Annotated in this window: 73 protein-coding genes, 3 tRNA genes and 1 riboswitch; of the genes, 36 read left to right on the top strand and 40 right to left on the bottom strand. The window is 70.2% G+C overall.

Translation table 11 applies throughout. From position 1 onward, the window contains the following. Window positions 1-76: 76 nt before the first annotated feature. From CIK71_RS15505 to CIK71_RS15495, 3 genes are all read right to left on the bottom strand, one after another. A complete protein-coding gene (locus tag CIK71_RS15505; RefSeq protein ID WP_096166586.1) occupies window positions 77-631 on the bottom strand; it encodes a type 1 glutamine amidotransferase domain-containing protein in 555 nt (184 codons plus the stop codon). A 105-nt stretch (window positions 632-736) separates the two neighbouring features. Continuing rightward, window positions 737-1,981 (bottom strand): mechanosensitive ion channel, encoded by a 1,245-nt coding sequence (locus CIK71_RS15500; RefSeq protein ID WP_241963903.1) that lies wholly within the window; start codon window positions 1,979-1,981, stop codon window positions 737-739. A gap of 114 nt (window positions 1,982-2,095) precedes the next feature. Continuing rightward, complete coding sequence (locus tag CIK71_RS15495; RefSeq protein WP_096166584.1) at window positions 2,096-3,496, bottom strand: protein adenylyltransferase SelO; 1,401 nt, start codon at window positions 3,494-3,496, stop codon at window positions 2,096-2,098. A 105-nt stretch (window positions 3,497-3,601) separates the two neighbouring features. On the opposite strand from CIK71_RS15495, the gene CIK71_RS15490 reads away from it, so the two are divergent. The 4 genes from CIK71_RS15490 to fdhA all read left to right on the top strand — a co-directional run bounded on the left by CIK71_RS15490 (window position 3,602) and on the right by fdhA (window position 8,109). Further along, window positions 3,602-4,750 carry an ROK family transcriptional regulator gene (locus CIK71_RS15490; RefSeq protein WP_096166583.1) on the top strand — a complete coding sequence of 383 codons (1,149 nt, stop codon included), beginning with the start codon at window positions 3,602-3,604 and terminating at the stop codon, window positions 4,748-4,750. Beyond that, window positions 4,747-5,646, top strand: coding sequence for a sugar phosphate isomerase/epimerase family protein (locus tag CIK71_RS15485; RefSeq protein WP_096166582.1), 900 nt, complete (start codon window positions 4,747-4,749; stop codon window positions 5,644-5,646). The genes CIK71_RS15490 and CIK71_RS15485 overlap by 4 nt, the downstream gene beginning before the upstream one ends. Before the next feature lie 34 nt (window positions 5,647-5,680). Next, window positions 5,681-6,742: a Gfo/Idh/MocA family protein gene (locus CIK71_RS15480; protein ID WP_096166581.1), complete on the top strand. Its 1,062-nt coding sequence runs from the start codon at window positions 5,681-5,683 to the stop codon at window positions 6,740-6,742. A 140-nt stretch (window positions 6,743-6,882) separates the two neighbouring features. Next, window positions 6,883-8,109 carry a formaldehyde dehydrogenase, glutathione-independent gene (fdhA, locus tag CIK71_RS15475; RefSeq protein WP_096166580.1) on the top strand — a complete coding sequence of 409 codons (1,227 nt, stop codon included), beginning with the start codon at window positions 6,883-6,885 and terminating at the stop codon, window positions 8,107-8,109. Between the two features lie 9 nt (window positions 8,110-8,118). On the opposite strand, the gene CIK71_RS15470 is transcribed toward fdhA, so the two are convergent. Continuing rightward, a complete protein-coding gene (locus CIK71_RS15470) occupies window positions 8,119-9,690 on the bottom strand; it encodes an HNH endonuclease signature motif containing protein (protein WP_096166579.1) in 1,572 nt (523 codons plus the stop codon). Between the two features lie 607 nt (window positions 9,691-10,297). Between CIK71_RS15470 and CIK71_RS15465 the strand changes: the two genes are divergently transcribed. Further along, a complete protein-coding gene (locus CIK71_RS15465; RefSeq protein ID WP_096166578.1) occupies window positions 10,298-10,846 on the top strand; it encodes an NYN domain-containing protein in 549 nt (182 codons plus the stop codon). Here the strand turns inward: CIK71_RS15465 and CIK71_RS15460 are convergent. Continuing rightward, window positions 10,839-11,780: an NADP-dependent oxidoreductase gene (locus CIK71_RS15460; protein ID WP_096166577.1), complete on the bottom strand. Its 942-nt coding sequence runs from the start codon at window positions 11,778-11,780 to the stop codon at window positions 10,839-10,841. The genes CIK71_RS15465 and CIK71_RS15460 overlap by 8 nt on opposite strands. A gap of 120 nt (window positions 11,781-11,900) precedes the next feature. On the opposite strand from CIK71_RS15460, the gene CIK71_RS15455 reads away from it, so the two are divergent. Continuing rightward, complete coding sequence (locus tag CIK71_RS15455) at window positions 11,901-13,277, top strand: NAD-dependent succinate-semialdehyde dehydrogenase (RefSeq protein WP_096166576.1); 1,377 nt, start codon at window positions 11,901-11,903, stop codon at window positions 13,275-13,277. A 3-nt stretch (window positions 13,278-13,280) separates the two neighbouring features. On the opposite strand, the gene CIK71_RS15450 is transcribed toward CIK71_RS15455, so the two are convergent. The 9 genes from CIK71_RS15450 to rpsF all read right to left on the bottom strand — a co-directional run bounded on the left by CIK71_RS15450 (window position 13,281) and on the right by rpsF (window position 19,080). Next, window positions 13,281-14,108, bottom strand: a complete 828-nt coding sequence (locus CIK71_RS15450; protein WP_096166575.1) for an alpha/beta hydrolase — start codon at window positions 14,106-14,108, stop codon at window positions 13,281-13,283. Window positions 14,109-14,148: 40 nt separating this feature from the next. Next, window positions 14,149-15,261, bottom strand: a complete 1,113-nt coding sequence (locus CIK71_RS15445; RefSeq protein ID WP_096166574.1) for a magnesium and cobalt transport protein CorA — start codon at window positions 15,259-15,261, stop codon at window positions 14,149-14,151. Between the two features lie 90 nt (window positions 15,262-15,351). Next, window positions 15,352-15,435: transfer RNA gene (locus tag CIK71_RS15440), tRNA-Leu, on the bottom strand. 118 nt (window positions 15,436-15,553) lie between these two features. Beyond that, on the bottom strand, window positions 15,554-16,996 hold the full coding sequence (locus CIK71_RS15435) for an amino acid permease (protein WP_241963902.1): 1,443 nt from the start codon (window positions 16,994-16,996) through the stop codon (window positions 15,554-15,556). Between the two features lie 40 nt (window positions 16,997-17,036). Next, window positions 17,037-17,312 (bottom strand): hypothetical protein, encoded by a 276-nt coding sequence (locus CIK71_RS15430; RefSeq protein ID WP_096166573.1) that lies wholly within the window; start codon window positions 17,310-17,312, stop codon window positions 17,037-17,039. Between the two features lie 84 nt (window positions 17,313-17,396). Next, the gene (rplI, locus tag CIK71_RS15425) at window positions 17,397-17,867 is read right to left on the bottom strand and encodes a 50S ribosomal protein L9 (RefSeq protein ID WP_096166572.1); all 471 of its coding nucleotides are present in this window, start codon (window positions 17,865-17,867) and stop codon (window positions 17,397-17,399) included. Between the two features lie 17 nt (window positions 17,868-17,884). Further along, entirely contained in the window at window positions 17,885-18,121 is a 237-nt protein-coding gene (gene rpsR, locus CIK71_RS15420; protein ID WP_096166571.1) for a 30S ribosomal protein S18, read from the bottom strand. Window positions 18,122-18,184: 63 nt separating this feature from the next. Further along, complete coding sequence (locus CIK71_RS15415; RefSeq protein WP_096166570.1) at window positions 18,185-18,733, bottom strand: single-stranded DNA-binding protein; 549 nt, start codon at window positions 18,731-18,733, stop codon at window positions 18,185-18,187. 56 nt (window positions 18,734-18,789) lie between these two features. After that, window positions 18,790-19,080 carry a 30S ribosomal protein S6 gene (rpsF, locus tag CIK71_RS15410; protein WP_096166569.1) on the bottom strand — a complete coding sequence of 97 codons (291 nt, stop codon included), beginning with the start codon at window positions 19,078-19,080 and terminating at the stop codon, window positions 18,790-18,792. Between the two features lie 197 nt (window positions 19,081-19,277). Between rpsF and CIK71_RS15405 the strand changes: the two genes are divergently transcribed. Beyond that, on the top strand, window positions 19,278-21,263 hold the full coding sequence (locus CIK71_RS15405) for a S9 family peptidase (RefSeq protein WP_096166568.1): 1,986 nt from the start codon (window positions 19,278-19,280) through the stop codon (window positions 21,261-21,263). Here CIK71_RS15405 and CIK71_RS15400 read toward each other — a convergent pair. The 5 genes from CIK71_RS15400 to CIK71_RS15380 are packed head-to-tail and all read right to left on the bottom strand — an operon-like array spanning window position 21,238 to window position 25,263. Beyond that, the gene (locus tag CIK71_RS15400) at window positions 21,238-21,432 is read right to left on the bottom strand and encodes a hypothetical protein (protein WP_096166567.1); all 195 of its coding nucleotides are present in this window, start codon (window positions 21,430-21,432) and stop codon (window positions 21,238-21,240) included. The genes CIK71_RS15405 and CIK71_RS15400 overlap by 26 nt on opposite strands. A gap of 13 nt (window positions 21,433-21,445) precedes the next feature. Further along, complete coding sequence (locus tag CIK71_RS15395; protein ID WP_241963901.1) at window positions 21,446-22,246, bottom strand: ABC transporter ATP-binding protein; 801 nt, start codon at window positions 22,244-22,246, stop codon at window positions 21,446-21,448. Then, on the bottom strand, window positions 22,243-23,229 hold the full coding sequence (locus tag CIK71_RS15390) for a FecCD family ABC transporter permease (RefSeq protein ID WP_096166565.1): 987 nt from the start codon (window positions 23,227-23,229) through the stop codon (window positions 22,243-22,245). Before CIK71_RS15390 ends, CIK71_RS15395 begins: the two co-directional genes overlap by 4 nt. Continuing rightward, a complete protein-coding gene (locus tag CIK71_RS15385) occupies window positions 23,226-24,215 on the bottom strand; it encodes a FecCD family ABC transporter permease (RefSeq protein ID WP_096166564.1) in 990 nt (329 codons plus the stop codon). The genes CIK71_RS15390 and CIK71_RS15385 overlap by 4 nt, the downstream gene beginning before the upstream one ends. A gap of 1 nt (window position 24,216) precedes the next feature. After that, entirely contained in the window at window positions 24,217-25,263 is a 1,047-nt protein-coding gene (locus CIK71_RS15380; RefSeq protein ID WP_096166563.1) for an iron-siderophore ABC transporter substrate-binding protein, read from the bottom strand. Window positions 25,264-25,442: 179 nt separating this feature from the next. Between CIK71_RS15380 and CIK71_RS15375 the strand changes: the two genes are divergently transcribed. Continuing rightward, window positions 25,443-26,774, top strand: a complete 1,332-nt coding sequence (locus CIK71_RS15375) for an APC family permease (RefSeq protein WP_096166590.1) — start codon at window positions 25,443-25,445, stop codon at window positions 26,772-26,774. A gap of 13 nt (window positions 26,775-26,787) precedes the next feature. Here CIK71_RS15375 and CIK71_RS15370 read toward each other — a convergent pair whose 3' ends face one another. Further along, window positions 26,788-29,007: a catalase gene (locus tag CIK71_RS15370; RefSeq protein ID WP_096166562.1), complete on the bottom strand. Its 2,220-nt coding sequence runs from the start codon at window positions 29,005-29,007 to the stop codon at window positions 26,788-26,790. 195 nt (window positions 29,008-29,202) lie between these two features. Between CIK71_RS15370 and CIK71_RS15365 the strand changes: the two genes are divergently transcribed. Both CIK71_RS15365 and CIK71_RS18085 read left to right on the top strand, forming a co-directional pair. After that, on the top strand, window positions 29,203-29,757 hold the full coding sequence (locus CIK71_RS15365) for a hypothetical protein (RefSeq protein ID WP_245857667.1): 555 nt from the start codon (window positions 29,203-29,205) through the stop codon (window positions 29,755-29,757). Between the two features lie 16 nt (window positions 29,758-29,773). Further along, window positions 29,774-29,980, top strand: a complete 207-nt coding sequence (locus CIK71_RS18085; protein WP_245857664.1) for a hypothetical protein — start codon at window positions 29,774-29,776, stop codon at window positions 29,978-29,980. Here CIK71_RS18085 and CIK71_RS15360 read toward each other — a convergent pair. The 3 genes from CIK71_RS15360 to CIK71_RS15350 all read right to left on the bottom strand — a co-directional run bounded on the left by CIK71_RS15360 (window position 29,971) and on the right by CIK71_RS15350 (window position 35,804). Then, window positions 29,971-31,467 carry an FAD-dependent oxidoreductase gene (locus CIK71_RS15360; RefSeq protein WP_096166561.1) on the bottom strand — a complete coding sequence of 499 codons (1,497 nt, stop codon included), beginning with the start codon at window positions 31,465-31,467 and terminating at the stop codon, window positions 29,971-29,973. The two genes, CIK71_RS18085 and CIK71_RS15360, sit on opposite strands and share 10 nt — an antisense overlap. Before the next feature lie 197 nt (window positions 31,468-31,664). Then, window positions 31,665-34,238, bottom strand: coding sequence for a transglycosylase domain-containing protein (locus CIK71_RS15355; protein ID WP_096166560.1), 2,574 nt, complete (start codon window positions 34,236-34,238; stop codon window positions 31,665-31,667). A gap of 150 nt (window positions 34,239-34,388) precedes the next feature. Then, window positions 34,389-35,804 carry a CCA tRNA nucleotidyltransferase gene (locus tag CIK71_RS15350; RefSeq protein ID WP_096166589.1) on the bottom strand — a complete coding sequence of 472 codons (1,416 nt, stop codon included), beginning with the start codon at window positions 35,802-35,804 and terminating at the stop codon, window positions 34,389-34,391. Window positions 35,805-35,965: 161 nt separating this feature from the next. Between CIK71_RS15350 and CIK71_RS15345 the strand changes: the two genes are divergently transcribed. The 6 genes from CIK71_RS15345 to CIK71_RS15320 all read left to right on the top strand — a co-directional run bounded on the left by CIK71_RS15345 (window position 35,966) and on the right by CIK71_RS15320 (window position 44,986). After that, the gene (locus CIK71_RS15345) at window positions 35,966-38,446 is read left to right on the top strand and encodes a DUF6049 family protein (RefSeq protein ID WP_241963898.1); all 2,481 of its coding nucleotides are present in this window, start codon (window positions 35,966-35,968) and stop codon (window positions 38,444-38,446) included. After that, window positions 38,443-40,182, top strand: coding sequence for a murein biosynthesis integral membrane protein MurJ (gene murJ / locus CIK71_RS15340; protein WP_096166559.1), 1,740 nt, complete (start codon window positions 38,443-38,445; stop codon window positions 40,180-40,182). The genes CIK71_RS15345 and murJ overlap by 4 nt, the downstream gene beginning before the upstream one ends. A 54-nt stretch (window positions 40,183-40,236) precedes the next feature. Continuing rightward, a complete protein-coding gene (locus CIK71_RS15335) occupies window positions 40,237-42,753 on the top strand; it encodes a protein kinase family protein (RefSeq protein WP_096166558.1) in 2,517 nt (838 codons plus the stop codon). After that, complete coding sequence (locus tag CIK71_RS15330; protein WP_096166557.1) at window positions 42,750-43,319, top strand: hypothetical protein; 570 nt, start codon at window positions 42,750-42,752, stop codon at window positions 43,317-43,319. Before CIK71_RS15335 ends, CIK71_RS15330 begins: the two co-directional genes overlap by 4 nt. 107 nt (window positions 43,320-43,426) lie before the next feature. Beyond that, the gene (gene trxB / locus CIK71_RS15325) at window positions 43,427-44,509 is read left to right on the top strand and encodes a thioredoxin-disulfide reductase (protein ID WP_096166556.1); all 1,083 of its coding nucleotides are present in this window, start codon (window positions 43,427-43,429) and stop codon (window positions 44,507-44,509) included. A gap of 27 nt (window positions 44,510-44,536) precedes the next feature. Further along, window positions 44,537-44,986 carry a hypothetical protein gene (locus CIK71_RS15320; RefSeq protein ID WP_096166555.1) on the top strand — a complete coding sequence of 150 codons (450 nt, stop codon included), beginning with the start codon at window positions 44,537-44,539 and terminating at the stop codon, window positions 44,984-44,986. A gap of 2,878 nt (window positions 44,987-47,864) precedes the next feature. On the opposite strand, the gene CIK71_RS15315 is transcribed toward CIK71_RS15320, so the two are convergent. From CIK71_RS15315 to rpmH, 8 genes are all read right to left on the bottom strand, one after another. Further along, window positions 47,865-49,694 (bottom strand): ParB/RepB/Spo0J family partition protein, encoded by a 1,830-nt coding sequence (locus CIK71_RS15315; protein ID WP_096166554.1) that lies wholly within the window; start codon window positions 49,692-49,694, stop codon window positions 47,865-47,867. Between the two features lie 88 nt (window positions 49,695-49,782). Further along, the gene (locus CIK71_RS15310) at window positions 49,783-50,664 is read right to left on the bottom strand and encodes a ParA family protein (protein ID WP_096166587.1); all 882 of its coding nucleotides are present in this window, start codon (window positions 50,662-50,664) and stop codon (window positions 49,783-49,785) included. A gap of 34 nt (window positions 50,665-50,698) precedes the next feature. Beyond that, entirely contained in the window at window positions 50,699-51,364 is a 666-nt protein-coding gene (gene rsmG, locus CIK71_RS15305; RefSeq protein WP_096166553.1) for a 16S rRNA (guanine(527)-N(7))-methyltransferase RsmG, read from the bottom strand. An 8-nt stretch (window positions 51,365-51,372) separates the two neighbouring features. Further along, window positions 51,373-52,050: a Jag family protein gene (locus tag CIK71_RS15300; RefSeq protein ID WP_096166552.1), complete on the bottom strand. Its 678-nt coding sequence runs from the start codon at window positions 52,048-52,050 to the stop codon at window positions 51,373-51,375. A gap of 75 nt (window positions 52,051-52,125) precedes the next feature. After that, window positions 52,126-53,232, bottom strand: coding sequence for a membrane protein insertase YidC (yidC, locus tag CIK71_RS15295; protein ID WP_096166551.1), 1,107 nt, complete (start codon window positions 53,230-53,232; stop codon window positions 52,126-52,128). An 85-nt stretch (window positions 53,233-53,317) separates the two neighbouring features. Further along, on the bottom strand, window positions 53,318-53,608 hold the full coding sequence (yidD, locus tag CIK71_RS15290; RefSeq protein WP_096166550.1) for a membrane protein insertion efficiency factor YidD: 291 nt from the start codon (window positions 53,606-53,608) through the stop codon (window positions 53,318-53,320). Further along, window positions 53,605-53,973, bottom strand: a complete 369-nt coding sequence (rnpA, locus tag CIK71_RS15285) for a ribonuclease P protein component (protein ID WP_096166549.1) — start codon at window positions 53,971-53,973, stop codon at window positions 53,605-53,607. Before rnpA ends, yidD begins: the two co-directional genes overlap by 4 nt. A 42-nt stretch (window positions 53,974-54,015) precedes the next feature. Further along, window positions 54,016-54,153 carry a 50S ribosomal protein L34 gene (rpmH, locus tag CIK71_RS15280; protein WP_096166548.1) on the bottom strand — a complete coding sequence of 46 codons (138 nt, stop codon included), beginning with the start codon at window positions 54,151-54,153 and terminating at the stop codon, window positions 54,016-54,018. Window positions 54,154-54,587: 434 nt separating this feature from the next. Between rpmH and dnaA the strand changes: the two genes are divergently transcribed. The 11 genes from dnaA (at window position 54,588) to CIK71_RS15225 (ending at window position 69,517) form a co-directional block, all read left to right on the top strand. Next, on the top strand, window positions 54,588-56,285 hold the full coding sequence (gene dnaA / locus CIK71_RS15275) for a chromosomal replication initiator protein DnaA (protein ID WP_096166547.1): 1,698 nt from the start codon (window positions 54,588-54,590) through the stop codon (window positions 56,283-56,285). 517 nt (window positions 56,286-56,802) lie between these two features. Beyond that, the gene (gene dnaN / locus CIK71_RS15270) at window positions 56,803-57,927 is read left to right on the top strand and encodes a DNA polymerase III subunit beta (protein ID WP_096166546.1); all 1,125 of its coding nucleotides are present in this window, start codon (window positions 56,803-56,805) and stop codon (window positions 57,925-57,927) included. A 19-nt stretch (window positions 57,928-57,946) separates the two neighbouring features. Continuing rightward, entirely contained in the window at window positions 57,947-59,212 is a 1,266-nt protein-coding gene (recF, locus tag CIK71_RS15265) for a DNA replication/repair protein RecF (RefSeq protein WP_096166545.1), read from the top strand. After that, entirely contained in the window at window positions 59,209-59,970 is a 762-nt protein-coding gene (locus tag CIK71_RS15260; protein ID WP_096166544.1) for a DciA family protein, read from the top strand. The genes recF and CIK71_RS15260 overlap by 4 nt, the downstream gene beginning before the upstream one ends. Before the next feature lie 36 nt (window positions 59,971-60,006). Continuing rightward, window positions 60,007-60,136, top strand: a riboswitch (FMN riboswitch). Window positions 60,137-60,262: 126 nt separating this feature from the next. Continuing rightward, the gene (ribD, locus tag CIK71_RS15255; RefSeq protein ID WP_096166543.1) at window positions 60,263-61,288 is read left to right on the top strand and encodes a bifunctional diaminohydroxyphosphoribosylaminopyrimidine deaminase/5-amino-6-(5-phosphoribosylamino)uracil reductase RibD; all 1,026 of its coding nucleotides are present in this window, start codon (window positions 60,263-60,265) and stop codon (window positions 61,286-61,288) included. A 15-nt stretch (window positions 61,289-61,303) separates the two neighbouring features. Further along, entirely contained in the window at window positions 61,304-61,906 is a 603-nt protein-coding gene (locus CIK71_RS15250) for a riboflavin synthase (RefSeq protein ID WP_096166542.1), read from the top strand. After that, window positions 61,903-63,141, top strand: coding sequence for a 3,4-dihydroxy-2-butanone-4-phosphate synthase (ribB, locus tag CIK71_RS15245; protein WP_096166541.1), 1,239 nt, complete (start codon window positions 61,903-61,905; stop codon window positions 63,139-63,141). The genes CIK71_RS15250 and ribB overlap by 4 nt, the downstream gene beginning before the upstream one ends. Next, window positions 63,138-63,605 carry a 6,7-dimethyl-8-ribityllumazine synthase gene (gene ribH / locus CIK71_RS15240; protein WP_096166540.1) on the top strand — a complete coding sequence of 156 codons (468 nt, stop codon included), beginning with the start codon at window positions 63,138-63,140 and terminating at the stop codon, window positions 63,603-63,605. The genes ribB and ribH overlap by 4 nt, the downstream gene beginning before the upstream one ends. 389 nt (window positions 63,606-63,994) lie before the next feature. Next, window positions 63,995-66,130 carry a DNA topoisomerase (ATP-hydrolyzing) subunit B gene (gene gyrB, locus CIK71_RS15235; protein ID WP_096166539.1) on the top strand — a complete coding sequence of 712 codons (2,136 nt, stop codon included), beginning with the start codon at window positions 63,995-63,997 and terminating at the stop codon, window positions 66,128-66,130. Window positions 66,131-66,163: 33 nt separating this feature from the next. After that, window positions 66,164-68,953, top strand: coding sequence for a DNA gyrase subunit A (gyrA, locus tag CIK71_RS15230; protein WP_096166538.1), 2,790 nt, complete (start codon window positions 66,164-66,166; stop codon window positions 68,951-68,953). Window positions 68,954-68,956: 3 nt separating this feature from the next. Then, the gene (locus CIK71_RS15225) at window positions 68,957-69,517 is read left to right on the top strand and encodes a DUF3566 domain-containing protein (protein WP_096166537.1); all 561 of its coding nucleotides are present in this window, start codon (window positions 68,957-68,959) and stop codon (window positions 69,515-69,517) included. Between the two features lie 84 nt (window positions 69,518-69,601). On the opposite strand, the gene CIK71_RS17805 is transcribed toward CIK71_RS15225, so the two are convergent. Together CIK71_RS17805 and CIK71_RS15220 are read right to left on the bottom strand one after the other, a co-directional pair. Beyond that, entirely contained in the window at window positions 69,602-69,778 is a 177-nt protein-coding gene (locus CIK71_RS17805; RefSeq protein ID WP_158541892.1) for a hypothetical protein, read from the bottom strand. 88 nt (window positions 69,779-69,866) lie between these two features. Further along, window positions 69,867-70,346: an aminoacyl-tRNA deacylase gene (locus tag CIK71_RS15220; protein WP_096166536.1), complete on the bottom strand. Its 480-nt coding sequence runs from the start codon at window positions 70,344-70,346 to the stop codon at window positions 69,867-69,869. A gap of 161 nt (window positions 70,347-70,507) precedes the next feature. Between CIK71_RS15220 and CIK71_RS15215 the strand changes: the two genes are divergently transcribed. Beyond that, complete coding sequence (locus tag CIK71_RS15215; protein ID WP_096166535.1) at window positions 70,508-71,296, top strand: hypothetical protein; 789 nt, start codon at window positions 70,508-70,510, stop codon at window positions 71,294-71,296. A 9-nt stretch (window positions 71,297-71,305) separates the two neighbouring features. Here the strand turns inward: CIK71_RS15215 and CIK71_RS15210 are convergent, their stop codons facing one another. The 4 genes from CIK71_RS15210 to CIK71_RS15195 all read right to left on the bottom strand — a co-directional run bounded on the left by CIK71_RS15210 (window position 71,306) and on the right by CIK71_RS15195 (window position 75,292). Next, window positions 71,306-72,895, bottom strand: coding sequence for a molybdopterin-dependent oxidoreductase (locus CIK71_RS15210; protein ID WP_096166534.1), 1,590 nt, complete (start codon window positions 72,893-72,895; stop codon window positions 71,306-71,308). Continuing rightward, window positions 72,895-73,875 carry an anti-sigma factor gene (locus tag CIK71_RS15205; protein ID WP_096166533.1) on the bottom strand — a complete coding sequence of 327 codons (981 nt, stop codon included), beginning with the start codon at window positions 73,873-73,875 and terminating at the stop codon, window positions 72,895-72,897. The genes CIK71_RS15210 and CIK71_RS15205 overlap by 1 nt, the downstream gene beginning before the upstream one ends. After that, window positions 73,872-74,504, bottom strand: coding sequence for a sigma-70 family RNA polymerase sigma factor (locus tag CIK71_RS15200; protein ID WP_096166532.1), 633 nt, complete (start codon window positions 74,502-74,504; stop codon window positions 73,872-73,874). Before CIK71_RS15200 ends, CIK71_RS15205 begins: the two co-directional genes overlap by 4 nt. 86 nt (window positions 74,505-74,590) lie before the next feature. Beyond that, window positions 74,591-75,292: a fasciclin domain-containing protein gene (locus tag CIK71_RS15195; protein ID WP_096166531.1), complete on the bottom strand. Its 702-nt coding sequence runs from the start codon at window positions 75,290-75,292 to the stop codon at window positions 74,591-74,593. A gap of 207 nt (window positions 75,293-75,499) precedes the next feature. On the opposite strand from CIK71_RS15195, the gene CIK71_RS15190 reads away from it, so the two are divergent. The 7 genes from CIK71_RS15190 (at window position 75,500) to CIK71_RS15160 (ending at window position 79,610) form a co-directional block, all read left to right on the top strand. Beyond that, window positions 75,500-75,573 (top strand) — tRNA-Ile (locus tag CIK71_RS15190). Window positions 75,574-75,593: 20 nt separating this feature from the next. Beyond that, the gene (locus tag CIK71_RS17800) at window positions 75,594-75,743 is read left to right on the top strand and encodes a DLW-39 family protein (protein ID WP_096166530.1); all 150 of its coding nucleotides are present in this window, start codon (window positions 75,594-75,596) and stop codon (window positions 75,741-75,743) included. Between the two features lie 34 nt (window positions 75,744-75,777). After that, window positions 75,778-75,850 (top strand) — tRNA-Ala (locus tag CIK71_RS15180). Between the two features lie 220 nt (window positions 75,851-76,070). Then, on the top strand, window positions 76,071-76,850 hold the full coding sequence (locus tag CIK71_RS15175) for a CHRD domain-containing protein (protein ID WP_245857661.1): 780 nt from the start codon (window positions 76,071-76,073) through the stop codon (window positions 76,848-76,850). A gap of 1 nt (window position 76,851) precedes the next feature. Then, on the top strand, window positions 76,852-77,568 hold the full coding sequence (locus tag CIK71_RS15170) for a class F sortase (protein ID WP_096166528.1): 717 nt from the start codon (window positions 76,852-76,854) through the stop codon (window positions 77,566-77,568). 9 nt (window positions 77,569-77,577) lie between these two features. Then, the gene (locus tag CIK71_RS15165) at window positions 77,578-79,068 is read left to right on the top strand and encodes a PepSY-associated TM helix domain-containing protein (protein WP_096166527.1); all 1,491 of its coding nucleotides are present in this window, start codon (window positions 77,578-77,580) and stop codon (window positions 79,066-79,068) included. A 5-nt stretch (window positions 79,069-79,073) separates the two neighbouring features. Then, entirely contained in the window at window positions 79,074-79,610 is a 537-nt protein-coding gene (locus CIK71_RS15160) for an HAD family hydrolase (protein WP_096166526.1), read from the top strand. On the opposite strand, the gene CIK71_RS15155 is transcribed toward CIK71_RS15160, so the two are convergent. From CIK71_RS15155 to fdxA, 3 genes are all read right to left on the bottom strand, one after another. Then, window positions 79,538-80,488 (bottom strand): TolB family protein, encoded by a 951-nt coding sequence (locus CIK71_RS15155; protein WP_096166525.1) that lies wholly within the window; start codon window positions 80,486-80,488, stop codon window positions 79,538-79,540. The genes CIK71_RS15160 and CIK71_RS15155 overlap by 73 nt on opposite strands. A 79-nt stretch (window positions 80,489-80,567) precedes the next feature. Next, window positions 80,568-80,957, bottom strand: a complete 390-nt coding sequence (locus CIK71_RS15150; protein ID WP_096166524.1) for a MerR family transcriptional regulator — start codon at window positions 80,955-80,957, stop codon at window positions 80,568-80,570. A 52-nt stretch (window positions 80,958-81,009) separates the two neighbouring features. Beyond that, complete coding sequence (gene fdxA / locus CIK71_RS15145) at window positions 81,010-81,339, bottom strand: ferredoxin (RefSeq protein ID WP_096166523.1); 330 nt, start codon at window positions 81,337-81,339, stop codon at window positions 81,010-81,012. A gap of 78 nt (window positions 81,340-81,417) precedes the next feature. Here fdxA and soxR point away from each other — a divergent pair, with 78 nt between their 5' ends. Next, window positions 81,418-81,888: a redox-sensitive transcriptional activator SoxR gene (gene soxR / locus CIK71_RS15140; protein ID WP_096166522.1), complete on the top strand. Its 471-nt coding sequence runs from the start codon at window positions 81,418-81,420 to the stop codon at window positions 81,886-81,888. Window positions 81,889-81,998: the final 110 nt, after the last annotated feature.

Raw genomic sequence — 81,998 nt, 5'->3', positions numbered from 1 at the left:
TACTCGTCGTTCTCCTACGACACGGGCGCCCATCTGCGCGCCCGACGGGCGGTGGACGAGAGGATCCTGGGGGTGCTCAGCTCAGCGCGTCGATGATCGCCGCGTTGAAGGCGTCGAGGTCGTCGGGCGTGCGGGAGGTGATGAGCAGGTGCCCGTGGCTGTCGTCGCGCACCACCTCCTGGTCGGTCCACCTGCCGCCGCCGTTGACCATGTCGGTGCGGATCGTCGGCACCGACGTGAGGTCCCGACCGTCCACGAGGCCCGCCTCGAGCAGGATCCACGGCGCGTGGCAGATCGCCGCGACGGGCTTCCCGGCCCCGGCGATGTCGCGCACGAGGGACAGGACGGTGGCGTCGGTGCGCAGCGCGTCGGCGTTCAGGGTGCCGCCGGGCAGCACCACGGCGTCGTAGTCGCCGGCCTGCACGGCGTCGTACGTGGTGTCGACGGGGACCTCGGGGCCGGGGTCATGGTCGACCACGAGCGTGCGCACGGTGCCGCCCTCCGTGGCGGCGACGGTGACCGTGGCGCCTGCCTCGCGCAGTGCGTCGATCGGGCGTCGGATCTCATCGCGCTCCGTGCCGAAGTTGCTGCTCAGCAGGAGGATCGTACGGCCTTCGAGAGAGCTGGTCATGAGCGTCTCCTTCCGTCTCGCGGGGACTGCGACCGTAGCACCGCGCACGGTCGCGCCCCCGACCGATCGGTGAGCGGGCGGGGGCGCGTGGGGTGAGGGAGGGGATCAGGCCTCGGTGCTGGGCGCGTCGGCCGCAGGCGCCTTCCTCTCGAGCTTCTCGAGCTGGCGCGCGGCGGCGTCGCGGCCGCCGAGGCCGAAGGCGAGCACCGCTGCGGCGGCACCGCCGATCACGAGCGCGCCGAAGGCCATCTCGATGATGGAGTCGGCCACGCCCATGGACTGCAGGCCCATCGCGGTGAACAGGATGATGATCGCCCAGCGCACCACCGTGGAGACGGTGCCCGAGAGGATCTTGCCCACGATCATCGCGATGAAGAAGCCGGCCGCGATGATCGCGCCGCCGAACAGCACGCTGCCGCCGAGGGCGAGGATCTCCGAGAGGAACGCGGTGATCTGCGGGAAGCCCAGCACCTGGGCACCCATCACCGCGAAGAACAGCACCACGGCGATCTCCACGATGCGCAGCACGGTCGGGGTGGCGGTGGAGCCGTGCGGGAGGATGTCCTGCTTGATGAGCCATCCGTCGATGCCGGAGCTCTCGAGGATCGGGCGGAACAGTCCGGAGACGAAGCGGGCGATGAGCACGCCGATGCCCACCAGCACCACGGCGGCGACGATGTTCGGGATCGCGGTGAACACCGCGGTGAGCATCGAGGAGGCGGGGTCGGAGATCGAGGCGATGCCGAGGATCTGCAGCGCCGCGATCGACACCACGATCATGATCAGCGCGAACACGACCGAGCCGAGGATCTCGGGCACCTTCGAGGCCGGGCGAGCCGGGGCCTGGGCCGGAGCGTCACCGGCCGCGGCGGTCGCGGGCTGACCGGAGGAGGTGACGCCGCCGGTGGCCTTCTCGAAGCCGGACTGGGCGGTGCCCAGCAGCTTGCCGAAGTCCACCGTGTTCAGGGCCGTGGTGATCAGGGCGCGCACGATCTTCGCGATCGTCAGGCCGATGATGAAGACGAACAGGGCGCCGACGATGTTCGGGAGGAAGCCGAGCGCCTGCTCGAGCATCGTGACGACCGGGGTGAGGACCCCGGAGAGCTGGAAGACCCCGAGGATCATGATCAGGCCCAGCAGCCAGATGATCATCGAGGCGATGGTGCCGATCGAGCCGCCGAGGCCGTCTCCGTCCACGCCGGGACGCTGCAGGGCGGGCACTCGACGGGTCAGGCTCGCGACGCCCTTCTTGACGAGCATCGCCAGGATCGCGGTGACGACGAGGATGACGACGGCGGCCAGGACCTTGAGCCCCAGCCCCGCCCAGTCGAAGTTCGAGAGTGAGTCCACGGGAACCTCCGTTATCCGAGGGGAAGGGATAGCAGACCGGTCGGTAGCCGGCCCGGCACCGAGCATGACCCATGTCACTCCATGCGTCCAGAATCCCTGGTCAGGGCACCCTGCTCACGTCCCGCAGAAGGTCAGGAAGTCCTCGCCGCCCTCGCCCGGGCCCTCCAGGTGCGCATGCTCCGCAGGGTGCTCGAACGGGCGGCTCACGGCTTCCAGCAGCGCCAGCACCGGCTCCAGGTCGCCCAGGTGCGCAGCGCGCAGCGCGGAGTCGAGGTGGACGTTGCGCGGGATCACCACGGGGTTGGCGTCGGGCGCGATATCGCCCCCTCCGCTGCCCCGCAGCCGCTCGTGCCAGGCCGTGAACGGCGCCGGGTCGGCGAAGAGCGCCGCCGCCTCGCCGTCGGCCAGGGCACGGAAGAACCGCGTGTGGTCGACCTGCTGCTCCTCGAGCAGCGCGAACAGCTCATCGCCCAGCTCGTCCCCCGCCGGCGCCGGGAGGCCCAGTTTCACGGCGAGGCCCCGGCCGAACGCCTCGCGGTACCGCGTCACATATCCCTCGAGCACGGCGGTGGCCTGCTCGACGGCGACGTTCGGGTCCTCCTCATCGAGCACCGCGAGCAGGGTCTCCGCGAAGCGCGAGAGGTTCCACAGGCCGATGCCGGGCTGGCTGCCGTAGGCGTAGCGACCACCCCGGTCGATCGAGCTGAACACGGCGCCGCGCCGATGCACATCGAGGAAGGCGCAGGGGCCGTAGTCGATGCCCTCGCCCGAGATCGTCATGTTGTCGGTGTTCATCACGCCGTGCACGAACCCCAGCAGCATCCACTGCGCGAGCAGCTCGGCCTGGGCGTTCATCACCGCCTCGAGCAGGTCGAGAGGCGACGTGGCCTCAGGGTGGTGGCGCTCGATGGCATGGTCGACGAGCCCGCGCACCGCGTCGGGCCCCAGGTTCCAGGCGGCGTACTCGAAGGTGCCGACCCGCAGGTGGCTCGCGGCCACTCGCACCAGGACCGCGCCCGGCTCGGGGGTGACGCCCTGCCGCGGGGCGATCCGCTCCCCGGTGCTCAGCACGGCCAGCGCGCGCGTGGTCGGCACGCCGGCGGCATGGAGGAATTCGCCGACGACGGCCTCGCGCAGCATCGGTCCCAGCGGTGCCCGGCCGTCCCCGCTGCGTGCGAAGGGCGTCGGCCCGGAGCCCTTGAGGTGCAGGTCGCGGCGTCGGCCACGGGTGTCGACGAGGTCCCCGAGCAGCACGGCACGGCCGTCGCCGAGCTGGGGATTGGGCTGACCGAACTGGTGGCCCGCATAGGCCTGCGCGGTGGTCTCGACACCCTGCCCGGTGAGCAGCGCGATGCCCTCGGGGCTGCGCAGCAGCTCGGGGTCGTAGCCGAGCTCGCGCGCCAGCTCCTCGTTCAGCCACACCAGCTCGGGGTCGGGCGGAGCGTCAGCGGGCCACGGGACGGAGAGCTCCGGGAGCGCCGCGGCATACGTCTGGGCCAGCACCGGAGGTTCCATGCCCCCACGCTACCTCCGCGCCTTGACAGCGGACCCGAGGGGGTCGACGATAGGACCCCGTATTGTGAAACCGGGTTGCGAAACGATCGAGGGCGAGGGAGCTCCATGAGCACGGCCGAGAGCGCCGCGGGCGCCGCAGTGCGTCAGGGCAACGCCCGCGACTGCGTGCTGTCCTTGCGCGAGGCGTCCGGCCCGGTGAGCGTCGCCGAGCTCGCGACGCGCACCGGCCTCTCCCGCCCCACCGTGGACAGCGTCCTGCAGGACCTCGCCGACTCCGGCGCCCTCCTCCTGGCCTCCCCCGCCGTCGACCGCGGGGGCCGGCCCGGCCGCCCCGCCCGCCGCTTCGCCCTGGATCCGTCGAGCGCGACCGTCGCCGCCGTGGATCTCGGCGAGCGCTCGGTCACCTGCCTGGTCAGCGACGCGGTCGGCACGGTCCTCGCCCGCACGACCGTGCCGGCGGAGACGGGAGACCACCTCGCCGCCGCCGAGGAGGCCGTTCGCGGCACCGGTCATGCTCCGCAATGCCTCGGCCTCGCCGTGCCCGGCATCCTCGCGGCCGACGGACGCATCGCCCAGAGCCTCGCCCTCCCGGATCTCGTCGGCCGTGATCTCGCCGCGGAGCTCGCGCAACGGCTGGGCGCCGAGGTCGTGGTCGAGAACGACATCAAGCTCGCCGCCCTCGCGGAGCGCCATCTCGGCCCGCCCGCGGAGTCCATCGCCTACGTGCAGATCGGCCACCGCATCTCCCTGGCCCTGATCCTGGACGGACGCATCCTGCAGGGCAGCCATCGCCTCGCCGGGGAGCTCGGCAGCCAGCGCGGCATGCGCTGGACCAGCTCGTCCGAACGTGGGCGTCTGACCTGGTCCACGGGCGACGAGGCCTTCCCGCTGCTCGAGCGCGCCGCCGCCGGGGACAGCGCGGCATGCCAGGAGATCGACGCCTTCTGCGCGGATATCGCCCCGCGCCTGGCGACCGTGCTGCTCACGCTCGATCCCGAGCTGGTCGTCGTCGGCGGCGGACTCTCGCGCGCCGGCGAGACCTTCCTGGACCCGCTGCGGCGCAGCCTGCACCACCTGCTCATGTCCCCCGATCAGCCCGACGTCGTGCCCGCCCGCCTCACCGCGGACGGCTCCCTCATCGGGGCACTGGGCCGCGCCTTCGAGCACGGCTCGGCCCGCATCACCGGCGTCGTCGGAGTGCCCGCACCCTGGCCCGCCCTCCTCCGCACCCCCACCCGAAGGACAGCATCATGACCACCGGCATCAGCCTCGGCTTCAGCTCCTACAGCTTCCATTCCAAGCTCTCCACCGGCGAGATGACCCTTCCGGAGGTGATCGAGTGGGTCGCTGCGAGCGAGGGCGAGCACCTCGAGCTCGCCGTGCTCAGCGACGCCGCCGACAGCCCGATCCCCACCATCGCCTCCGATCCCTCCTATGTGGAGCAGATCCGAGAGACGGCCGAGCGGGCGGGGGTCACGCTCTCCACGCTCGCGATCGGCGCGGACTTCCTGGCCGACGACCCCCGCGAGCTCGCCACCCGGATCAGCCGCGTGAAGGAGTACGTGGATCTCGCCGAGTCCCTCGGGATCCGCCAGATGCGCCACGACGTGGTGGCCCACGCCGGCGTCGACGGGGACGACACCCCGCGGTTCGAGGCGGCGCTCCCCTCGATCGTCGCGGCCAGCAAGGAGATCGCGCAGTACGCCGCGACCAAGGGCGTCACCACGAGCCTCGAGAACCATGGCTTCTTCGTGCAGGCGGCGGACCGCGTGCGCCGGATCATCCACGCCGTGGACGAGCCGAACTTCCGCACCACGCTCGATGTCGGCAACTTCGTCTGCGTCGACGAGGCGCCCGAGGTGTCCGTCGAACAGAACCTGCCGTACGCGATGGTCGTGCACTTCAAGGACTTCTACATCCGTCCGGCCGACGCCGATCCCGGCGAGGGCTGGTTCCGCAGCCGCGGCGGCAAGCACCTGCGCGGTGCGGTCGTCGGCAACGGCGACATCGACCTCCCGGCGGTCGCCCGCGCCATCAGGGCCTCCGGCTACACCGGGTTCGCCTCCATCGAGTTCGAGGGCTGGGAGGACTGCCTGCTGGGCTGCGAGCGCGGCCTGGCCAACGCCCGCCGGCTGCTCGAGACCGCCTGACCACCACCCGCACCCCGCAGAAGGAATCACCCCCATGTCGAAGTTCCGAGTCGGCGTCATCGGCGCCGGCAGCATCGCCCAGTCCCACCTCACCGCGTACTCGGAGAATCCCGACGTCGAGCTGATCGCCGTCGCCGACATCAACCTCGAACGTGCGCAGTCCGTGGCCGAGAAGTACGGCGCGCACCGCGCGTACGCGGACCCGCAGGAGCTGCTGGCCGACCCCGAGATCGACGGCGTCTCGATCTGCACCTGGAACAACTCCCACGCCACCTGGGCGATCGCCGCGATCGAGGCCGGCAAGCACGTGCTGGTGGAGAAGCCCATCGCGCGCACGCTCGAGGAGGCCGAGGAGATCCAGCGGACCGTCGAGGCCTCCGATCGAGTGGTCCAGGTGGGCTTCGTGCGCCGTCACTCCGCGAACTGCCAGGTGCTGAAGTCCTTCATCGATGCGGACGAGCTGGGCGAGATCTACTACGCCAAGGCCAGCTGCATCCGACGGGTCGGCAACCCCGGCGGCTGGTTCGCGGACAAGGAGATCGCCGGCGGCGGCCCGCTGCTGGACATCGGCATCCACGTGCTGGACCTGTGCTGGTACCTGATGGGCAGCCCGAAGGTGGTCTCGGTCAGCGGCAACACCTACGACCGGCTGGGCAACCGCGCGAACGTCACGACGATGCCGCGCTACACGGTGGCGGACTACGACCCCACCAAGAACACCGTCGAGGACCTCGCCAATGCCGTGATCCGCTTCGAGAACGGTGCCTCGCTGCTGCTGGACTGCTCGTACTCGCTGCACGCCACGCAGGACTCCATCGACGTGTCCGTCTACGGCGAGAAGGGCGGCGCGGAGCTCGAGCCGGCCCTGCACATCGCCACCGAGATGCACGATTCCGTGGTGAACATCGAGCCGCAGATCGCCTCGCGCACGTTCGAGTTCGGCCCCGGCTTCGCCAACGAGATCCAGAACTTCGTGGACGCGGGCCTCGGCCGCGCTGAATCGGTCGCGCCGGCCTGGCACGGCGTCGAGATCGTGCGGATCCTCGAGGGCATCTACGAGTCCGCGCGGACGGGCCGCGAGGTCACGATGTCCTGAGCCGTCGGATCGGCGGGGCCGTCGGTGCTCTGTCACCGGTCGACTTCGTGACCTGCACCACCTAGCCTGGTCGGACGCGGTCCCCCATCGGAGCAACGACGCTCCCGGGGCCGCCCCGGCACGGCAAGGAGGCCTTTCCTATGACCAGCAATCGCGCCATCGCCTATCAGGGACCCGGCACCGTCGAGGTCGTCGACATCGACTACCCCACCTATGAGCTGAAGGACGGGCCGGGGGTGAATCCGGACAACGTCGGCCGGAAGCTCCCCCATGCCGCGATCCTCAAGGTCGTCACCACGAACATCTGCGGCTCCGACCAGCACATGGTGCGCGGCCGCACCACCGCACCGGAAGGGCTGGTGCTCGGCCACGAGATCACCGGCGAGGTGATCGAGACCGGCCCGGGCGTCGAGTTTATCCGGAAGGGCGACCTGGTCTCTGTGCCCTTCAACATCTCCTGCGGACGCTGCGAGATGTGCAAGAACCGCCGTACCGAGATCTGCCTGAACGTGAACCCGGACCGCCCCGGCAGCGCCTATGGGTATGTGGACATGGGCGGCTGGGTGGGCGGCCAGGCCGAATACGTGCTGGTCCCCTACGCCGACTGGAACCTGCTGAAGTTCCCCGACAAGGACCAGGCGATGGAGAAGATCCTCGACCTGACCATGCTCTCGGACATCTTTCCCACCGGTTTCCACGGGGCCGTCACCGCCGGCGTGGGTCCGGGCTCGTCGGTGTACATCGCCGGCGCCGGCCCCGTCGGCACCGCGGCCGCCGTCGGCGCTCAGCTGCTGGGCGCCTCGGTGGTGATCATGGCGGACATGAACGCGGAGCGCCTGGCCAACGCGGCCTCCTTCGGCTGCGAGACCATCGACGTGTCCCAGGAGGACGCCCGTGAGGGTATCGCGAGGATCCTGGGCCGCGAGGAGGTCGACGCCGGGGTCGACGCGGTCGGCTTCGAGGCCCGCGGCCATGGCAAGGGCGCACAGGAGGCTCCCGCGACGGTGCTGAACACCCTCATGGACGTCACCCGTGCCGGCGGTGCGCTCGGCATCCCCGGCCTGTACGTCACGGGTGACCCGGGCGGCGTGGACGAGGCGGCCCAGGAGGGCTCGCTGTCGCTGCGACTCGGACTGGGCTGGGCGAAGGCGCTGTCGTTCACCACCGGCCAGTGCCCGGTGATGAGCTACCACCGCCGGCTCATGGAGTCGATCCTGCACGACACGGTGCAGATCGCCGATGCCGTGAACGCCACCGCCATCTCCCTGGATGACGCCCCGAAGGGCTACGAGGCGTTCGACGCCGGGGTCGCCAAGAAGTACGTCATCGATCCGCACGGGGTCACCGGGAAGGTCGAGGCGCTCTGAGCAGAGCGGTCAGAAGGGCGGCGGTTCGTCCCAGGTCTCCGAGCGCTTCGGTGGAGGATCCGTGCGGGGCGGCAGGAAGAAGCGGCGCACGATGCTCCGCCGCTCCTGGGCGACGCAGTCGGCCGGCGGCGTGGCCTGCTCCTCCTCGCGGAGGTGGACCGCCTCTTCGTGCAGTCGCTCGTGGGATTGCCACGTAGCGGCGAGCGTCTTCGCGATGATCGGGGTGAGCAGGTCGTGGTCCGCACGAGTACGGGTCGCGACGTCGCCGTCGATGGTCCACGTGGTCTCGACGGGCTCCCGGCACGAGGTGTCCTCGACGTCTCGTGTCGGGTCCGTCTGCCCGGCGGTCTTCTGCTTGTGGTGCAGCCAGCACAGCCGATGGAGGTTCCACAGGCTGGTGGGGCCGCCGCTGCCGGGATCCTCGTGGTCGTATTCGATGAGGTGATCATCCTCGGCGGCGAGCACCGTGGGGCGCGTGCAGCCCGGCGCGGCGCAGAGCGGATGGCGCAGCCGGAGCTGGAGCCGCATCTGGGCGGTGGGCTGATAGGTCTCCGCGGTGACCGGGAGGTACGCGCCGGTGATCGGGTCGGTGAGGATCCGGTACCAGGTGTTCTGACCGGCGGCGAGGGCCCGAGCCTGATCAGCACTGATCGGCGTGGTCCCGTTGAGCAGGCCGGGCGCGTTCTCGCGGCCCATCAGCGTCATCGCCGGCACGGTCACCAGGATCTTGTGCAGGGTGGCCGTCTCCTGCACGGGGTCGATGTCGAGCATCGACCGCGTGAGGATCGCATAGCGCAGGGTGGCCAGCGAGAGCGCGCTGCCCCGCTCACGGAGGTTCTCGTCGATGTCGAAGGGCAGCGGCCCCTCTTCGCCGCTCTCGAGGGCGTGCCGCTGGGCTCTCTGCACGTCGCGGGCGCTCATGTCGAGGCGATGCATCAGGGCCGTGATCTCCGGGATCGGCCCGCTCACGGACAGGGTCGCCGTGCCGCTGGCCGGATCGGCGTGCTCCAGGCGCACATCCCGTTCCGGCTCGCGCGGCGACGTGATGGTCCCGGCGCTGACCAGGGCCACGATCAACCGCACGTGCCGCTCGAACTGGCTCCTCGAGATCGATGCGAGCTCCCAGACCGCCACGTGGGCGTCGACGTCGCGCACCTGGTCGTCCTCCAGGCGGCGCACGCGGCGCAGCAGGTACTGGTGGAAGTCCTCGGGCAGATCGCCCCGAGCGAGAGCCTCGAACGTCCGCGGCATCAGCTCGACACTGCGGTGCGCGTCGCGGATCAGGGCCTCGGCGCGATGGGTGGAGCTCCGCAGGCCGACGGCGACCTTCATGGCGGAGACGTCCGCGACGTCGAGGCACCCCTCCACCTCGGGATCGCGGGTGAAGAACTCGGTGAGCAGCCGCATCTGCTCGGCGTAGAGCATCGTGCGCTCGCGCATCGTCCTATGGATGCCGCGCACGCGGGTCGCCTGGTCGACGTCGCCCCCGACCTCGGCGGCCTCGACGATCCGCTGCTCGGTGAGCTCGTGCCGGGCGCGCACGGGCCATACAGGAATATCGGATTCCAGTTCGTCCCCCATGACCCCTCCTCACCATCCCCATGCCGGCACCCCTGCCGCCCCTGACTCCCTCAATTCTAGAACACTTCACTGACCGAAGAAAGCGCCTGACGGTATTCTTCGCAGATTGTGGATAACCACCCTCTGTGGAGGAAAGGTGGCAAGAGGGGCCGGCCGACGAGGAGAGGCGACGATGCCTGCCGCGCGAACGGCTGCGGCACACAGCAGCACACAGCACAGCACAGGTGCCAGCACGCCTACCAGCAGGTGGAGCGCTTCTGCCCGGGGCCGGGCAGTCACGCGGCTCCGTCGCACGGCGACTCGCGATCCCTACTGCCCGTGATGCGACGCGCCTCCCGCAGAACACTCCGGTGCCACGCCGACACCCGCCATGAATCCCGCATTTCGCAAGAAGTCAATACTTCTCTTCACCATGTGGATGAACTGCCATTGTGGAGGAAGCGTCGCGCACATTCCTCGCCACCCACCGCCATCATTCCGACAATTCCACGAAGAATCCGCACAGAATCCGCACAGAGTCCGTGCATGAGCCGCACCCGCCCCCTCTCCCCGCGTCACCCCCGCGCGGGGGTCGGTGAGCGGACTCGTGAGCGCGTAAGGTCGAACCATGACAGAACGCACCACGTACCTCCTGGTGGACGGCGAGAACATCGACGCCACGCTCGGCATCTCGGTCCTCGGCCGACGCCCTCAGCCCGAGGAGCGCCCCCGTTGGAACAAGCTGCTCCACCACGCGGAGGACTCGTGGGCTCAGCCCGTGAAGGGCCTGTTCTTCCTCGCGGTCGGCGACAGCCTGCCCTCGGGCTTCGTGCAGGCGCTCATCGCGCTGGGCTACAAGACCGTGCCGCTGCGTGGCGAGGGCAAGGTCGTGGACATCGCGATCCAGCGCACCGCGGAGGCGCTGCAGTCGCGCCCGGCGGACGTCATGCTGGTCAGCCACGACAAGGACTTCGTCCCGCAGATGGAGGATCTGGCCTCGACGCCGGATCGGCGCACCGCCCTGGTGGGCTTCCGCGAGTTCATGGCCGCGGACCTGCAGGACATCCCGGGCATCGAGTTCCACGACCTCGAGTACGACGTCGCCGCGTTCACCAGCCGACTGCCGCGCGTGCGGATCATCGACATCGACGACTTCGATCCGCTCGAGTTCATCTGAGGTCGAGGACGAGTCGCCCTCGCACGCCTCCGGCCTCGAGCCGGCGGTGCGCCTCCGCGGCCTGCGCCGCAGGAAGCACGTCGGCCACGCGCAGGGTGAGCACGCCCTGCGCGGCGAGGTCGCGGAGCTCGTCGAGCATCTCGCGCTCCTGCGCGACGTCGCGCACCCTCACCGGGTGGACCCTCACGCCGCGGGCTCCCTCGCCCTGGTAGCCGCGGAACGTGGCGACCGCACCGCCGTCCTTGACGGCAGGGAGGACCTGCGCGGACTGGACGGAGGCATCGGCGAGGCCGTCGGCGCCGTCCGGGACGAGATCGCGGATGCGGTCCGCGACGTCGGCGCCGCGGCGCACCACCTCGTCGGCTCCGAGGGTGCGGACCAGCTGCTCGTCCTGCTCCGCCGCGTCGGCGATCACCCTGAGGCCGTCGGCCTTCGCCAGCTGGATCAGGTATCCGCCGAGGGTGCCGGCCGCGCCCGTGACGGCGAGCGTCCGCCCGGGTTCCAGGGCGAGCAGGTCCAGCGCGCGGCGAGCGGTGAGGGCATTCATCGGCAGCGTCGCGGCCTCCGCGTCCGAGGGGCCCGCCGGGGCGCGCACCACTGACCTCAGCGGCAGCACGATCTCGTCCCGATAGGCGCCGTGCGCACCGGCGGGCACGACGATCCCCACCACGCGATCGCCGACGGCGAGCCCGGCCTCGCTCTGCAGGCCGATCTCCGCGACGACACCGGCGATGTCCATACCGGGGACGTCGCCGGGATCCTCGGCGCGGTCGGACTCCGAGCGGGCCCCGCTGCGCACGGCCGTGTCCGTGGGACTCACCGCGGCGGCGTTCACGCGGATCCGCACGCTCCCGGCGCCGAGCTCCTCGGCGGGGACGTCGATCTCGTGCAACGCCTCAGGGCCTCCGTACTGGGTCACTCCGATGGCACGCATGCCCTCTGCCTAGCACCCGCCGCCGCCACCGGGCAACGACTGCGGACCGTGCGGTCGCTCGGACCCCTGATATCGCCCCCTCCCCTTTACATAGTCGAGCTCACCGGCAACGGTGAGGAGATGGCTGGATACACGACGACCAACCCGACCACGGGACGGACCGACAAGGAATTCGGCACTCTGGACGACGCCGGCATCGAGAACGTTCTCAGCAGCTCGCACGCCGCCTTCTCCTCCTGGCGCGCCACCCCTGCGCAGGAGCGGGCAGCCGCGCTGGAGCGGGTCGCCGACGCCTACGACGCCCGGAGCAGGGAGCTCGCCGAGCTGATCGCGACGGAGATGGGCAAGCCGCTGCAGCAGTCGATCGGAGAGGTCGCGCTGGCCGGCTCCATCTACCGCTGGTACGCCACGCACGGACCCGAGCTGCTCGCGCCCGAGCAGCTGGATCCTCAGGGTGCCCAGGAATCCCTCGTGCAGACCGAGCCGATCGGCCCCCTCGTCGGCGTGATGCCCTGGAACTACCCGTACTACCAGGTGGCCCGATTCGTCGCCCCCAACCTGATGGCGGGCAACACGATCGTCCTCAAGCATGCGGGGATCTGCGCCGCCTCCTCCGAGATGATGGCCGCGATCCTGCATGAGGCGGGAGTGCCCGACGGCGCCTACCTCAACGTCTTCGTCTCGCACGACCAGCTCGCCGACATGATCGCCGACCCCCGGGTGCGGGGCGTGTCGCTCACCGGCAGCGAGAAGGCCGGCGCCGCAGTGGCGGAGAACGCCGCGAAGCACCTGAAGAAGTCGGTCCTCGAGCTCGGCGGCTCGGACCCGCTGATCGTCCTCGAGGACGCGGAGCTCGAGCAGGTCGCGCGCACCGTCGCGACAGCGCGGCTCTCGAACGCCGGGCAGGCATGCAACTCGCCGAAGCGGATGATCGTCCCGTCGGATCGGCTGGACGAGTTCGTGAACACCGTCGTCGAGGTCTTCGAGGCCGCAACCGTCGGCGACCCGCTCGACGAGCAGGTCGACGTCGGCCCGCTGTCCTCGATCGGTGCCCGGGACGGCGTCGTCGAGCAGGTCGAGCGCGCCGTCGAGCAGGGAGCCACCCTGCACACCGGGGGCGCGGCGCTGGATCGCGAGGGCGCCTTCATGAGCCCTGCGGTGCTGACCGGCGTCACCCCCGACATGGACGCCTACGCCGAGGAGATCTTCGGCCCGGTCGCGGTGATCCACGCTGCGGGCACGGTCGACGAGGCGGTGGAGCTCGCCAACGACGTGCCCTTCGGCCTCAGCGGGTCCGTGTGGGGCCGGGATCTCGAGCACGCCCAGGAGGTCGCGGACCGTCTGGACGTCGGGATGGCTTACATCAACGAGCACGGCACCACGAAGGCGGGCCTGCCGTTCGGCGGGGTGAAGCGCTCCGGATACGGCCGTGAGCTCGGCCGGTGGGGCATGGGCGAGTTCGTGAACGTCCGCCTGCGCCGCACCGCGACCGCCTGAGGGTCAGTCGGCGGGGAGGCTCAGCACACCGTCCACGAAGCCGATCACATCGGCGAGGACCTCGTCGCGGTTGGTCTCGTTCAGGATCTCGTGCTGCGCATCGGGATAGGTCTTCATGAAGGTGCGCGGCCCGCGCAGCTCGTGCAGGCCCTCCCAGCTGGCGGGGAGCGGGACCAGGCGGTCGTCCTCCCCGTGCAGGTACAGCAGCGGGTGCTCGCCGACGCTCCCGGCGGCGGTGATCGTGCGCATGGCCTGCTGCAGACCCTCCAGGGTGGGCCGGAGGAACGCTCCGTGCCACACCAGCGGGTCCTCGGCATAGGCGGCGCCGACGGCCGGGTCGCGGGAGAGCGTGCCGGGGTCGATCGGGGTCGCCGGGATCTCGTCGAGCTCGAGCAGGCTGTCCACGGTGATCCAGGAGCCGAGCACGGGCCCGGTGAGCACCGTCGCCGCCAGCCGATCGGCGTGCAGCTGGGTGTACCGAGCGGCGATCATGCCGCCCATGGAGTGGCCGATCAGCACGACCGGCAGGCCCGGATGCTGCGCGATGGCATGCTGGACCACGAGGTCGAGATCCTCCACGACCGGTTCGAAGTCGCTGATCAGCACCCTCTGACCATCGCTGCGGCCATGGCCCATGTGGTCAGCCGCGTAGACGGCTGCACCGGCCTCGTTCAGGCGGCCGGCGACCCACTCGTACCGCCCGACGTGCTCGCCGTACCCATGCGAGAGCACCGCGACCCAGCGCGGCTCGGCGATGGTCCAGGCCCGGCCGACGAGGGCGCCCCCGTGGCCGGTGAGGGTGAGATCGGTGGCCTGGTCGTCGGTGTTCATGAGCCCATCATGCCCGGTCGCGCCCGGATCTGCGCGGCGCTCACATCCACTTGCTGCGCTTGAAGACGATGAACAGCAGCACGGCCACTGCGACCATCATGCCGATCGCCATCGGATACCCCAGCGCCCAGTGGAGCTCCGGCATGTCGTCGAAGTTCATGCCGTAGATCGCGCCGACCAGCGTGGGGGCGAAGAGGATCGCCGCCCAGCCGGAGATCTTCTTCATGTCCTCGTTCTGCCTCTGGGCGACGAGCGTCGCATTGACGTTCAGGATCTGGGAGAGGGCGTCACGCAGATCGCGGGTCTTCGAGGCGGCGCGGGTCAGATGGTCGGAGACATCGTCGAGGTAGGCCTGCAGCTCCTCGGGGATCTCGTACTTCCCGAACCCCTCCTGCAGCCCATCGATCACGTCGGTCAGCGAGGTGACGACCTGCTGCATGTCGATGACCTCCTGGCTCAGGCGGTAGATCCGCTCGGCCACGGCGGCATCCCCGCTGAAGACCTGCCGCTCGATCTGCTCCTTGTCGAGCGTGAGCCCGCGCAGCACCGGGCCGTAGCCGTCCACGATGGTGTCGAGCACCCGGTAGAGGACCGCTTCCGGGCCAAGGGCGAGCAGGTCGAGGTCGCCCAGCAGGGCGCGCTCGCGCCGCGTCGCGGTGAGCGGGTGGTCGTCGTCCAGGAGCGGCTTGTCGGTGCCGTCGAGCCACCGGCCGTCCTGGCACAGCAGCGCCACCGCGCCGGGGCGCACGAGCAGGTGGAACTCCGCGAACTCGACCTCCTCGACCGCGTCGAGATAGCGCGCGGAGCGGACCACCAGGAACAGCACGTCCCCATAGCGCTCAAGCTTGGGGCGCTGGTGGGCGTTGAGCAGATCCTCGACCAGGACCGGGTGCAGCTCCCAGGCCTCCTCGAGCTCGAGCACGTCCTCACGGCTCGGCTCCGGATAGAAGAACATCACCATGCGGTCCGGGGCGGACTGCGAGAAGGCCAGGGCGTCGGCCATCGAGTCACCCTCCGGCGGCATCGCGGGCACCCCGCCGGAGACGTAGCGCGTCATCGGGGCGGCGTCGGCGCCGCGCATCGCTGCGTCGGCTTCTCCCTGCCGCCGACGCGCCTTCTCGGCGCGGCGGAGGCCGTGGCGTCGTGCGGGCATGGCAGCTCCTTCTTCCTGGACCGGTCGGGCGGTCCGGCTCCGGGCACGAAAAACCCCGGTCCACCTGAGTGAACCGGGGAATCCCTGCGGTGCGCAAGGGGGGACTTGAACCCCCACGCCGTTTCCGGCACACGGACCTGAACCGTGCGCGTCTACCAATTCCGCCACTTGCGCGTATCTCCGGCACCGAGTCTCAAGGCGTCGAGGCCGAAGGTTCCCCTAGGTTACCCCCGGAGAACCTCGGCCCGGAAGCCGACGGGCCGCACAGTAACGAAGGACACGTTCGGACGTGTCAGCGCATGCTCTCGGCCTCGTCGAAGGCCGCGTCGATGTCGGAGTGATCGATCCGCCGTCGGGCCACGGTGAAGTACAGGATCGTGGCCACCAGCACCGCGGGGATGCCCACCATCGCCGCGATCTGCATGCTCTCGCGCACGAAGACCGTGGCGAACACGGCGAGCAGGCCCACGACGCCGACGCCCGCGGAGACGATCCCGCCGGGCATGCGGAAGGTCGCGCCCTGTACCCCGGCACGACGGAAGGCGATGTAGCTGATCAGGATCAGCATCCACACGGTGATCACCGCGAACACCACGAGGCTCATCATGTACCCGAACACCCCGCCCACGCCGCTGAAGGCGAGCACCGCCGCGCCGACGATGCCCACCGTGCTCGCCGCGATGCCCACCACCGGGACGCCCCGGCGGGAGGTGCGTGCCGCAAGGCGCGGGGCGAGCCGATCGGAGGCGAGGGAATGCAGGATCCGGCTGCCCGCATAGAGATTCGCGTTGGCGGCCGACAGCGCCGCGATCAGCACGATCAGGTTGGTCACCGAGGCGGCCCCGGGGATGCCGATGCGGTCGAACACCATGACGAAGGGCGAGGTCGCCACGTCCTCGCCGGTGGACGACGCCTCCCGCCACGGCACCAGCGCCAGGACGATGCCGATGCTGAGCACGTAGAAGAACGCCAGGCGCACGATCGTGGTGCGGGCGGCGGTGCGGATCGAGAGTGCCGGGTCCTTCGCCTCCGCGGCCGTGATCGACAGCAGCTCGATGCCGCCGAAGGAGAACATGACCACCGACAGCGCGATCCACACCGAGGACCAGCCCATCGGCAGGAACCCGCCCTCGGAGGTGAGCAGCGACAGTCCCGGTGCGCTCTGCTCGGGGAGGCCGAAGAACACCAGGAACGCGCCGATCAGGATGAACACCAGCACGGCGATCACCTTGATCGAGGACAGGGCGAACTCGATGACGCCGAAGGAGCCCACGCTCGCGAGGTTGATCCCGACGATGATCGCGGCGAACGCCAGGATGCCGGCCCACACCGGCACGGCGGGGAACCAGTAGGCCAGATAGGTCGCGCAGGCGACCAGCTCGGTGCCGGTCACGGCGACGGTGACGATCCAGTACAGCCAGCGCGTGAGGAAGCCCCAGTAGGGCGAGAGGTACCGGGCGGCAAGGGTGCCGAACCCGCCGCGCACGGGATGACGGGAGGCCATCTCGCCCATCGACAGGGCGATGGTCGCGGCGATCAGCGAGCCGATCGCGAAGGAGACGATCGCGGCCGGGCCGGCATATCCGATCGCCTCGCCGGAACCGAGGAACAGGCCGGTCCCGAGTGCCGAGCCCATGGCGATCATCGCCATCTGCCCGTGGCCGAGGGAACGGGCCAGGTGCCCGTCGATCCCGCGCTCGACGGCGGGGGCGGAGTCAGGGGAAGGAGTGGTCACCGCACGAGGGTAGCCCGGAGCGGTGCCCTGACGGGAGTTCTCAGCCCTCGCGCTCCCGGTATCGGTCGATCGCGTCCTTGAGCCCGGCGCCGGTGTGCTCGCGGTACACCTTGATCGCCTCGATGGTCCTCCCCTCGTCGACCAGCCGACGGCACTCCGCGGGGATCTGGCGTCCGGACCGGTCGCGCAGCTGCCGGAGCTCCGCCTCTCCCACGCCGGCGCGGCCGGCGAGCTCGCCCACGAGGGCCTCGAGCCCGCGCACCTGCGCCTGGAGGTGGTCGATCTGCTTCTGCTGCTGTGCTGCGCGTCCGAACATACGAGGAATCTACCCGCTGACCGGGGGACGACGACGCCCCTGCACCGACGGATCGGTGCAGGGGCGTCGGACGAGGTGCGTCGGTCAGGCCTTGACGGCGCCCTTGGCGGCGACGACCTGGACGACGAGGTTCGCGAAGATCTCGTCGTGCAGACGCACGGTCGCCTTGTGCTCGCCCAGCGCCTTGATGGGCGTGGGGAACTCGACGGTGCGACGGTCGATGTCCTTGTCGAAGGCGTCCTTGACGCCGACGGCGATCTCCTTGGGGGAGACCGCACCGAAGAGGCGACCGGTCTGGCCGGCGCGCTCCGCGATGACGACGGGCTTCGACTCGAGGGTCGCCTTCAGGGACTGGGCGTCTTCGACGCTGGCGATCGCGCGCTTGCCGCGGGCCGAGCGGATCTGGTCGAGCTGACGCTGTCCGCCCTTGGTCCACGGGGTCGCGAGACCGCGGGGCATGAGGAAGTTGCGGGCGTAGCCGTCCTTGACGTCGACGACGTCGCCGGCCGCGCCGAGGCCGGAGACCTCGTTGGTGAGGATGAGCTTGGTGGTCATGTGATTCCCTTCCTCGCTCAGCGACCGGAGGTCGAGTACGGCAGGAGGGCGATCTCGCGGGCGTTCTTCACGGCCTTCGCGATCTTGCGCTGCTCCTGGACGGTGACGCCGGTGACCCGACGTGCACGGATCTTGCCGCGATCGGACACGAACTTGCGCAGCAGCGCGGCGTCCTTGTAGTCGACGGTCTCGAGACCGGCGGTCTTCAGCGGGTTCTGCTTCTTCTTCGGCTTGCGAAGAACAGGCTTGGCCATCGTGGTGCTCCTTCTTTCTGAGGGGAGCCCGGGCATGCACCCGGGATGGAGGATTTCAGTGGATCAGAAGGGCGGGTCGTCGTATCCGCCCTGGTTCCCGCCGCCGGCCCACGGGTCGGCGCTGGGAGCGCCCTGCGGCGCATTGTTGTAGCCACCCTGACCACCCTGGCCGCCGAAGCCGCCCTGGGGGGCACCGCCCTGCGGAGCACCGCCGCCGAAGCCGCCGCGGCCGCCACCGCCGCCTCCGCGCTGGACCTTGTTGGCCTTCGCGGTGGCGTAGCGGAGGGACGGACCGATCTCGTCGACGTCCAGCTCGATGCTCGTGCGGTTGTTGCCCTCACGGTCGGTGAAGGAGCGCTGCTTGAGGCGACCCTGCGCCACGACGCGGGATCCCTTCTCCAGCGACTCGGCCACGTTCTCCGCGGCGTCGCGCCAGATGGAGCAGCGCAGGAACAGAGCCTCGCCGTCCTTCCACTCGTTCGACTGACGGTCGAAGGTGCGGGGGGTGGACGCGATGGTGAACGACGCGACCGCGATGCCGGACTGCGTGAAGCGCAGCTCGGGATCCGCGGTCAGGTTGCCGACCACCGTGATGACGGTGTCATTCGCCATGGGTGCTCCTCTGCTCCGATTGGGGTAGGTGTGGTGCGGGGATCAGTGAGCGCAGCTCACTTGGCGTCGAGACGCATGACCTTCGTACGCATGACGGACTCGTTGAGCCCGAGCTGACGGTCCAGCTCCTGGGAGGTCGAGGCCTTCGCGGTGAAGTTGAGGACGATGTAGATGCCCTCGGTCTTCTTGTCGATCTCGTAGGCGAACTTCCGCTTGCCCCAGATGTCGACGTTGTCGATTGTGCCGCCCTCGGCCGGGATGACCTGGACGAGCTTCTCGAAAGTTGTGGTGATGGTCCGCTCATCGACGGACGGGTCGAGGATCACGACCATTTCGTACTTGCGCATGTTCTGGTACCCACCTCCTGTGGTCTCTACGGCCACGGTCTCTCCGTGGCAGGAGGGCTCATGCCGCCCGCTCCGGGCATCGGCGATGCACGTCACGGACCGGCCAAGACTACCCGGCGCGACCTGCGAGGGCCAGAGAGGATCCCGACGTGCGCGAGGCATCACAGCCGCGGCCCCGTGCGCGCTAGGTTCGAGGGGTGCAGCCCCACGACATCGACCACCTGATCTCCCTCTCCCGCCCGTCCCTCGCGCCCGACGGCTCCTTCGCCGTCCACGCCGCCTCCCGGCCCGATCTGCGCGCGAACCGGGAGGTGGGGCAGCTGTGGCGGATCGAGCTCGAGGGCGACCCCGCGCCCCGTCTGCTGACCCGCGGGCTGCATGACACCGCCCCGGTGCTCTCCCCGGACGGCGCCACGATCGCCTTCCTGCGCGCCGACGACGAGGGCCGCCGCCAGCTCCACCTGCTCGACGCCCGCGGCGGGGAGCCGATGCGGCTCACCGATCTGCCGCTCGGCGTGACCGGCTTCGCCTGGACGCCCGACGCCGCACGCCTGGTGCTCACCGCGCGCGACCCGGAGCCCGGTCGCTACGGGACCGTCGAGGGGCTCGGCCCCGAGGCCGAGTCGCCGCGTCGGATCACGGGCGTGCGCTGGCACGCCAACGGCCTGGGCCACGCGCCGGACCGCCCCGCCCAGGTGTTCGTGGTCGACGCCGTCTCCCCCGGGACGGAGCCGATCTATCCCGCGGCCCCCCATCCCGGCGGCGAGCTCGCCCCGATCCCGTCGGCTCCCGCGCAGGCCGCACGGCTCACCGCCGCTCCCGCCGAGCACTCCTCGCTCGCGGTGCCGGCCGACGGCCGGTCCGTGCTCGTCGTGCGCGAGGCCTATGAGCGGGACCGCCGTGACCTGCGCACGGAGCTGATCTCGGTCCCGCTGGACGGCACGACGGAGACGGTGCTGCTGCACCGCGAGGACGGTCTGCGCGTGCACGACGTCGCCGTGCTCGAGGACGGTACGGCGGCGCTGCTCGCCTCGCAGCCGGTCGGGGGTCGGGACGCCGTCGCGCCCGACATCGCCGTGTGGCTGCTGGAGGCGGACGGGCCGCGCCGGCTGACGGACCCGGAGTCCCTCGAGATCACCGCTCCGCTCGTGGCCGACGGCGACGAGCTGCTGGTCACGGCGCCGCGCCGGGGCCGGGTGCACCTGCTGCGGATCGACCGGGACGGCGGGGCGACCGTCGTGCTCGGCGGGGACGTCGAGGTGCAATCGGCCGGCGCGGCGGGCGGTCGCGTGCTCGCGAGCGTCACCACGCCGGAGTCGCCGGGGACCCTGCTCCTCGTCGGCCCGGAGGGCGGGACGGCGGTGCTGGTGGAGACGGGCGAGGAGCTGCGCGCGGCGGGGATCGTGGCGCCGCAGGAGCTGGAGCTCACGGGACGGTCCGGATATCCCGTGCACGGCTGGGTCGCCGCGCCGGAGGGCGTGGGCCCCTTCCCGACGCTCCTGATGATCCACGGCGGCCCCCATGCCGCCTACGGCGTGGGCGTGTTCGACGAGGTGCAGGTGCTGGTCGAGGCGGGATACGCGGTGGTCCACGGCAACCCGCGCGGCTCGGCCGGATACGGCAGGGCGCACGGCCGGGCGGTGCGCCGCGGCTTCGGCACGGTCGACGCGGACGACGTGATCGATCTGCTCGAGGGCGCCCTGGCGGCCGATCCACGACTGGATCCGGAGCGCCTGGGCATCATGGGCGGCTCCTACGGCGGGTACCTCACCGCATGGCTCATCGCGCACGACCACCGCTTCCGCGGGGCGATCGTGGAGCGCGGGTTCCTGGATCCGCTGAGCTTCCAGGGCACCAGCGACATCGGCAGCTACTTCGGGGACGAGTACATCGGCGCCTCCGCCGAGGACATCGCCCGCCGGAGCGCCTTCGAGGTCGCGGCGCAGGTGTGCACGCCCACGCTGGTGATCCACGCCGAGGAGGACCACCGCTGCCCGCTCGAACAGGGGACGCGGTACTACACGGCGCTGCGACGCGCCGGGGTCGAGGCCGAGATGTTGCTCTTCCCCGGCGAGGACCATGAGCTGACGCGCTCGGGGCGGCCCCGCCATCGCACGGAGCGCTTCGAGGCCGTGCTGGAGTGGTGGGGCCGGGTGTTCAGCGCTTCCCCATCGCCTTCCTGACGCGGGCGTACCAGCCGGAGGTCGCGCGGCGGCCCGAGATGCCGCTGCCGTTGACCGCGCCCGCGGTGCGGCCCTGCAAGCGGGTCCCGCAGCGCTGGCACAGCTTGCGCCCGGTCACCGACGTGTAGGTCCTGCCTCGGATCTTGCCACCGCACTGTTCGCATCGCATGGCTCCGATGGTGTCATCGACGATGCACGGGCACCACCATCGGCGTGCCGCTCTGCGGGTCCGCGGCGATCTCGGCGGCCAGGCCGAACACCTCCGCGACCAGCTCCTCGGTGAGCACGTCGGCCGGTTGACCGGCGGCGACGACCCGTCCGCCGTCCATCACGACCAGCTGGTCCGCATAGCGCGCGGCCTGGTTGAGGTCGTGCAGCACGGCGAGGACGGTGCGCCCCTGCGCGCGCATGTCCTGGCACAGGTGCAGCACGTCGACCTGGTGGCCCACGTCGAGGAACGACGTGGGCTCGTCCAGCAGCACGTACTCCGTGTCCTGGGCGAGGATCATCGCGATCCACACCCGCTGGCGCTGGCCGCCCGAGAGCCCCTCGACGCCCTGCTCGGCGAGATCCGCGACGCCGGTGGCCGACAGGGCCTTCGAGACCGCTTCGTCGTCACCCGGGAGCCACTGCCGCCAGGGCGAGTGGTAGGGGTGGCGGCCGCGGGCCACGAGCCCCTTCACGGTGATCCCCTCCGGCACGACGGGGTCCTGCGGGAGCAGGGCGATGCGCTGCGCGACGGCGCGGGAGCGCCACCGGCCCAGCGGTTTGTCGTCGAGCAGGGCCGCGCCGGCGCGGGGCCGCAGGGTGCGGGCGAGGGACTTCAGCATCGTCGACTTGCCGCAGCCGTTGGGGCCGACGACGGCGGTGAACCGCCCGCTCGGCACGGTGAAGTCGAATCCGTCGAGCACCGGGCGCTGGCCGTAGGCGACGGTCGCGTCGGCCAGGCGCAGCGACGAGGTGGTGCGGGAGGAGGTGTTCACGCGTCGGCCTTCTTCCATGCGGTGACGAGCAGGTATCCCAGGTAGACGCCGCCGAAGGCGGCGGTGATGACGCCGACGGGAAGGTTCTCGAGCGGGCCGACGTGCTGCACGGCAAAATCGGCGAGGACCATGATCAGCGCTCCGACCAGGGCCGACAGCACCAGATGGGGGCCGGGGGCGCCGACCATCCGGCGGGCGATGTGCGGGGCGGAGAGCGCCACGAAGGCGATCGGGCCGGCCACGGCCACGCCGGCGGCGGCCAGCAGCACCGACAGCACGATCGCCCAGGTGCGGGTGCGGATCGCGCTGCCCCCCAGGGCCTCGGCGAGCTGGTCGCCGAGGTCCATCATGCGCAGGTCGTGGGAGAGCAGCGCGACGGCGGGGGCGAGCACCAGCAGGCAGCCGCCGATCACGGCGGCCTGGCCCAGGCTGCGGGAGTTCAGCGTGCCCACCAGGTAGCCGGCGAGCTGGGTCGAGGAATCGCGCAGCGCCACGGCGACCACGTACTGGGTGACCGCGGTGGCCATCGCCGCGACCCCGATCCCGGTGATGATCACCCGCGCCGGGGAGGCGAAGCCGAGCCCGGTGGACAGGTGCACGAGGCCGATCGCTACGCCCGCACCGACCATCGCGCCGACCGGGGCGGGGACGAGCCCGGGAAGGAGCAGGGTCGCGAGCGCCACCCCGGCCCCCGCGCCCGCGCCGAGGCCGATCACGTCCGGGCTGCCCAGCGGGTTGCGGGTGACCGTCTGGAACAGCGCTCCGGCCAGGCCGAAGGCGAGGCCGGCCCCGATGCCCACCAGCAGGCGGGGCCCGCGCAGCCGCTCGAGCACGAAGGTCGCCGTGGTGCTGGCCTCACCGCGGGCGGCCGCGAGCAGGTCCGGCACGCCCACGCCGAGCTCGCCCCAGGCGAGGGTGGCGAGGCTGCCGGCGATGATCGCTGCCAGCAGCAGGGCGCCGAGGGTCAGGGAGCGGGCGCTCATGCGGTGACCTTCCCGCGGCGCACGGCCCACAGCAGGAACGGGGCGCCGAGGAACGCGGTGATCACCCCGACCATGAGCTCCTGCGGGCGGGCGATCACGCGGGCCAGCACGTCGGACCCCAGCAGCAGCGCGGCCCCCAGCACGAGGGCGATCGGCAGCTGCCAGCGATGATCGCCGCCCACCAGGGCGCGCACCAGGTGGGGGACGGCGAGGCCCACGAAGGCCAGAGGGCCGACGGCGGCCGTCGCCCCGGCGGCGAGCAGGGTCGCGGCGAGGATCGTCGTGGCCCGCAGCAGCGCGACGGGGGTGCCCAGCGCGGTGGCGACGTCGTCCCCGAGGGCCAGGGTGTTCAGACCCGGCGCCACGACGGCCGCGAGCACGACGCCCAGCACGAGCGCCGGAGCGACCGCGCCGAGGGTGGCGTAGGAGGCACCGGCGAGCGAGCCCACCACCCAGTGGCGGAAGGAGTCGAACACGTCGGGACGGGTGAGGATCATGGCCTGGATGTAGGCGTAGAGCACGGCCGAGATCACCGCGCCGGCGAGGATCAGCGGCACCACCGAGTGCGACCCCGCGGGGCGGCCCAGCAGATAGACGACGAGCACGGCGAGCAGAGCACCGGGCAGGGCGACCCAGACCGTGGCCGCGCCGCCGGAGAAGCCGAGGAAGGCGGTCGCGGTGACGACGGCGGCCGAGGCCCCCGAGGTGACGCCCAGCAGTCCGGGCTCGCCGAGCGGGTTGCGGGTGACGCCCTGGATGAGCATGCCCGAGGCGGCCAGCGCCGCGCCGACGACCGCGCCGAGCGCCGTGCGGGCCTCGCGGGCGGCGATGACCTGGCGCAGGTGCTCGTCCTCGCGGCCGCGCACCACCTGCCACAGCCCGGCGAGGTCGATCTCCCGACTGCCCAGCGCGATGCTCGCGAGGCAGGCCAGGAGGAGGACCGCCGAGACGATGACCAGGGCGGCCCAGGGTGGGAGGCGCCTCATCTCAGCTGGCGGGGACCTTCGTGATCGCGTCGTCGATCATCGGGATGTAGCGCTCGAGCGCCCACGGCACGGTCAGCGGGTTGATGATCGAGGAGCCGGTGACGAATGACTGGTCCGTCGGCGCGACGATCGCGCCGTGCTCGACGGCGGGGATCGCGGCGTACAGGTCCTGCGCCTCGGTCTCCTCGCGGTTCTTCTCGTCGGAGTAGAAGGTGAAGATGAGGTCGGAGTCGGAGAGCTTGTCGGCGTTCTCCAGGCCGATCATCGCCGAGTCGGTGCCGGGCACGTCCCATTCGCCGAGCTCCTGGTTCACGGGGTCGACGGTGAGCCCGAGGGCGCGCACCATCGCGACGCGCTGCTCGTCCTGGTAGAAGACGCCCAGGGTGCCGGGCCCGGAGTTGTAGACGAAGGAGAAGGTGTGGTCCGCGTAGCCGGGCTGCGCGGACTTCTCGAACGTCTCGTGGATCTCGTCGATCAGGCCCTTCGCGGCGTCGTCCTCTCCGAGCGCCTTGCCGATCGTGGTGATCTGCTCCTCCCAGGTGATGACCCAGGGCTGCTCGGCGTAGGCGACGGTGGGGGCGATGTCGGTGAGGATGTCGAACTGCTCCTGGGTCACGCCGGACCACGGCGCGAGGATCACGTCGGGCTCGAGCGCGAGGACCGCTTCGACATCGAGCTCGGTGGCGCCCGTGAACTGCTCGGGCAGTTCGCCGCCGGCCTCGGTGACGGCCTCGTGGATCCAGGGCAGGTACCCGCTGTCGTCGGCGCCCCACGGGTACTCCTCGACGCCGACGGGGATGATGCCGAGCGCGATCGCGGTCTCCGCGGAGCCCTGGCCGAGGGTCACGATGCGCTGCGGCTTCTCGGTGATCTCGGCGGTGCCCAGGGCATGCTCGATGGTGACCGGGGTGAAGTCCCCGGTGCCCTCCCCGTCGGAGGCGGACGATCCGGCGCCGTCGGCCCCACCGCTGCAGGCGGCGAGCGCGAGCGGCGCGGCGAGGGCCCCGGTGATCCAGGCGCGGCGGGTGAAGCGGGCGGTGACGGGCATGGCTCTCCTGGCGAAAGGCGGGTCGACTTAGGGAAGACTAACCTCACGTAATTCACTCGCGGGAGGCCCCACGGGCCGACGGTGATCCGGATAACAGCGCTCGTCCGTCGGCGCGATCCTGCCGCGAGGGCAACCGATCGGTCCGGCAGCGCGCGGGCGGGAACTCTATGGTGAGCGCCATGACCAGCACCGACAGCTCCGACAGCTCCTCGGCCGGCACGGCAACACTGCGCCGCACCGTCACCACCACGGCATTGTTCCTGTTCATCCTCGGTGACGTGCTCGGAGCGGGCGTCTACGTGCTGGCCGGGGAGGTCGCCGCGCTGGCCGGCGGCGCCGTCTGGGTGCCCCTGCTCGTGGCGCTGCTGATGGCACTGCTGACCGCCGGCTCCTACGCCGAGCTGGCCACGAAGTACCCCAAGGCCGGCGGCTCCTCCCACTACGCGACCCGTGCCTTCGGTCCCGTGGTCGGGTTCCTGGTGGGCTTCTGCATGCTGGCCGCCGGCATCGTCTCGGTGGGGGCGCTCTCCCTGGGGTTCGCCGGTGACTACCTCGCCGAGTTCATCTCCCTGCCCACGATCCTGGTGGTCCTCGTGTTCGTCGCGCTGCTCGCCCTGCTCAACGCCCGCGGGATCTCCGAATCGCTCGGGGCGAACCGGGTCGCGACCCTGATCGAGGTGGGCGGTCTGCTGCTGGTGATCGTGCTCGGGGCGATCGTCGTGGGCCGCGGGGACGGCGACCTCAGCCGGCTCACCGAGCTCGGCACGCCCGAGAACGGGCCCGTGGCCGCCGTGCTCGCCGGCAGCATCCTCGCCTTCTACTCCTACGTCGGCTTCGAGACCAGCGTGAACATCGCCGAGGAGACGAAGGATCCCTCGCGCTCCTATCCGCGGGCGCTGTTCGGGGCCCTGCTGGTGGCCGGGGTCGTGTACGCACTCGTGGGCGCCGCGGCCGCTGCTGTCGTCCCCACAGCGGAGCTCGCCGAATCCTCCGCGCCGCTGCTGCAGGTCGTCTCCGCCGCCGGGCTGGTCCCGCCCGTCGTGTTCAGCGTGATCGCCCTGGTCGCGGTCTCCAACGGCGCCCTGCTGACCGGGATCATGTCCTCCCGCCTCGCCTACGGGATGGCGCAGGACGGACTGCTGCCGCAGGTGCTCACCCGGATCCTGCCGCGACGTCGCACGCCGTGGGTCGCGATCCTCGTCACGGCGGCGCTGTCGTTCCTGCTCGCCCTCACCGGCACGATCGACGTGCTGGCCAGCACCATGGTGCTGCTGCTCCTGGTGGTGTTCCTGGCGGTGAACGCCGCAGTGCTGGTGCTCCGACGGGACGAGGTCGAGCAGCGGCACTTCCGCGTGCCGACGGTGCTGCCGATCGGCGGACTGGCCTCGTGCCTCCTGCTGATGACGCAGGTCGAGGGCACGGTGTGGCGCCTGGGCCTGCCGATCCTCGCCGTCGGCGCGCTGCTGGCGGTCATCGCGGGATGGCGCCGACGGGCGGCGGGCAGGGCCTGAGGACCCGAGAGCGTCAGGTTCCGGCCGGGAACCGCTCCCAGACGCGGTGGCTCTCCAGCAGGGACTGGATCTCGCCGAGGACCGTCTGCCCGTCCTCGCCGACCACGATTCCGGCGCCGCCGGGAGCGGTGCGCGCCTCCAGCGCCGCGCGGCCCTCGCCCCAGGCGCCGATCGCCTTGGCATGGCGCCAGCATTCGTCGATCAGCTTCCCCACCCGCGGTTCGACGTCCCCGGAGCCGGGAGCTCCGGCCTTCGGATCGACCGAGGGCCGTGAATCCGGCGCCGTCAGCGGAGTGCCCGCCAGCAGCAGGGCGTCGAACTCCACCGAGGCGGCGGTCCCGAAGGTGCGGCCCACGGGCACGCCCGCCACCTCGCCGCCGCGCGGCGCGATCACGACGGGGGTCATGGAGGCCGCGACCACGGCCTCGTGCAGGTCGAGCAGCCCGGAGTTATCTCCCTCCGGGTCCACGACGATGCCGATCATCCGACCGTCGGTGGGCCAGCTGCCGCGCAGCTGCGAGAGCGGCGCGCTGGTGGCCACCCCGCCGTCGGACCCGTCGTCCGCCGGGACCGTCGGTCCCGGGGCGGGCATCCCGAGCGCGGCGGCGACCCGCGTGCACAGCTCCTCGTCGATGTTCGCCAGGCACTGCAGCTGCCGCTCACGGATGGTGTTCTCGTAGCACTTGCCCAGCTCGAAGGAGTAGGCGTCGACGATGTGGTCCTTCTCCACGAGGGTCATGCTGCGCCAGAACAGACGCGCCTGGCTGAAGTGGTCCTCGAACGTCGCGGAGAGTTCCCGCTCCTTCACGCCCTCCGGCACCCGCACGGGCAGATCCTCGAACGCGCCGTCCCTCTCGCCCGCCAGGAACGGGCAGCCGCCGTCCAGCGAGTTCGGGCGGTAGGGGGCCACGCCCGCAGGGTCGGCCTGCTGCCCGTAGCCGTCCCGCAGCATGTCGTTGACCGGGGCGTGGGCCCGATTGATCGGCAGCTGAGCGAAGTTCGGCCCGCCCAGCCGAGTCAGCTGGGTGTCCACGTAGGAGAACAGCCGCACCTGCAGCAGCGGGTCGTCCGTGACGTCGATGCCGGGCACGAGATGGCCGGGGTTGAAGGCGACCTGCTCGGTCTCGGCGAAGTAGTTGCTGGGGTTGCGGTTCAGGGTGAGCCGCCCGATGGGCTGCACCGGGGCGAGCTCCTCGGGCACGAACTTGGTGGGATCCAGCAGATCGATCCCCTCGAAGCTCTGCTCCTCGTTGTCCGGGAACACCTGGATGCCCAGCTCCCAGCTGGGATGCGCACCGGCCTCGATCGCGTCGGAGAGGTCTCGTCGATGGAAGTCGGGGTCGGCGCCGCCCAGGAGCTGGGCTTCCTCCCAGGTCAGCGAATGCACGCCGAGCGTCGGCTTCCAATGGAACTTCACCAGCGAGTTCTCCCCCTCGGCGTTGGAGAGCCGGAAGGTGTGGATCCCGAATCCCTCCATCATCCGGAAGGAGCGCGGGATGCCGCGGTCGCCCATGAACCACAGGGTGTGATGCTGCGCCTCAGTGTGCAGGGAGACGAAGTCCCAGAAGGTGTCATGGGCGCTCTGGGCCTGGGGGATCTCGCGATCCGGGTGGGGCTTCGCCGCATGCACCACGTCGGGGAACTTGATGCCGTCCTGGATGAAGAACACCGGGATGTTGTTCGCGACCAGGTCGAAGGTGCCCTCGTCGGTGTAGAACTTGGTCGCGAAGCCGCGGGTGTCGCGGGCGGTGTCCATCGAGCCGCGGGAGCCGACGACCGTCGAGAAGCGCGTGAAGACCTCGGTGCGCTTCCCCTTCGCGAGGAAGCCCGCGCGGCAGACGGACTCCGCCGTGCCGTAGCCCTCGAACACGCCATGCGCCGCCGCGCCGCGGGCGTGGACCACGCGCTCCGGGATCCGCTCGTGGTCGAAGTGCGTGATCTTCTCGCGCAGATGATGGTCCTGCAGGAGCACGGGGCCGCGTCGGCCCGCCTTCAGCGAGTGGTCCGTGTCCCGCAGCCGCGCGCCCTGGGACGTGGTCAGGAACTCGCCCTGCTGGGCGGTGGTCCTGCGTTCCGGGCTCGGCTCGGCTCCCGTGGGGGTGCGGGGCTGGGCGGCCTCCTGATCGGGCTTCGGCGGCAGCGGTCCCCTCGGCTCGGTGGGCTCCTCGAGCGAGGGCGGCCGACTGCTCGGCCTGCCGGGTGCCGGGGTGGGGGTCTTCTTCGTGGGGACCATGGCGTGCTCACTCCTGAAGGAGGTCGGGTGGATCGTCCGTGACTCACCTCACCGTAGGCCCGTCCTCGTCGGCCGGGAAGCCGCCGGGCGCTGACCTCCAGGGACCCGTGGGTACCGACCGGTCCGTCCGGGTGACGTGCCGTGCTCGCCGCTCTACGCTGACGGCGTCCCGCACCCCCTGATCCAGGAGCGACGATGGACGAGCGACCCCCGCAGGACGTCGGATTCACCGTGCTCGTGCTGGCCGATCCTGGTCAGTGCGTCGATCGCGCCCGGGCGGCCCAGGGCCGCTTCGAGGAGGAGCTGGCCGCCGTCTTCGGCGCCGCCACGGTCCATGTGCGCACCCAGTTCCTCGGCATCAGCGACTCCAACACCCTCGCGCTGGCCCCCGTGGACGCCGTGCGAGGCGACTACGAGCATGTGGACATGACGCTGCTGCTCACCGAGATGCCGCGCCGTGCCGACAAGCGGGCGCTGATCGCGGAGCTGCTGCCGGACCGGGAGGTGGCCACGCTCTCCCTGCCCACCATCGGGGTGCTCTCCGGGCGCGAGCGCCTGGTGACCGTCTTCATGGCGTGCGTGATGCAGCGGGGGGATGCGCTGACCGAGCAGGACCGGGCCCGCTACTCCCTGCGCTGGAGCCGGTGGAGCGGGACGATGCGACGACCGTCCTGCTGTACTACAACCTCTCCACCGTGCTCACGCTCTTCCTCTGCGTGCTCTCCCTCTACATCGCTCTCGTGGTGCTGATCCTCGGGGGAGCCTGGTGGTGATCGACCCGGACTTCATGAGCGGGGTCCTCGGCGAGCCGGCCACCTTCGCCCGTTATGTCGACATCGCCTGGCTGAGCGCCGCCCTCGGCGTGGTCGCCGGCGGGCTCGGTGCGAGCTTCGACGACTCCACCGACCTGCGCCAGCTCACCCATGGCAGCAGGGAGAGCCTGCGCCGCCCCTCCCGCGACGCTCAGGGCTGAACGGGACCGAGCCCCGTCACCGCGGGGCCCTCGAGGAGCGTGCCGTCCGGCGCGAAGCGCGATCCGTGCAGCGGGCAGTCCCAGGACCGCTCCGCATCGTTCCAGCGCAGCACACCTCCCAGATGCGGGCAGACTCCCGAGACGGCGCAGGTGCGTCCCTCCACGGTGGACACGGCCACCGGCCTGCCCTGCGCCCGGCCGACGACGCCCTGCCCCTCCGGCGGTGCCTGCTCGGGCAGCGCATGCAGCTCCGCGCCCGTCCAGCCCTTCAGGAGCTCCTTTCCCACCTGCGCGCCCATCGTCGCCTCCTGGGCGAGGGACCCGAGACCCCCGCTCGCAGCATGCAGGGTCGCGAACCATCCGGGGGCGCGATCGTCGAGCGATCCGGCGATCGCCAGTGCGGCGACGACGGCGTTCGTCATCCCCCACTTGGCATAGCCGGTGGCGGCGAGGATCGTCCCCTCACTGCCCGGAAGCGCTCCGATCAGGGGGAGCTCGCCGGCGGGCTCGTAGTCCTGGGCCGCCCAGGAGTGGGTGCGCTCAGCTCCTGGTGCGAGCTCGAGCGCCCAGTCGTGCAGGTCCGCGAGCTGCGCGCGCGGCGACTCGGTGCGCCCGGTGACGTGGTCGTTGCCGCCCACCAGCAGCAGCTCCTCGTCACCCTGCGGGGCCGAGCGGAGACTGCGGACGGGGCCGTCGACCGAGACGTGCATGCCGCGGGGCACCCAGCCCGCCGCCGGCACCCGGTAGGCGAGCGCGTACGAGCGGTGCGGCACCATTCTCAGCGGCTGCCCACCGCGATCCAGGACCGGACTGCCGGTGGCGAGGACGAGACGATCAGTACGCACCTCACCAGCGGTGGTGGTCAGCGTCAGCGGGCCACGACGGTTCGCGCCCGTGAGACGAGCGCCCTCGACGATGATCCCGCCCAGGCTGTGCAGTTCCGCGGCGAGCGCGCCGAGCACCTCCATCGGATCGAACTGGGCCTGGTCCTCGAGCGCCACCGCACCCGTGATCGGGAACGGCAGCTCCGTCGTGTCCTCCCAGCGCGCATCGAGGCCGAGCGCACGCGCCGTCTCCAGTTCGCTGCGCAGGCTCTGGGCACCGGGGGCCGTGGTGGCGTAGCTGTAGGCGGCCCGCCGCTGGACCGGGACCGCGTGCCGTGCGCACAGCTCGAGCACCCAGTCCTGGGCGTCGCGGTTCGCGGCGAGATATGTCCCGGCGACCTCGAGCGAATGCCGCCGACGGATCGTGGACAGCCGCGTCCCCTGGAGCACGGTCAGCTTCGCGGTGGTGTTCCCGGTGGCGACCGCTCCCACGGTGCGCGCCTCCAGGAGGATCACGCGCTTCCCGGAGCGGGCCACGGCCACCGCCGTGGCGAGGCCGGTGAGACCGCCGCCGGCGACGGCCACGTCGTACGAGAGGCCCACCGGCAGGTCGGAGACCGGGATGCGCGAGGGGTCATGGGCGTCGAGCCAGAGTGAGGTCATGGCAGCTGCTCTCCATCCATCGTCGGATGGGCCGTGGGCGGCCCGCTGCCCACTCTAGGGAGCGGGACGATCAGGCAGCGGCAGACGCTTCGGATGGACCGAGCGGTCGCCCGACGGCACCGTCGTCACCCGCGGGCGAGACGGCCATCCGCCACGGCGAGCGCCCTGAGAGCGGATCGGGCCCGACTGCTCAGGGCTCAGGCGTCGTCCTCGCGGCCGGGCGCGGCCCGGTTATTCGGGGCAAGGGCTTCGTTGTCGCCGTCCTCGTCACCGGTGTTGCCACCGTCGTCACCGCTGTCGTCGGTGTTGTCATCGCCGCCATCGTCAGCGCCGTCACCGCTGCTCTCGCCGTCACTACCCTCGGTGCTGTCCTCGCCGCCGTCCGTAGTGGGCTTATCGGAAGTCTTCTCTTCCGTGGGCTCGTCCGAGGGCTCCTCCTCCTCGGTGGTGGTCTCCTCCTCGGAGGGCTCCTCCTCCTCGGTGGTCTCCTCCTCCGACGGCCCCTCCGAAGGCTCTTCCTCTTCCGTGGTCTCCTCCTCGGAGGGCTCCTCGCTGGGCTCCTCCGGGGCAGGGGCCTGCGTGGTCTTCGGGGCCGGGGGCTCCGGGCTGGGAGCGCTGCGCTCGCGGGTCTCGTTGTCCAGCGGGACCTCACCGGGGAACTGGAGCATCTCCTGACCCTCGAGCGATTTCGACATGATGTCGCCCCAGATCGTGGTCGGGTAGCTGCCGCCGGTCATGCTGGTGACGCCGCCGAAGGGGGTCAGGGACTCCTCAGTGGTGCCGTCCTCGGAGGGCTGGAACATCCCCACCGCGGTCACCAGCTGCGGCGTGAAGCCCACGAACCAGGCCGAGCGGAACTTCTCCGAGGTGCCGGTCTTCCCTGCCACCGGGCGGCCGCCCATGGCGTTCTGCAGCGAACGGGCGGAGCCCGTCGTCGGCGGCCCCTGCAGCGCGACGGTCGCGTTGATGGCGACGTTCTTGTCCATCGCCTGCTTCTCCTCGCTCTTGTGCTCGTAGCGCGAGGAGCCGTCCGGCCGGGTCACCGACTCCACGATGAAGGAGTCGCGGTGCACGCCGTCGGCGGCGATGGTCGCGTAGACCTCGCCCATCTCGGCGACCGTGGGGGACGCGGAGCCGAGCACGTTGGAGGCGTCGGCCGAGAGGCCCGGGGTCTTCTCCGGCAGGCCCAGGGTGACCGCGGTGTCCCGCGTGCGCTCCGGACCGATCTCCAGGTTCAGCTCCGAGTAGGCCGTGTTGATCGAGCTCTCGGTCGCCTTGCGCAGCGAGACCCGCCCGTAGTCGGTGTTGTTGAAGTTGTTGACCGTCCAGCCCGGGAACGACTTGGGCGAGTTGCCGTCCCAGTAGGAGTCCAGCGGATAGCCGTCCTCGAGCGCCGCGATCAGCGTGAAGGTCTTGAAGATCGAGCCGGCCTGCATGCGCGACTGGGTGGCGTCGTTGCGGGGCTGGGCCACGAAGTCCTCGCCGCCGTACAGGGCGCGGATCGCCCCCGAGGAGGGATCGATCGTGACGGTGCCGACGTGGTTGTTCTCCGGACGGTCCTCGGGCAGGTTCTTGATCGCCTCGATGGTGTTGTCCTGGATCCCGGTGTCGATCGTCGAGACGATCGTGAAGCCGCCGGTGTTGATCTCGTCCTCGGTGAAGCCCTCGTCGACGAGCTCGTTGCGCACCTGGTCCAGCAGGTAGCCCTTGGTGCCGCCCAGCGAGTTCTCGCTCTTGGGCTCGATGGTCTCCGGGAACTCGAGCGCGTCGGCGTCCTCCGGGGACATCTCGCCCACGTTGACCTCCCGCGAGATCACGCGGCCCCACAGCTCGACAGCCTTCTCCTCGTTGTTGGCGGGATCGTAGGAGGAAGGCCCGGGGATCACCGCGACCAGCAGCGCCGCCTCGGCGTCGTTCATGTCCGCGGCGTCCTTGCCGAAGTAGGCCTGCGAAGCCTCCTGCACGCCGTAGGCACCGCGACCGAAGTAGATCGTGTTCAGGTAACGGGAGAGGATCTCGTCCTTCTCCAGCTCCTGATCGATCTTCAGGGCCATGATCGCTTCCTTGGCCTTGCCCACATAGGAGGTCTCGGTGCCGGTGTAGTACCGCTCCACGTACTGCATGGTGATCGTGGAGCCGCCCTGACGGGCCCCGCCCTGGAGGTTGTTCACCAGGGCACGGACGATGCCGCGCGGGGAGACGCCGCGGTTCTCGTAGAACGTCGAGTCCTCGCTCGCGACGACCGCGTCCTTGACGTTCTGGGGGATCTCGTCGGACTCGAGCTCGGTGCGGTTGATCTCGCTGAACGTGCCCATCTCCGTCTCGCCGTCGGCGTAGTAGACGCGGCTGGTCTGCGCGAGAGCGAAGTCCGACGGCTCGGGCACCGCGGTGTCGTTGTAGAGCCAGACGGCGAAGCCGAGGCCGGCGAGGACCATGAGCGCCATGGCGCCGACGATCATCCGCAGCGAGGGGATCCAGCGCCAGGGGTTCTTCCTCCCGGCGCGCGGATAGTTCAGGAAATTCGTCGCCGCGACCTTCTGGGCACCCCCGCGCTTCCCCGTGGACCCCGCGTGACGGGAGTTCACCGATGTGCGGCTCGCGCCCTTCGACGCCGAGGCCGACGCCCCTGCGGTCGCGGCACCGGACTTCTTCGGCGTGCGGCTCGCGCTCTTGGGCGCGGGAGTCCTGGACGACCTGCCTGCGGACTTCGCGGAGGACGTGCGCCGCACTCCGGCAGCACGGCGTGCGCCGTCGCGTCGGGAATCGCTCATGTCTGCTCCTGGTCCTACGAGGTGTCGTACGGTGCCGCGGGCACCGAGGGTGCACGGCCTCCCAGTATGAGCACGCACATCCGTCGGACGGAACGACCCGGCGTCGAACAACACAGGTTGTGCACGAGTGGTGCGGTCCCGCTCACACGCTCACTTCTCGCTGCGGGATTCCCACCAGGAATGCAGCTCGGCGATCGCGCGCTCCTCGCCGAGAGGCCCGTGCTCCATGCGCAGCTCGAGCAGGTGCTTGTAGGCCTCTCCCACGTCGCGGCCCGGACCGATCCGGAGGACCTCCATGATCCGGTTGCCGTCGAGATCGGGGCGGATCCGACCGATCTCCTCCTGCTCGGCGAGGTGGTCGATGCGCGCCTCGAGCTCGTCGTAGGCACGGGCCAGCGTCCGCGCCTTGCGGCGGTTGCGGGTCGTGACGTCGGCGCGGGTGAGCCGGTGCAGGTGCTGCAGGAGGTCGCCGGCATCGGTGACATAGCGGCGCACGGCCGAATCCGTCCACGGCGCCTCCGCATAGCCGTGGAAGCGCAGGTGCAGCTCCACCAGGCGGGCCACCTTCTTGGTGGTGTCCTTGTCGAAGGTCATCGCCTTCATCCGCTTCGCGGTCATCTTCGCGCCCACGGTCTCGTGGAAGCGGAAGGTCACCACCCCGCCCTTCTCGAAGCGGCGGGTGGCGGGCTTGCCGATGTCGTGGAACAGGGCGGCCAGGCGCAGCACCAGGTCAGGAGCCTCGCAGGGACCGCCCGAGCCGGCGGGGCTCTCCAGGTCGATCGCCTGGTCCAGCACCGTGAGGGTGTGCTCGTAGACGTCCTTGTGATGGTGGTGCTCGTCGATCTCGAGGCTCAGGGCCGGCAGCTCGGGCAGCACGTGCGCGGCCAGGCCCAGCTCCACCAGCAGTTCGAGACCGCCGCGGGGGTGGGCGCCGAGCACGAGCTTGACGAGCTCCTCGCGCACCCGCTCGGCGGAGACGATGGCGATCCGCTCGGCGAGGGCCTCGATCGCGTCGGCCGTGCTGTCCTCGATGCGGAACCCCAGCTGAGAGACGAAGCGCACCGCGCGCATCATGCGCAGCGGATCGTCGGTGAAGGACTGCTCGGGGCCGACGGGGGTGCGCAGCAGGGTCCGGGAGAGGTCCGCGAGCCCGTCGAAGGGATCCACCAGCTCCAGCGACGGCAGCCGCACCGCCATCGCGTTGACCGTGAAATCACGGCGGGAGAGGTCCCCCTCGAGCGTGTCCCCGTAGGCGACCTGCGGCTTGCGGCTGGTGGGGTCGTAGGACTCCGTGCGATAGGTGGTGATCTCGACCTTCACGCCGTCGCGGATCCCGCCGAGGGTGCCGAAGTCGCGGCCCATGTCCCAGATGGCGCCGTCGTGCGTCCACTCGCGCAGGATCGCCTCGGTCTGCTCCGGGAGGGCCGAGGTGGTGAAATCGAGGTCGGAGCTCGAGCGCCCCAGCACGGCGTCCCGCACCGGACCGCCCACGAGGGCCAGCTCGAGACCGGCGGCCTCGAAGCGCCTGCCCAGATCGTGGATCTCCTCGGGCAGCGCCGTGAACATGGAGGCGGCACGGGTACGAGCGATGTCGAGCCGCTCGGCGGTCTCGTCGACGGAGTCGTTCACGGTGGGTCCTGTCGTGGGTATCGGAGAGCGGGCCACGCGATGTGAGGGTGTCGTGCACCCACAGCCCCTCTACGGTAGCGGCCGCTTACAGTGTCCCCATGCCGTCGTCCCGTCCCTCCGTGCACCCTGTGCTCGGCGCACTCCTGACGGCACTGCTCATGACTGCATCGGTGCTGGTCGGAGCGGGGTTGCCGACACTGCCCGCCGCGCAGGCCACAGGTGCCCCGCACGCCGTCGACGCCCCCGCGCTGCCGCCGAAGCCGGCCACGGACGCCGCTGTGAGCATGGATCTTGTCTCCCTCACTCCCACCTCGCTGGAGGAGGGGAGCACGCTGACGGCCCGGGTCGAGGTGACGAACACCTCCTCGGAGCCGCTGCCGGCGCTCTCCCTCGAGCTGCGCACCCTGACCTCGCGGGTCACCGATCGCTCGGCCCTCGCCAGCTGGCAGGCCGACACCACCGCCGACACCTCCACCCCCTCCCTGGCGACGTCGCCCGAGGTCGACGAGCTCGCCCCCGGGGAGTCCACGACCCTCACGGTGACGCTCGCCGCCGACGAGCTCGGCTACTCCGACGCCCCCTATTACTGGGGCACCCGGCGCATCTCCCTGACCGCGGTCGCCGACGAGGACCCCCTCGCCTCGATCCGCTCCTTCATGGTGTGGCGCCCCGCGGGCGCCGAGACGACCATCACGCAGTCGGTGCTGCTGCCGGTGGCGGAGGAGGACGCCTTCGCCTCGGTCACCGATCCCGAGGCCCATCAGCAGTCCCTCGAGTCCGGCCGGCTCGCCGGCACCCGAGAGCTCGCTCAGCGCGACGACGTGGACTGGTGGCTGGACCCCGCGCTGCTGGACCCGCCCCAGCTGCCCGTCGATCCGGATCCGTCCGACGACACGGGCGACGACACGAACGACGACGGCGCGGAGGGCGACGGCGCGGAGGACGCGACGGACCCCGAGCAGACCGGGGACCCGGACTCCGACTCGCCCGTCGCCCGGACCTTCGAGGTGGACGCCGCCTCCGCCGATCTCGCCGCCTCCCTGCGTGACGGTGTCGGGGACCGCACCGTGCTCGCGATGCCCTACGCACAGAGCGACCTGGTGAGCGTCGAGCAGGCGGACGCCCAGGCGCTGCATCGCGCCGTGGACGCCCGCGGCGCGGCCGTCTGGGAGGAAACCGGGATCGCTCCGGAGGCCTCAGCGATGGGGATCGAGGGCACGATGGCCGACGGCGATTCCCTGCAGGCCCTCCTCGACGCCGGCGCGGATGCCGCCGTCGTGCCCTCGAGCTCCCTGCGGCCGGACCTCGACGCGGCCGTCACGCCGAGCTCGGTGGGGGTCTACGAGTCCGACGACGGCTCCGAGCTGCCGCTGCTGGCCCCGGACCCGGTGCTGTCCGACGAGTTCGCGCACCTCACCGCCGACTCCGACACCGAGCAGACCCAGCAGCGTCTGCTCGCCGAGACCGCGACCATCGCCTCGGAGTACACGACCGCGCCGCGCCATCTGCTGATCTCCCCGAGCTCCACCGTCGAGCTCGACCCGGTCGCGGCCGGAGCCGCCCTCGACGCCCTCGACGAGGCGCCCTGGATCGAGCAGGGCAGCACCAGCGCGCTGCTGGACTCCGTCCCGGAGCGGTCCTGGACCACGGATGCGCAGGACGACTCCGGGGCGCCCTACGCGCTGGGGACCGTCGGCCCCGGCGAGGTGCTGCCCTCGGGTCCCAGCAGCGACGGACTCTGGGAGCACCGCTCCACGGTGACCGAGCGGGACGCGCTGGATCCCGTCTCCCTGCGTTCCCTGGACTCCACGTGGCAGCAGCTCGGCGTCCTCGCCACGGCGATGGAGGACGACGCCTCCCTCGACGCCACCCGGCTGCAGGTCCTCTCGGGCACCTCGCTGCGGTGGAGCGGCGACCCCGAGGGACTCTCCGCCCTCGCCGACGACTCCCGCGACACGGCCCAGGGCCTCGAGGACCGGATCGAGGTGATCCCGGCCTCGGGATACAACCTCATCTCGGACTCGGTCGGCGTGCCGGTGACCATCTCCAACGATCTCGACTCCCCGATCACGGTGCGCCCGGAGGTCACGTCGGACCGCCCGCTGGTGCAGATCGGGGAGGTCGAGGACGTGACCGTCCCGGCCCATAGCCAGGTCGATGCGGCCGTCCCCGTCGAGGCGGTCGCCAACGGCACCGTCACCCTCACCACCGTGCTGACCACGCAGGACGGTCAGCAGCTGACCGAGCCGGTCGACGTGCCCCTGACGGTGAACCCCGCCTGGGAGAACTGGACCACGCTGGTGATCGTCATCGCGATGGGCCTGCTGGTGGTGGTCGGAGTGGCCCGGGCCCGACGCACGGGAGCCTCCACCCGGGCGCCGGCCGTGCACGGTCCCGAGGATCCCGAGGAGCTCTCCCGCAGCGGCATCTCCACGGTCGACACGAGCACGGCGGCGAAGGCGTGGTCGGCCCGGGCAGGGACCGGCAGCGGAACCCCCGCTCCGGATCCGGACCCCGACGACGACCGCCCCGCAGACGACCCACCCGACACAGACGACAGAGAGGAGCAGGCCCCGTGAGCTCCGCCCTCCGTGCCCAGCACGTCCCGCGCCACCGCCGCCAGGGCGTCGCCTCCAGCCGCTCGACCCTCATGCAGGCCAGCGTGCTCATGGCCGCCGGCTCGACCATCTCGCGTCTGCTCGGCTTCGTGCGCAACTACATGTTCGGCATGATCCTCGCCGGCTCCATGTCCTCGGCCGCCAGCGCGTTCAGCGCGGCCAACACCCTGCCCAACACGGTGTGGCTGCTGGTGGGCGGCGGCACCCTGAACGCGATCCTGGTGCCGGCGATCGTGCGGGCCGTGAAGCGCCCGGACCGCGGCGGCGACTACATCTCCCGCCTGATGACCCTGGTCGCGGCGGTCTCCCTCGGCATCACCGTCGTGTGCATGGTCGGCGTGCCCCTGCTGCTGCCCCTCACCAGCGGTGTGCTGCCCCCGGAGACGCACGCCCTCGCGGTGCAGCTGGGCTATTGGATGATGCCCCAGGTCTTCTTCTCCGCTCTGTACGTGATGTGCGGGCAGCTGCTGAACGCGCACGACTCGTTCGGGCCCTACCAGTGGGCCCCGGTGCTCAACAACCTCGTGGGCATCATCGGGGCCGGCATGTTCTTCGCGATGTGGGGAGCGGTCGGCTCGCCGGCGACCTGGACGCTGCCGATGATCATCGCCATGGCCGCGATCAATGTGGGCGGCTCGGCCGCGCAGGTCGTGTTCCTGTTCTGGTACGTCAAGAAGCTCGATCTGCGCCTGCGCCCCCGCTGGGGATTCCGCGGCCTGGGGCTCGGCAAGCTCTCCAAGATCGGGCTGTGGACCCTCGGGATGCTGGCCCTGGGCCAGCTCGGCATCTGGGCCACCCGCTGGTCGACCGGCCGTGCCGGCTGGATGACCGAGCAGCTGCGCGACGATCCCGAGCGCGCCGCCCGCTACCCGAACCTGCTCACCCTGGATTGGGCCTACATGGCCTTCATGATCCCGCAGGGGATCATCGGCGTCGCCGTGGTCACCGCCGTCTTCCCGGCGATCTCCCGGCGCGCCGTGGACGACGACCACGCCGGGGCCATGGCCCGCTACGCAGAGACCAGCCGCATGCTGGCCGTGCCGATGATGTTGTGCGCCGTGCTGTTCATCGCGCTGGCCGGACCGATCATGTGGGTGATCGGCGGCGGCACCGGCGAGATCGGCGCACGCGCCAATGGCACCGTGCTGGTCGCCTACATGCTGGGCCTGGTGCCCTTCGCGTCGCTGTACCTGATCAAGCGTGTGTTCTACGCCTACGAGGACGCCCGCACCCCGTTCCTGACCCAGATCCCGGTCACCGTGATCAGCCTCGCGGCGATTCCGGTGATCCTGCTGACCGTCGATCCGCTGTGGGCCACGGCCTCCGCCGCCGGCGCATCGAGCTTCGGCAACCTGGTCTCCTGGCTGATGGGCACCTGGCAGCTCCGTCGTCACGCCCGCCGCCTCGGCACCACTCCGCCGAGCCTCGCCCGTGAAGGGCTCGTGCTCGGGAAGCTGCTGGTCGCGGGCCTCATCGCGTGGGCCGCGGGCGCAGGGCTGGTGGCCCTGCTCGACGACCTGTTCTGGTCCCACCGACTCACCGCGGTGCTGCTGGGCGCCGTCGTCGGCGCGATCATGACGGCGGTGTTCGCCGGCGCCGGCTGGCTGCTCAAGATCAGCGAGGTCCGCCAGCTGCTCGGCTACTCCGGACGTGTCGTGAACCGGCTGACGCGCCGCGGGAAGCCGGTGACCTCGTAGCATGGAGCTCGCTCGTGACGGCGCATTCCCGCAGGACGAGGTTAAGGACGGTCCGTGAACACGAACCCGCTACAGGACGCACTGCGTTCCCGGTGGACCCTGGAGGGCAAGATCCCTCTGGCAGGCGTCGCAGAGGGCGCGGTGTGGCACCGTGCCCGCACGGTCGACACCGGTGAGAACGTCACCCTCTTCATCGTGCAGGGCGAGGCGGCCCTCGAGGCCGCTGATGCGGTGCGCCGCGCCTACCTGGTCGAGGATGCCCGGCTGCTGCCCGTCCGCGAGATCGTCGTGCTCGACGACCCCCGCGAGGAGCAGGACACGAGCAGCCCCGACGCACCCGCCGTCGGGCCGATCACCGTGGTCGAGTACCCGATGCCTCCCGCACCGCCGCTCGCGGCTCTGCTCGGCTCGTCGCAGCTGCATCCCGAGACGGCCCGCTCGATCATCGGTGAGGCCGCCACCGGTCTCGAGGCCGCCCGACGACGGGGCGTCCGCCACCAGTTCATCGATTCCAACCGCCTCTTCGTGAACCTCCGCTCCGGGGAGGTCACGGTGCTGGGCGTGGGCGTCGAGGCCGCCGCGCACGTGGGCCTGGACCGGTCCCGCGAGAACGCTTCCTTCCAGGACACGGCCGCCCTGGTCACGCTCCTGTACCGCACGCTGAGCGGGAGGAGCCCGCAGCACGACTCCGCGGGCCTCGTGCCCCGCCCCTCGACCCTCGTGGACACCCCCATCCCGGCGGATCTGGATCTGCTGTGCGATCTGGTGCTCAACGAATCGGCCGACGATGTCCCCGAGACCACGCGCGAGCTGATCGCCGCTCTGGAGCCGTGGCAGTCGATCCCGGTCACGCTCGAGGCGTATCCGCACGAGGGCGCCGGCCCGTCCGCGGCGACCGGAGGCGCCGGTGCTGCCGGTGCCGCCAGCGCAGCCGCGCCGTCTGCTGCTGGTGCTGGTGCGACCGCTGGTGCGGCCGACGCCGCCGCTCGCACGCCCGGCCCCGCGCCCACGTCGGCATCCACGCCGGAGCCCGCCCCGAGCCCGGCCGCCGAGCCCACGCCGACGTCCGAGCCCGAGCCCGAGCCCGAGGATGCTGCCGACATCGCGCCGACGGTCTCGACCGAGACGCCCTCCCCGACGCCCGGAGCCACGGGTGCCGCGGCGACGGCCGGTGTCGCCGGCCTGGCCGCGGCGGCAGGCGCTGCCGGAGCCTCGAACGACTCCGGGACCGGCGGCGGCGCCGAGAGCCCCGGGACCTCCCGGATCGGCGCTCGCACCGACTCCGACGCGCCCGACGCTGCCGCTGCCGCTGCCGCTGCCGCTGCCGCTGCCGACAGCGATCATCAGGGCGACCAGGCTCAGCAGGATGAGCAGGCTGCCGCGGGCGCTGCCGCAGCGTCGGCAGCGTCGGCCGAGGCGAAGCAGATCGTGCAGGAACTCCACCTCGCCGAGAAACGCTCGACCAGCCCCTTCCCGGGGCATCTCGACATCCAGCCGCCCGTCACCCCGGAGCCGGACGCACCGTCGGCCGCCCCGCCCGCCCCTGTCTCCCCGCAGTCACCGGACCCCGCGGAATCGTCGGCCCCCGCAGCCGCGGCGTCTCTGGCCCCGGCCGCAGCGGCCTCCGCCGCCCAGCAGCCCGCCCAGGACTCCACCGATCCGGCGCTCGCACCGGTCGCCGCGACGCCCGCACAGGCTCCTGAGGACGGTCCGGTGCCGGTCGTCGGCCGCACCGAGTCGATGGCGGCGGCCACCGGCCCCATCGTGGTCCGAGGCCGCGACAGCTCCGCCCCTGACGAACCTTTGGCCGAGCCCACCTCCCAGTACGCGCGCAGCTCGCTGCTGCGCGACGTGGTGAGCGTGGCAGTGGACTCCGACGACCCCGACACCTACGCGCTGGGCCCGCGGCAGCCGGAGGAGCGCTCGCGGCAGTCGCAGTGGATCATCGCCGGTGCCGTGCTGTTCACGATCATCGCGGCAGTCTTCGCGGTGACCACGGCGACCTCCGGTCTGCGCGACCGGATCACGGACCCGCTGGAGACGGCGGCGGCCCCCACCACGCCCACCGAGACCGATACCGGCGAAGCGCCCGTCGAACCCACTGCCGAGAACACCGAGGAACCGGAGCTGCCCGCGCCCGAGATCAGCGGTGTGGAGCTGTTCGCCGAGGGCGGGGCCGAGCCGGACCACACGGACCAGCAGGACCGCCTCACCGACGGCGACACCGAGACGTTCTGGTCCACCCAGCACTACGGCAGCCCGGACTTCGGCGGCATCAAGGAGGGCGTGGGGATGCGGCTGTCCTTCGCCGAGGAGTCCCAGCTCTCCGTCGTCACCGTGACCACCGCGCGCAACACCGGCGGCACCCTCGAGCTGCGCGCCGTGAACGACGACGGCTCGCCCGGCGACGTGCTCGCCTCCGGCAAGTTCGCCGGGGACGGCGAGGTGCGCCTCGAGCCCGACGAGCCCGTCGATGCGGAGAAGGTCGCTCTCTACATTCCTGAGCTGCCGCCGGACAGCAAGGAGTCCGATCGCTACCGCGCCCGGATCGCGGAGATCACCGTCGAATGACGTCCAGGAGGTCGCGCAGCTCGGCGACGCGTCGCGCTCGGGGGAAGCGGTCGCACGTCGCCTCGATGCTCGGCGTGCCCGTGCCGCTAGTGCTCGTGGCCTTCATCCTGGCGGCGCTCCTGGGGGTGCAGCTGACCGTCGCGCTCGAGCAGTCCACCGCCAGCCGCTCTCGCGCTGTCTCCTCCTCGGTCGACACGGGAACGGGCGCCGGGAAGAATTCGTCGGGTCTGCCCGTTGTCAATGAGACCGCCCTCGGCACCGAGGTGCAGCGTCTCCTCGACGCCGGGATGATCGTTCCGCCGACGACGTTCGACGCCACGACGTGCCTGCGGTCGCAGGGGATCCCGGAATCGATCCTCATCATGGAGGAGGTGGCATGGAACGCGGACGAGACGCCCGGCTGGCTGCTCGTGTACGGCCCGATGGACCGCGAGACGTTGCGCGCCAACGGCGGGACCGTCTCGGCGCTGGTGGTCACGCCCGAATGCGGCTCTCCGGACTCCGACGCCGCCGATCCGGACCAGATGCGCCTGTGGTCCGGCGAAGTGATGATCGGATCGCTCTGATCGGTCACCTTCAGCCGGCCACCACGACCCCCGTGCTCCATACTTGGTCGCGGTCCTCCCGCTGACCCCCACACTCTCCTCGATCTCCACGGAAGGACATCACAGACATGTCGCAGCCCATCCAGGCTCTCAACATCCTCGGCGCGCCCACGGCCGCCCAGACCTCCCCGGCCGTCGCTGCGGAGAACACCGACGACGGCACGGTCCACGAGGTCGTCATCGTCGGCTCCGGGCCGGCCGGATACACCGCAGCGATCTACACCGCCCGGGCGGAGATGAACCCCGTGGTCATCGCAGGAGCGCTCGACGCCGGCGGGGCCCTGATGACCACCACCGACGTGGAGAACTTCCCGGGATTCCCCCAGGGCGTCCAGGGCCCTGAGCTGATGACGCAGCTGCAGGAGCAGGCGGAGCGCTTCGGTGCCGAGATCATCTACGACGACGCCGTGGACATCCAGCTCGAGGGCGAGGTCAAGACGGTCACGCTCGACGACGGCACCGTCTACCGCGCCAAGACCCTCATCCTCTCGACCGGCTCCGCCTACCGCGAGCTCGGTATCGACGGGGAGAAGGAGCTCTCGGGCAAGGGCGTCAGCTGGTGCGCGACCTGCGACGGCTTCTTCTTCAAGGACCAGGACATCGTCGTGGTGGGCGGCGGCGACAGCGCCGTCGAGGAGGCCACCTTCCTGACCCGCTTCGGCAAGTCGGTGACGCTCGTGCACCGTCGTGACGAGCTGCGCGCCTCCAAGATCATGGCCCGCCGCGCCGAGGCCGATCCCAAGCTGTCCTTCGCCTGGAACAGCGAGGTGCTCAGCATCAACGGCACCGACAAGGTCGAGTCCGTGACGCTGCGCGACACGATCACCGGCGAGCAACGGATCCTTCCCACCACGGCCGTGTTCGAGGCGATCGGGCACCTGCCCCGCACCGATCTGGTGCGAGGCAAGCTCGAGCTCGACGACGAGGGCTACATCGTGTGCCAGGGCCGCTCGACCTACACCTCGGTTCCCGGCGTCTTCGCCGCCGGGGACGTCGTGGACCACACCTACCGCCAGGCGATCACGGCCGCCGGCACCGGCTGCCAGGCTGCTCTGGACGCCGAGCGCTGGCTCACCGATCAGGCAGCTCTGGCCGACGAGCAGGCGAAGGCCGAGCAGGCGGCGGAGGCAGCCGCCCCGGCCGTGAGCTGATCGCCGGCCCACCCCCTCATCTCGCGCATGTCCGGTGCCGCTGTCGAGAACAGCTCCACGCGGCCCGGCCCAGTTGCGATCGTCCTCGTGACGGCCGACTGGGCCGGGCCGTCGCGTCCTGCCCCCACGCTGCTGCGTGAGCTCAGCCGACGCTGGGGAAGCGCAGTGCGTGCCGTCCTCGTGGACTCCGCGCAGGACGACGTACTGGACCTCCTCGAGGTCGAGGTGGTGCCTACGTGGCTCCGTCTGCACCCGGTGGAGTCCGTGGACGCCACCGCCGACGACGCGCTCATGGGTGTCGTGGAGGACCTTGCGGGGAAGACGCCGACGGGGGACGACATCGTCCTGTCAGGCCGCTGGGCCGTGAACCACCGCCGCACTGGCGCCCTCCCGAAGCATGTGATCGCCGAGGAATTCGGGCCGGGCGAGGTTTCACGAAGCGGCAGCGACGGTCAGGCCGCCCCGACCAGCAGCTGACGGCTCGTCTGCGTCTCTGCGGCGGCGCAGGGAACAGGGAGCGGGTTGGCGGCCATGGGGCACGGATGGCACCGAGCGGGCCCGCACCCAGGCCCGGAGCCCCGGTGTGGGTATGGCTCGAGCCGAGATCAGCACACGCCTGCCGCCGCACGTCAAGTCCGCCGCAATGGGCGCGGCTGACGTGCACTGTTGGCTTCTTCCACAACGTTGTCCACATCGATGTCCACAGTCGGGAGCGCGTCTGTCCACAGCCTTGTCCACAAGCGATTGTGGATAACTCGCTGTCGCGCCGATCCGCACGTGAGCCCACAATGTGCCGTTGACCTGCAGCGACGCAGAGTTGAGCCAGTGGACTCCCGATCGCCGGCTTTCGGTCACAAAGAGATGAAGTGTGACTGCAGTCACGGCGCTCGTGCCGGTTGTCCACAACGTTACGCACACTGTGCATATCTCGAGTGAGCGTCGCCCTTCGTCCACAACAAGCGATCCGCAGCAGTGTCACGTGGATGGGTCGAAGTAGTGTGCCGTCATCGACCATGCGCTGGCCTCGAACCCCCGGCGATGTCCGGGTCTTCTTTTGGAGGCCGACCACGCCGGCACTTCCGAATTCCAGTGACCGGATGGTCACCGACGTTCCACGTGAATCATGCGGAGACGGAGCCATCAGTTCAGCTGCACGTCGCCGAGCGTTCATGAGAGGCCGGGGCAGCGCAGTGCTTGCTCCATCGGCGAGCACGGGCTCGAGGCAGACATCGGTGTCGGCTGGGCACGCAGTTTCCCGTGAAACCCGGGCAAGGGATGCGCCGACGAGCACGGGTCGAACACGACCAGAACTGGTCGTCGCTCTGAGGTCTCGAGCGCAGTAACGCCGGGAACAACATGTGGGCCCACATTGCGCGGCGCACTGCGCGTTTCCCGTGAAACGTGATTGACTACTCGTTGGAATCGGGGCGGGGTGAGTCAGGGGGCCTGCTTCGGGAGCCACGCAGCAGAGCGCGTCGAGTGGATCGCGAGCGCAGCTGCATCGCCCGCATTACGCACTCGGATGTGCCGCCGCCACTGCTTCACGTGAAACGTCGCAGTAGGAGGCCGGCCCTTGTACCCGGTGACGATGCCTTCCGGCTCCAGCCGTGAACACCTGAGCACCCCGTCGCTGCTGGAAGGAAAGCCGCAAAGCCGTATGCGCAAGGCGGGCGGTGCCAACGGGTGGCTCTGCTGCTGCACAAAATAGGCGTGCGGTAGGCCCGGGGCACATACCCGGCTGAGCGTCAGGTCCCACGTTCCCCGTGAAACCTCCGCGGCACCCTTAGCTTGTGCCGGAAGACGGGACGGGCGAGTGGGAGCGTCGGACGCACAGGTCTCTCAACTCATCCCATACTTGGCGTTGCACGTGAAACCTGCGGCGCTAGTCATTGCGCCACCTCACCGTCGGTGCGATCAGGACTGACGCGCACCTCATATCCCAAGATCTGAAGCGGTGCCCAATTCTGGGAACGCACAATCGGGCAGACCCCTCCGGTCGCCACACTTGGAATCGAGCTTACCGGTCACTATGCGATCTCCACGTCTCAAAAGTGCACAAGGAGCGTATGCACCACGCCTGCGGCCGTTTCACGTGAAGCGTCCTCGTCGGTCTCGCTCTTCGCAATACACAGTCAATAGGCGCGGTGTTGCCGGGACAAGCATTCGTGTTTCCCGTGAAGCCTAGCGGAGTAGGTCCAAACGCACAGGCCTGCCATGCGCGGGTCGTGCGAGCCATCCGTACGCCGGAGTTCGTCGCGGTAGGACTGATCGCTTGAGGACACAGTTTCACGGGAAACTGCAGGATTTCTCAAACGTCTACGGCCCGATGCAAAGTGCATGGAAACTCGACACGCGACATGGTGGTGTCGACGGGCGTCGCGGATCGTTGGTCTCCCAACCCTTCGCAGAACCAGGTTTCACGGGAAACTTGAATTTTGAGCACTGCGGCGGCAGCCGATCATCAAACCTGGGGGGTGAGGTACCAATAGACGCCTCGAGCCAACCGCCTGCCAGCCCGCCAGCCCGCCAGCCCGCCAGCCCGCCAGGAAGTGACAGTTTCACGGGAAACCGACCCCAAAGTGACCCCCGATGTGACTCCAGCGCACTATGTGACCCACAACGGAGATCTACCGTCCGCGTTCCACGTGGAACCTGCGAAAACCTGCGTCTGTCAGGAGAGCCGGCACGCCCAACTGGTCACGCGGCTCCGCACGCAAGCGGACAGCAGCTTCCACCCCCGACAACACCGGAAGGGAGATAGTGCCGGCTCGCCTTGCGCGACGGTGCGCTTGCGCAGTAGACGAAAGGGCCGAGCGTGAGGTTCCACGGGAAACAGCAAAGTTGCCGACCTGCGCTTCCGGCTGAGATGCGGATGCGGCTGCGGTCTCGGGTGCGGCTGCGGGGGCGGGTGCGGATGCGGGTCGCATGGCGCCTGACCCCGAGCCTGCCGCTGTCACGGCCCCGTTTCACGGGAAACCCACGATCTGAGACAGGCCGGTGGCGCCACTTAACCCGCGAGATCGGCCGTGCTGCAGCTCTGTCCACATACTCGTGCACATCGGTGGATAACAGAGAGAAGTCACCGCTGACCTGCATACACACAATGTGGTGTCATTGTGGATAGTCCCGGGCCCAGCATTCACCGGCCCCGGGGCGGGGAGCCCGAGCCGTCCTCGTCGCCACCCACTCCGAGCCGAGGCCCGTAGCGTCGACAGCAGTGATCTATCTCATATATTGGTCGCATGTCGACAGAGTCGATACTGCCGGCTATTCGGGAGTTCGTGTCCGCGGGTTTCACGGTCGTGCGGCACGACAAAAGGGCCGGCACTCTGGCCGGCCCTGTTGTCGTCATACATCAGGTGGTGCGCTGGTCGCCCTCGGACTTCGCCACATCCAGGCCCATGGACTCGAGCAGTCGATCGAGGTCCTCGAGATTGCTGAATTCCATCGTGATCTTGCCCTTGCGCTTGCCCACGTCGATCTTCACGGGCGTCTCCAGGCGGTTGGACAGGCGGCTCGTCACGTCCACGACGTGCGGGTCGTAGCTGGTACGGCGCGCAACACGCGTTCCCGTCTCCTGTTGACCACCACGGGACACCAGGCGCTCCACAGCGCGCACGGAAAGCCCCTCCGACACGATGCGCTGGGCGAGCTCCTCCATCAAGGTCTGATCGTCCAGTGCGAGCAGGGCGCGAGCGTGCCCGGCGCTCAGGGCACCGCTGGCAAGTCGACGCTGCACAAGCGCCGGCAGACGCAACAGGCGCAGCGTGTTGGTGATCTGGGGACGAGAACGACCGATGCGGTCGCCGAGCTCGTCCTGCGTGCACCCGAAGTCCTCCAGCAGCTGCTGGTAGGCATTGGCCTCCTCGAGCGGGTTCAGCTGTGCCCGGTGGAGGTTCTCGAGAAGAGCATCGCGCAGGAGATCGTCATCGCTGGTTTCACGGATGATCGCGGGAATCGAGGTGAGCTCTGCCCGTCGGGCGGCACGCCAACGACGCTCACCCATGACGAGCTCGAAGGACTCGCCCTCATCGGTGACGGGGATCGGGCGAACCACGACCGGCTGCAGAACACCGACCTCACGCAGCGAGAACGCCAGCTCGTCGAGTTCGTCGTCATCGAACATCGTGCGCGGGTTGCGCGGGTTCTCCCGGATCTCATGGATCGGGATCTCCGCGAACTCCGCGCCGGGCACGCTGACCAGACCCCGGCGCGAACGATCATCGGCACTGCCCGACTCGACCGTCGCGTCGACCTCCTCCTCCGGCGCGGCATCGGGCTCCGTCGCGGTCTCAGCCTTGGGCTCGCTCTCGGGGGCGGTCTGGGCCTCGGGCTCGGGCTCGGGCTCGGGCGCAGGCTCGGCCTCCGGCGCGGACTCACTCGCGGCCTCTGGCTGGGTGGCTGTTCCCGGGGACGCGGTCGGAGCCGCAGCCTCGACGTCCTCGACCGGCTGAGCGGGAGCGGGCTCTGCGGGCTCGACGTCTACGACCGGGGTGTCCTCGGCGGCCGGAGCGGTCTCCGCGGCCTTGGGGGTCGGGTCCGAGCCAGGGGCCGGGGCCGCAGTCTCCGTCGTCGGAGTCGGCGTCGGAGCGGGGCTCGTCGTCGACGTATCGGGGACCTCCACCGCATCGGCCTTCGCCGGCGCGGCGGGCTCCGTGGCGGCCGTCTTCTTCGCAGGGGTCTTCGCGGTGGAGGGCTGCGCCGGGGATGCCTTGGTGGACGCCTTCGCAGGAGCCTTCCTCGCAGGCGTGGTCTTCTTCGCCGTGGCAGTCTTCTTCGCCGCTGCGGGCTTCTTCGCCGGGGTCTTCTTGGCCGGAGCCTCTGCGACCTCCGCAGGCGCCTCGTCGACCGTCGCCGTGGCGGCGGCAGCAGCCTTGGTCGCCGCGGTGCCGCGGGTCGTCGTGGTGCGCGAGGTGGAGCCGCGGCCCCGACGGGTGGCGGCGGCGCGGGCCATGTCGTCGGCGATGTCGTGGCGTCCGCTGCGGGCGCGCTCCTCGCGCTCCTCGGCCTCGGAGACCCGATCACCGGAGAAGAACATGTCGACCGGACGATCTCGGGCGGTGCGCTCACCGTCCTGCGACGCCGGGCGCACACGAGTGCGCAGCTCCTGCTCGGGAGCGGGGCTGGTCCCCGCGCCCGGGATCAGGGCGCCGAGTCCTCGACCGAGTCCTCGCTTCTGCGTCATGGCCGTTGTCCTTCCGGAATGAATGTCCACCAGGGGAGAGATGCCGGGACACGCACCGCATCATCGTGGTGGTGTCCCGAGGTCACAATCAAGGGGCTGGGCGAATAGTGAGTTCGTGGGCTGCCGCGCGATACGCGAGCGCACCGCTGGATCCCGGGTCGTACGTGAGCACCGTCTGCCCGTAGCTGGGGGCCTCCGAGATCCTCACCGAACGCGGGATCGTGGTCTCCAGAGTCTGCTCGGGGAAGTGCTCACGGACATCCTGGGCGACCTGTGCGGCGAGCCGGGTTCGGGCGTCGTACATGGTCAGCATGATCGAGGAGACCACCAGATCCGGGTTCAGATGCTGGCGGATCAGCTCGATGTTGTTCAGCAGCAGGCTCAGACCCTCGAGAGCGTAGTACTCCGCCTGGATCGGGATGAGCACCTCGCGGGCCGCGACCAGAGCGTTGACGGTCAGCAGGCCCAGCGACGGCGGGCAATCGATCAGCACGTAGTCCAGGCTCGGAAGCCCTTCGTCATCGCGGTGCTCGAGATAGTCGCGGATCGCGTTGCGCAGCCGGTTCTCGCGGGCGACGAGCGAGACCAGCTCGATCTCCGCCCCGGAGAGGTTGATGGTGGCGGGCGCGCACAGCAGGCCGTCCATGTCAGGGACATCCTGGACCACGTCCTGCAAGGGTGCGGACTCGACGAGCACCTCGTACATGCTCGCCACCTCGGCATGGTGCTCGATGTTCAGCGCGGTGGACGTGTTGCCCTGCGGATCCGCGTCGATCACCAGCACGTTCAGACCACCCAGCGCGAGAGCGGCCGCGACGTTGACGGTGGTGGAGGTCTTGCCCACCCCGCCCTTCTGGTTGGCGATCGTGATCACCCTCGTGGTCTCGGGCGCAGCGAACTCGACGCCGTCGAGCTGCTTGCGTCGGGCATGGTCCCTGGCGAGCTCTCGCATCAGCGGAGTGTCCTCCATCGCACCGTGCCCCGGGGAGGAACCCTCGTGCAGATCAGCCACGTACCTCTCCCTTCCTGGTCGCCTGGGCTCGGCGACGCACTTGGACCACTGTAGTGGGAACCTCGACCTCGCCTGCCCCGTACTGCGCGATGCGCGGATCGACCCCGCCCAGCTTGCGCAGCACCTTGTCCGCCTTGGCGACCTCCTCGGCGGCAGAGCCGCCCTTCATCGCCAGCAGCGCACCGTCATCGGCGACCAGCGGGAGCGTCCACCGGGCGAGCTTGTCGAGCGCGGCCACGGCCCGTGCCGTCACCACGTCGAAGGATCGCACGCCGTGCAGGTCCTCGGCCCGCGAGCGCACCACCTCGAGGCCGAGACCGAGCTCGGCATCGACCTCCTCGAGCCAGATCGCACGGCGCTGCATGGTCTCGATCAGGGTGACATCGAGGTCCGGGCGGGCGATCGCGATCACCACGCCCGGCAGCCCGGCACCGGAGCCGACGTCCGCCAGTGTCTTCACGTCGGGACCGATCGCGTCGGTCATCAGCGCGCAGTTGAGGATGTGCCGCTCCCACAGCCGCTCGACCTCGCGCGGACCGATGAGGCCGCGCTCGGGGCCCTGCTCCGCGAGCATGCTCGCGAAACGGTGCGCCAGCTCGAGACGGTCCGTGAACAGACGCTCGGCCGACGGCCGCAGGGATTCGGGGAGGGGGAGCACGATGCGCCTCAGGCTTCCGGGTAGATGACGACGTGACGGTTCTTGCCGTCGCCGTCGGACTCGGAGCGCAGGCCCTCGCGCTTGGCGACGTCGTGGACGACCTTGCGCTCGAAGGGGTTCATCGGCCGCAGCGGCACGGCCTCGCCGCCCTCTCGGGCCTGTGCGACAGCCTGCTCGGCCAGCTCCTCGAGGCTGCCCTTGTGCTCGGCACGGAACCCGCCGATGTCCAGCATCAGTCGGGAGCGGGCGCCGGTACGGGTCTGCACCGCGAGCCGGGTGAGCTCCTGCAGAGCGTCCAGCAGCTCGCCCTTGGGGCGGTTCAGCGTCGCGAGCCGGTCCGCTCCGGCGATCTCCACGGAGGCCCGGTCACCGTCGACATCGATGTCGATGTCGCCGTCCATGTCCGTGATGTCCAGCAGCTCCTCGAGGTAGTCCGCGGCGATGTCGCCCTCCTCCTCGAGCCGACGCATGCGCTCCTCGTCGGTCTCCGGCGTCTCCGCAGTGTCAGCCGCGTCAGCTCCGTCAGTCGCGTCAGCTGCCTCAGCCGTGTCGGCGCTCCCCGCGGTGTCGGTCGTGCCGGCGGCGTCCGCTGCCTCGGTGGTCGCTGCCGCTGCGTCGGCGTGCGCCTCGTGCGACGGGGCAGCGGTCTCCTCGGACGTGGGGACGTCGGACGTGGTGTCGTTCATGTGGATCCTCCGGGGACAAGCTCGGGATGAGAGTCAGGTGCATCCCGGGAGCTTCGATGCTCCCGGGATGCGAGGTCACTTCTTGCGCTTCTTCTTGGCGCCCTTGTTGAGCGCGGAGGCGCCCGACGGCTTCGGCGCGGGCGTCTCGCCCGCAGCCTCCTGGGCCCTGCGCCGCTCCTCGGCCGCCTTCTCGCGGGCCTCTCGAGCGCGCTCGAGCTTCTCCTCGTCGGAGAGCTTCTTGCCGCCCTTGTTCTTCGCCGGCGGCTGCACGCGGATGGCCTGCTCGGGCTCCGGCTCGGCGGAGACCTTCTTGGGCGGGGTGAAGTCGAGGGGCTCCAGGCCCTTCCTCTCCCGCTTGGCATTGATGCGATCGTGGCGCTCGCGCGCGGCGTCGGACCCCGGCGTGGGGGTGGCGCGGATGACGATGTACTGCTGGCCGAAGGTCCACACGTTGGTGGTCAGCCAGTAGATGAGCACACCGATCGGCATGCCGGGCCCCGTGATCACGTAGATGAACGGGAGCATGTACAGCATCATCTTCTGGGTGCTGGCCATGGGGCCCTCGAGGGCCGCCTTCGGCATGTTCTTCATGGTCAGCGACTTCTGGGTGAAGAAGGTGACCGCGCACATGCAGGCGATGATGATGCCCGCGATGATACGGGTGGTGAGCTGGCCGTCGCCGGGCGACAGGAAGCTGTCGGAGATGGTGACGTTCCCGATGAACGCCGAGTTCCGGGCGCTCTGGGCGAGCTCCGGCGTCAGCGGGCCGAAGCCCGCCCCCTCCGCAGCCTCCGGCAGCTTGTAGAACAGCACGCGGAACAGACCGAAGAAGATCGGCATCTGGAGCAGCATGGGCAGGCACGAGGAGAACGGGCTGGCCCCGGCGTCCTTGTAGATCGCCATGGTCTCTTCGGCCATCTTCTGCTTCGAGGCCTGGTCCGTCTTGCCCTTGTACTTCTTCTGCACGGCCTGCAGCTCCGGCGAGACCATCTGCATCGCGCGCGATGCACGGATCTGGCGCACGAACAGCGGGATGATCAGGGTTCGCACCACGACGGTGAGGCCCACGATCGAGAGCACCCAGGTGAGCCCGGCGTCCGGGTCCATGAAGACCGAGAGCATGGCATGGAACTTCACCATGAGCCATGCCACGGCCCATTCGATCGGATACAGGGGGTTCATCGGCCTGGTCTTCCTGCCGCACGGATGCGCATGCCGTTCATGCGAGGTGTCGGCTGTGGTCGGGAATCTGGGTCAAGGGTAGGCCCTAGTGGGCCGGGTGCCGCAGTCGGCGTGGATTCCTCCACATGCCGGGGGCGGGAACAGGATCGGGACCGCCGTGGCTGAGCGGGTTGCAGCGCACGATCCGGCCGGCGGTCAGCAGCGTGCCCTTCACCGCTCCGTGCACTCGCAGGGCGTCCATGCCGTACTGCGAGCACACGGGATCGTACCGGCAGGCCGGCGGGGTGTAGGGCGAGATGCCTACCTGGTAGCCGCGCACCAGCAGTGCGAGCGCCCGACGGGGCAGTCGCAGGACCGACCGCAGCAGCGTGGTCATGAGACGGTCCGTGTGCGGCGCTCGAGCTTGCGCGTCGCGGCGCCGAGAGCCCCGACGACATCGGCCTCGAGCTCGGCGAAGGGCTGCTCATCGATGCCCGGCAGCGCTCGCAGCACGATCCCCGAGCCCGGAGGCAGGGTCTCGAACCGCGAGCGCACGATCTCGCGGAGCCGACGGGTCACACGGTTGCGCACTACGGCGTTGCCGATCCTCTTGGACACGACGAATCCCACGCGGGGTGCGTCCCCCTCCTGCGTGAGCAGGGAGAGGTGCACGACCACGTGGGATCGGGCGCTGCGGACGCCACCACGGGTGACGGCGCGGAACTCGTCGCCGGTGTGCAGCCGGTGACTGGACCAGTTCACGGAGTCATGGGGTGACGCCGCAGGTCACGTCGGGACAGCGACTCAGGCCGAGAGCTCGGCGCGACCCTTGGAACGGCGTGCGTTCAGGATGGCGCGGCCGGCGCGGGTGCGCATGCGGGCGCGGAAGCCGTGCTTCTTCGCGCGACGACGGTTGTTCGGCTGGAACGTGCGCTTGCTCATCGGTTCTCCTCGATCGTGGGCACGGACGTACCCCTCGCGGTGGTCTGGTGGTCGTGCTGCACGAACGGACTGTTCGGGCGCACCCGCTCTCGCGGGGCGGCTGCCGGAGACCGTGTCGGGACGGCGCGCAGCGCTGACTGCATGATCTTAGGAGCGAGTGCGCGAAGGGTCAACGGAGAACGACCTCCACAGGCCCGTTGTGGCCGGTTTCTCACTGTGTCCGGCGTTTCGCGACCCTCGGCGCCGCGAGAGCTGTGACAGGCCGAACGGATAGAACGGAGTCCGTACCAGCACGGACACCCGCGCAGCCCGGGGAACGAGTTTCCGGTCACGAGCGGCGGGGACGAGGACTTGTCCACACTGTTGATCCACAATACAGCGGCTATTGTGGAAAACTACCTGGACCGCCGATCGCCCCCGTACGGAGAAACTTGATGACTGACGCGAACGTCGCCGCGATCTGGGAGCGCACCCTGGCCACCCTGCGTCGAGACGGCAACGTGTCCCAGCGCGTCATCGCCCTGCTCACGCTGTCCCGCCTGATGGCCGTCGTGGCAGAGACTGCCCTGGTCGCAGCCCCTTCCACCTCCGCGAAGGAGCTGTTCGAGCACCGCATCGCGGGCCCCCTGGCCGCCGCCCTCAGCGACGCCTACGGCAGCGAGCTGCGGTTCGCGGTCACGGTCGACGAGACGCTCTTCGCCGATGACGACGATGACCCGGCGCCTGCTGCGGCTCCGACCCCGGCCGCCGCCCCCGGCAGTGCACATGGTGTGGACAGACTTGTGGAAACTCCGGTGCACGACTCCTACACGGCCCCCTTCCGACGTGACGAGGGCTCCGTGCTCCCCGCGAGCGATCAGCCCGGCCGCGCCGCCCTGCCCTCCTCCGTCCCGTCTCCGGCTGCCGGCCCGTTCTCCAGCGAGGACCGCTTCTCCCTCGGGGGCGCCTACACCGGCACCGCGGCCGACGACCCCAGCGCCTATGCCGGCTTCTCCGCCACGACCGGCTCGTCGGCGCCGTCGCCGCTGCCCGCACCGCGTCGCCCGGCCCGGACCGGACAGTCCACTCTCGGCGAGGACTCCCGGCTGAACGCGAAGTACACCTTCGACACGTTCGTGATCGGGTCCTCCAACCGCTTCGCCCAGGCAGCGGCGTCGGCCGTCGCGGAGACTCCCGCCAAGGCGTACAACCCGCTGTTCATCTACGGCGGCTCGGGTCTGGGCAAGACCCACCTGCTGCATGCCGTCGGCCATTACGCGCAGAGCCTCTACCCGGACGTGGTCGTGCGGTACGTGAACTCCGAGGAGTTCACCAACGACTTCATCAACTCCGTGCAGTCCGGCCAGTTCGGCAAGGCGCAGGAGTTCCAGCGCCGCTACCGCGACATCGACATCCTGCTCATCGACGACATCCAGTTCCTGCAGCGTGCGCCCGAGACGATGGAAGCCTTCTTCCACACGTTCAACACGCTGTACAACACGGACAAGCAGATCGTCATCACCTCGGACCTCCCCCCGAAGGAGCTCGGCGGCTTCGAGAACCGCATGCGCTCGCGCTTCGAGATGGGCCTGATGACCGACGTGCAGCCGCCGGACCTCGAGACCCGCATCGCGATCCTGCGCAAGAAGGTCGCGCAGGAGAACACCGGCGAGGTCCCTCATGACGTGCTGGAGTACATCGCCTCGCACATCGCGACCAACATCCGTGAGCTCGAAGGGGCGCTGATCCGCGTGCAGGCGCTGCACTCGCTCTCCCGCCAGCCGATGGACGTCACGCTTGCCGAGAGCGTGCTGAAGGATCTGCTCTCCCACGACGACGGCACCCAGATCACGGCGTCGACGATCATCGCCCAGACCGCTACCTACTTCAATCTGTCGGTCGACGAGATCGTCGGCAGCGGACGGTCGCGCCGGCTGGTCTCCGCCCGGCAGATCGGCATGTACCTGTGTCGCGAGCTCACGGACATGCCGCTGATCCGCATCGGCGACGAGTTCGGTGGCCGCGACCACACCACCGTGATGCACGCCAACAAGAAGATCAGCGAACTCATGAAGGAGCGCCGCGCGATCTTCAATCAGGTCACCGAGCTCACCGCGCGGATCAAGAGCTCCAACTCCCGCCCCCGCGGCTGAGGCCGCCCCGCTCGCGAGTCCCGAACACCGCGAACAACAGAGCAGGTCACCGCGCAGTTCTCCCCAATTGTGGATAACTCTGTGGACAATGTGGAACCGACGAGTCCCACGCACACCCCGATGTGCACGGAGGAATGACAAGAATCCGCGGGAGCCGGCGACCTGTGCACAGCCGGCGCACGAGAAGTGCGCAGCGCTCAACGCTCCGTCCACGAGGGCTCTGAACCGTGGGAGCTGGGACGATCGCGGTTATCCACGATGTGCACAGCCGTGATGAAGAGGACTGTAGTTCTCAGCTCAAGGGGGGTGTGGACGGGCCGGGGTGCCGGGGAGCGACGTCGGCGTCATGTCATTTCGGGTGCCGGGGAGGGTTCTTCAGCCCGGACGAGACGAGTGATCCCCGGGTACCGGCGCGGGTCGCTGTCAAGGATCCAGGCCGGTGTGTCGCCCGCAGGCCGAGGAAACCGATACGCTGTCCCCCGTTCTGGCTTTCGACCACTGCGAAGGAGTGGCAAAGGTGAAGTTCCACCTCGATCGCGGCGTCCTCGGTGACGCCGTCTCCTGGGCCACTCGAACCCTCCCTGTGCGACCGGCGATGCCGATCCTGCAGGGCGTGCGGATCGTGGCTGATTCCAGTGGTGAGCTGCAGCTTTCCACGTTCGACTACGAAGTGAGCGCACAGATCCGGCTGGATGCCGAGGTCGAGCAGCCCGGCGAGGTCCTGGTGCAGGGACGGATGCTGTCCGACATCGTTCGAGCGCTGCCCAACAAGGACGTCTCGATCGCCCTCGAGGGCACGAAGCTGCAGGTCAGATGCGGTTCCGCGCGGTTCGCACTGGCCACCCTCCCGGTCGAGGAGTACCCGCAGCTGCCGAGCATGCCCCCGGTCGCCGGCTCCGTCGCGGCCGACGTCTTCTCCGAGGCGATCAGCCAGGTCACGGTCGCCGCCTCGAAGGACGACACCCTCCCGCTGCTGACGGGCGTGAAGGTCGAGATCTCCGGCGAGACCATGACGCTCATGGCCACCGACCGCTATCGCCTCGCGCTGCGGGAGCTGACCTGGAACCCGGCCACCCCGGGCACCGAGCAGACGGCGCTCGTGCGCGGTCGCACCCTGCATGAGGTCGCACGCTCCCTGGCCACCGGCGGCAGCGTCGAGATCGCTCTGGCCGAGGACGACTCCGCCCACCTCATCGGCTTCGAGGCCGGCGGCCGCCGCACGACCTCCACGCTGGTCGACGGCGAGTACCCGCCCGTGAGGCGACTCTTCCCGGACACCACCGCGATCACCGCCGTGGTCTCCACCGGTGCCCTCATCGATGCCGTCAAGCGCGTCTCCCTGGTCGCCGAGCGGAACACCCCGGTGAGACTGTCCTTCGCGGAGGGACAGGTCGCGCTCGAGGCCGGTGCAGGTGACGACGCACAGGCCAGTGAGGTCCTCGAGGCACACCTCGAGGGCGAGGACCTGGTCGTGGGCTTCAACTCGGGCTTCCTGCTCGACGGCCTCGGCGCCCTGGGCACCGAGTTCGCCCGGCTCACGTTCACCGACTCCATCAAGCCCTCGGTCATGAGCGGTCAGGACTCCCTCGAGGGCGTGCCCGACACCTCGTACAAGTACCTGATCATGCCGATGCGGATCTGAGCGTGGGAGTGGTCCGTCCATGCAGCTGACCGCTCTCGACCTCACCGACTACCGCTCGTACGAACGCCTCACGCTGCCCGTCACCTCGGGCATCACCGTGCTGGTCGGCAAGAACGGGCAGGGCAAGACCAACATCGTCGAGGCCGTCTGGTATCTGGCGACGCTGTCGAGCCATCGGGTCCCCCACGACGCCGCCCTCGTACGACGGGGCGAATCGACCGCGATCATCCGGGCGAGCTTCGTGCGGGCAGGGCGGAACCTGCAGGTCGACCTCGAGATCACGCCGGGCAAGTCCAACCGGGCTCGGGTCCAGGGCCAGAACGTCGCGCGGCTGCGCGACCTGCTCGGCGAGGTCCGGGCCGTGCTCTTCGCCCCTGAGGATCTCGGCCTCATCAAGGGGGATCCGGAAGGCCGCCGCCGCTTCCTCGACGAGCTCCTCTTCGAGATCGCGCCGCGCTTCGCGTCGGTCAAAGCGGATTACGACCGCGTCCTCAAGCAGCGCAGCAACCTGCTCAAGCAGATGCGATCGATGCGTCGGGGCGGAGCCGGGCGCAGCGTCGCGGGCCTCGATCCGGCGGATTCGGCCTCGAGCACTCTGGAGGTCTGGGACCAGCAGCTCGCCCGCTTCGGCGCCGAGCTTCTGCGCGCCCGGCTGCACCTGGTGAACCGTCTGCGCCCGCATCTGGGCTACTCGTACCTCCGGGTGGCGACGGACGAGGGTGCCGAGGAATCCCTGGACCTCCCCCCGGACCAGCGCGGGAACCTCTCCTCCCCGGCCGATGTGGCATATCGGTCCACCGTGCTCGACGAGCTCGGCACCGAAGCCGGAGAGCTGCCCGGCACCCAGGAGATCCATGACTGCCTGCTCGGGCTGCTCGCCTCGCGTCACGACGACGAGATCGACCGCGGCGTCACCCTGACCGGACCGCACCGCGACGACCTGGAGATCCGGCTGCACGACTTCCCCGCCAAGGGCTATGCGAGCCACGGCGAGTCCTGGTCCTTGGCCCTCGCCCTGCGCCTGGCCAGCTACGACCTGCTCCGTCTCGAGGAGGGCGATCTCGGCGACGGCGAACCGATCCTCATCCTCGACGACGTGTTCAGCGAGCTCGACGTGCACCGGCGCGAACGGCTGGGCCGCATCGTCACCAGCGCCTCCCAGGTGCTGATCACCACCGCCAACGACACCGACATCCCCGGCTCGCTGGACGGCGAGATCCATGTGGTCGACGTCAGCCTCGGCGACGCGACGCCGCGGGATCCGCGCGACGGAGGCCTGCGATGACGACGCCGCGATCCGGGAACGGACAGCGGCCGCGGCTCGCGAACCCGTACGATCTCTCGACCTGGCGAGGCCCCCAGGAGCCGGACCAGCAGGCCTCCCGGACCGTGGAACGGCACCCCGGGACAGCAGCTCCTCGACGTCCGCCGGGCACCGCCGGGCAGCGTCGGCCGGCGTCGGAGCGCGATCAGGAGCGGGTCGCGGGGCCGGATGAGTTCTACGACCCGCCCGAGCTGCCGCCGTCGACCGACCCCTTCGAACTCGCCCGGCGCACCGTGAACCGCTCCCGTGCCGCGGCCCGGGACCGCGGACTCTTCCCGATCTCCGCGAAGACCCAGGCCAGAGACGTGCGCGACCGCTCGGGCAGCGCCCCCGGCTACTCCGGATCCCGCCCGGACCCGCGAGACCCGCAGGGCATCGAGCTGGTGCTGAAGAAGGTGCTGGGAAACCTCGGCTGGAACGCCGGCATGGATGCCGGACGGGTGCTCGAGGAATGGGACGAGATCGTGGGCGAGAGGCTCGCGACCCACTGCCGTCCGGTCTCCCTCGAGGACGGGGTGCTCATGGTCAGCGCGTCCTCCTCGGCCTGGGCCTCCCAGCTGCGCATGCTCACCCCGCAGCTCATCACCGCGATCGAGGAGCACATCGGCTCCCACGTGATCTCCGAGCTGCGCGTGACCGGTCCGGCCTCTGCCGAGCGCACCTGGAAGAAGGGCCGACGCACCGTCACCTGGCGCGGACCGCGCGACACATACGGATGAGCTCCTGCTACCGTGAGTGCTGACGAGCTGACAAGCTCGCGTGCACTGGGGTCGGTGAAATTCCGAGCCGGCGGTGATAGTCCGCGACCCGATGGCCTCTGGCCCTCGGCTGACCAGGTGGAACTCCTGGACCGACGGTCAGAGTCCGGATGGGAAGCGCACGCGAACGACGTCCTCGGGCGGCTCTTCGCCGTGCACCCCGGTGCACCGGCGAACGCTCCTCGGGCGACGACGTCTCCGCACCCTTCCCCTCCCTCCGGAACCGCGAGCTGCGGACCGAGGGAGAGAGACCATGCTGGCCCACGCCGAGACCGCGGCCCTGCGCCGTGCGCTGGAGATCGCTGCGGACCCCGCCGTGCCCTTGGGCCCGAATCCCCGTGTGGGCTGCGTGCTGCTCGATGCCCACGGAGCGGTGATCGCGGAGGGACACCACCGCGGGGCCGGCACGCCGCATGCCGAGATCGACGCCCTGAGTCGCGCGTCCGTCTCCGTCGCCGGAGCCACCGCCCTCGTCACCCTGGAACCCTGCGCCCATCACGGACGCACCGGGCCCTGCGCCGACGCGCTGCTCGAGGCCGGAGTGGCGCGGGTCGTGGTCGCCCGGCGTGACCCGAACCCGCTCGCGACCGGCGGCGTCGAGACCCTGCGTGCCGCCGGCATCGACGTCGAGCTGGACGTGCCCGAGGACCTCGCTGCCGCGGCCGGCCTGCTCAATCGCGGCTGGGAGCACGGCCTGCAGCACGACCGCCCCCTGGTCACCGCCAAGACGGCGCTCACGCTCGACGGCCGGGTCGCCGCGGCGGACGGCAGCAGCCGTTGGATCACCGGCGAGGAGGCCCGCAGCGAGGTCCACGACCTGCGCGCCACCTGCGACGTCGTGCTCATCGGCGCCGGCACCGCCCGGATCGACCAGCCCTCTCTCACCGCCCGCCGCCCCGACGGGACCCTGCTCCCGCACCAGCCTCTCCGCGTGGTGATGGGCACCGGCGACATCCCCCCGCTGCCCGCTCCGGCGGGTGCGGGAGACACGCTCCTCCTGCGCACACACGACCCGTCGGCCGCCCTCGCGGAGCTCTTCGCGCACGGCCGACGCCATGTCCTGCTCGAGGGCGGGCCCACCGTGACCGGCGCCTTCCTGCGCGCCGGGCTGGTCGATGAGCTGATCGTGCACCTGGCCCCCACCCTGCTGGGCGCCGGACCACCGGGCGTCGGCGACCTGGGGATCACCACGATCTCCGAGCGCCTGGACCTGGACCTCGTGGAGGTCGCCCCCCGCGGCTGCGACCTCCGCCTCACCCTCCGCCTCCGAACCGCCTGACCTGGAAGGACCCCCATGTTCACCGGAATCATCGAAGAACTCGGCACCGTCGAGTCGCTCACCTCACCGGCGGATCCTGCCCGCCTCACGATCCGCTCCCCGCAGGTCCTGGCCGGCATCGCCCTGGGCGACTCGATCGCCGTGAACGGCTGCTGCCTCACCGTGACCGCAGAGGACGGCGAGACCTGGAGCGCCGACGTCATCGCCACCACGCTCGAGGCCACCACCCTCGGCGGGCTCGCCGCCGGTGACCCCGTCAACCTCGAGCGCTGCGTACGGGTCGACGGACGCCTGGACGGCCACATCGTGCAGGGCCATGTGGACGCGACCGGCGAGATCCTCGACCGGGAGGAGGAGGCAGGCACCACCCGCCTGCGGATCCAGCTGCCCGCGGGCCTGGCCCGTTATGTGGTCGCGAAGGGATCGCTGGCCGTGGACGGCGTGAGCCTCACCGTCGCCGCGATCGACGGCGACGAGGTGACGATCGGGTTGATCCCGGAGACCCTCGCCCGCACCACCCTGGGCCGACGGGACATCGGCCACCGCGTGAACCTCGAGGTCGACGTGCTGGCCAAGCACGTCGAGAAGCTGCTGTTCGCCGAGGGGGCGCGCCGATGAGCACGCTGCGACTGGACTCCGTCGAGCAGGCCCTCGCCGCACTCTCCGTCGGAGCGCCCGTGGTGGTCGTGGACGACGAGGACCGCGAGAACGAGGGCGACCTGATCCTGGCCGCCTCGGCCGCGACCGCGCAGACCCTGGCCTTCGCGGTCCGCTACTCGAGCGGCCTGCTGTGCGCTCCGATGACGGCGGCGAGGGCGGATGCCCTGCAGCTGCCGCTGATGGTCGCCGAGAACGCGGACCCGCTGCGCACCGCCTACACCGTGAGCGTCGACGCCTCCGCCGACGTGACCACCGGGATCAGCGCGGCCGACCGTGCCCGCACCCTGCAGGTCCTCGCCGATCCGGGCTCGGCCCCCGCGGACCTGATCCGTCCCGGCCACGTGCTGCCCCTGCGTGCCCGCGACGGCGGCGTGCTCGAGCGCCGCGGCCACACCGAGGCGGCGGTGGACCTCACGCGTCTGGCCGGCCTGCCCGAGGTCGGCATGATCGTCGAGCTCGTGCACGATGACGGCACCATGATGCGCGGACCGGCGCTGCGGGAGTTCGCCGACCAGCACGACCTGGTGATGATCTCGATCGAGGCGCTCGTGGCGCACCGTCGGGCGCTCGAGGCCGATCCCCTCGAGATGACGGAGCCGGTGGACCTGCCCACCGAGCACGGCACCTTCCGTGCCCTGGCCGTGCGCGACGGCTCCGCCGAGCATCTGGTGCTCGTGCGCGGGGACGTCACGACCGACGACCCGGTGCTGACCCGGGTGCACTCCGAATGCATGACCGGGGACGTGTTCGGCTCCCGCCGCTGCGACTGCGGTCCGCAGCTGCAGGAGTCCCTGGCGCGGATCGAGGCCGCCGGCCGCGGCGTGCTCGTCCTGCTGCGCGGCCACGAGGGGCGAGGGATCGGCCTGGTGCAGAAGCTGCGCGCCTACGCGCTGCAGGATTCCGGCCGCGACACCGTCGAGGCGAACCTCGACCTGGGCCTGCCGGTCGACGCCCGCAGCTTCGAGGCGGTGCCGCGGATCCTCGCGCGCCTCGGCGTGGGGAGCGTCCACCTGCTCACCCACAACCCCGCCAAGGCCGAGGCGCTGCGCGCGGGCGGCCTCGACGTCGCCGCGGTCGTGGACCTCGGCACCCACCCCACCCCCGAGAACCTCGCGTATCTCACCACCAAGCGGGACCGACTGGGCCACCATCTCGTCGGCCTCCCCACCACCCCTGAAGGAGACGCTGCATGAGCGGACACGGAAGCCCCAGCCTGACCACCACCTCCCACCCCGACCTGCGGGTCGCGATCGTCGCCGCCTCCTGGCACCAGGAGGTCATGGACGGCCTGCTCGACGGTGCGCTGCGCGGCTGCACCGAGGCGGGGATCACCGGCCCCACCGTGGTGCGGGCCCCCGGCTCCTTCGAGCTGCCGGTGATCGCCGACCGTCTCGCCCGCACCCACGACGCCGTGATCGCGCTCGGCGTCGTGATCCGGGGCGGCACCCCGCACTTCGAGTACGTCTGCTCGGCGGCGACCGATGGACTCTCCCGGGTGGCCCTGGACCACGGGGTTCCCGTCGGTTTCGGGCTGTTGACCTGCGATGACGAGGAGCAGGCGCTGGACCGATCGGGTCGCGAGGGCTCGAGCGAGGACAAGGGCCACGAGGCGGCGACCGCCGCGCTGGCCACCGCCGCGGTGCTCGCGGAGCTCTGAGCGCGAGGTCGCCTGCCCAGGCGGCTCTATGCCGCGATATCACCCCGCCTGAGGCAGGGGACCCCGGCGACCGCCTCCGAAACGGCTTCCTGAGGCCGCCGAGGGCCGTCTGAGGCCGATCCTGCGTCGCGTTCTCCACAGGATCGGCCGCGTCAATAGGTTCACGGGCCTCAGTCGGCTAGAATGGTGGTGTTCGGCCGACGTCCTCGCGGATCTCGATGCCGTCGGCTCGATCGCTGTGGCCTACGGGTGCCTTACGCGCGTGTGCGCGCGAGACTCCTCGTGGGCCGCATGTGTGCTGAGCCGTCCGGATCGCTCCGCGTGGCTGGCCGCAACCCTCGACGCTCTCCTGGGTCGAGGGATCCCAGGACTGCGAGGAGCCACATCAGGTGAGCGACAGCGACCACCCCATGCCCGAGACGGATGCCTCCCGGAGTGCTTCTGACGCTCCCGATGCGCCGGAGGCACCGGACGCACCGGCACCCCCGGTCCAGTCCGCCGGTGAGCGCGCAGCGCATGCGCCGGAGCACTACGACGCCTCGGACATCACCGTCCTCGAGGGCCTCGAGGCGGTGCGCAAGCGCCCGGGCATGTACATCGGCTCGACCGGTGAGCGCGGCCTGCACCACATGGTGCAGGAGATCGTCGACAACTGCGTGGACGAGGCGATGGCCGGTCACGGCGACACCATCGAGGTGACGCTGCTGGACGACGGCGGCGTGAAGGTCGTCGACCATGCGCGCGGCATCCCCGTGGCGATGCACCCCACCGAGGGCAAGCCCGCCGTCGAGCTCGTGCTCACGGTGCTGCACGCCGGCGGCAAGTTCGGCGGCGGCGGCTACGCGGTCTCCGGCGGCCTGCACGGCGTGGGCTCCTCCGTCGTCAACGCCCTGTCCATCCGCATGGAGGTGGAGATCCGCCGCGACGGTCACGTGTGGCGCCAGGCGTACAGCCGCGGCGTCCCCCTCGCCCCGCTCGACAAGGGCGAGGAGACCGAGGAGACCGGCACCACGATCACCTTCTGGGCCGATCACGACATCTTCGACGAGACCGTCTACGACTTCGAGACGCTGCGCAAGCGATTCCAGCAGATGGCGTTCCTGAACAAGGGACTGAAGATCACGCTGACCGACGAGCGCGCCCCCGAGGAGCCAGAAGAGGACGAGGACGACGTCATCGACGTCGAGCTCGAGGCGGAGAACGCCGAGAAGGAGTCCGGTCCCCGCACCGTCTCCTACCTCTACAAGCGCGGTCTGCAGGACTTCGTGGAGTTCATCAACACGGCCAAGCGGGCCGAGGTGATCCACCCCGAGATCATCTCCTTCGAGTCCGAGGACCAGGAGGCCGCGATCTCCGTCGAGGTCGCCATGCAGTGGACCGGCGCCTACTCCGAGTCGGTGCACACCTACGCCAACACGATCAACACGCACGAGGGAGGCACCCACGAGGAGGGCTTCCGCTCCTCGCTGACGTCGATCGTGAACCGCTACGGCCGGTCGCAGGGCCTGCTCAAGGAGAAGGACTCGAACCTCACGGGCGAGGACATCCGCGAGGGGCTGACCGCCGTGGTCTCCGTCAAGCTCGGCGAGCCGCAGTTCGAGGGCCAGACCAAGACGAAGCTGGGCAACACCATCGCCCGCACCTTCATGGTCAAGGTGATGACCGATCAGCTCCAGGACTGGTTCGTCTCCCATCCGCAGGAGGCCCGCGCGATCGTCATGAAGGGCCAGGCCGCCGCGGCCGCCCGCGAGGCGGCCCGCAAGGCCCGCGATGCGACACGCCGCAAGTCGCCGCTGGAGACCGGCGGCATGCCCGGCAAGCTGCGCGACTGCTCCTCCCGCAACCCCGCGGAGTCGGAGATCTTCATCGTCGAGGGCGACTCGGCCGGCGGCTCCGCCGTGCAGGGCCGCGACCCCCGCACCCAGGCCATCCTGCCCATCCGCGGCAAGATCCTGAACGTGGAGAAGGCCCGGCTGGACCGCGCGCTGGACAACCAGGAGGTCCGGTCGCTGATCACCGCGTTCGGCACCGGGATCGGCGACGACTTCGACGCCACCAAGCTGCGCTATCACAAGATCATCCTGATGGCCGATGCTGACGTCGACGGCCAGCACATCTGCACCCTGCTGCTGACGCTGCTGTTCCGCTACATGCGCCCGCTGATCGAGCTCGGCCACGTGTTCATCGCGATGCCGCCGCTGTTCCGCCTGAAGTGGACCAACGCCCCGCACGAGTACGTCTTCAGCGATGTCGAGCGCGACGAGCGCCTCGAGGCCGGCCGCGCCGCCGGTCGCCGCATCCCCCGCGACAACGGGATCCAGCGCTACAAGGGTCTGGGCGAGATGGACTGGAAGGAGCTCCAGACCACCACGATGGACACCACCTCGCGCACTCTGAAGCAGGTCACGGTCGACGAGGCCGCCGACGCCGACACCATCTTCTCCGTCCTGATGGGCGACGACGTCGAGTCCAGGCGGCGATTCATCCAGGAGAACGCCAAGGACGTCCGCTTCCTCGACATCTGATCTCGGCCCCACCCGAAAGGCCTCTCTCTCACCATGAGCGACACCCCGCAGGACCCCACGAACCCCGACGAGACCCCGGAGCTGCCCGCCGGTGTGGCCGGCCAGGCCACGCCCGACGGCGCCCACGAGGTCTCCACCTCCGAGGCATCGGACCGCACCGTCACCCTCGTCGACCCCCTCGACGAGGACGAGGTGGACCGCATCACCCAGGTCGACCTGAACCAGGAGATGCAGCGCTCCTACCTCGACTACGCGATGAGCGTGATCGTCTCCCGTGCGCTGCCCGACGTGCGCGACGGCCTCAAGCCCGTGCACCGCCGCATCGTCTACGCGATGTACGACGGCGGCTACCGCCCCGACCGCTCCTTCTCGAAGTGCGCGAAGGTCGTCGGCGAGGTCATGGGCAACTACCACCCCCACGGCGACACCGCGATCTACGACGCCATGGTGCGTCTGGTGCAGCCGTGGTCGATGCGCTACCCGCTGATCCTGGGCCAGGGCAACTTCGGCTCCGCCGGCGACGACGGCGCAGCCGCCCCGCGGTACACCGAGTGCAAGATGGCCCCGCTGGCCCTCGAGCTCGTGCGTGACATCGACCAGGAGACGGTCGACATGCAGGGCAACTATGACAACACGGTCGACGAGCCCGTCGTGCTGCCCGCGCGTTTCCCGAACCTGCTGGTCAACGGGTCCGCCGGCATCGCCGTGGGCATGGCGACGAACATCCCGCCGCACAACCTGCGCGAGGTGGCCGACGCCGTCCAGTGGCTGCTGACGAACCACGAGGCCACCAAGCCCGAGCTGCTCGAGGCATGCCTGAGGTTCATCAAGGGACCCGACTTCCCCAGCGGCGCCACGGTCGCCGGCACCAAGGGCATCGAGGAGGCGTACCGCACCGGTCGCGGCTCCATCACCCAGCGCGCCGTGGTCTCCACCGAGGAGATCAACGGCCGCATGTCGCTCGTCGTCACCGAGCTGCCCTACCAGGTCAATCCCGACACCCTCGCGCGCAAGATCGCCGAGATGGTCAAGCTCGGCAAGATCCAGGGCATCGCGGACATCACCGACGAGACCTCCGGCCGCACCGGCCAGCGCCTGGTCATCACGCTCAAGCGCGATGCGGTCGCGAAGGTCGTGCTGAACAACCTGTACAAGCACACCCAGCTGCAGGAGAACTTCTCCGCGAACATGCTGGCGCTGGCGAACGGGGTGCCCCGCACCCTGTCGATCGACTCCTTCGTGCGCGAGTGGACCAAGCATCAGATCGACGTCATCGTGCGTCGCACCCGGTACCGCCTGCGCAAGGCCGAAGAGCAGATCCACATCTACCGCGGCTACCTCAAGGCGCTCGACGCGCTCGACGAGGTCATCGCGCTGATCCGTCGCTCGCCGGATGCCGACCAGGCCCGTGACGGGCTGATGGAGATGCTCGAGATCGACGAGCTCCAGGCCAATGCGATCCTCGCGATGCAGCTGCGTCGCCTGGCCGCCCTGGAGCGCCAGAAGATCATGGACGAGCACGATCGTCTGCAGGCCCTCATCGAGGAGTACACGGCGATCCTCGCGGATCCGCAGCGCCAGCGGGACATCGTCTCGAACGAGCTGCAGGAGATCGTGGACCGCTACGGCGACGACCGTCGGACCCAGATCATGCCGTTCGACGGGGACATGTCGATGGAGGACCTCATCCCCGAGGAGGACGTGGTCGTCACCATCACCCGCGGCGGATACGTCAAGCGCACCCGCGCTGACCAGTACCGCGCCCAGAAGCGCGGCGGGAAGGGCGTGCGCGGCGCCTCGCTGCGAGCGGACGACGTGGTCGAGCACTTCTTCACCTCCACGACCCATCGCTGGCTGCTGTTCTTCACCAACCAGGGGCGCGTCTATCGCGCCAAGGGCTACGAGCTGCCCGAGGCGCCGCGTGATGCCAAGGGCCAGCACGTCGCGAACCTGATGGCGTTCCAGCCCGACGAGAGCATCGCCTCGGTGCTCGCGATCGACACCTACGAGGATGCCGAGTACCTGGTGCTCGCGACCGCCTCCGGACTGGTGAAGAAGACGGCGATGCCGGCCTTCGACTCCAACCGCACCGGCGGCATCATCGCGATCAACCTGCGCGACATCGACGGCATCGAGGGCGCACAGCCGGACCGCGTGATCGCGGCCCAGGCCGTGAACGCCGATGACCACCTGCTGCTGGTCTCCCGCAACGGCCAGTCCGTGCGGTTCCCGGCGGCCGATGACGTGCTGCGCCCGACGGGCCGTGCGACCAGCGGCGTGACCGGCATGAAGTTCCGTCACGACGACGAGCTCCTCGCGATGGACGTCGTGCGACCCGAGCAGTTCGTGGTGACCGTGACCGATGGCGGCTACGCCAAGCGCACGAGCGTCGACGAGTACCGGGTGCAGGGCCGCGGCGGCCTGGGCATCCGGGTCGCGAAGCTGCCCGATGACCGCGGCCACCTGGTCGGTGCCGCCGTGGTCGAGGAGAGCGACGAGCTGCTCGTGGTCATGGAGCGCGGCCGCGTGGTCCGCTCCCGCGTGGCGGAGGTGCCGTCCAAGGGCCGCACCACCATGGGCGTCGTCTTCGCCAAGCCGGACAAGGGCGATCGCATCCTGCTGGTCACCACCAGCCCCGAGTCGGAGATCGACGAGGAGGAGGCGGGGGACGCCGAGTCCCCGGAGCTCACCGACGCTGATGGTGATGCTGTGCAGATCGAGGGCGACGGGGAGTCGGTGCAGGCTCCGGCCCCGTCCGATGATCTAGGCTCTGACGAGTCCGACCAGTCGCCCGCCGGCGACGACGACCCCAACGAGGAGTAATCCGTGAGCACGAGCGACTCGAGGTCCGCCTCCGGCACCACGACGTCTCCGGAGGCGACCACCAAGCTCCCGGCGTTCGAGGAGAGCGAGACGTCCCCCTCGACGACGTCGATCGGAACCGGCAAGGGCTCCGCGGCCAAGGGCGCCAGCCGCAGTCCGAAGAAGACGACGGGCCCGGCGCAGACCGCTGAGCCCGAGCGGCGCGGTCCGCGCCGGGTGCGGCTCACGCTGGCACGGCTGGACCCCTTCTCGGTGATGAAGCTGTCGTTCCTGGTGGCGATCGCCCTCGGCATCGCGACCGTGGTGGCCGTGATCCTGACCTGGAACCTGGTCGATGCGATCGGTCTGTGGGGCAAGATCGATCAGCTCGGCCGTGACCTCAACAGCGGTGACCCGCTGCCGTTCATGGAGTTCTTCGAGTTCTCCAAGATGGTCAGCTACGGCACGATCGTCGCCGTGGTGAACGTCGTGATCATCACGGCGCTCGGCACGCTGCTGGCGTTCCTGTACAACCTGGTCGCCGCGCTGCTGGGCGGGCTGAAGATGACCTTCACCGACGAGTGACCGGTCGCGCCCAGCGGGCGCGGCTCCTCGCCGGGAACGGGCGGGCATCCTCCGGGATGCCCGCCCGTTCCGCGTGCGGAGGACCTACTCCGCCGAGTTCGACGTGGAGTGCGAGGCCGAGTCCCGGTCGTCGCGGTCGTCGCGGTCGTCGTCGCGGTCGCGGGTGACGGGGGTGCGCCGCGCCTGCCGGAACATGAGCACGGCGGCGATGATCTGGAGGACCGTGAGTCCCCGGAGGACGGAGTCGTCGGTCGTGATCATCAGATAGATCCCCACGCACAGCAGGTAGGCGCCGAGGACGAGGAAGTAGAGTCGTGAGCGGATGGCAGTCTCCTGGTGCGGGTCGAGGTCAGGTCGCCTGGAGGTCCGTGACGTCGGCGACCTGTGCGTGCAGGGCAGCGAGGGCCGCCTCGGCGTTGAGCGTCGCTGCGACGCCGTGCGCACCGGCACCCAGGGAGATCCGCCGAGCGGGATCCCCGGTGAGGTCGATGTCCGCGATGACGGGCCAGGCGGTGGTGGAGCCGAACGGCGTGATGGTGCCGCGCTCGTACCCGGTCACCTCGCGGGCGACGTCCTTGTCCGGCATGGACAGGCGGTTCACCCCGAGGAACGAGCGGAGCTTCGGCCAGGAGATCTCGCGATCGCCCGGGACCAGCACGAACAGGTAGTCGCCCTTGCGTCGGCGCACCACGAGGGTCTTGATGATGTCGCGGGGCTCGACCCCGCGAGCGGCGGCGGCTTCGGCGAGGGACCCGACCTGTCCGTGCCGGGTGATCTCGGCGTCCAGACCGCAGGCCGTCAGGGCATCGATCGCACGCTGTTCGCTCATCACCCCACGATAGGTCCCCTCGACTCCAGCGGGTGACACGGGCCAGCGTGAGAGCTGAGAGCTGAGAGCTGAGAGCAAGGAGGGCCAGGACGGCGCTGGGCGCACGTGGGGGTGGCCACGGGATCCTGGGGCGGGCCGGCCCGGCTCGTTATGGTCGAGTCATGTCTTCCTCGACGATCTCCACCCCTGTCCAGGCCGATGCCCCGGAGGACTACCCCTGGACGGGGCAGGCCGTGCGCTCCGCGCTGCTGCTGGCCGAGGGGATCGTCGATCTGGACCCGGCCGACGCCGCGGCCGCCCCCACCGAGGAGCAGGACCGTGCCCTCGTCGACATCGCCGCGATCGAGCAGGCCCTCGCCGCGGAGGGAGCGGCGCCGCTCGCCGAGCGCACCCTGGTGGTGGCCGTCGGCTCCAACCAGACCCCGGAGACGATCGCCCGGAAGTACGCGCGCTCCGGCGCCGACGTGCCGATCGCGACCCCGTTCGTGCGCTGCACGGTGCGCGGCCTCGCCGTCGGCCACTGCGCGCACACCTCCGCGCGCGGCTACATCCCTGCCGCCCCGTACCGTGCCGACGGGGAGCGGATGGAGCTCGTGGCCACCTGGTTCGACGACGCGCAGCTCGCCGTGGTCGACGAGACCGAGCCGAACTACGAGCGGGTGCGCCTGGACTCTTCCCGGTTCCCGCTCTCCCTGGCCACCGGGCACGAGCCCGGGCAGTTCGACGTCTACGCCTCGAGCTGGGGCGTCGTCGCCCACGAGCAGCCGATCCCGCTGCGCCACCGGCAGCAGGAGATGTTCGACGAGCTGGTGGGGATCACCGGGTGCGAGCTGCTGATCGGGGACGCCGCCGAGGTCTGCGCCCGACTGGCCGCAGCGCCCGAGGCGCTGAACAGCCTGGTCCGCGAGCACGGCCTGGTGGCCGACGACGGTCTGCCGCACGGATCCTGACCCGCGCGCTCACTCCACCGTGAAGTCGATCGTGTGCCAGCCGCTCGCTCCGTTGGGGACCGGGTCGGCGCGCTCCTCCGTCTGCTGCTCGCCGTCCCCATCGGTCGCCCGCACCGAGACCGTGTGATCACCGGGCGCGGCATCCTCCCAGCGCAGCGACCACTGGACCCAGGTGTCGGCGGTGACCTCCGCGCCCAGCTCGGCCTCGTGCCAGTCCCCGTCGTCGATCCGCACCTCGACCGCAGCGATCCCGCGCTGCTGGGCCCATGCCGTCCCGCCGAGCATCACGGACCCGTCGGATGCCGGGTCGAGCGTCCCGAAGGAGCGCGGCACGTCCACGCGGGAGGCGATCTTGATGGGGCCGCGCTCGGACCAGCCGCGATCGGTCCAATAGGCGGTCTCCTCGGCGAAGCGGGTCACGGTGAGCTCGGTGAGCCACTTCGTGGCCGAGACGTATCCGTACAGTCCCGGCACCACCATCCGCACCGGATATCCGTGCTCCTGCGGCAGCGGCTCCCCGTTCATGCCGACGGCGATCAGGGAGTCGCGGTCGTCGGTCAGGGCCTCGAGCGGCGTGGACGCGGTGAAGCCGTCCACGGAGCGGGAGAGCACCATGTCGGCGCCGTCCTTCACGCCGACGCGCTCCAGCAGTGTGCGCACGGGGACGCCGAGCCAGGTCGCATTCCCGGCGAGATCGCCGCCGACCGTGTTGGACACGCAGGTCAGCGTCACGTGCTTCTCGATCATCGGCTCCGCGAGCAGCTCCTCGAAAGAAAGGGTGAGCTCGCGATCCACCAGCCCGTGGATCCGCAGCTCCCAGGTGGTGGGGTCCACGCGCGGCACGGCGAGGGCGGTGTCGATCCGGTAGAAGTCCTCGTTGGGCGTGACGTACGCGGGCATCCCCTCGACATCCACCTGGGCGTCGTCGGGGATCTGCTCGGCGCGGGTGCGCGGCGTGGGCAGCGTGAACTCCGCGGCCCGGCGGGCGACCTCGCGGGTCGCATTCACGCCCCGGGCGCCGGCCGCGACGATGACTGCGAGCACTCCGACGGCCCCGACGCCCACCAGCGAGCGTCGGCGCGACCAGGCCGCGTCGGTGCCCGGCTCGGCGGCAGGGGAGCGCACGGCGCGCAGCAGGAGCAGCAGCGTTGGGACCGCGACCACGGTGCCGAGCAGGGTCGGGATCGCGTCGGGCACCGAGTTCTGCGCCCGGGTCAGCACGATCACCGTGGCGAAGACGCCCAGACCCGCCAGCACGGCGGCGGCCGTACGGGGACGGCGAGCCCCGAGAGCCCCGTTCAGCGCGGTGAGCACCACGTACACCGCGACCATCGACGCGAACAGCACGATCTTGTCCCAGGTGCCGAACAGGCCGATGGCCACGTCCTTCACCCACGGCGGGATGATGTCGATGAAGCCGCCGCCGACGGCCACGAACGGGGCCGAGGAGGAGCTGAAGGCCAAGGAGGCGAGCTCCGCGACGGCCAGCAGCACGACACCGCCGATCACGCCGGCGAGCATCGACCACCAGGGGATCCCGGGCCGTGCGGTGCGGTGACCGCCGTCGGCGGGGCCCTGGTGGGCGGTGGGGGTGCTCATCACAGCTCCGACGACGCGATCGGGTCGGTGGTGGGCTGCTCGGAGCCGCCGGCCGGTTCGACCGTGAGGCCGATCAGGGATTCCGGAGGCAGCTCCTCGTGCGCCATCACCGTCTGGCCGGGCTCGGTGATCAGCCCTGCGTCCTCGAAGCTGTCGCCGCCGTCGCCGATGATCCACAGCTGGTATGTGCTGTCGCTGGGCAGGTCCGGAAGGTCGGCACCCTGGACGATCATGGACTGCTGGTCGCGCGAGTACATGACATGCAGGGTGCCGCCCGTCTCGGACGGGATCGTGAGCTGGGAGGTGTCCTCCGCCGTCAACAGCGCCGAGATCATCTGGCGCTCCTCGTCCGAGGCGGCCTGCTGGGACTGCAGGGCCTCGATGGTCGCTCGATCCTCGTCCTGTGCGGCGCGCTCGGCGCTCCACAGCCCGACTCCGGCGACGCTGGTGACCATCAGCGCCGCGGCGGCGACCGCCAACCAGCGCGAACGCCGGACGCTCGACCGGTAGCGATCCAGGGGGATCACCGTGGCCTGGTCCTCGACCCTGTCCTCGTCCCTGGTCTCGTCCCCGTCCTCGTTCTCGGCCCTGCCCTCGTGCGGGTCGTCGTGCTGGTGCCGGTCGTCGTCCACGTTCTCGTCCTCGTTCTCCGGGACGTGGGGCGGCACGTCGGCCCGACGATGCGTCGGTCCGGTGGCGCTGTCGTCCTGCGTGACCTCCGCGGGCACTGCAGGCTCGGACGATTCGACGGAATGCTGAGGGGTTCGGGCGATCCGCGCCATCAGCGACGACTTCAGCTCGGGACGCGGGGCCTCCGGCTCGAGGCCGGCGGACAGCTCGGCTGCGGTCTCCTCGAAGGAACGGGCCTCGCCCGCCGCCTCGGGATCCTGGGCGAAGAGCTCCTCGATCCGGGCCCGCTCCTCGGCGTCCAGGGCGTTCAGGGCCCAGGCGCCCGTCAGATCACGATCCTGCTCGTTCACGACGTCACCCCCAGGCTGTCTCGCAGGACGATCATCCCGTCCCGAATCCGTGTCTTGGCCGTCCCGACGGGAATGTCGAGAAGGCCCGCCACCTCCCGGTGGCTGTAGCCGCCGAAGTACGCGAGACGGATCGCGTCGGCCTGCAGCGGGGCCAGGGCGCGCAGTGCCGTGGCGACCCGCTCCGACTCGACTCTCAAGATCCCCTCCTCCTGGACGTCCACGACCTTCTCCTCGATGGCTCGCAGGCCCTCCTCGGAATCCCGGCGCCGAGCGGCGTCGGTCGAGCGGACCGTATCGACGGCACGGCGATGCGCGATGGTGCAGATCCACCCGTGGGCGGAACCGCGACGGGCTTCGAATCGCGGGGCCTGCTTCCAGATCTCCACGAACACCTCCTGCAGGACTTCCTCGCTGATCGACACATCTCGGACGACACGCTTGATCAGGCCGAACAGAAGAGGCGAGACGTCGTCGTAGAGACGGGAGAAGGCCTCCTCGTCCCCCGCGGCGACGCGAGGCAGCAGCGCGGCCAAGGACACGGCGGCGGCATCCGCCGCCGTTCCCCGTCCGCTGCGCGCCTCCGGCGTTCGCCGTGGCTCCGCTGTGGCCTCGGGAGGGTCGTGCGCCATTCACAACTCCTTCGACGACGGTAGGAGCGGGCGGGGCGATCGGCTCGATGCCCGCCCGCTCACTGCGTCGTCCCAGTGTGCGCTGTTCAGCTGGCGTCCGCCATCGACGGCGGCATCAGAACGGTATCGACGAGGTAGACGGTGGCGTTCTGGGTCTTCACGCCGCCGCAGACGACGGCTGCGCCGTCGACCATGAGGTCGTCCCCGCTGCCGGTGACCTCGACGTCCTCGCCCTGGACGGTGGTGTGGGTGCCGGCGATCTCGTCGGGAGCGATCTGGCCGGGCACCACGTGGTATGTGAGCACCGTGGACAGGCTGTCGGCATCGCTGGCCAGGGCGTTCAGATCGTCTTCGGGGATGGCCCCGAAGGCGTCGTCGACCGGGGCGAACACGGTGAACTCGTCACCGTCGAGGGTGTCGACCAGGTCCACGTCCGGGTTCAGCTCGCCGGAGATGGCCGAGGTGAGTGTGGTGAGCATCGGATTGTTGGAGGCCGCCACGCTCAGCGGGTCCTGGGCCATGCCATCGACCGAGCCGTCGCCGTCCGGCACCATCTCCGCGTAGTCCGCGCAGCCCGGGCCGACGAGGTTCGCGGCCGGGTCCATGTCCATGTCGTCCATGTCCTCGCCCATGCCGCCGCCGTCGGAGGCGCTGTCCTGCTCGGCCGCGGGCTGATCGTCGCCCTGCTCCGGGCTCGAGCCCTCATCCATGCCGCCCGAGCAGGCGCTCATCAGTACGGCCGAGGCCGCGAGGGCACCGAGGGTGGGAAGGATCTTCCGAGTCTTCATGACAGTCTCCTTCGTGGTGATGCTGACACCGGTGCGGTGTCACGGAAGGAGTTCGGAGCCGGCCGGGGAGCGGATTGGTCCGGAGCCGGAGAGGTTGTTGTGACCTCACGTACAACCGTCCGGACCGGTTGGACGTGGTCGCCCGCTGCGCTGTAGTGTTTCTCGTCGGTGGCTGTCGCGGATATGCTTCGTGACATCAGCCCCCACGGGCCTATAGCTCAGTCGGTTAGAGCGCTGTCCTGATAAGACAGAGGTCACTGGTTCAAGTCCAGTTAGGCCCACTTCGAGGATCGGAGGACATGTGAAGACGTTCATCAAGGTCACTGCACTCCTGGTCGGCACGTCCGTTGCCGGCCTCCTCACCTGGCGGAAGATCGAGTCCGATCGTGCTCGCAACGATCTGTGGTCCGAGGCCGAGAAGGTCTCTGCCCAGCAGGACGCCTCCGCCTGACCCAGGCCCACTGAGGCCGGGCACAACACAATACGGGGACTTAGCTCAGTTGGTAGAGCGGTAGCTTTGCAAGCTTCAGGTCAGGGGTTCGACCCCCCTAGTCTCCACGAATAACCAGGCCAGAGGCCCTTTCCCGGATCCGGGAGAGGGCCTCTTGGCGTGAGCGGCCGGCGCTGGAACGCAGGCCAGAGGCCGCCTCGCGCCGAGAGCCGACCGGCGAGGCTCGCAGAAGTCGCTCCAATCCGCTGCGGCGATCGCTCCGAACTCCTTCCGATCCGCCGCCCCAGACGGCCGTACGTCCGTCCGGCGATCGACGACGAAGGAGTCATGATGCGCACGACCACGAAGCGAGTGCTGCCCCTGCTGGCGGCCACTGCGATGCTCGGCCTGTTCGGAGGGTCCAGCGCCGCCCTGGCAGAGGGCCACGGCGGGCACGACACGACGACCCTCGAAGCCCATCTGACCGAGCTGAACGACTCCGGCGCCTCCGGCACCGCCTGGGTCACCCTCGACGGCAACGAGGTCACCGTGAAGATGGAGAACACCGGCCTGCTGGCCGGGTCCCCTCACGCCCAGCACATCCACGTCGGCGGCAAGAACCAGTGCCCCGACCCGAACATGGAGGGCAACGGCGAGAACGGAGCCATCCAGGTCTCCGATGCTCATGACGACTACGGCATGATCGTCTCCTCGCTGACCACCGAGGGCGACACCAGCCCGGACAGCGGCCTGGCCGTGGACCGCTTCCCCGTCGGTGACGACGCCTACGAGCGGACCTTCGAGGTCAGCGATGACGTCGCAGCGGACATCGCCGACGGCAAGGGCGTGATCGTCGTCCACGGCGTCGACCACAACGGCAGCGGCGAGTACGACGGCGACGTCGTCTCCGACCTCGATCCGAACCTGCCCTCCGAGGCCACCGATCCGGCCGCCTGCGGCACGCTGGACGTGGCACAGATGGAGCAGTGGCCCGAGGGCGGCGCCGAGACCGGTGACGGTTCCACCGCCGGCATCGAGAACTCCGGTGCCCTGATCGCCGGTGGCGGTCTGCTCACCGCCGCGGCAGTCGGCGGCATCGCTCTGCGTCGTCGCCAGACCCAGAAGTGATATGACCCCCGAGGGTTCACCTCGCCAGGGCGGGGGCCGCCGCATCGCGGTCCTCGCCCTGGCGGTGCTCGCCACGCTCGGCGTGGCGCTGATCATCTACTCCCTGGCCACACAGGTCGGCGCTCCGCCGGAGCCCGCATTGAGCTCCGGAGCGGCAGCGTCCGACGGCGGGGGCGAGATGGCCTCCGTGCCCAGCACCGAGGCCTCCGAGCCGGAGGACCAGCCTGCGACGCAGGAGGAGAACCAGGCGGAGACGACGCCGCTGCCCGCGGCCGAACCCATCGCGCTGCGCATCCCGGCGATCGACGTCGAGGAGCAGGTCTTCCCGATCGGCCTCGGCGAGGACGGCGAACTGCTCGCCCCCAGCGGCGACCGGGCGGATCAGCCCGCATGGTTCGACGGCTCCCCGACCCCGGGCGAGGACGGGCCGTCCGTCATCGAAGGCCACGTGACCTGGCATGGCGACCCCTCCGTCTTCTTCGAGCTGGGCGGGCTCGCACCGGGCGACACCGTCGAGGTCGATCGGGAGGACGGCACGACCGCCGTCTTCGAGATCTACGACACCGCCCGGTACGCGAAGGACGAGTTCCCGACCGTCGCGGTCTACGGCCGCACCGACGGCCCCGAGATTCGTATCATCACCTGCGGCGGCGACCTCGATACCGAGGGCCATCACCTCGACAACACCGTCGTCTTCGCCCGCCTCGTCCAGAACTGAGGACCTGCCATGGCCGCTCCGGCACCCACGCGTGACCGATGGCTCGGACCGCTGCTGCTCAGGCTGCACTTCTACGCGGCGATCCTGGTGGCCCCGTTCATCCTGATCTCCGCAGCCAGCGGAGCCCTCTACGCCCTGACCCCTCAGCTCGAGCAGGTGGTCTACTCCGACGAGCTCACGGCCCCGTCCGATGGCTCGCCGCTCCCGCTGGCCGAGCAGGTCGCGGCGGCGCAGGAGCACGTGGGTGAGGCCGCGGTGGTCACCGCGATCCGGCCCGCCGCGGAGGCGGGGCAGACCACCCGCGTCATGTACGCCGACGACTCGCTCGCCGAGGGCGAATCCCGCGCGATCATGCTGGATCCTGCGACTGCCGAGATCCGCGGGGACCTCACCGTCTACGGCACCAGCGGCTCCCTGCCGCTGCGCACCTGGGTCGACCAGCTGCATCGCACGCTGCACCTGGGGGAGGTGGGACGCCTCTACAGCGAGCTGTCCGCCTCCTGGCTCGGAGTGGTCGCCGCAGCGGGACTGGGGCTGTGGGTCCGTCGTGCCCGTCGTGCTCGCCGGGCACGGGACGTGCTCCTGCCGGACCTCCGCGCACGCGGTTATCGCCGCACGCTCTCCCTGCACTCCTCGGTCGGCGCCTGGGTGCTGCTCGGCGCTCTCTTCCTCTCGGCCACGGGTATCACCTGGTCCCGGTACGGCGGAGGGAACATCGGCACGATCCGCGAGGCCTTCGGCTTCACCACCGCGGCTGTCAGCACCGAGCTGCCGCAATCCTCCACCGCTGACACCGACATGGACGACATGGACGACATGGATGACATGGGCGGGATGGACGGGATGGAGGACATGGAAGGTATGGAGGGCGGCGAGCACGCGGGCCATGGCGCACCTCAGGGTGCGGCCGCGCATCACGGAGCCGACGGAACCGATGGCGCCGCGGCGGCGGACCTCGGGGAGATCGATCGAGTGCTCGACGCCGGCCGGGCCGCGAACATCGACACGGGTCTCGTGGAGATCCGCCCTCCGGGGGACGAGAGCTCGGCCTGGGTGATCGAGGAGATCCAGCGCAGCTATCCCACGAAGGTCGACGCCGTGGCCATCGACGGCGGGACCCTGGAGGTCGTGGATCGCACCGATTTCGCCGAGGCGGACCTCGCCGCGAAGCTGACCCGCTGGGGCATCGACCTGCATATGGGCACGATGTTTGGCCTGGTCAATCAGATCATCCTGTTCGTCATCGCGTCCGCGCTGGTCGTCATGATCATCTGGGGCTATCTGATGTGGTGGCAGCGACGACCCACCCGGGGCGGGCGCGGCCCGGCGGAGCCGCCGCGCCGCGGTGCGCTGGGACGGGCGCCCTGGTGGGGGACCGCCCTGGTGCTGCTCGTCGCCGTGGGCATCGGGCTCATGCTGCCCTTGATGGGCGTGAGCCTGGCGGCCTTCGTGCTCGTCGATGCGATCGCGGGGCGTGTCCGTCGCCGCCGACTAGGCTGACACGCATGACCTCGAGGCACCTGATCGTTCTGCTGGACTGCGGCGACACCATCGTCGACGAGGGCACGGAGGTCCATGATCCCTCGGGCATCGTGCTCTCGGGAGGTCTGCTGCCCGACGCCGATCGCATGGTCCGCGATCTCGTCGCCGAGGGCTTCCGCATCGCGCTCGTGGCCGACGGGCGCTACGCCTCCTTCGAGAACCTGCTCTCCCAGCACGGTCTCCTCGACCTGTTCGAGACGCTGACCTGCTCGGAGGCCGTCCGACACGACAAGCCCAGCGCGCGCATGTTCAAGGCGGCCCTGGGGTCGCTGGACCTCGACCCGGCCGACGCCGCACGGTGCGTGATGGTAGGCAACAACCTCTCCCGCGACATCGCCGGCGCGAACCGCCTGGGCATCACGAGCATCCACCTCGCCTGGACCAGCAGGTATCCGAAGGAACCGGCGGGGCCCGAGGAGGTCGCCGATCACACGATCGGCATGCCCGCCGAGCTGGTGCCGCTGCTGCTCCAGCTCGAGGGCGACTCCTCGAGCGGATAGTCGACGAAGGCGAAGGCCGAGCCGTCCGGCGCCCAGCTCGGCACGTTCATGGTTCCCTGCCCGCCGTGCAGCGCGACGAGCGTCGTCGGCTCGTCCCAGGCTCCCCACGGCACCAGACGCAGCTCGACACTGCGGTTCTCGGGGTGGCCGATCGTTCCCGGCTCGAAGCTCACGTAGACCACGGCGTCCCCGGTCGGGGCGACATGCGGGAACCAGTTCACGCGGTCATCGGCGGTCAGCTGCTCGAGCCCGCTGCCGTCGGGCCGGATCCTCGCGAGCTGGGCGTGGCCGGGGAGGGCGGAGAACTGCTCGGTGTTGAAGAGGATCCACTGCCCGTCGGGGGACCATGCAGGGCCGTCGGCCGGTCCGGGATCGGTGGTGAGCGCCCGGTCGTCGGAGCCGTCCGTGCCGAGCAGATGCAGGGCGGCCCCGGCCCAGGCCCCGTCGTCCTCGGGGACGATGCGCACATAGGCGAGCTGCGTGCCGTCCGGGCTCACGCCGTGCAGGAAGTGGAGAGGGCCGTCCTGGCTGGTCACGCGGTGGATCGGCGAACCATCGAAGGGCACGTGCCAGATGTGGTGATCGGCCGTCGAGGCGTAGACGCCGGCGCCGTCCGCGGCGAGGACATGATCGTTGTTCACCGCTGGCAGGCCGGCCGCCTCGAGACGCTCGGGGTCGCCGGAGCCGTCGGCCGGAAGGAACCAGAGCTCGCCGTCGCCGTTGACCAGCAGTCTGCCGTCGTGGGTCCAGTTCGGGGCCTCGTACAGGCGCTCACGGGACTCGTGCACGGTGCGCACCTCGCCGCTCGCGCGGTCCCAGATACGGATCCGGGCGCGCTGCCCGGGCTGCAGTGTTCTCCAGGAGATGCTCTCGCTCATGGGGCGAAGTCTGGCACGTGGCCGTGCGCGTTGCCGCGCCGGATCCGGAACTGGAGCCGACTCGCGCAGAGCCGATCGCTCATCGCGCGGGGGCGGCGTGCTCCTCGAGGACCTCATCGAGGATGTCGATGGTGTCGAGCTGACGCTCGACCTCCTGCTGCAGCCGAGCCCGCTGCGCGCGCAGCGCGACGACGAGGCCCGCAGAGCGGTGCCGTGCGTCGATCATGCCGGGCAGGACGGGGCGGATGTCGGCGCTGGACAGCCCTGCGGCGAAGAGACGCTGGATCAGGAGCACCCGGTCCACGGCCTCGGACTCGTAGCGTCGATGACCGGCGGCGGTGCGGCGCGCGGGCAGCAGGCCCTGCTCCTCGTAGTAGCGCAGGGACCGCGGGCTCACCCGGGTCCTTTCGGAGAGGTCCCCGATGCTGAGCATGTCCCGTGGTCTCACATCGGTGTCAGATATCGACATCTCAGCAGTGTAGAGCGCTGAGAGAGGGAGGTGCGGGAACCTCACACGGGTGTCAGGCCAGGGGATTCGGCTGGATGGGCAGTGCCTCGATCAGCGGGTGGTCCTTATGGATGACACCCATCTTCGCGGCGCCCCCCGGTGCTCCGAGGTCGTCGAAGAACTCGACGTTGGCGTTGTAGTACTCGGCCCACTGGTCCGGGGTGTCGTCCTCGTAGAAGATCGCCTCCACCGGGCAGACGGGTTCGCAGGCGCCGCAGTCCACGCACTCGTCAGGCTGGATGTAGAGCATCCGGTCGCCCTCGTAGATGCAGTCCACGGGGCACTCGTCCACGCAGGCGCGATCCTTCACGTCCACGCAGGGCAGCGCGATCACATAGGTCACGGAGTACTTCCTCTCCTCGTCGTCTGGAAAGGACAGTAGGATCTCAAGTGCACTTGAGGTCAAGGCGGAAGGAGAACTGTGAACGCGCAGCACGAGCCGGAGGACCTCCTGACGATCGGGGAGATGAGCAGCCGAACCGGCGTGGCCCCCTCGGCCTTGCGCTACTACGAGGATCTCGGTCTCATCTCCTCCCTTCGCACCGGTGGCAACCAGCGGCGATACGCCCGGCACATGCTGCGGCGGGTCTCGCTGATCTCGGTCGCGAAGCGCTTGGGCATGCCCCTGTCCGACGTGCACGATGCCTTCGGTGACGTGCCCATGGAGGCGACCCCGTCGCACGAGGACTGGCAGAGGGCCTCGCGTCGCTGGAAGAAGCAGCTCGAGGAGAGGCGCCGCGGGATCGAGCGCCTCGAGCACGAGCTGACGGGCTGCATCGGATGCGGCTGCCTCTCGCTGAAGGCCTGCGCCCTGCTCAACCCCGACGACGCTCTCGCCGCGACCGGTCCCGGCCCCCGCCGCCTGGAGGATTTCCCGGATGACGGCGCGTGACGGGACGGCTTGTCCTCAAGTGCACTTGAGGTTTTAGGCTCACGTCATCACCGACGAAAGGATTGATGATGGCTGAATTCACCCTTCCCGATCTCGATTACGATTACGGC

The organism is Brachybacterium alimentarium (assembly GCF_002332425.1).
Taxonomy (GTDB): Bacteria; Actinomycetota; Actinomycetes; order Actinomycetales; family Dermabacteraceae; genus Brachybacterium; species Brachybacterium alimentarium.
Note: the sequence above shows the minus strand (reverse complement) of the source record. Positions and strands in the feature narration are given on the sequence as shown.

Coding starts and splice junctions, on each gene's coding strand:
- trxB (WP_096166556.1), top strand. CDS start 43,427: ATGTCGCAGCCCATCCAGGCTCTCAACATCCTCGGCGCGCCCACGGCC.
- CIK71_RS15155 (WP_096166525.1), bottom strand. CDS start 80,488: ATGAGCGAGAGCATCTCCTGGAGAACACTGCAGCCCGGGCAGCGCGCC.
- CIK71_RS15220 (WP_096166536.1), bottom strand. CDS start 70,346: ATGAGCGAACAGCGTGCGATCGATGCCCTGACGGCCTGCGGTCTGGAC.
- CIK71_RS15170 (WP_096166528.1), top strand. CDS start 76,852: ATGACCCCCGAGGGTTCACCTCGCCAGGGCGGGGGCCGCCGCATCGCG.
- CIK71_RS15505 (WP_096166586.1), bottom strand. CDS start 631: ATGACCAGCTCTCTCGAAGGCCGTACGATCCTCCTGCTGAGCAGCAAC.
- CIK71_RS15390 (WP_096166565.1), bottom strand. CDS start 23,229: ATGAGCGCCCGCTCCCTGACCCTCGGCGCCCTGCTGCTGGCAGCGATC.
- CIK71_RS15195 (WP_096166531.1), bottom strand. CDS start 75,292: ATGAAGACTCGGAAGATCCTTCCCACCCTCGGTGCCCTCGCGGCCTCG.
- CIK71_RS15455 (WP_096166576.1), top strand. CDS start 11,901: ATGGCTGGATACACGACGACCAACCCGACCACGGGACGGACCGACAAG.
- dnaA (WP_096166547.1), top strand. CDS start 54,588: ATGACTGACGCGAACGTCGCCGCGATCTGGGAGCGCACCCTGGCCACC.
- CIK71_RS15400 (WP_096166567.1), bottom strand. CDS start 21,432: ATGCGATGCGAACAGTGCGGTGGCAAGATCCGAGGCAGGACCTACACG.
- ribH (WP_096166540.1), top strand. CDS start 63,138: ATGAGCGGACACGGAAGCCCCAGCCTGACCACCACCTCCCACCCCGAC.
- CIK71_RS15415 (WP_096166570.1), bottom strand. CDS start 18,733: ATGGCGAATGACACCGTCATCACGGTGGTCGGCAACCTGACCGCGGAT.
- CIK71_RS15490 (WP_096166583.1), top strand. CDS start 3,602: ATGAGCACGGCCGAGAGCGCCGCGGGCGCCGCAGTGCGTCAGGGCAAC.
- CIK71_RS15350 (WP_096166589.1), bottom strand. CDS start 35,804: ATGTTCACGGCGCTGCCCGAGGAGATCCACGATCTGGGCAGGCGCTTC.
- CIK71_RS15355 (WP_096166560.1), bottom strand. CDS start 34,238: ATGAGCGATTCCCGACGCGACGGCGCACGCCGTGCTGCCGGAGTGCGG.
- CIK71_RS15450 (WP_096166575.1), bottom strand. CDS start 14,108: ATGAACACCGACGACCAGGCCACCGATCTCACCCTCACCGGCCACGGG.
- CIK71_RS15465 (WP_096166578.1), top strand. CDS start 10,298: ATGACAGAACGCACCACGTACCTCCTGGTGGACGGCGAGAACATCGAC.
- CIK71_RS15380 (WP_096166563.1), bottom strand. CDS start 25,263: ATGCCCGTCACCGCCCGCTTCACCCGCCGCGCCTGGATCACCGGGGCC.
- CIK71_RS15210 (WP_096166534.1), bottom strand. CDS start 72,895: ATGAGCACCCCCACCGCCCACCAGGGCCCCGCCGACGGCGGTCACCGC.
- CIK71_RS15345 (WP_241963898.1), top strand. CDS start 35,966: ATGCCGTCGTCCCGTCCCTCCGTGCACCCTGTGCTCGGCGCACTCCTG.
- CIK71_RS15370 (WP_096166562.1), bottom strand. CDS start 29,007: ATGGTCCCCACGAAGAAGACCCCCACCCCGGCACCCGGCAGGCCGAGC.
- CIK71_RS15215 (WP_096166535.1), top strand. CDS start 70,508: ATGTCTTCCTCGACGATCTCCACCCCTGTCCAGGCCGATGCCCCGGAG.
- CIK71_RS15320 (WP_096166555.1), top strand. CDS start 44,537: ATGTCCGGTGCCGCTGTCGAGAACAGCTCCACGCGGCCCGGCCCAGTT.
- CIK71_RS15480 (WP_096166581.1), top strand. CDS start 5,681: ATGTCGAAGTTCCGAGTCGGCGTCATCGGCGCCGGCAGCATCGCCCAG.
- rpmH (WP_096166548.1), bottom strand. CDS start 54,153: ATGAGCAAGCGCACGTTCCAGCCGAACAACCGTCGTCGCGCGAAGAAG.
- CIK71_RS15150 (WP_096166524.1), bottom strand. CDS start 80,957: ATGTCGATATCTGACACCGATGTGAGACCACGGGACATGCTCAGCATC.
- rplI (WP_096166572.1), bottom strand. CDS start 17,867: ATGACCACCAAGCTCATCCTCACCAACGAGGTCTCCGGCCTCGGCGCG.
- CIK71_RS15430 (WP_096166573.1), bottom strand. CDS start 17,312: ATGTTCGGACGCGCAGCACAGCAGCAGAAGCAGATCGACCACCTCCAG.
- gyrA (WP_096166538.1), top strand. CDS start 66,164: ATGAGCGACACCCCGCAGGACCCCACGAACCCCGACGAGACCCCGGAG.
- rpsR (WP_096166571.1), bottom strand. CDS start 18,121: ATGGCCAAGCCTGTTCTTCGCAAGCCGAAGAAGAAGCAGAACCCGCTG.
- CIK71_RS15160 (WP_096166526.1), top strand. CDS start 79,074: ATGACCTCGAGGCACCTGATCGTTCTGCTGGACTGCGGCGACACCATC.
- recF (WP_096166545.1), top strand. CDS start 57,947: ATGCAGCTGACCGCTCTCGACCTCACCGACTACCGCTCGTACGAACGC.
- fdhA (WP_096166580.1), top strand. CDS start 6,883: ATGACCAGCAATCGCGCCATCGCCTATCAGGGACCCGGCACCGTCGAG.
- CIK71_RS15250 (WP_096166542.1), top strand. CDS start 61,304: ATGTTCACCGGAATCATCGAAGAACTCGGCACCGTCGAGTCGCTCACC.
- CIK71_RS15445 (WP_096166574.1), bottom strand. CDS start 15,261: ATGCCCGCACGACGCCACGGCCTCCGCCGCGCCGAGAAGGCGCGTCGG.
- CIK71_RS15330 (WP_096166557.1), top strand. CDS start 42,750: ATGACGTCCAGGAGGTCGCGCAGCTCGGCGACGCGTCGCGCTCGGGGG.
- rpsF (WP_096166569.1), bottom strand. CDS start 19,080: ATGCGCAAGTACGAAATGGTCGTGATCCTCGACCCGTCCGTCGATGAG.
- CIK71_RS15485 (WP_096166582.1), top strand. CDS start 4,747: ATGACCACCGGCATCAGCCTCGGCTTCAGCTCCTACAGCTTCCATTCC.
- CIK71_RS15495 (WP_096166584.1), bottom strand. CDS start 3,496: ATGGAACCTCCGGTGCTGGCCCAGACGTATGCCGCGGCGCTCCCGGAG.
- CIK71_RS15385 (WP_096166564.1), bottom strand. CDS start 24,215: ATGAGGCGCCTCCCACCCTGGGCCGCCCTGGTCATCGTCTCGGCGGTC.
- CIK71_RS15300 (WP_096166552.1), bottom strand. CDS start 52,050: ATGAACGACACCACGTCCGACGTCCCCACGTCCGAGGAGACCGCTGCC.
- CIK71_RS15165 (WP_096166527.1), top strand. CDS start 77,578: ATGGCCGCTCCGGCACCCACGCGTGACCGATGGCTCGGACCGCTGCTG.
- CIK71_RS17805 (WP_158541892.1), bottom strand. CDS start 69,778: ATGATCACGACCGACGACTCCGTCCTCCGGGGACTCACGGTCCTCCAG.
- CIK71_RS15365 (WP_245857667.1), top strand. CDS start 29,203: ATGGACGAGCGACCCCCGCAGGACGTCGGATTCACCGTGCTCGTGCTG.
- CIK71_RS15460 (WP_096166577.1), bottom strand. CDS start 11,780: ATGCGTGCCATCGGAGTGACCCAGTACGGAGGCCCTGAGGCGTTGCAC.
- CIK71_RS15175 (WP_245857661.1), top strand. CDS start 76,071: ATGATGCGCACGACCACGAAGCGAGTGCTGCCCCTGCTGGCGGCCACT.
- CIK71_RS15360 (WP_096166561.1), bottom strand. CDS start 31,467: ATGACCTCACTCTGGCTCGACGCCCATGACCCCTCGCGCATCCCGGTC.
- CIK71_RS15200 (WP_096166532.1), bottom strand. CDS start 74,504: ATGGCGCACGACCCTCCCGAGGCCACAGCGGAGCCACGGCGAACGCCG.
- ribB (WP_096166541.1), top strand. CDS start 61,903: ATGAGCACGCTGCGACTGGACTCCGTCGAGCAGGCCCTCGCCGCACTC.
- ribD (WP_096166543.1), top strand. CDS start 60,263: ATGCTGGCCCACGCCGAGACCGCGGCCCTGCGCCGTGCGCTGGAGATC.
- yidC (WP_096166551.1), bottom strand. CDS start 53,232: ATGAACCCCCTGTATCCGATCGAATGGGCCGTGGCATGGCTCATGGTG.
- yidD (WP_096166550.1), bottom strand. CDS start 53,608: ATGACCACGCTGCTGCGGTCGGTCCTGCGACTGCCCCGTCGGGCGCTC.
- CIK71_RS15470 (WP_096166579.1), bottom strand. CDS start 9,690: ATGGGGGACGAACTGGAATCCGATATTCCTGTATGGCCCGTGCGCGCC.
- CIK71_RS15375 (WP_096166590.1), top strand. CDS start 25,443: ATGACCAGCACCGACAGCTCCGACAGCTCCTCGGCCGGCACGGCAACA.
- CIK71_RS15260 (WP_096166544.1), top strand. CDS start 59,209: ATGACGACGCCGCGATCCGGGAACGGACAGCGGCCGCGGCTCGCGAAC.
- CIK71_RS15310 (WP_096166587.1), bottom strand. CDS start 50,664: ATGGAGGACACTCCGCTGATGCGAGAGCTCGCCAGGGACCATGCCCGA.
- CIK71_RS15315 (WP_096166554.1), bottom strand. CDS start 49,694: ATGACGCAGAAGCGAGGACTCGGTCGAGGACTCGGCGCCCTGATCCCG.